This window comes from Ferruginibacter albus (assembly GCF_020042285.1).
Lineage (GTDB): Bacteria > Bacteroidota > Bacteroidia > Chitinophagales > Chitinophagaceae > Ferruginibacter > Ferruginibacter albus.
On the sequence record NZ_CP083388.1, the window covers coordinates 3,307,547 to 3,422,889 of the forward strand.

Consider the following 115,343-nt stretch of genomic DNA (forward strand, 5'->3'; position numbering starts at 1 on the left):
TCTAATTTGCTTAATACACCTAACCTAACTTTAGGACGTATACGAATAAACAGGTCGGGTTGTATTAAAAATGACGTAGAAAATGCATCCATATTGATGCCCGCGCTTAGTTCCTTTTTAAACAAAAAAATAGTATCGATGGAAAACGCTGTCTTTACCAGCGCTAATTTCTTCTTTAACACATTTTCAATTTGGTCGTTCCATTCAGGTTTTACTGTTTCCAAAAATTCAGAAGGCTCGTTTTCACACAAAAAAGTTCCCAGTATTATTTTATCGGAAACAGACAAGCTTTCAGCAGCCTTTCCAATTCTAAAATAATAATAACATAGTGCAGCTATTTGTCTTCTATCTCTTGCACCATATTTTTTATTTTCCGAAAAATAATTTTTCAAAAAAACGGCTAAAGGAGTTTCTCCTTTATAAGATTCAATAATTCGTACAGCACTATATAGGTATGAACGGAAGCGACTCATATAACAAAAATAAAAAGCCACAAGATCATTTCTTGTGGCAATAGGTTTGATGTGTATAACAATTTATAACTCTAATAAACTTTTAACCGGATCTTTTCCAAATAAAAGCAGGGAAGGGTTTTCCAGTAATTCTTTTACTCTCACTAAAAAGCTTACCGATTCTCTTCCGTCAATAATACGATGGTCATAGCTTAAAGCCAGGTACATCATTGGTTTTATCACTACCTGCCCGTTGACAGCAATTGGTCTTTCTTCTATTTTATGCATTCCCAAAATAGCAGATTGCGGTATATTGATAATAGGTGTACTTAACAAAGAACCGAACACACCACCGTTAGTGATGGTAAATGTACCCCCGCTCATTTCTTCAATAGTAAGTTTATTGTCTCTTGCCTTGGTTGCCAGCTCTACTACTTTCTTTTCAATTTCGGACATGCTCAGGCTTTCCGCATTACGTATAACGGGAACGACTAAGCCCTTTGGCGCACTAACGGCAATGGACACATCGCAATATTCATGGTAAACAATATTATCCCCATCGATCATCGCATTTACAGCCGGCCATTCCTGTAACGCAAAGCAGCAGGCTTTGGTAAAGAAACTCATAAAGCCGAGATTCACTCCGTGTGCTTCTTTAAATTTATCTTTATTCTTAGCTCTTATTTCCATTACGGCGCTCATATCCACTTCATTAAAAGTGGTGAGCATAGCTGTAGTATTTTTAGCTTCCACCAATCGGCGACTAACCGTTTTGCGGAGGTTGCTCATTTTTTCAGGACGATCTGCTCTTCCGAATAAAGCAACTCCCGGTTTTCTACCCGGATTGCTCAATGCATCCAATACATCCTGTTTAAATATTTTACCGTTACTACCTGTTGGAGTAACTGTTTTAGGATCCACTTTTTTATCGGCAATTATTGCAGCTGCAACAGGTGTTGCCTTTACATCTTGCGAGGTTTGAGGTTTTTCAGCGGCAGGTTTTGTTTCTTTTGGAGCTTCCTTTTTTTCTTCCGGGGTAGCTGCTGTTGCAGGTTTTGGAGCATCGGTATCAATAATTGCAGCAATATCCCCAATTTTTAAAGTATCCCCCTCAGCAGCCTTGGTTTCCAATACGCCCGCATTTTCGGCATTAATTTCAAAAGTTGCTTTTTCACTCTCTAATTCGGCAATTACTTCATCTCTTTCCACCCAATCTCCGCTTTTTTTAACCCATTTAGATAAGGTAACTTCCGTAATGCTTTCTCCAACTGTAGGAATTTTTATTTCAACTGACATTGTAATACTTTAAAAATCGATGTAAATTTCGGGGAAATTAGCTGATAATTTGCAGAAATGGCTAATTTATTGAGAACAAATCGTTAAGGCAGCTAATTTGCTATAATTGGAATCAATATTTTCTGATATTTGCAGACACGATATTTTTTTATCCCGGCATCCTATTAAATACCTTAAAAGTCAACATAAATACCTTTATCTTTAATTTTGAATATATATTTAATATATCCCAATATATTTTCTGCCATATCCAAAAAAAACCTATTTTTATTGTTGCTTAGTGTACTTAATACATATTAATTTAAAAAACTGCTTTGACATTATGAAAGAAAAAAAATTCCCCAAAGCGCTTTTCGCAGTCGCTGCATTATTTTTTTGCAATGAAAGCAAGGCCCAGTTAAGCATTAATGGCGCAACGCTTTATATACAGGCAGGTGCTACTGTCAGTGTTCAGGGAAACGTTACGAGTAATACCGACATCCAGGGTGACGGTAAGTTATTATTAAACGGAACTGCGAACCAAACTGTTGACCTAAAAGGAACCGCCGTTAATAATCTTGAAATAAATAATGCTACCAATGCTACTCTTGCCAGCGATATTAAAGTGGCAAAGTCATTAACTTTTACCAATGGTAAAATAACATTGGGCAATTACAACCTTACTTTAGCTGATGTAGCTACTACCAGCGGACAAGGTGCGAGCAAGTTTTTAGAAACGAACGGAACAGGACAGGTTGTTCAGCAATTAACTTCTATCGTAACAAAAAAAGAAGTTCCTGTTGGTTCTGGTACTATTTACCGCCCTGCATTTGTTACAACCAGTGCAGTAAATACAAATGCAAGCGTTGGCATACGTAACCTTGCTACTCTGGATCCTAACAGTCCTCCGCATATTTCTGATTATGTAACTGCTTATTGGCCTGTTACTAAAACCAATGTAACCGGCACTTTAACCGTTACAGGGCAATATGATGCAAGCGATGTTACAGGCACTTTAGGTAATTTAAAAGGTTACTATTATAATGGTACTGATTGGAGCTCAGCTACAACTACAATAAATACAGGCACTAAACAAATTACTGCACCTGTTGCAACTGCAAGTGGCGAGATCACCGGAATGGATGGCTTTGTTTTATTAAAAGCAAAAGCGTTCTTGCAGGGAGCTTATAATACAGTTTCAGGTGTAATGACTAATACATTAAGAACACTTCCTTCTTTCCCTTTATCAGATCCTTACAGAACTGCTCCATACAATACAAGCTTTACCCATACAGCCAATACAGGCGTAGAAACAATTTCCTCAACAGTATTGGCAACACAGTCTAATGTAAACGACAATATTGTTGATTGGATATTTCTTGAATTAAGAAATACTGCAACCAGCGGAAATGCTGTTTTGCAAACAAGAAGCGCTTTATTGCAAAGTGATGGCGATATAGTAGATATAGATGGTGTTAGCCCTGTTACATTTAATAATGTACCTGCAGGAAATTATGTTGTTGCCGTTAGACATCGTAATCACTTAGGATTAAGCATAAATCCTGCTACAACTTCAAAGGCATTGTCTGAAACAAAATCAACTGCTACCCCACTTGATTTCAGTTCATCTGCATCAAATTTATTAGGTACAGCCGGAACTAATTATCTTACTGTAAGCGGAGTAGCTATATTATATGCAGGTAATGCAAATGGTAATACAGGTGTAAAATATAGTGGACCAAGTAATGATCCTGCTTATATCTTAAGTACAGTATTGGGCGGAAATGCAAGCTCATCAGTAAGCTCTTATAATGTCGGAGATGTGAATTTGAACGGCTCAGTTAGATATAGTGGTCCTTCTAATGACGCGTCTTACATTTTAAGTACTGTTTTAAGCAGCAACGCAAGCTCCAGCAAAACACAAGTTTTACCTAATTAATTTTAAAAAAACTATTTCAAAAAGTAATCATGAAAAAAATTCTAACATTTATAGCTGTCTCTCTATTTAGTACAATGGTCTTTGCTCAAGGAACAAAAAATATTGTTTTTACAGCAAAAGCTAATGCTGCCAATGGTGTAGATGTATATGCAAAAAATATATCAGGCTCAACTATTTCCGGAATATTAGGAGCTAGCAACCTTACTTTATGTTTGGTATTGCCTTCCTCATTATCTCCGCAACCAACTGTTACAATAAGTTCACCTATCGGCGGCCAAACATTCGATGCACAGTTACACAATACTATTACGATAAATGCTACCGGCTATGATATTTATACTTACAACGGGTTAGGATCAACCGGAACAATAGATTTCCCTAGCAATACAGAAGTATTGCTTGCTACGTTCAATCTAGTAAGGACTAATTCAACAACCACTAACGCAGCATTGGCAATGCTTGCTGCGGGAGGCATTTCCGGCTTCGATTATTGTTACATAGCCCCAGGCGGTACTGATCAAACAGACTATTCTAATCCATTCTATGGAGTATCAATATCAGATCCAAATCTTCACAATTGCGGTGGAGCAAACGATCCAAGCACAAATTGTACTTCTTTATATGGTGTAGCAAACGCTATTGTTCCTGTTAAATTCACTGCTTTTAATGCTGTTAAAAATGCAGATAATGCTAATTTAACCTGGTCTGTAGCCAACGAGTCTGCAAATACCGATCATTATGAAATTGAAAGAAGTACTGATGGTACCAGCTTCTCAAAAATTGCTACTGCAGCTATAAAAGGTGGTTCATCTAATAATAATTACAGCTATACTGATGCAAATATTTCAATCTTACAATCTAACGGAACTATTTATTACAGAATTAAACAAGTTGACAAATCAGGACAGGTAACTTACACTGAAATAAGAACCGTTAAATTAAATGGCTTAGCTATCAGTGTTTTCCCTAACCCGGTTAAGAATGTTCTTACAGTTTCAACGTCATTGACAAAAGCAGGTAATATCATTTTTAGTTTAACAGATGCAACAGGAAAACAATTAAGACAATTACAAACTTCAGGAATAAAAGGAAGTAATACTAACACTTTACAGATGGAAGGCTTAGCAAGCGGAAGCTACTTATTAAAAGTTAGCGCCGGAACAGAGACTTCAATCCTTACAATTTTTAAGAATTAATAAGAAAATAAATTCAATAAAAAATCCCGTCAAATGACGGGATTTTTTATTGCTATAATGTGTTGAATTTATATGCTGAAGGCGGTATCAATTATTTGTGCCTGTTCTTTTGCGTGAATCTTAGAATAGCCGGTTGCGGTAGCTGCGCTTGCAGCACGACTTACAATATAAAAATTAATGTTCTTTAAATTCATACGCAAGAAAGTAGCAGCGCCCATATTCAAAGGCTCTTCCTGTACCCAATGCCAGATAGCTTTGCTGTATTTTTTATACAACTCATCCAATTGATTTTGTGGCAAAGGATAAATTTGTTCCAAACGAACGATCGCTACATCATTTCTATTTTCTTTTTGTTTACGCTCTAACAGATCAAAATAAACTTTACCGCTGCACAACAATACTTTTTTGATTTGTGTTGCATCTGTTACTCCCGTATCATCTATTACTTCTTTAAATCCTCCATTAATAAATTCATCTTTACTGCTGTAGCTTCCCGGGTGGCGTAAGTTTGCTTTTGGAGAAAAATTGATCAATGGCTTTCTGAACTGCCATGCTAATTGTCTACGGAAAGCATGAAAAAGATTTGCAGCAGTTGTAACATTGGTAATCACCATGTTCATTTCTGCACACATTTGTAAAAAGCGTTCCATACGAGCACTACTATGTTCAGGACCTTGTCCTTCATAGCCGTGCGGTAACAACATAACAATGCCGTTCATGCGTTGCCATTTGGTTTCAGCAGCAGCAATAAACTGGTCAATCATCGTTTGAGCGCCGTTGCAGAAATCGCCGAACTGTGCTTCCCAAATAACCAATGCATTGGGATTTGCCATTGCATACCCATATTCAAAACCCAATACGCCGTATTCACTCAATAAAGAATTATAAATACGGAAAGGCGCCTGCATTTCTGTAAAATGATCTAATCTATTATAAGCAGCATTCGTATTTTCATCATAGATCACCGAATGACGATGGCTGAATGTTCCTCTCTTTACATCCTGTCCGCTCATGCGAACATCTTTACCTTCTATTAATAAGCTTCCATAAGCCATCAATTCACCTGTTGCCCAATCTACTTTATGTTCGTCTTGAAACAACTTTATTTTATCCTGTAACAGTTTTTCAACTTTACGCAAAGGCTTGAAATCAGCCGGCCATTTCATCAGCGCATCAAATAACAACGTAAAATCTTTTTCGCTAATGGCTGTTGAAGGTGATGCATTAAAATCATCTGTTGTTGCTCTGCGCAGGCTTTGCCACCACTCTTCCGGTTTTTGATACGTGTATGGTAATGGATTCTGTTTTACTTCGTCTAAGCGTTCCTGTAAGTCTGCCAAAAACTTTTTCTCCATTTCCTTTGCTAATGCCTGTGCATCCGGCTCGCCATTCTGCATTAAGTATTGCGTATAAACTTCACGAGGATTTAAATGCTTATCGATCAAACTATATAATTGAGGTTGCGTGAACTTAGGTTCATCCCCTTCATTATGTCCATGTTTGCGATAGCAAACCATATCAATAAAGATATCGCTGTTAAACTCCTGGCGATATTGGGTAGCCAGTTCAACCGCTTTTACTACTGCTTCCGGATCATCCCCATTAATATGCAATACGGGCGCTTTTACCATTGACGCAATAGAAGTACAATAGTCTGCGCTGCGTGCATCATCAAAGTCTGTTGTAAAACCAATTTGATTATTAATAACAAAATGCAACGTACCGCCGGTGTAGTAACCTTTCAGGTTACTCATCTGCAATACTTCATATACAATCCCCTGTCCTGCAACGGAAGCATCTCCATGAATTAATATCGGCAATATCTTGTCAAAATCACTATTGTATAAAACATCTGCCTTACTACGTGCAAAGCCCACCACCACAGGATCTACCGCCTCCAAATGCGAAGGATTGGGGCAAAGTTTTAAATGAATTTTTTTACCGGTGTCCGTTTCAACTTCACTGCTAAAGCCCATATGATATTTTACGTCGCCACTACCCATTGTTGTATCTGGGGTAGATGTGCCTTCAAATTCACTAAATATTTGCTCGTAAGTTTTACCTAAAATATTCGCCAACACATTCAATCGTCCGCGATGCGCCATACCGATCACTACTTCCTGTACTCCATTTGCCGATGCAGTATTAATGATAGCATCCAATGCAGGAATGGTTGTTTCCCCACCTTCCAGTGAAAATCTTTTTTGACCGACATATTTTGTATGAAGGAATTTTTCAAACATCACCCCTTCATTCAATTTTTGCAGTATTCTTTTTTTCTTGTCCAATGTAACCGGCTCCAGCATTCGCTTTTCAACGGCATCAATGATCCAGTCTCTTTTTCTACGACTATTAACAGCACTAAATTCAACACCTACATGATTGGTGTAACATTTTTGTAAATGCGCTACTATATTCTTTAAAGTAGTTTTCCCAAGTCCAACAAACTTTCCTGTTTCAAACTCTGTATTCAAGTCTGCATCCGTAAAACCGAAATTTTCCAAACCCAGGTTTGCCTGCCTGTCTTTGCGTTCCCGGATAGGATTTGTTTTGGCAATTAAATGTCCTTTTCTTCTGTATGCTAATATTAACTGGTAAACATTAAATTCTTTATCCAAATTAGAAGCAGTTGCCACAGCATGTCCATTAGCACCATTGCCATTTACAGCAGGAACTGCGGCATTGTTAGTAACCGCAAAATCAAACCCTTCAAAAAAGTGGCGTAATTCAATGTCCACACTTTCGGGGTTCTTAACAAAATCCTGGTATAAATTTTCGATGTAAGCAGGGTGAGAGCTCGTAATATATTGGAAGTCCTTCATTTTTTTAAAATATGAGTGCAAATATCGGTCATTTATACGTTGCGATGCAGTAAGAAATTGTGTTGGAAAGCCAATTTTTCCTCAATTTTTCAAAAAAACCCAGCCTAGCTGCTAAAAAAGATTAGTATTAATTGGCAATATTGATTACGAATCCCTATCTTTGCAGCCCTAATTTAAAATTTAGATGGCAAATCACTCAGCTACCAAAAAAGACGTTCGTCAAAGTCGCAAGCGCAATGAGCGTAACCGTTATTACGGAAAAACAACCCGTAATGCTATTCGTGATATCAGAGCGGTTGACGCAAAGAAAGAAGCTTCGGACAAATTACCGGAAGTGGCTTCTATGATCGACAAATTGGCTAAACGTGGTACAATACACAAAAATAAAGCTGCTAACTTGAAAAGCAAATTGGCTAAAAAGGTCAATGCGCTTACAAAATAATTATGCTGCTGTATGATAGTAAGAATAGCCCGTCAGAAGTTCTGACGGGTTTTTTGTTTCTATTTCTTTAATCGCAGCTTATTATCTTTGCACGCTTATTTCATGCAAAGACGCTAAGGAGCAAAGAGACAAAGTTTTCTTAGCGACTTATTTACTTTGCGTTTTGTGTGAAACATTCTATTGAACTATTAAATTAACAATAACAATGTATCGTTCTCATACCTGTGGCGAATTAAGATTAACAGACGTAAAAAAAGAAGTAACGCTTGCCGGATGGGTGCAAACCGTTCGCAAGTTTGGAAGCATCACCTTTATTGATATCCGTGATCGTTATGGCATTACACAATTATTATTTTCAGAAAGCTTAAATGCGCAATTAGATGCCAATCCCTTAGGAAGAGAATTTGTGTTACAGGTAAAAGGAACGGTGAATGAACGCAGCAACAAAAATGCTAACATAGCAACAGGAGAAATTGAAATTACAGTAACTGAATTTTCAATCTTAAATAAATCAGTTGTTCCTCCTTTTACTATTCAGGATGATACGGATGGTGGTGATGATCTAAGAATGAAATATCGCTATCTTGATCTAAGAAGAAATGCAGTTAAGAAAAATTTAGAATTGCGTTACTCTGTAAATCGCAGTGCAAGAAATTATTTGCATGAAAATAGCTTCATGGATATTGAAACTCCTTTCTTAATTAAATCAACTCCTGAAGGTGCAAGAGACTTTGTGGTTCCGTCGAGAATGAACCCGGGACAGTTTTATGCATTGCCTCAATCGCCACAAACCTTTAAGCAATTATTAATGGTAAGCGGTTACGATCGTTACTATCAAATTGTAAAATGTTTTAGAGATGAAGATCTGCGTGCTGACCGTCAGCCTGAGTTTACACAGATAGATTGCGAAATGAGCTTTGTAGAACAGGAAGATATTTTAAACATGTTTGAAGGTTTGATCAAACGGATTTTTAAAGACGTAAAGAATATCGACTACACAGAGAAAGTTGAACGCATGACATGGGAAGATGCTATGTGGAATTATGGTAATGATAAACCTGATATTCGTTTCGATATAAAACTATTGAACCTTAAAAAGCCTTCAACTGTCTTTACTAATAAAACAGACAATGCTTCTTTAATTAATGGCGTAGATTTTAAAGTGTTTGATGAAGCTGAGACAGTCATTGCTATTTCAATTCCAGGTGCAAGTGAATACACACGTAAACAAACCGATGAATTAACAGAGTGGGTTAAACGTCCGCAGATAGGAATGAAAGGTTTGGTGTTTATTAAAGTAAATACTGATGGTACATATAAAAGCAGCGTAGATAAATTCTATAGTGAGGATAAATTGAAAGCGATTGCCACTGCAGCTAATGCAAAGCCAGGTGACCTGATCTTAATTCTTGCAGGTACAGAAGAAAAAACAAGAAAAGCCACCAGCGATCTGCGTATGTACATGGCAGATAAATCAGGCTTACGCAAATCCGATGAATATAAATTATTGTGGGTATTGGATTTTCCTTTGTTTGAATATGCAGAGGAAGATAATCGTTGGGTTGCCCGTCATCATCCGTTTACATCGCCAAAGCCTGACCAGATTGATGTGATGATCAATAACGATCCTGTTATTAAGGATGCTGCAAATTATTTGGCACATCCTTATGCCAATATCAAAGCAAATGCATATGATATGGTGTTGAACGGAAATGAAATCGGCGGTGGCTCTATCCGGATCTTTCAAAAAGAATTGCAGGAAAAAATGTTTGCTGCTTTAGGAATGGATAAAGAAGAACAGCAACATAAATTCGGTTTCTTGTTAGGTGCATTTGAATACGGCGCTCCTCCGCATGGTGGTTTGGCTTTTGGTTTTGATCGTTTGTGTGCTATACTTGGTGGAAGTGAAAGTATCCGCGATTTTATTGCGTTCCCTAAAAATAACAGCGGACGTGATGTGATGCTGGATGCACCATCTACTATTGATGATAAACAGTTTGATGAATTACAGATCAAATTGGATTTGAAATAGGAAATGGCAGATACCACATTTCATACAATTACTTCATTTGATAAAGCATTAATAGAAAAAATTGCAGACTGGTATTTTGAAGAATGGAAAATTCCAAAAGAAAGAACAATCCATCGTCTACAACATCAGTCGGGTGATGATGTTTTGTTCCAATTGGTTTTATTTATTGACAATATTCCTGTTGCAACGGGCGGACTCTATAATAATGTTGGGCTACATCAATCATTTCCTCATTATAAAAAGTTGCAGCCCTGGATAGCATTATTATATACATCCTCCGATCATAGAAATAAAGGTTATGGCAGGCTATTATTACGAGAAATAGAGTCGACTTCCTCAAAAAAAGGATTCGTTGATCTTTATCTTTATACTTTCACCGCTGAAGAATTGTATTTAAAAGAAGGATGGAAAGAGCTAAGCAGGGTGAATTATCATAATAACCAAACTGTTATTATGCAAAAGCAAATAAAAACTCTTAATAGCCTTTAGATAGTTTTGCAAAAAAGTTTATAGCAGCCATGATCTCTTCATCTGCTTTATCTTGTGTTGCTGAAAGAGGAAAGGTTCTTTTGAAAAAACCACTTTCGCCGTCTTTATAATATTCTACTACCAGGATAAAATTATCTGAAACACTACCTGTTATTTCCTTTTGTGTTACATAAGCTGTTTTAAAATGCTGCCAATCTGTAACAAAGTTTTTATAAAAATAAATGCCTGTTTTATTAATGGCGAAAGATGTTTTATTCTGGATCCCTCTTTTTAAAAACCAAATTGCCGGTATTATACAAAACCCAAGTGATTTAATAAAAAGCCTATTGCCGGAATCTATATTGTTATCGTACATCAGTGCACTTATTGCCATCGCTGTAAAAACCGCAGCACAAATAAAATCAATGATCACTGACTCTTTTACAACAAAAGTTGAATCTTCTGTTAAAGGGCTTTCTCCCATTATTGCTGAATTTCTATTAAAATGAAATTAAGCAGAATATTTCAAAAAAGATTCTTCTTAACTTCAATGTCCAATGTCAGCACCATTAGCAGAAAGATTACGTCCATCGTCGTTGAATGAATTGGCAGGTCAGCAACATCTTACCGGTAAGGGAAGTATTTTACGCACTGCCATTGAACATGGCAAAGTTCCCAGCATGATCTTATGGGGACCGCCGGGCACTGGTAAAACCACCATCGCAAATATTATTGCCAACACATTAAAGGTTCCATTTTATACTTTAAGCGCCATTAGCAGTGGCGTAAAAGAAGTACGTGAGGTGATTGATATGGCAAAGAAGCAAGTAGGCGTTATTTTATTTATTGATGAGATCCATCGCTTTAATAAAGGTCAGCAGGATGCGTTGTTGGCTGCTGTTGAAAAAGGGACTATCACCTTGATCGGCGCTACTACAGAGAACCCATCTTTTGAAGTAAACAGCGCTTTGCTAAGTCGTTGCCAGGTGTATGTATTGAGATCATTAGATGAAAATGATTTGATCGCATTATTGAAACATGCTATTAAAGAAGACAAGATCTTACACAAAAAAAATATTGAATTAAAAGAAACGGCAGCATTAATAAATATTTCAGGGGGTGATGCAAGAAAGCTGTTGAATTTATTAGAGCTTGTTACAGAAACATTGGGCGAGAATGCTATCATCACTGATGACAAAGTAATGGAGATAGCGCAGCAGCGTATTGCCATTTACGATAAGAAAGGTGAACAACATTATGATATCATTTCAGCTTTTATAAAATCCATCCGCGGCAGCGACCCTAATGCTGCTGTATATTGGCTGGCAAGGATGATAGAAGGTGGTGAAGATGTAAAGTTTATTGCCCGCAGAATGGTGATATTGGCAAGTGAAGATATAGGTAATGCAAATCCTAATGCATTATTATTGGCCAACGCAACGTTTGATGCAGTTAATAAGATCGGTTATCCTGAATCAAGAATTATTTTATCGCAATGCGCTACTTACTTAGCAGCAAGTGCAAAAAGCAATGCAGCCTATATGGCTATTGGCGAAGCTTTAGCAGCAGTAAGTAAGCATGGCGACCTACCGGTACCATTGGCTATTCGCAATGCGCCTACCAGGTTAATGAAGAATATGGATTATGGAAAGAATTATGAATACTCTCATAATTATGAAAATAATTTTTCTCGGCAGGAATATTTACCGGAAGAATTAAGCGGCACAACATTTTATGACCCCGGTAAAAACGCAAGAGAAGAAGAGTTGCGTAAACATTTAAAATCTCTTTGGAAAGATAAGTATGGTTATTAATTTTTGTTTCACACAAAGAGCGCAAAGAAGACAAAGGCGCAAAGATTGAATTGGTGAAGCTATGTTATATTTGACAGGATTAACCGGAACAAGTACATGAAATATATTTTCCCTTTTATTTTTTCTTTTATTGCTGTTACTACTTATTCGCAAACAGATGTAGCTCCTTATTATAAAGGCGCCATCAAAAAAAACAGGGAAACCACTCAGCGTAACATCATCGGCTACATCAATAGAAATCTTTCTTTGCCAATAGCTGATTCTACCGAAGACAATTGGGAAGGCGGCTTATGGGCAATGGAACTGCTACAATACAAATCGCCCTGGCTATTGAACCGTGTGCATTTTGCTTTTGATACTATACTACAGCATAGCATTCATTTTCAAAAAGCTTTATTAGAATTAGTGTATGCTAATTATCCCAATGATTTTGTGAATGAGGTTAAAAATTTAATAGAACAAACTGCCGACGAAAAAGTATTTGCTTTGTGCGCAGAATATTTACGTCAAAACAATTCATCAGAAGAAACGGATGATTATCTCTGGGATAAGTTCTCTACTGCCAATAATTTATATTCATGGTATAAAAATGAAGACAGTGTTTCTAAGGTGATCTTCATTCAACTATCCAGGCAAAAAAAAATATCTAAAGAAAGAATTTTAGCACCGCTACTGGATAAAAAATACCTTAAAAAGAATGTGGTTGCTTATTCTATTCAACGTAAGAACAGGAATTATCCGGGGATTGTTATTATAAAAAATGGAGATGGAAATTTTGTTACCAATGACGATGGTACAATTTTCAATGTTCCGCAATTGGCGCGGAGTGTAAGCAATCTACCTTTCTATATTACCAATGGCAACACTCCTCAAGGCGTTTTTAGAATGCATGGCTTTGATGTATCCAAAGCGGATTTCATCGGGCCAACAAAAAACATTCAATTGACCATGCCATTTGAAACGAGCCTGAAAAAATTCTTTAATGATTCTACCATTACTGATTCCGCCTGGACAGAAGATTGGTATAAAAAAATATTACCCGGCGGATTAAAAGAATATCAATCGTTATATCAAACTTATTATGCCGGTGCTGTCGGTCGAACAGAAATTATTGCACACGGCACTACCATCAATCCTGAATATTATAAAGAAAAAACATTTTACCCGTTAACGCCAACTCAAGGCTGTCTTTGCACAAAAGAAATATGGAGCGATGCAGATGGACACCGACAGGAAAGTGACCAGCAAAAATTAGCAGATGCCATCAAAAGAGCCGGGGGTGCAGAAGGATATTATATTGTTATTGAGATAGATGATCAGCAAAAGCCGGTTCAACTCGAGGAGGTTTTGCAATACATAAAATAGTGAATGTGAGATGCAGAATGTATTACATCTTAATATACTGTTAACTATTTCACGATTGACGTTTCATGTCTCACACATTTGCTTTATATCAAATAATTGTTATCCATAGTAGTTTCCGAACATAATCAGGGGTTTTTAATACAATAATTAATCTTCATTACCGTTTAAATCTTTTGCGCAGAGCAATCTGCATCCAAACGCCCAAAAGAATTTAAATGAAAAATCACCTACATCCGCTTATGAAAAAAGGCATATTTGCCTTGGCGCTATGTCTGTGCTTATTCACGAAATCTTTTTCTCAGCATTTTATTTTTGGTAACGAAAACTTTAAAGCAGAAGTTGGATTAAACTTTGGTCCTACTTTTTTCTTAGGAGATCTCGGAGGCGGTAAAGGTTATGGAACCAAATTCGTAAAAGATATAAATCTCTCCGTAACTAAATTAATGAAAGGCGGCTTTGTTTCGGTATATCCGAATAATTGGCTGGGCTTTCGATTGGCAGGTCAATACACTTATGTTGAAGGAAGAGATGACCTGATCCATAATTATGGTTCTGATGAACTGTATCGTAAACAACGGAATCTTGATTTTAAATCTGATATCTGGGAAGTATACGGAGCAGTGGAATTATTTCCTTTAATGTTAATGCATCAAAACATGGGAGATGACTATGCGCCCAGATTACGCCCTTATTTATTTGCAGGTGTCGGTGCTTTTCATTTTAACCCGGTAGGCTCATTGACTAACCCGGATGGAAGCACCACCTGGTATGATCTTAAACCATTGCATACAGAAGGTGAAGGCTTTGCGGAATATCCCGACAGAAAGGAATATAGTCTTACGCAAATGAACATTCCGTATGGAGGTGGCTTAAAATATTTTGTATCAGACAGAACAAATATTAGTTTGGAAGTTTTGTACCGGAAAACTTTTACGGATTATATAGATGATGTAAGTACATACTATATAGATCCTTCATTATTCGATAAATATCTTTCTCCGGCAGATGCAGCAATAGCAAAAAAGATAAATGATAAAACAGACGGGATATATGTTGCAGGCTCGAGCAGGTATACGCCTGGAGTACAAAGAGGCAATCCGAACAATACGGATGCATATTTTTCGTTTCTATTTAAGATCGGCTTTCGTTTAGGACCCATTTACGAAAGCAGTTTCGAAAGAAGAGCAATGAGGCAGACAAGCTGCCCGCACAGATATTAAGATCCGTACCCTACAAAACTGTAAACTATGAAACAGAAATTTCATGCAAATCAAGCCGTTTCAAAAGTTATAATACTTATTACGTGCTTTTTGCTGGTAATGATTTACAACCGCTCAAAAGCGGGCGATCACGACCCGGTTTTCACAAAAACAAGTTTAAAAAAATCTGCTGTTTTATTTAAGCAAAACGCAGATAGAAAAGAATTGACCGTATTGGTAAAGGCAGATATTGCCTCCCCATTACAACTGTATTTCTTTTCAGCTGATGGCACTTTGATCAAACAAATAGCCATCAACAAAGAAACTGAAACAACGCTGACAGACTTACAAAAAGGAACGTACTTGTACCAATGTTTCAGCAACGATTATCAGTTACAAAGCGGAAAGCTAACCCTGGAATATAAATAATAAACAACCCGTACCCTAAGTAGTTTTTGGCAAAGCGATCTAACAGAAGTTAAACCCCCGGGAACAAACGATGTACATTCTTGTACGATGAATGATGCCCCTGAAACCACAATTTTAAAAGACTTCGTTAACATCCTTTGCCAATTATTTTTTTTGACCTATGATCCTTGTACTATTAAATATTGTGGAATTTATACTGATGTATAGAATGTCTATCAATTCTACATTTTCATTATACTTTAGCAAGCCTTTAGATAAATAAAGCTAGAGAATTTCTATTTTAATTCTTCTTTCAGATACAATCCTGTATAACTTTCTTTTACTTTAATCAGATCTTCCGGAAGCCCTTCAAACAAAACCTGTCCGCCACCATCGCCGCCTTCAGGACCAATATCGATAATATGATCTGCTACTTTTATAACATCCATATTATGCTCAATTACTAAAACGGTATTGCCTCTGTCAACCAACTTTGTGATAACATCTATCAAATGTTGTATATCCTGAAAATGCAGTCCTGTTGTAGGTTCATCCAGGATGTAAAAAGTTTTACCGGTATCTTTCTTTCCTAATTCTGTACTTAGTTTTACACGTTGTGCTTCGCCGCCGCTCAATGTTACAGCACTTTGCCCAAGTGTTATATAGCCAAGCCCTACCTCTTGCAATACTTTTATTTTACGATAGATAAAAGGCACAGGTTGAAAAAATTCAACCGCTTCATCCACTGTCATATCCAGTACATCACTGATGGATTTTCCTTTGTAACGAATCTCTAATGTTTCTCTATTGTAACGTTTGCCATTACACTTTTCACAATGCACATAAACGTCGGGCAAAAAATTCATTTCGATCACACGCATACCGCCGCCTTCGCAAACATCACATCTTCCGGATTTTACATTAAATGAAAAACGCCCTGCATTGTAACCCCGAATCTTTGCTTCAGGCACTGATGCAAACAATGTTCTTATATCCGTAAAGAAGCCGCAATAAGTTGCCGGATTGCTGCGTGGTGTTCGGCCGATCGGTGCCTGGTCTATTTCAATTACTTTGTCTATATTCTCCAAACCTTTGATGCTGCTATATTCTAAAGGCGTAGCTTTTGATCCGTAACAATAATGACTTAATAACGGATACAGCGTATCATTGATCAAAGTAGATTTTCCGCTACCGCTTACACCTGTTACCAATATTAATTTTCCGAGAGGAAATTTTACACTGACATTTTTAAGATTGTTCCCTTTTACTCCTTTCAGCTCAATAAATTTTCCGTTGCCTTTTCTTCTTTCTTTCGGCACTTCAATTTTTTTCTTGCCGTGTAAGTATTGTGCGGTATCAGAATTAGAATCTAAAACAGTTTGCGGTGTTCCTTGTGTTACAATTTGGCCGCCATACTTACCCGCACGTGGACCAATATCTATTAAATGATCGGCAGCTAACATAATGTCCTTATCGTGTTCTACTACTAATACACTATTACCAATATCCCGCAGATTTTGCAGGGATGTTATCAATCGATGATTATCTCTTTGATGCAAGCCAATGCTTGGTTCATCTAATACATAAGTAATGCCTTGTAATTGTGAGCCGATCTGCGTTGCTAAACGTATGCGCTGCGATTCGCCACCACTCAATGTTCTGGAAGGACGATTTAACATGAGATATGTTAATCCAACATCTAATAAAAACTGTAAGCGCTCTCTTATTTCTTTCAATACATCCTTAGCTATGGCATTTTGCTTGTCATCCAAACGCAATTCAACTCCATCAAACCAGGCAGCGAGGTTATCTAAATTCATATCGCTTAGCTCAGCAATATTTCTTTTATCGATCTTAAACCAGATGCTTTCTTTTTTCAGCCTTGTACCGCTACAAGTACCACAGGTTTTTAATTCCATAAACTGCTCTACCCAATCACGTAAATGATCGGTACTTGCAGGAGATGAAAACCAACGTTTCAACATTGGAACAATACCTTCATAACTGCCGGTGTAAAATTCAGGAACCGTTTCATCACTCATGTCCATTTCCAGCTCAGGGTTAATTCCTTTATCACCGTGTAACAATAAATTCAATTGTGTTGGTGTTAGATCTTTTATCGGCTTATCTAAACTGATCTTATTTTTCTTTGCAAAATCAACCACTTGCTTAAAAACACTTGCTTCTCTTTCTTCACCCAATGGTACAATGGCACCATCTCTTACACTTTTTGATTTATCCGGAATCACTTCATCCATATCGATCGTGTAAACATTTCCTAATCCTTTACAAACAGGACAAGCTCCATAGGGAGAGTTGAATGAAAAACTGTTAGGAGAAGGTTCTTCGTAACTGATGCCGGTATCTTCACACATTAATTGTTTACTGTAAACAGCCAATGTATCATCATCATTCAATAAAACAAACATGAGCTCTTTACCAATTTGCAATGTTTTTTGTACGCTTTGGCTTAAGCGTACTTTCATATCATCGGTAACAGCCAACCTATCTACAACTACCTCTATATCGTGAATTTTATATCGATCTACCTGCATTTTTGGAGTAAGGTCTTTTACTTCTCCATCAATACGAACCTTTAAATATCCTTTCTTGCGAATGTCTTCAAAGAGTTCACGGTAATGCCCTTTACGTCCTCTTACCAAAGGAGCCAATAATGATATTTTTTTATCGCGGAATTTTTTAAAGATGTTCTCTACTATCTCTTCTTCACTAAACTTCACCATTCGTTTGCCGGTATTGTAGCTGTACGCTTCTCCTACTCTTGCAAACAATAAGCGCAGAAAATCATATATTTCGGTAACGGTACCAACAGTGCTTCGTGGGTTTTTATTGGTGGTTTTTTGTTCGATGGAAATCACCGGGGAAAGTCCTGTTATCTTGTCTACATCCGGGCGCTCCATATCGCCAACAAACTGGCGGGCATATGCCGAAAAGCTTTCCATATAACGGCGTTGCCCTTCATTATAAATAGTATCAAATGCCAGCGAAGATTTTCCACTACCGCTAACACCTGTAAACACTACTAACTTGTTCTTCGGAATTTTAATATCGATATTCTTCAGGTTATGCTCCCTTGCACCAAACACTTCAATCAGATCATTTTGCTCTACCGGTTGCGAAGCCTTTTTTTCTTTTGCCATGCGTACTTACTATGTTATCAAAGATACTAACAAGTAAGCGGGTTTAAAGTTTGAAGAAATAAAATAACAAATTCCAAAACCCAAGCTTCAAAATTTCCAATAAGGTAACCGTTGAATTAAAGGTGTTGGAATCTGCGCTCTGTTTGGCATTTAACTATGCTTGTGCTGTTGGTCCGCCGAATGTAAATGGAATTTCTACTGCTTCCATATCCTGGATAGTTCCATTTACTGCTTCAAACTTTTTAATGTTATCGGTAATGGCTTTCATAAAGCGCTTTGCATGAAATGGCGTTAATACAATACGGCTTTTTACTTTGCTTTTTGGAGTACCGGGCATCACGTTCACAAAATCAATTACAAACTCTGCATGACTGTGTGTAATAATAGCAAGGTTTGCATATTGCCCTTCGGACATTTCTTCAGAAATTTCTATATTGATTTGATTTGGCTGCGGTTCGTTCTTATTGTTGCTCATAATTATTTTTTAAAGGAGAACAAAGATAAGATTTCTGGCAGAGACAGCGAGAGGATGAAAGATATACGATCTTATATCCTAGAAACGATAAATCCCCTGTAGCGTAACTTCTGACTTTGTGTTGCCTTGAATTATGTCGTAGCCGCTACCGATGGTGTTTTGATCCTTATAGATCAACTGTGCCCATCTTGCCCATAAAGAAAGTCGTTTGCTTACATCATAATTAAGATTGACATAATAACGATAGCCTTTACCATAAAAAACAGGAATGGAATAACCGTACAACACTGTATTCTCAAAGGCATATATTCTTGAGTTATAACTATCTGTTTCAAAATATTGTAAACGTACACCACCACTTAGGCGGCTACCTTTAGGGTTATACAAAACATCCGCATACATTAAAAAGCCTGTTTCGGGCTCCGCATCTTCACTGGTTTTATACCAATCCGATTCCTGTCTTGCCCTAAATGTGATAACAGGTGATACTTTATAGCTTAGATCGATGCGCCAGTTTTGTATGTTGGCAGGCAGAACAGGATTTAAAATAAGATCATCAGGATTATAGTTCTTGGGCTTGGTTTCCGAGCGGTAACGCATGTATATCTGCAATTGCTTATTAGGTGTATAACTCACTTGTGCCTGGTAGTCGCTGCCTGTAGATGGAGCATCTACCAAAAACCGTAACCATGGAAACTTAAAAAAATCTGCGTAAGCGCTTATTGTCCATGTTCTGTTAGGATGAATAGATATGCCGCTATAAAAGCCTTCTTCATTTTCAGGTGTAGAGCTTTCAATAAAAGGATTGCCATAGATCGATTGATACGAAGGAGAAATATTCCGGTACAGGAAGCTCATATCAACCGTTGGATCAACACTGATCAATAATCCATCTACAAATGCATAATGGTTGGTGCTGGTAGTGGCTGCTTCTCCAAAGAAATGCATGTTTCTGTAAGTATAACTATAATCCACGCTATAGTTGCCAAACTTATCTCCGATGGAGCGATATAAATTATAGGGTGCTGTTGAAAAAGAATCTGTGCCTTTTGCCAAAGCTGTACTAAATATATACCGTACTGCATTGATGCCTATATGAAAGTTATCTTTATTGTACGATAAATTTCCACCAAAGCTTGTTTGCCCTATAACATTTTTATTTGCTAATTCTGTTTTGGTACGATGGTAGCCATCCACATCAATGCTTGAAAAATAATCATCTTGTGTTAGCGTGTCTGCACCGCTGTTAATGCTTCCATCTATTTTTCTGTAAGAACCAAATACCGTTGCTTCAAAATTATTTTTGCCTAATGTTATTCCTGCACCACGATTAAACAACACTTCACCCGGCGAGCTATAAGGCCGCAACACAGGTGATTGTCTTTTTATATTCATTACGTTGGCGGCACTTTTACCAAATGCCAGGCTTTGCCATTGTGTTAAACCTTGTCCCAGGTTCACTGTAAAATCGCCTAATGCCAATGCTTTTATAATACCGATATTTCTTGCAAATAAATGTGCGGAATAAAAATCAAATCCTTGCTTTTGACTTCCTTTAAATAATTCTTCACCCGCATCTTTCTCTGCCGTAAAACCGTACTGCAATAAATTTTTGTAATTGTATTTATAGCGAAGCAATAGATGATCAGGTGAGCCGGGATAAATATGATCGCTGCTATCCCCTTTAGGGTAATCGGTATAACCTCTTGATTTTTCCAACACACGGGTTTCTCTTACCAATAAAGAACTGTTGCCGCCTTTAAATCGTTGCCCTAATGTTGCCAATACATCAGCATTTGTATTTACAGTAACATAAGGAAGTATTTGAGCAATGGTGGCTACATCTAATGTGGGTATTGCCTGTAATTCATATATGCTGAGAAATTTGCCAAATACTTTTCTGTAAGAAATGATATTTTCAATTTGCAAAGGAGAAAGCAATTGCAAATCTTCCATTTCTTCTGCAGTGGCGGTATTTAAGTTTAAGCGATTGCGTGCATATTGGCGCAATAGCTGAATATAAGAATCATCTTCTGTTGCATTGTCGTCACTATTAGAAGTGGCGTTTTCTAATTGCTGATCCAATACAGGATTATCCTGCACATCCGGTATAGAATCTGCCACCTGTGCTTTTACACCGGAACCGGCTAAAAACAACACCAATAACAAACTATAAGCCCTTCTCATCTTTCTTTTTACCAAAATTTGCAATGAATAATAAACCCGGGGATAATCCTAATTGCGGGTGAAAACTACAACTGACATCTAACCGGTAATTGCTCCAGCCAACTCCGGCGCCGGCATAATAACTCGATGTACCCGAAGAAATGCCTGCCCGTGCAAAAAATATTTTATCAAACTGGTATTGTACTCCTGAATTGACATTAATGGGATAACCCTCTTCTTTCACTGCTTCCATGCTTATATAAAACTGGTTGGACGGTTCGTAACCCAATCCAAAAGAATAGGCAGAGGTTAATTTTTCATCTCCTTTAGAAAAGCTTCCTCCTACTGGATTATAAATATGAATACCTGCATTTAGCTGGTCGGTTAAATGTGCAATGGCACCGGCTTCAAAATTAATAGCACTGTTACTTCCGTAACTCGTTATGCTATACCCGTAATAATTAAACTGAATACCTACATCCAGGTTTTTGCCTAAGCTTCTTGCATAGGCTACTCCAAGCTGGTTTTCATTATAATCGGAGAAACCTGCATACTTAAGATCTATACCAAAATTCCCTTTGGACGTTGCAAATGCTGCAGCAGCTGTATATACACTTGTTTCCTGTAGCATAAATCTTCTTTCACCATACACACCTACGGAAACATCTTTTTGTTGTGCCAATGCTGCCTGGTTATTTGTAAAAGAAAACACATCCGTGTGCTGCGTGCTATATGCACTTAATCCAAGATAGATCGCAGAGATCGGCTCTCGTAACGATTGTGCAGATATTATAACGGGAATAAACAGCAGTCCAAGCAAGGGGTAAAACGCAAATTTTCTCAAAACAGTTCCTTTTAGTAGTGACAAGATAAGATAAATACTTAATTGAAAATACAATGCCCGTCAAATCTTAGTAATTTTGCGCCATGCAATTATTAGATGGAAAACTCGTATCGCAGTCAATAAAAGATTCACTAAAAACAAAACTCATTGAAGCGCAGTCCAAAGGCGCTAAAATACCGCACCTGGCAGCAATACTGGTAGGTAATAACGGCGCCAGTGAAACATATGTAGCCAGTAAAGTTAAAAACTGTGCTGAAATTGGTTTCAAAAGCACGCTTATACGTTTAGAAGAAAGTATTGACGAGGAAAAATTGATCGACGCCATTCAACAATTAAATGCCGACAATGACATTGATGGTATATTGGTTCAATTGCCTTTACCCAAACACATCAACGAAGAAAAAATAATCAATGTTATTCATCCGGGTAAAGATGTAGATGGATTTCACCCCATAAGCGTTGGAAAATTAGTACAGGGCTTACCAACCTTTGTGTCTGCAACACCTTATGGAATAATGTTGATGTTGGAACATTACAATATTGAAACCAAAGGAAAACATGCTGTAGTAATAGGAAGAAGTAATATTGTGGGTCGTCCCGCAAGTATTTTATTAAGCAGGAATACCAACCCGGGAAACTGTACCGTTACACTATGCCATAGTCATACCAAAAACTTAAAAGAGCTTTGTTTGCAGGCAGATATAATTGTAGCAGCATTGGGCAAACCTGGCTTTTTAACTGCTGACATGGTAAAAGAAAATGCAGTAGTGGTAGATGTAGGAATAACAAGGGTTCCTGATGCTGCAAAAAAATCGGGCTTTGCTATTAAGGGCGATGTAGACTTTGCCAATGTTGCACCTAAATGCAGTTATATTACTCCTGTTCCCGGTGGCGTTGGATTAATGACCATTGCGGCATTGCTGATGAATACATACAATGCTTCGTTACAGAAATAAAATATTATAGAACACTGATAAAGGGGATAATTATGATCAGCTCATTATTATTATAGAATTAGTGTTTCACTTTTTATCAATTGAAGAAAATAAAATTGGAAGTTGCAACCACGATATCATTACCAGTAATGGAACACTTCTACACCATCCAGGGTGAAGGTTACCATCAAGGCAAAGCGGCTTATTTTATCCGCCTTGGCGGCTGCGACGTAGGTTGTGTTTGGTGTGACGTAAAAGACAGTTGGGATGCAACAAAGCATCCCGTATTGGATATTGATGAACTGATATCGAATATTGAAAAAGATATCAAACGTCAAACGTCAGAGGTGAGACATGAAGTTGATCTTACTTCTCACGTTTCTCCTATTGCAGTCATAACCGGTGGCGAACCATTATTGCATGATCTAACCTATCTCACATCGGCTTTAAAAGAAAAAGGTTTTCAAACAAACATTGAAACGTCCGGCTCTTCGCCGTTAAGCGGCACATGGGATTGGATCTGTTTATCACCTAAAAAATTTAAAGCACCATTAAACGAAGTAGTTGCAGCAGCCAATGAATTAAAAGTAGTCATCTTCAATAAATCGGATTTTGATTGGGCTGAAAAATATGCCGCATTGGTTTCACCAACTTGTAAATTATACCTTCAACCCGAATGGGATAAAGCCGCTGTTATCACTCCACTTATTATTGACTATGTTAAAGCCCATCCAAAATGGGAACTGTCTTTACAGATACATAAATACATTAACGTACCTTAGTTATTGAATTTTAATATTGATAACTGAGCCAAATGAAAAAGAAATCGTTCAAATTACTTCTCCTTATATTTCACGTTACACTTTTCACACTTCACACTAATGCACAATGGTATGATCCTGATAAAGTAAATAAAAAAGTGGGCGACTTATATGCACAAGGCGTGCAGGAAGCACAATACGGGAATTATGCAGAAGCATTAACCTGGATAAACAAGGCTATAGCAATCGATAAAAAATTTGTTGACGGATATTTATCAAGAGCGGGCATTTATTCGGCGTTAAAAAATTACAGATCGTCCATGACCGATTTTGAAACTGCTTTTAAATTAGATTCTGTTTATACATATGAATATCATCTTCCCTATTCCATTTCTTTGGCTGGTGACGGACAATTTGAAAGAGCGCTGGAAGCTGTGAATATATTTTTAAGATCCGATAAAATAAATGAACAAAGCATAAAAGCGGGTAACTATCGTAAACGCACATACGAATTTGCAATTGATTATAAAAAGAAACATTCCGACAATAACTATGTTTTTGCCCCAAAGAATTTGGGCGACAGCGTTAATACAAAATTTGCCGAATATTGGCCATCAATAACTGTTGATGGCAAACGACTGGTTTTTACTCGAAGGCTAAGAGATGCAGACGAAGATTTTTTTGAAAGCGATCTTATTAATGGCACATGGAGCAATGCAACATCTTTATCAGGAAAAGTAAATACGAATTTAAATGAAGGCGCACAGAATATTTCCCAGGATGGCGAATGGCTTGTTTTCACCGGCTGTAATTATCCCGAAGGATATGGGAGTTGCGACCTGTACATTTCTCATAAAACAAAAGACGGCTGGAGCGAAGGACAAAATCTTGGACCGGCTATAAATACAGATGCATGGGAAACATCTCCATCCTTATCTCCTGATAAAAAAGACCTGTACTTTGCCAGCAATCGCAGAGGCGGGTATGGTAAAAGTGATATATGGGTAACACATCACTTAGCAAATGGCGATTGGTCTGCTCCGGAAAATCTTGGATCTGGCATTAATACAGAAGGCGATGAAGGATGTCCTTTTATGTATGCAGATAATCAAACATTATTTTTTAGCAGCAACAACTGGGATGGTTATGGCAGTACAGACTTGTTCTATTCTAAAAAATTAAATGACACTACCTGGAGCACACCTCAAAACCTCGGCTATCCTATCAATACGATTGATGATGAAGGCTCTTTAATTGTTGCAGCTGATGGCAAAACAGCTTATTATGCCAGCGATAGAAGCGATAGCAAAGGGCAATTGGATATATATAGTTTTGATCTGAGAGAAGACATCCGTCCGCCAAAAACATTATGGGTAAAAGGTAAAGTGTTCGATGCAAAAACAAAAGCAGGCTTACCTTCATCTGTACAACTAACCGATATCGTCACAAGGCAGATCATTAGCGATGTACAAACAAATGAAGTAGGCGATTATTTAGCTACGCTTCCCGTAGGAAAAGATTATGCGTTCAATGTAAACAGGAAGGGATATTTATTCTATTCTTCCAATTATAACATCAACATAAATACTACGGATTCCTTCTTTACTGCCGATATTCCGCTACAACCAATTGAGGCAGGAGCAAAGATCATTTTAAATAATATTTTCTTCGATTCTAAACAAAGCACGCTAAAATCCGGTTCCTTAATTGAGCTAGATAAAGTAGTTCAACTGATGGATGACAATCCCAAGCTGGTGATCCTAATAAGTGGTTATACCGATAATGTTGGTAAAGATGCAGACAACTTAAAGCTTTCTAACGATAGAGCCTTAGCGGTAGTCAACTATCTCTTATCAAGTAAAAAAATTGCGAAAGAAAGATTACAATACAAAGGTTTTGGTGCTTCTAATCCTATTGCAGATAATACAACAGAAGAAGGCAAAGCTCAGAACCGAAGAACGGAATTAACAGTCATCAGTAACTAAGAAAATTAAGCAGTCCGTATGAACAAAGATCTGCTATACCAAATAGCACTTACATTGGTGCCTAATATCGGCAATGTGCATGCCAAATCCCTGGTAACTATTTTTGAAAGCGCTGAAGCCGTTTTTAAGTCAAAGAAAAAAGACCTCGAAAATATTGAAGGCATTGGTGCAGTAAGAGCTAAAAGCATAAAAGAGTTTGACAATTTCCTTAGCTCCGAAGAGGAAATACAGTTTATTGAAAGATATAAGATCACTCCCCTGTTTATTAACGACGAGGTTTATCCTAAAAGATTGCTGAATTGTTATGACAGTCCGATATTATTATTTTACCGTGGCAATGCTGATCTAAATCATTCCAAAATAATTTCTATTGTAGGCACACGCACTAATTCCGATTATGGTAAAACCGTTTGCGAAAAATTAATTGAAGATCTAAGCAATGAAAATGTTTTAGTTATTAGCGGACTTGCTTTTGGTGTTGATACCATTGCTCATAAAGCCGCGTTAAAGCATAAGTTGCAAACCGTAGGCGTATTAGCGCACGGCTTAGACAGAATTTATCCCGCGCAAAACAAAGCCCTTGCCAAGCAAATGGTAGAGCACGGTGGCTTGCTAACTGAATTCCTAAGTAACACCGATCCGGGAAAACAAAACTTTCCAAAACGAAACAGAATTGTAGCAGGCATGAGCGATGCCGTAATTGTTATAGAAACCAGTAAAAAAGGCGGGTCATTAATTACGGCAGAATTAGGGAACAGTTATAATAAAGACGTTTTTGCCATTCCCGGAAGAACAACCGACAGTAAAAGCGAAGGTTGCAATTATCTTATTAAAAACAACAAAGCAGCCCTTATTACTTGTGCCGATGACCTGTTGGAGAACATGGGATGGAAAGAACATTCAAAATCATCACCCAAAAAACAAAGAGAATTATTCATTGAATTAAGTGAAGATGAGAGAATAATTGTTGACCTGTTGCGGCAGCATGAACAAATACATATTGATGAACTTTATTTTAAAACAGGATTAAGTAGTAGCGCATCGGCTGCGGCTTTACTGAGTTTGGAAATGCAGGGAATTGTAAACGTTTTACCCGGAAAGCTTTATAAATTAGTTTAGAGGCTAACATAGTTTAAGATGTTGTTTACCGGATTTTTGCCATTTATATTTTTCCTTTACCTTTGCACATGGCTACAATAAATAACTCCTCTGCGCAAAGCAAATCCAAAAAATTTTTCGGCGAAGGCCTAACGTTTGATGACGTTCTGTTAATGCCTGCATACAGCCAGGTACTGCCTCGTGATGTAAGTATTCATACTCAACTTACTAAAACAATTAAGCTGCATGTACCTATGTTAAGTGCAGCAATGGACACTGTTACGGAAGCATCTTTGGCTATCGCCTTAGCCCGTGAAGGCGGATTGGGTATCCTGCATAAAAACATGAGCATTGAAAAGCAGGCAGAACAGGTACGTAAAGTAAAAAGAAGTGAGAATGGCCTGATATTAGACCCTGTCACCTTAACCCCTGATGCTACTATTGGCGAAGCTTTACGGTTAATGAAAGAAAATAAGATCGGCGGTATTCCAGTGGTGGATGCACAACATAAATTAGTGGGAATTTTAACCAACCGTGACTTACGTTTTGAAACACATTATGAAAGCAAAGTAGGCTCCATAATGACAAAAGACAATCTTATCACAGCACCGGAAGGCACCAATCTTAAAAAAGCAGAAGCCATCTTCAAGCAAAATAAAATTGAAAAATTACCGGTAATAAATAAATCGGGCATTTTAATTGGTTTAATAACGTTTAGCGATATACTAAAACTAAAAAGCCATCCCAACGCCATCAAAGATTCTTACGGACGTTTATTGGTAGGCGCAGGCGTTGGTATAACAAAAGATATTCTAGACAGGGTTGATGCATTACATCGTGTAGGCGTTGATGTTATTTGTTTGGATAGTGCTCATGGACATACCAAAGGAGTGATGGACGCATTAAAAACCGTTAAGAAAAACTACAAAGGCTTACAGGTAATTGCCGGAAATGTAGGCACTGCAGCAGGTGCAAAAGCACTGGCAGATGCAGGTGCCGATGCTGTTAAAGTGGGCATTGGACCTGGTTCTATTTGTACTACACGTATCGTTGCCGGTACCGGCGTTCCTCAAATTACCGCAGTAATGGAAGCTGCAGCCGCATTAAAAAATAAAAATGTCGGTATCATAAGCGACGGCGGTATCCGTTATACAGGCGATATGGTAAAAGCCCTGGCAGCCGGCGCTAACTGTGTAATGATGGGAAATGTTTTTGCAGGTACAGAAGAAAGTCCAGGCGAAACGATTATCTACGAAGGAAGAAAATTCAAACAATACAGAGGCATGGGTTCTATGGGTGCGATGGCACAGGGCAGCAGCGATCGGTATTTCCAGGATGTAGAAGATGATATTAAAAAGTTTGTACCGGAAGGAATTGAAGGTCGTGTGGCATTTAAAGGACATCTACGTGAAGTGGTGCATCAGTTTACCGGTGGTTTGCGTGCAGGCATGGGTTATTGCGGTGCAAAAACAATTGCAGAATTACAAAATGCAACTTTTGTAAAAATAACCAATGCCGGTATAAAAGAAAGTCACGCACATGATATTGAGATCACTAAAGAAGCGCCGAACTATTCAAGATAATCAACCATTTAAAATTAGTACTTAATAATTTTTGTAACAAGCCGTTGTATTTCAATTAAGCATCGTTGTGTCACATTTCGTTCATCGGCATTGCTACTATTAAACTTTAATTGACTCGAATGTTTTTAAAATTTCTTTTTAAAAAGTTCAAATCAAAAACTTCAATTTTAAAAAAAGTAGCGACACTTTTAATTATTAATTATTCATTATTAATTACCAATTGTAACGCACAGGATTCCTCTCATATTCGCATATCGTTATTAACCTGCACTCCCGGGCAGGAACTTTATTCCATATTCGGGCATAGCGCTTTAAGGGTGATCGACAGTAGTCTTGCAGGCAATGACGGAAGAGACATCGTATACAATTATGGCACTTTTAATTTTGATGATAAGAACTTCTACATAAAATTTACAAGAGGCAAGCTGCTGTATTATGTTTCAATAGAATATTATGATGATTTTATAGGATTTTACCGATATGAAAATCGTGGTATCACCGAACAGGTTTTAAATTTCTCTCCTGAAGAAAAAATAAAGATCAATCAGGCATTGATTGAAAATGCCAAGGAGCAAAACAAGTACTATAAATACGATTTCTTCTTTGATAACTGTACTACCCGTCTCCGTGATATCATCAAAAAAAACAAACACCCTCAACCAATATTCAATGCTGTAATGCCCGTACACGCTACTTTCAGAGATGCCATCCATCAATACCTGGAAAAAGGCGGATTATTGTGGAGTCAATTGGGCATCGATATTTTATTAGGCGCAAAAACGGATGCAGTAATGACAGTTGAGCAATCGCAGTTCCTACCTGATAATCTGATGCGATCTTTGGACAACAACAGTAAGCAACTGGTTTTATCAGAAAAAATTTTAACTACTCCACACAATGACAAATTAGATAAACCTGTCTTCACTCCTTTTCTTTGTTTCCTGGTATTATTTGTATTTATCATCGGGCTAAGTTTTTATGAAACGGCTGCTGCCAGAAGATTTTTGCAAGGCTTTGATGGAATGTTATTTTTTCTCACCGGCGTTATTGGTGTTCTATTGATTTTAATGTGGACAGCCACCGACCATATTATGTGTGCCAATAATTATAACCTGTTATGGGCTTTACCAGCTCACAGCATCATGGCATTTTTTATCAACAGTAAAAAAAATTGGGTAAAAAAATATTATCTTATCACTGCAATCATATTAACCGTTCTATTATTGGCGTGGTTTTTTCTTCCACAACATTTAAATGTTGCATTAATGCCATTGGTATTACTGTTAATTGTTAGAAGTGTTCATACTTATATCAAGTAAGATGAAAAAAATTATTCTGTTTAAAGAAAAAGCTGTTGCCTACGAAATATCAGGACAAGGACTGCCCGTAGTTTTGATACACGGCTTTCCCGAAACAGGTGAATTATGGCATTATCAAAAAGATTTTTTAGCTCAGCAGTGTCAGGTCATCATCCCCGATTTGCCCGGCAGCGGAGCATCTCCATATAACGACCAGTTATCTACTATTGATGACTACGCAGAAGCAATAAAAGCAATCACTGATAATGAAAAGCTCGACCGGGTAGTTTTGATCGGGCATAGCATGGGCGGCTATATTTCATTAGCTTTTGCAGAAAAATATCCTCAATTGATCAAAGGCATTGGCTTGTTCCACTCTACAGCATTGGCAGATACAGAAGAGAAAAAACAAGCCCGTTTAAAAGGCATTGAATTTATCACCAACAACGGCGCTTTCCCTTTTGTAAAAACCAGCGTTCCTAATTCTTTCAGCGCTGATTTCAAAGATCAGCATGCTCATGAAGTAGAAGCCTTGATAGAAGCAGGAAAAAAATTTCAGCCTGAAGCATTGATACAATATTATCGTGCTATGATCGCACGCCCCGATAGAACCAGCGTATTAAAAGCCTGTAATGTTCCTGTTTTATTTGTTATTGGCGAACAGGATACAATTATACCAATGCAAACAGTTTTACCTCAAACTTATTTACCTTCTTTATCACACATACATATTTTACAAAATAGTGCACATATGGGTATGTGGGAAGAAACACATAAAGCCAATCAAATACTGTTAGATTTTTTAGAATCATTATCATGAATAAAATTGTTGTTATAACAGGGGCTACTTCAGGTATTGGAGAAGCCTGTGCACGTAAGTTTGCTGCAGACGGCGACAATATCATCATTACCGGCAGAAGAAGCGAACGCCTAAATCAATTAAAGCAACAACTTGAAAAAGAATTTGCAATAAAAGTAGTAGCCTTAAACTTTGATGTTCAAAATAAAGAAGAAGTATCCGCAGCTTTTTTAACCTTACCCGAGAACTGGAAAGCAATTGACATCTTAATTAATAATGCAGGGCTTGCATTAGGAAGAGATTATTTTGACGAAGCTGATATGAACGATTGGGAAACCATGTTGAATACAAATGTGCATGGCTTATTGTACGTAAGTAGAGCTATCCTACAGTTTATGATTACACGAAAAATAGGGCATATCATCAACATCAGCTCCACCGCGGGAAAAAACGTATATGAAAAAGGCAATATTTACTGCGCCACAAAACATGCAGTAGCTGCAATTAGTCAATCCATGCGCATTGACCTGCTGCGACATAATATAAAAATAACAGATATCTTTCCAGGAGCCGTACAAACCGAGTTTTCAAATGTGCGTTTCAAGGGAGATGATAAAAAAGCCCGTGAGGTATATGAAGGCATTACACCACTTTCCGCTACAGATGTAGCTAATAGTATATTTTATTGCACTTCACTTCCCCCTCACGTATGCATCAATGAACTGGTACTTACCTGCACACAACAGGCAGACTCTTTCTATATGTATAAAAATCAATAAGTTCCGCCCAAAAATATCTTTGCTCAATTAAATACTAAAAGCATATTCTTTTACGTTTAGTATATATAGTGTAGTCCACTTTAATCCGAACAAAGACCATGAACATCCGTATTCTATTAATAATCATTACCATAGGGCTATTTAGCATCCAGGCCAAATCTCAGGATGTGATCCGCCAATCAGCCTGCAGCGACCCCACCATCATTCACGAAGCAGACAGTGTTAAGCAAGAACTCATCAAACAAGGATTTATTGTAGTAAAAGAAGCATCCATGCAAATGGAAAGCGAATATGAAATGCCGGTTGTTGTTCCTTTAACGCAAGGCAGCTGGTACCAGTTTGTTTTTATTGGCGATGCTACTTCAAAATTATATGAAGTACGTATGTATGACTACGATGAAAGACAGGTAGCCTATCAAAAAAAGCAATGGGGCGATGTTGACGGCAACGTAATAAGCTACTCTTACATACCGCAATTTTCAGAATACCACATGATAAAACCTGTACAGGTAAATAAAAAGAAAAAGAACTTATGCGGTTATGTTATGTTACTTAAAAAAGTTAAAAACTAAACTATCTCTTTTTTGTGCTTGATTATAATGAAACACTGTGGCTTACCGCAGTGTTTTTTATTATAGGCTGTTGGCAATAATACTACTATTATCAGTTGCTCCTGCTTTTCGCTGCAAGTCCGCCACATCTCCACGCACACATCATCAGCGGGCTTTTCGCTTCACTCAGGCAGTCCTTGAACCCATTATCATTATTCAACCATACGAGGATTATAAGTTTTACAAAACGCTTATTGATCTGCATGCATTTTTTTCTCAATAGCATCAAAGTCTAAGGACAAGGACCTGAACTCTGCTTGTTGCCGCATCCGTTGTTTATCTGCAAACCCATATTCCGCGGCCTTTATCAGGTCATCTTCTGTTGCTTTTGAATTTCCGTTGCGTGCGTTTACTATCGCAGAAAAATACCAGGCATCGCTATTCGTTGGATCTGCCATTTTATATAAGCTTACAAAATACTGTGCTTCTGCATTCTTATTAGCATTTATCATTTGATTGCTGATAGAATAAAAAGCAAGAGATAAATAAGCCAGCAAACGCTTATTCATGGCACCTTCATCAGTTGAAGCTGCTGCTTTTTTATTCAATTCCTGAATGGTAGTTGTCCAGTAATTAACATCCCCATTTTGAAAAGCTTCATTATAACGGCTCTTTATATTTTCTTCTTGGGTAAACAACAGGTGTTGGCTTGTTGCTTGTTGTTGATATAAAGGATTTGACAAAATCAAAAGATCTTTTGTTTTAAAAAAAGCCGTCTCATCCGATACGCCATCCAACAGGCTGATTAAAAGCTTGCAGGTAGCATCCGCTTCTAATAACTTATTATCTGAAATATCATCCTCAATTGTTCGTTTTTCCTTGATTACAAGATCACTGATGAATTCATTGTTAACTGCAATTTGCTTGCTGCGCATGGCATCCAATTGCAACCCGGCAAAAGCCATATTCATTGTAGCTTGAGCCGCCCATTCATGCTTACCGTTAAAAAGTAATAAACGGTGATGTGTAGTTGTTTTATCCAAAGCATTTACAAAAGAAATCACATTGGTCATGTTCATATCGCCGGTACCTGCAATTCCGGTAAAGCTAAAACCAAAATTGCCGGGTGTAACTCCATCCGGTAACGCAGCACTATTGGCTATTACACCTTTTATGCGACTATCGCTTAAAGCGATATAGCCTGCCACTTTAGCACCACCGGAAAACCCGCAGGCATACATTCTTGTTGTATCAATGCTTATTCTGCTGATGACATCTGCTGACAATGTGTTCCAAATATTTTGTGCTATCGAAAAATCATTCCCGTTCTTTGAATTATTGCTTCCCACTAAAATAAAACCATACTTATCTGCCAGTATTTTATATTTGTTCAAAGGCAATGCACCAGCTGCATGCGGATCGAAAAAAAAGACTACAGGCGGTCTTTGTTTACCATATGTTACCGGAATGTATAAAGCATATGACTGTATGGTATCACTTGTACAAACTACATTTGAAATTATTTTTCCTTTTGGCAATGTATCTTTTATTGGAGCTATTACATGAACAGCACCATCAACCTTTTCTTTTGAATGAAGATCAGTGCAGGATATAATTCCGAATAGAGCAATAAAAAATCGTATAGGCATATTTAAAATTACATTTTTATTTTAGTTGGTTTTTAAATTCGTTATATAAGCAACCACTTAAAATAATTTTGCGTTCTAACCAGCAAAAAATCATCAATGAAACTATTTTCACTGGCTGCAATAGTTATTCTATTATTAACAGCGTTATTTTCCTGCAGCAAAGACCCGGTTACAAACCCTGAAAGAAAGATCAGGTACATACTTTATACCAACCAGGATTTTTCCGGAGATAAGGATACGATCCGTTTCACTTTATTAATGCACAATCATACCGGTAAAATGTTTGATTCCGCAATAGCTCCAATGACGGTAGAAAACATCCCTGATTTTAATCATAAGATCGTTATTGACAGGCTGATCCCCAACAATGATACCTCTACTTTTTCCGTTGGCTTTTCATATTATATAGACAATGTAGGTTTAGCCTGGTCTATAGATACTTGTTCTGCAGGCGTTACATACAAAGAAGTAAGACTTGACTTTAAATAACTATTTCCTAGTTATAAAATACAATTATTCTTAAAACATAGTTAATTACCTTTTTTCATACAGCAATTTGTTGATGCATTATGTCAACAAAGAAAAACTTTATGAAAAAAATTATCTTACTACTATTAGTATGCTGTACAATTGTAACAACAAAAGCACAGTTAAATGCGGGAGAAAAAGCTATTGGCGGAAGCATTAGTTTTAATTTACAGGATTATAATACTAACAATGATCAATTGGCTACGCCGTCTCGCTATGCACGTGCAAATGCATTTATAACTTTAGGCAAATTTATTAGTCCGGCTCGTGAACGAGGTTTTCTGCTCTCATACTCTCTCTCCTCTCAAACAAATTGGTATGGCAATGATGTTACCACCATTACTCATACAATTGGAGCAGGCTATTTTAGAAACTACTACAAATCAATAGGCAAAAACTTTTTTCTTTCTTTGAACTGGAATATTAGTGGAAATGGCATATTTAGTGCCGGTCCTGATTCCTCCGCCAATGGGGAACCGGTAATGAAAACAAAAGGATGGGGAATTAGCACTTCAATTAATCCCGGAATTATTTATAAAATAGATAAACGATGGCTCGTAACTATGCAACTCAATAACATAGCTTTCTTAGGTTATTCCCATCTCGAAGAACAAACCATTCAACCGCAAAACTCTTATACAACTACTACCAATGATCTTACAGCATATTCATCGTTAAATAATGTATCACTTGGAAGCATTTCCATCGGATTTAAATACATAATGAACCCTAAGTAAACTATCTATCAATAAAAAAACTCCTCTGCAAAACAGAGGAGTTTTTTATAAAATACTTTTATTGATTATTACACCACCAACATTGCATCACCATAACTAAAGAAACGATATTTATCTTTTATCGCTTTCTTGTACGCTTCCATTGTTAATTCATAACCTGCAAAGGCACAGGTCATAATTAATAAGCTTGTTTTAGGCAAGTGAAAATTTGTAATTAAAGAATCTGCAATAGAAAAATCGTAAGGCGGGTGAATGAACATATTGGTCCAGCCTTCAGATGGCTTTAATAATTTTTGCGCTGTAAAAGAAGATTCCATTGCACGCATGGTAGTAGTACCCACTGAGCAGATCCTTCTGCCATCTTCTTTTGCTTTATTTACAATTTTACAAGCTGTATCATCAATAGCATAATATTCTGCATCCATTTTATGCTTGCTCAAATCTTCCACTTCAATCGGGCGAAAAGTTCCTAACCCTGTATGTAAGGTAACTTCCGCAAAACGAAGACCTTTAATTTCCAAACGCTTAATTAGTTCTTTACTAAAATGCAAACCTGCTGTAGGCGCAGCAACTGCTCCTTCATGCTTTGCATATACCGTTTGATAACGTTCTTTATCTTCTTCGTCGGGCTTGCGTTTAATATATTTTGGCAAAGGTGTTTCACCTAAAAATTCCAGCATTTCACGGAAAGATTCTTCCGAGCTTTCCCATAAGAAACGAATGGTACGTCCACGGCTTGTAGTATTATCAATAACTTCTGCTACCAGTTCATCATTCTCACCAAAATATAATTTATTACCTACACGAATTTTACGGGCAGGATCAACAATTACATCCCACAAGCGATTCGGCCTATTTAATTCACGCAATAGAAACACTTCTATCTTAGCACCGGTTTTTTCCTTACGTCCATACATACGTGCAGGAAACACTTTCGTGTTATTCACTACCATCACGTCTTTATCATCAAAGTATTCAATGATGTCGCGAAAATGGCGGTTTTCAAGCTGACCGGTTTTACGATGGATAACCATCATGCGACTGTCTTCTCTTTTTTTAGTTGGATTTTGTGCGATAAGATTTAGTGGAAGGTCGAATCTGAACTGACTTAACTTCATGTGAACCAATTATTTTTTTAGTAAATGATCACATGCCGCGGATGCTGTTGTTACAGAGATTGTCCCTTATTGCAGGGCGCTTATCATGTTACGGCATGATTTTCAAAGATTGCGAAGGTAAGGAATAATCAACAAATTCAGGTTAATAATATAAAGGTCAAAATTCAAGCTTGAATTTTGACCTTTATGAATGGTGTTTCTTTATTAATTCATTGGAACTTCTACTGCCAGTAATTCAGCATCTTCATTTGCCTGTATGGTAAAACTGTCTGTATCCCAAACACCCAAAGCATCTCTCTTATTCAATGTTGTACCATTAACGGTTACACTACCATTGATCACTACGAGGTAGACGCCGTTTCCTTTAAAAGCATTGCTATATGCCAACTCCTTACTTTTTTCAATTTTAGTTAAAGAAAAGCGTGCGTCCTGGTTTATCCATAAAGCATTGTCTGCCTCAACAGGCGAAACTACTGTTTGCCATTTATTGATTCTGTCATTTATATCGAACGTACGTTGATCATAGCGAGGTTCAATATTTCTTTTTTTCGGGAAAACCCACAATTGAAAAAGGTTTACCGGTTCAGTAGTAGAAGCATTAAATTCCGAATGTCTCACGCCACTACCGGCACTCATTATTTGCACATCGCCGGCTTTAATAATACCTTGTCCGCCCGTGCTGTCTTTATGTTGTAAAGCACCGGAGTGTGGAATAGTAACTATTTCCATATTATCGTGCGGGTGCGTAGGGAAGCCCCCACCTCCGGCAACAGTATCATCATTTAAAACCCTTAATAAACCAAAATGTACTTTCTCGGGATTATGATATCCTGCAAAGCTGAAGTAGTGTTGTGCATCTAACCATCCATGATTGGCATGTCCTCGTTCGGATGCTTTCTGTAATATTGTTTTCATGATTATTTTCCTTTTTTTAAATTCAATGTTTAAACATCAAAATAGATACCAAGAGTAAATTAATGACAAAAGGGCATTTTCAAATACATCAGAACAATAAAAAACCTGTAAAGTTTACTCTTTACAGGCTAGCAAAAGAATCAGTTCAATTAATTAAGATTCAGCAGATCATCATACGGCAAAGGCACAATTACTTCCTCTTCCCTGTTCTCATTATACTCAACAATGAAATTATTTCTTCCTTCGCCGGTTGTAATAGCAAGGTATTTTTGCTGTATTAACTCCAGCATGTTTAAAAATAGAAATATAGCATGGATACGGTTTTCTGCTACATCAAATATCTTTTCGAAAGACAATGTTTTTTCTTTTTTGCAAACGTCCAACATATACACACGGGTACCTTCCATTGTATAATTATATCGAATAACCGTATGCACCGGCTTTCTGCTACGCTCATTCAGCTTTTGAACAACCTTTTCGAAAGCTTTCATCAGCTTAAATAAGGTTACCGCCTGTATTTCGGTTCCTTCGCCTGCTTCTTCTCCTATCTGCACCAATTCTTTTTGCAGGTTACCACGTTTAACCATCAGCATGCGCAAGGCTTCCATTTCTGCCATTTGAGCTGATGCTTCTTTGAATTTTTTGTATTCCAGGATCTTATCGATCAATTCCTGTCTTGGATCTATTTCATTTCCATCGGCGTCCAGCTCTTTTCTTGGCAATAACATTTTTGCCTTAATGCGCATAAGCGTACTCACAAACAAAATAAACTCGCTGCTTAATTCAATGCTCAGCTTTTCTGTATTATGAACATAATCCAAAAAATCGTTGGTGATCTTTGTAATGGGAATATTATAAATATCAAGTTCGTCTCTTTCTATAAAAAAAAGAAGCAGATCGAAAGGACCTTCGAACTGCTCTAACTTTATTTGATAGTTGGGTGCATTTGCCATATTAGTCGGTTGTAAACAGCAAATGTAAAAAGAAGTTGTACAGAATTAGAAGTTTGCAACGAATCCAACGCCTAATGTGGATAAAACCTGTAATCCTAACGCATGAGTTGGGTTAAGCTCTTGCTTTACATCATCATCATATAAAAAATCTATTTCGTAAGAGGCGCTTAACCATTTATTTACCTTTAACAAAAACTGGTTTGTCCAGAAAACATCTATGTTTTGAGGATTTTTAAGATAATTGGAATAAAGATCGAGCTTGCCATTGTAAGTAACATTTTTTACAATTTCTTTTTGTGCAGTGATCGTTATAAAAGCGCCGAATTCCAAGCGGTTTGTTTTACCGGAATCAACACCATATAATTTTGATAGCGGAGTTTCCTGTGTGCCGCCCGGTGTTACGCCTGCAGGAAATACGTAACTGTAAGGGTTATTTGAAACAAACGTCCACCTTGCAGAAGCAGGGGAACCAAATATAGATAACCACGGTTTAGGATGCCAATCGATACCTGGAGCAAGTGTTACATAAGCGGGGGCAAAAAAACCTGAGTTTCTACGCTTTAACCCTACACTATCTAAATAATTGTATTGATATCCATCGGTAAGTTGAGAACGTAATTGTCCCAGCACAGTAACATATACATTCTTCCATCCTTTGGGTTCGTATCCATATTTTGAAACAACGCTTAACAGATCGGTTACTTTACGAACGCCCAATGTAGTAGTATTTACCAAGCCATAGTTAAGATCTAAAATATTGTCCCATGTATTTCTTCCCCATTTTTTAGTAGCAAACGCATGTAAAGTTCCGTTTACTGCTAACGAAAACTTATCGCTTCCCGCAGCAACCCAATTGTTATTACTTACTTGTGAAAGATTAATATTTAATGTTGCTCCCTTACGCCAGCCGCTTTTAAATGTTGTATCATCAATAGTATTTGTTTTAGTAGCGGCAGATTTTTTTAAGTCAGACAGGGATACATCCTGGGCAAAACTTATATAGCTTATAAAAGTTACTGCAATTACAATAAGTAGTTCTCTCTTCATCTTTCTAAATTTTAATTAATAAAATAGCGGCTAATTAAAGTATTAGCCGCTGCAAAATTATATTTGTTATCATTATTTTTTAAGAGCATCCCTGATCTCCATCAGAAGCTGATCTGTAGACGACGGAGCGGGCGGTGTGGTTGTTTCCACTTCTTTCTTTTTTGATGCATTAATTGCTTTGATGACCATAAACAATGCTAAGGCAATAATGAGGAAGTTAAATGCCGCCTGCAGAAATTTTCCCACGGCAATTCCATCTATTGCCCATTTCTGGAAAAAATTGGTGTCGCCGCATATTTTACCAATGATGGGCATAATGATATCCCCTACCAAAGAATCTACAATTTTCCCAAAAGCGCCGCCGATAACTACTGCTACTGCCAAATCAACAACGTTACCTTTAAGCGCAAATTCTTTAAACTCTTTAATAAAACCCATAATAAATAGTTTTAGATAAAAAATTATATATTTCAAATGTAAAAAGGAATCTAGGTTATTCCAAGTGTTATTTTATTAATAAGATGCAAAGAGATTTTTTAAGCTGGCTCATATTTATAATACTTTCCATTATTTGGGGCAGCAGTTTTATATTGATGAAAGTTGGGTTACAGCAATTAACACCTTATCAAGTGGCGGCTATTCGTATTCTTTCTTCAGGAATGGTTTTATCACCGCTGGCAATGCGATACTTTACATTGATCCCTCGTCAAAAATTATTGTATGTTTTTTTATCGGGATTTATCGGCAATCTTATTCCTGCATTTTTATTCTGCCTGGCGGAAGAAAGAATTGACAGCGCTTTAAGCGGTACATTGAATTCTCTTACTCCCATTTTTGTTTTAGTTACAGGTGTTTTGTTTTTTAATTTAAAGACATCGTTTCAAAAAACATTGGGGATAATCATCGCTTTTTCGGGCACTGCTTTATTATTTACAGGCAAAGCACATGTATACGATCAGAAAGATATTGTGCATATGCTGTATGTTGTATTAGCAACTGTTCTATACGGGTTCAATGTAAACATGGTGCATAAAAAACTGGAAGAGATCCCCTCAATACATATTGTTGCAGTAGCATTAGCTATGAATGCAGTGCTTGCATTGCTAATATTACTTTTTACAGGGTATTTTAATTTGCCCTTAGCCAATAATGATGTTTTACTTTCTACCGCAGCGGCTGTTGTATTAGGTGCTATTGGTACAGCAGTAGCTACTATCATGTTCTATAATCTCATAAAAAGAACAGGTGCAATATTTACTTCCTTGGTTGCTTATGGAATGCCAGCTATTGCTATATTTTGGGGAGTGATTGCAGGAGAGAACATAGGCATTGGACAAATTGCCTGTTTACTGATCATTTTATTTGGAGTATACTGGACAAAGAGAAGTAAATAAAAAACCCACTTTATTAAGTGGGTTAGTTTTTATGCTGTGATATTTTCAATCTTAAACTTCAACATTCCGGCAGGCACCTGCACTTCCGCAACATCGCCGATGATCTTTCCTAAAAGCCCTTTACCAATGGGTGAGGTAACAGAAATTTTTCCTGACTTCAGATCAGCTTCTTTTTCTGAAACTATTTGATAAGTAACCTGCTTTTTTGTACCCAGGTTGGTCAACGTTACTTTGGTTAAAATAGATACTTTACTGGTATCAATATTCGATTCATCTAAAATACGGGCAGTGGCAATCACTCCTTCCAAATGCTTTATTTTAGCTTCCAGCATTCCTTGTGCTTCTTTTGCCGCATCATATTCAGCATTTTCTTTTAAATCGCCTTTTTCACGAGCTTCTGCAATGGCCTTGCTGGCAGCCGGGCGATCCACTCCTTTCATGTGCTGCAACTCTTGTTTCATTAATTCAAACGTATCTTTTGTTACATAATTTGTCTCCGACATAACTAAATCTTTAATAGTAAATAGAAAAAAATACAACGCCTCAGAATTACCAAGGCGTTGTATATTACAAATATAAGAAAATTTTAAATACCTAATTTCTCCAAAACCACAGCGCTCATTTTATAAAAAGCTTCGTAGCTGTATCCTGCAATATGCGGCGTAAGAATAACATTAGGCTGCTGAATTAAAAAATCAAATTGCTCCTGTTGCTCGCTTGTGAGCTGATCTATTTTTTCATTTTCCAAAACATCCAGGGCAGCAGCAGTAATTTGTTTTTGTTGCAGCGCTTTAATTAAAGCGGATGTTTTAACTACCGGTCCGCGACAGGCATTGATGAAATAGGGCTTGCGTTCAAGGCTATCAAAAAAGTTTTCATCTGCCATGTACTTTGTTTCGCCTGTTAAGGGAACATGAAAACTGATCACATCTGCATACCGGCAGATCTGCTCTAAATTCGCTTCTTTAATATTGTCTTTAGCAAAACCGACATTGTATTTATCATACGCTAAAATTGTTACATCAAATGACGATAATAATTTTGCTAATGAACTACCCGTGTTGCCATAACCAATAATGCCAACTGTTTTTCCGCTTAACTCAATACCCCGGTTCTTATCTCTGTGCCATTCACCTTTTTTCACTTCATCAAAACTTACCGAAATATTATTCATCAGGTTTAACAGCAACCCTAAAACATGCTCAGCTACTGCATTTCGGTTCCCTTCCGGGCTGCTCACGCAACGAATGCCTTTGCTCTCTGCATACGCAACATCAATCAATTCCATCCCACTACCCAGTCTTCCTATCCATTTTAAATTAACTGCTTTGTCTAAAATATTTTTATCAATGCGCAACCGCGTAGTCACTATCAACCCTTCTGCTTTATGAATGATATCCGCTAATTCATCATAAGTTATATTGGGCAGATGAACTACTTCATATTGTTTTTGCTGCAGCGTATTGATAAGATACTCATGACATTTATTGGTGATGATCACCAATGGTTTATTATCGTTCATCTTCAAAAATAAATTACAATTGTACAGCAGCGATCATGCTTATTTCAACATTGGCATTTTTAGGTAATGCTCTTACCGCCAGCGTTTCTCTTGCAGGAAAACCGCCGTTGAAATAGCTTCCATAAATTTCATTAACCTCTGCAAACAAATGCATATCGCTTAAAAAAATAGTTGTTTTAACTACATGATTAAAATCCAACCCCTCGTGCGACAGTATGGCTTGTAAGTTTTGCATTACCTGGTGTGTTTCTTCGGATATGCTGTTATTGAACAGTTCACCGGTACCGGGTTTTAGTGCCACCTGTCCTGATATAAAGATCAGGTTACCTGTTTTAACAGCCTGGCTGTATGGCCCGATCGCAGCCGGAGCTCTTTGCGTATGAATAATTTCTTTTCCCATTTTAATTCTTTTTATACTACAAAGATAAATGCTTTAACAACCAGTAATTTTGCAACTTACATGAGCTTACTATTAAACATCGATACCGCCACCGAAACAGGGTGTGTAAGCATTGCAAAAGATGGCAATGTATTGCACACATTATTAAATGAAGAGCAGAAAAATCATGCTTCGTTTTTACAACCTGCTATTGAACAATTGTTCAGGCAAACAGGATATACATTAAAAAATATTGATGCGATAGCAGTTACAGAAGGCCCCGGTTCTTACACCGGTATCCGGATCGGAATGTCGAGCGCAAAAGGCTTATGTTTTGCATTAAATAAGCCGCTCATCCTTATCAATACATTAGAAATACTTGCGCAGACTGTTATTTTACAATTGGATAACTCAACCTATCCTGACGACGTTTTAATTTGCCCAATGATAGATGCCCGGCGAATGGAAGTTTTTACTGCTGTTTACGACAAAACATTAAAAAAAAATTTAGCACCTAACGCAATGATTTTAACGGAGAATTCGTTTATTAATAGTTTAAGCAATCATCCAATCATTTTTACCGGAAGCGGCAGTAAAAAATGGAAACAGATTTGCAAAAACCATCATGCGTTTTTTGATGAAAATGTGTACAATCCACACGCTATGTGTCATTTATCGCAAGAAAAATTCAAGCATATGATTTTTGCTGATATTGCTTATTCTGAGCCGATGTACCTGAAAGATGTGCACACAAATAGTACATCGCAATAAATAAATTCGTAACTTAATGATATATTAAAATTTTACTGAAAAAAAGGTTGTTTATGCAATCTTTTATATATTTGCGCTGTTTTTTAGAAGTAATTAAAATTTAATAACTATGACAAATCTAGCTGACCAGGATGTTTTACCGTCTGTTGAACAGGACAAAGCAAGTTCAATCAAGATCGACTACTACAATGTAAAAAAAGCCGCTCTTACACTAAGAGCATTGAATCACAAATTACGCCAGCAACTTCTTAAGCTGATCGACGAAGAAAAAAAGATCACCGTTACAGAAATTTATGTAAGATTAAGATTGGAGCAATCTGTAGCTTCTCAACACCTGGCTATTTTGCGCAAAGCAGGTATTGTAACTACAGAGCGTGATGGTAAATTTATTTATTACATCATCAATCACAAACGCATTGAGGAGATAAGTGATTTTGTAGATAAATTGGTTTCATAACATTTTAAAAAAAATATTGTTATATAAACGGATGCTTCAACATCCGTTTTTTGTTTTTTATTTTTGTACTGTAAAAATTACACAATGTTCACCCGGCAATTATATACCCGTTGTTTAAGTGAGGCGGCTTATTATATCGAGAGCAATGGCATTGCTGCTGTTATAGATCCATTGCGTGATATAGATGAATACATTGCTTTAGCAAAAGAAAGAAACGCCACTATCAAGTATATTTTCGAAACACATTTTCATGCAGATTTTGTAAGCGGTCATTTGGACCTGGCCAAACAAACCAACGCTACCATTATTTACGGCCCGCAAACTGTCACTAGTTTTCCGGTGTATGTAGCAAAAGATGGAGAAACATTTTCATTAGGTTCGGCCACTGTTACGGTATTGCATACACCCGGTCATACTATTGAAAGCAGCTGCTATTTATTAAAAGATGAAGCAGGAAAAGATGTTGCTTTGTTTAGCGGCGATACATTGTTTGTTGGTGATGTTGGCAGACCGGACCTAAGCAGCGGAAATTTATCTAAAGAAGAATTAGCTGCTATTATGTTTGATACCTTACAGAATAAAATAAAACCTTTGGCAGATGATATTATTTTATATCCTGCACATGGTGCCGGAAGCAGCTGTGGTAAAAACTTAGGTCCCGATACATATAGCACTATCGGTGAAGAGAAGAAAAACAATTACGCATTACAAATAACCGATAAAACTGAATTTATAAAAGAGGTTATCAATGGTTTAAGTGATGCGCCGAAATATTTTTCCATTAACGCAAAAATCAATAAAGAAGGTTACGACAGCCTTGACTCAATAAAAATGAAAGGATTAACACTACTGAGTATTGAACAGTTTAAAGAAAAGATCGACCAAGACGTTATCGTTTTAGATACAAGAGACAAAACACAATTTGCAGAAGGCTTTATACCCGGCAGTATTTTTATTGGGCTGGAAGGTCGCTTTGCAGAATGGGCAGGTACCTTATTGCCTTTTGATAAAACAATCATCTTACTAACTGAAAAAGGTAAAGAAGAAGAAACCGTTGTTCGTTTGGCAAGAGTAGGCTTTTCAAAAATAGAAGGTTATTTAGACGGAGGCTTTGAAGCATGGCAATCCGCCGGTGAGCCCATCGATATGATAATAGATATTGAGGCAGATGAGCTGGCAATGGATATTCCTTTTGATAAAAACCTGCGCTTACTGGATGTACGCCGGGAAACAGAATTTGCAGAAGGTCATGTGAAGAACGCTTTAAGCATTCCGTTAGAAGAAATGACAGATATAGCCAAGATCGCCAACTTTGAGGAGCACGATAATTTATATGTTTACTGCAACAGCGGCTACCGAAGTGTGATCGCTGCATCGTTAATAAAAAAACAAGGCATTCATAATTTACGCAACGTGTTGGGCGGATGGCAGGCAATCAAAGAAATTGATAAAATAGATTTTGATAAAAATATAGAAGCGTTGAATTAATGATCTTTATTGCTCCATTTATTACCATTACCAACCTAACTTAGCGCCTGAAATATTTATCACTCAATGACCTCACAATTTTTTACTTATAATAAAGGCAAAGTTTTACAGGCTTTACGTTATCATTTTATTACAAGAAAAGAAATAAAAGGCATGTTGATAATAGTGAATGTTTTTGCTATTATATCTGCTATTCTTTTCTTTTTAAAAAAGATAAATCCTTTTGCATTTCTATCAAGCTCGATTCTGTGGTTTATGCTGATGATCGCCTTTTGGTTTTTATTACCATTGATCATTTATAGAGGTTCCAAAACATTTAAAGAACGTTTCCAGGCTACTATAACAAACGATGCATTTACTATTTCTAATGAAAGAGGAAGCCAGAGTTGGGAATGGAATAGTTTTGCTTCCTGGATGGAAAGCCCGCACTTTTTTCATTTATATTTTAATGCCCGCACTTTTTTTATCATCCCTAAAGATGCTTTTGCAGAAGAAGAATGGCATGATATCAGAATGGTGCTTAAAGAAAACATAAAGTAACTTCTACTTATAAAAAATATACAGGAGTATCGGTTCTTTTGAATTATCAATATACGTTGCCAACACATTTAAATACGCCGGCGAAACCGTTGGACAACCATAACTTTCACAAATAGGTAAAGGCGCTACTTCATTTTCAGGCACGCAGGAATGTGAATGCAACACCACAAAGCGCCTGAAAACATTGCTATTGGTTGAATCTAAGCCATACAGTTTATACGCTAATCCAAATTTGCCGTTGTAGGGTTTCCCTATTTTATATTTCCCGATAGAACTACATTTACTTTCAGGAATATTGGAGAACACCAGGCTATCTCCTTGTGATGAACCACTGCCATGCGTTACCAACCCTGCCCTTTCGATAGAATCTTTTACAAGGTCATATACAAAAAAGCGTTTTTTACCGGATGCGATCCGCATATCGATTATAAAACAAACAGATGGGTTAAACCTGTTCTTATTGATGTACGTTTTAAGAAGCGTTCCTTTTTCTTTTAAACGCGTTAGCTCTAACTTATCATCATTTGTTTTTATTACAGTGGAGCGAAAGCTTGTTTTAGTTACTTTGAATTTAGGTTGATACCATATAAAGTATGCTAATGCCGCTACACCGATCAAAAGCATTAATACGATTGCTGTTAGTTTTACAAAAAGTTTCATGGAAAAAATAAATGATCCTTGAGATGCTGGCAACATCTGTTTCCATAACAGTAAAGTGTTAAAGAAAAATAAATTATGTAAGTCTTTGTCTTTACGCTCTTAGTTGTTCTTTTTTTATCATAATTCTTTTTCTTTAGTTTTGCAGCCTTATCTATCAATTTATGTCAGAAGAAGTAGAGCTAATAAAATCGGAAACAGAAGTTTCAATGAAAAAGGCAATTGATCATTTTGAAACTGAATTGGTAAAAATTCGTGCAGGCAAAGCCTCCCCCGCTATGTTAGATGGAATTGTAGTGGATTACTATGGTTCTCCTACGCCAATCGGACAAGTAGGTAACATTGTAACCTTAGATGCCCGTACGCTCTCCATACAACCCTGGGAAAAGAATATGTTGCAGCCAATAGAAAGAGCCATTATTGCTGCCAACATCGGCATCAATCCTCAAAACGATGGTGTTAATATTCGCTTGTTTTTACCGCCGCTAACTGAAGAAAGAAGAAAAGAGTTGGTAAAAAGAACGGCAGGTGAAGGTGAGGACAGCAAGATAGCAGTTCGCAATATCCGCAGAGATTCTATTGAGCAGATAAAAAAATTACAGAAAGACGGGTTGAGTGAAGATGCTTCTAAAGAAGCAGAAACTTCTATCCAGGATATCACTAACAAATTCATTTCTTTAATAGATAAGCATTTGCAGGCGAAAGAAAAAGAGATCATGGCGGTGTAGGATAGAGACGCAGATAAATTTATTTTATAAAACCCTCTTTATTTCTAAAGAGGGTTTTTGTTTTTATTAATAATGTTCTTTTTGCCAGCCCCATACCCGATAAACATCTTCATATGTATCAGGAAAGTTTCCTTCTAACACCTTACGAAGACTTATCATTATCTTTTTAATTTGCTCCTTGTCGCTGTTTTTGCCTGACACATGAGCCGTTATTTGTCCGTCTGTATCGCTGGCTTTTGTCATAGCTGTACTATATGCGTCATAAACGTTATTCCAAAAATCAGTGCCATATTCTTCATTGCCAAAACCTTCTGTTTCAATAGCCGCTTTTGTCTGTTTTAATGCCTGCAGGCGTTTGTTCCTGTCTCGTGGAAGTTGAAAAACGTGGTTTTGTTTTTCCAAGCCAAAGGCGGCATAATGCGCCGGCGCATTGTCTTTTTTGTATTTTTTTTGAAGGTAGACCTTCACTTCAGTAATAGCATCGTCAATGCTGTCGTCCAGTTGCGCTAATGTTTGTGTAAGTAGCGGGCGATTGGCACCGGTAGCAAGGCGTTCATCCAATTTTGCCGCACACAACGCTACCAGGTTACTAAAAGAGCCGGAATCAAAATAGGCTAAGGTAATAGATGGATGAGCTACCCAGCTTTTTGCTACCGCTTTTGCCACATCCATAAAGTCTGCATCTTTAACAGGTAGCCCCGGTGTTTTGTGTACAGAAGCATCGGAAGATGAACTTGCAGAACCGGGCGCATCGGGTGAATAAAAGAAACGTAAGTTATTCATGAGTAAAATTTTATAGCTAACGGAATTATTAGCCACCATTAAATTAAAGAAGAGATGATAAGAGCTAGATGTTGGATAATGCATTTAAGTAAGTATTGTGTTGCTAAAAATCAATTTTATGTAGAGATAGGAGCAGTGAGCTGTGCTCACAATGCATTTAGTTGATAATATGAACAATGAGCAATGCTCATAAGGCATTCTTATTGGTAATGTAGGGTGTGAGCAATGCTCACGATAGATATTTCTAATAAATATGGGCTGTGAGCAATGCTCACAAGGCATTTTAGTTGATAATATAGCTTCTGAGCATTGCTCAGAGTATATATTTTAAACTTAAGTGGGAATTTGGAATTGAAAACAGTAATCTATTTTATTGAATAGCTTATTTATTATTAGCTCTTTTCCTTGCTTTTGTCTTGAAACAAAAAGCAACAAAAAATTCAAGGCAGGAACGATGACGGCCCGTTCCTGCCATACAGCTATCTTTTGTACTACTGTAAACTGTACTATAGTAATTCTATTCTTAGATTTATACAGTAGGCTATTTCTTATACCTCTTTAAATATAATGACAACTGCAAAAGAGCAGGCTACTTTTCTTCGCATCTTCACCAGTAACTGCATAAGGCGCCTCTTTTGGTTCGGTATTGCCGCAGGCGGTATTGAAAAAAATGCGCAGCATATTTTTTTCAAAGAAGCAAAAGCAGCGCCGTTGCAGTTACGCAGCCCCGCCGGCTGTGGAGGCGAATACTTTGAATTAAATACAACTACATTTTTAAAGTGAAATTTATGAAGGACCGTCTTAGACAGGCTCAGACTGACTCTCTGCAATATCAAAACATAGTTGTAGGACTATTTTAAACCAGATAAATAGTAAATAAAAAAGGTCAGTTTAATACTGACCTTTTATTTTATAGTTTTATCTCTTCTTCATTATCATCAAAAAAGTGAAACTCTGTAAGATGATAATTGCTGTTAGATTTGATCTTTATTTTTTGTTTGTACTTCAAGCTCCATTTACGACGCTTGGATATAAAGCCTTTTGTAAGATACGCGTAAACGATAGGATGCACTTCAATAGTTAAGCCCTTATGCTTTTGCATAATTAAATAGCTAAGGTTCTTTTCTATTTCATCCTCTAATATCAATGTAGAAGAAACTTTGCCGGTACCATTACAGGTAGGACAAACTTCTGAAGTATTGATCGTCATCTCCGGCTTCATACGCTGCCGGGTTATCTGCATCAATCCAAATTTACTGATAGGAAGCACGGCATGTTTGGCACGGTCAGCTTTCATGAACTGTTCCATTGCATCTGCCAGCTTCTTCTTGTTTTCCATCAGCTTCATATCAATGAAATCAACAACGATGATCCCACCGATATCTCTCAGGCGCAACTGGCGGGCAATTTCTTCCGCTGCCTCTAAATTGGTTTCCAGTGCATTTTGTTCCTGGTTATTGCTAACACTTTTATAGCCGCTGTTTACATCAATAACGTGCAAAGCTTCGGTATGCTCAATAATTAAATAAGCGCCACTTGGTAAGTTTACTGTTTTACCAAAAGCAGCTTTTACCTGGCGGGTAATGCCAAAGCTGTCGAATATAGGAGCCCCATTATTATGAAACGTAACGATGTCTGCTTTATCAGGTGCTATCTTTTGTATATAGCTTTTTGTATCGCTGAAAATAGATTTATCGTTTACAACAATGCGGTTGAAATCTTCATTCAAGAGATCACGAAGAATACTTGTTGTTTTCCCTTGCTCACTTAATATTTTAGAAGGAGGCACAGCACCTTTTAAATTAGTTTGAATTGTTTTCCATGTTTGAACCAGGGTCAACAGGTCATCATGCAGTTCAGCGGTATTTTTTCCATCAGCCGCTGTACGAACAATTACACCAAAATTTTTCGGCTTAATAGCTTCGATAATTTTGTGCAATCTTTTTCTTTCGTCTGCAGAATGGATCTTACGTGATACCGCAATGATATCATTGAAAGGAGTGATCACTACAAAGCGCCCGGGAAGTGATAATTCGCAACTAAGACGAGGACCTTTCGCTGCGATAGGTTCTTTCAATATCTGAACCAAAATATTAGGACGACCGCTTAATACTTCTGCGATCTTCCCTGTTTTTACAATTTCGGGTTCTACTTCAAACTTGCCAAAATCGTAACCGTTCTCGCTTTTATCGTTTATGGAAAGATTGGTAAACTTTAATATAGAACGTACGTAAGGACTAAGATCGGTATAATGCAAAAAAGCATCTTTCTCAAATCCCACATCCACAAACGCAGCATTTAAACCCGGAATTAATTTTTTTACTTTTCCCAAATAGAGGTCGCCCACAGCAAAACTGGCATCCGCCTTTTCGTTGTGTAATTCCACCAGCTTTTTATCCTCCATAAGAGCAATTTCTACTCCCTGGGGTGCGGCGTTTATAATTAATTCCTTTGTCAAGTTTAGTACCTTTTTTAGACCATAACATGGAAGGAAAATGCCGGCAGTACTATTATATGGAGTAAATAGCAGGAGCCGGAATTAGGTACAGGAATGAAGTGCCTGTACCCTTCTAAAAGAAATCGTTATTTCTTTTTATGGCGGTTTTTTCTTAAACGTTTTTTACGCTTATGTGTTGCAATCTTATGACGTTTTCTTTTTTTACCGCTAGGCATATTCTAGTCTTTTTTTGTTTAGCAATAATTTTAATTATGTAAATATTTTTTAGCTATTAATTCTTTGATGTGCTTACTGCATCATCTTTATCCTCTCATCCACCTCTTTACTATAGTTCGGGTTATTCACCAGTCGCTTGCTTATTTCATACCATTTCACCGCATTTTCTTTATCCCCTTTGCCTGCATAAGCATCCGCCAGCCAGGAAACAGCCTCTGCATTATTTGGCTCATTGGTAACTACAGTTGTTAAACGTGGTATAGCTTTATCAAATTGAGATGATATAACACCGCCAATTCCCAAAACCAGTTGCGCCTGCATGTTGGTAGAATCTCTGCGAACGACCTGCAGCAGTTGCTGGATACCCTTCATAGTTTCCTGTGCATTGCCTGCCATTCCTTTACCATAAACATAGCAACTTCCCAATCCAACCTTTAAGCTGTCGTTGTTGGGATCCAGTTCAATAGCCTGTTCAAATAACTCAATAGCCTGTTCGGCTACCCAACCTTTTTTATCCGGATCTCCTTCTCTTTGCAAATCCGTTAACATTAATTGGGCTGCAAAGGTGAGGGTTTTTTCAGACTTTACCAACTTGGCAGATTTTGCAATATAAAAATCGTAAATAGTATGGTCGTGTACAGAGTCTTTCCAGAAAGATGCCAACGCCGAATAATCTTTTAATTGCTGGTCTTGTACATCGCCGCGGCTAATATTATTTTCTAATGCTAAAACGTATGTTTGTTGGGGGAGAGAGAGGTGTTGCTTTGCAGTTTGCAGGTAATTATCAAACGAAAAAGACGGCGAAGGCTGTGCAGTAGCAGGAGTTTGTATCTCAGGTTTTTTTTCGACTGTTTTGCCGAAAAAAAATAGGGAAAGTAATAAAATCAGTCCTCCGCCGGCAAGTATAAATTGTTTCTTCACATTCAAGGTTTAAAAAATGCGAAGTTACTTGTTCTATTCTTCTTCCATATCATCATTTACCGGAGAGTCATCGAGTTTTTTACTCTTTACTTCTTTCACAAATTCTTTTGCCGGCTTAAAAGCAGGAATGTAATGTTCAGGAATTTCTACCGCTATATTCTTTTTGATATTTCGACCGATTTTAGCCGCACGTTTTTTAGTGATAAAGCTACCAAACCCGCGAATGTAAATGTTTTCGCCGGAGATGAGCGACTGCTTGATCTCTTTAAACATTGTCTCCAAAGCCACCATTACATCCACTTTGGGAATGCCCGTTTTATCAGAAATCTGTGTGATTAGATCTGCTTTTCTCATATTGCAAGTTTTAGTTTACGTTAAGTAAAAAGAAAATTAAGACAAATAAATGAATTATGCAACACTATCGCCTGATTATCAGGTTGTAATAACAAATCAATAAGATATTTATATTTTCTATAAAATATGTAATTGTTTGATTTTAAGTAAGTCATAACAAAAATAAAATAAAATAGGTGCTTATTTCTTTTTAAAGGAAATTTGAAAAAATGGAAAAAACAGCTTCTACGAATAAATTTTTTACTCGTCAGCTTTTGAAATGGAATGAGTTATGCAACACCCGCCAAATGCCCTGGAAGGGAGAAAAAGATGCATACAGGATCTGGTTAAGTGAAATTATCCTGCAACAAACCCGGGTTGAACAGGGACTCGCCTATTATCAACGTTTTATTAAAGCTTTTCCTACAGTTAATGACCTGGCAAAGGCACCCGAAACAACTGTTTTTAAATTGTGGGAAGGCTTAGGTTATTATTCAAGATGTAAAAATTTAATCGCCACTGCCAGGTTTATTTCTACTGAATTGAATGGAGAATTTCCAAATACGTATGAAGCTATTTTGAAACTAAAAGGCATTGGTCCGTACACGGCAGCTGCTATTAGCTCTTTTGCTTTTCAACTACCGCATGCTGTTGTTGATGGAAATGTGTTTAGAGTGCTTTCAAGATTCTTTGGAATTAAAATACCGATCGATAGCACTGAAGGAAAAAAAACATTTACAGTACTTGCCAATTCATTATTAGATAAAAAGCAACCGGGCATTTATAACCAGGCATTGATGGACTTTGGCGCTGTTATTTGTAAGCCGCAACAACCTTTGTGTGATGCTTGTTTGCTGCAAAAGAATTGTGTGGCTTATTTAAATAATAAAGTGAATGTATTGCCTGTAAAAGAAAAAAAGATCATTAAAAGAACAAGATGGTTTTATTATTTCATTGTTGAACATAATAATAGTTTTTTAGTAAGAAAGAGACCCGCAAAAGACATTTGGGAAAACCTATATGAATTTGTTTTGTTTGAAAGCGATAGTGAACTACCGGAGAATAAAATAAAAAAGCAATTGGAATTAATTGCCGGCATAAAAACTCAAAGCAAAATAACTATCTCAAAAAAGTATAAACAACAGCTTAGCCATCAAACCATTCATGGACAGTTTATAAAGGCTATAACTAATTCTCCTTTAAAAATTGATGGATATGATATAGTGAGCCAAAAGAAAATCTTGCTGTTGCCGTTTCCGAAATTCATTACCTCCTACTTGAAAGATATTGAATAACGATCTGCAGAAGAAGTGAGTTCCGGCAAATCGGAATTAAATTACACAACACTGCCTGATAACGATACAAAAGCCGCTCAAAAGCCTCAAAAAACCTCAATTATTAGATTGTTGCAATTTTTTCAAAAACACGTTTAAATGAAAAAATTAATCTTTAAATTTGTTTAGTACTGTTTGTATCTTCATTAATGACTTAAAACCAACAACATGAGAGGCGTAAACAGGGTAATGCTAATCGGTAATTTGGGAAAAGACCCGGATATTCAATTTCTGGAAGGAAATATTGCTGTTGCCAAGTTTTCGTTGGCTACTACAGAAACCTATAAAGACAGAAACGGAAAACTGATCTCTCAAACAGAATGGCATACAGTAGTTTTATGGAGAGGGTTGGCAGAGTTGGCGCAAAAATATTTACACAAAGGAAGCCTGGTTTATATTGAAGGTCGTTTAAAAACAAGGAGCTGGGAAGATAAAGAAGGAAATAAAAAGTTTGCTACAGAAATTGTGGGTGATAATCTGATCATGCTGGATAAACGCACGGATGGGCATGCTGCAGGTCCGGATATTATTGAAGGAGGTGAAATACCGCCACCTGACGACAGACCTGAAATTTTACCTTTTTAAATTAAACACTATACCTTCGGAAAAAATTAGAACATTTGTTCTGGTTATTGTTCACTAAAACTGGTTGTTTTGGATTATCATTCGGTCATTAATTTTACTGTAAGCAATAAGCTTTCTTTATTGGCAATTACGCCTGCTATTTCTACTGTACTCATCATTTTAGCTATTATTCTTTTTACTTTATCTTTTTTGGTAGCCGGTTCCGAAGTGGCTTTTTTCTCGCTTACACATAAAGACCTAAATGCACTTAAAACAAGACCCGAGCCAGCGTTAAAGCGTATAGTTACTTTACTGGAAAAACCGAAAATATTATTGGCGTCCATGCTTATTGCCAATAGCTTTATTAATATCGGCATTATCCTTATATCCAATATTTTAATTGACAGCTGGCTGGAAAAATTAGGCTTGGTATTCTGGCTGAACTTTGTGATCAAAGTAATTTTGGTAACCTTTTTATTAGTGTTGTTTGGAGAAGTGTTGCCAAAGGTTTGGGCAACCAACGATAAGATCTGGTTTGCGTCTACTACATCTTTATTGATAGATGTGTTCAATAGTGTTTTTTATCGTTTTAGTAAAAGATTGGTTCGCTTTAGTGATAGAATTGAAAAGAAGCTCTCTCAAAATAATTCTCCTTTATTAGATAGCAGTCAATTGGATTATGCCATAGACCTTTTACCCGAGCATGAAGCAACGGTAGAAGAAAAGCAAATATTAAAAGGGATACGAAAATTTGGCGATACTACCGTAAAACAAATAATGCGTACACGGCTCGACGTTAGTGGCATTAGCAATACCTCCACTTTTGAGGAATTAATTAAAAAAGTAGAAGAATTAAATTATTCAAGACTTCCTGTATACAACGCCGACCTGGATGAAATTGAAGGCATACTACATACTAAAGACCTATTGCCGTATGTTAACACCGAGCGCCCGGAAAATTTCAACTGGCATGATCTTATTCGCCAGGCTTATTTTGTACACGAACAAAAACTAATCGAAGACCTGTTACAGGAATTTCGCAACCGCCATATACATTTTGCGGTTGTAGTAGATGAATTTGGCGGTACATCGGGCATTGTAACGCTGGAAGACATCATGGAAGAGATCATCGGTGATATAAAAGATGAATTTGACGATGAGGAAAGTGTAAATAAAAAGCTGGATGATCACACTTTCATCTTTGAAGGCAAAACAATGATCAACGATGTATGCAAGGCAATGAGTATTGCTGTTGATGCGTTTGAAAATATAAGAGGCGACAGCGATTCCCTGGCAGGATTGGTATTAGAGATAGCCGGAGAGTTTCCACAGGTGAATGAAGAAATTGTAAGCAGTAATTATACTTTTATTCCTTTAGAAATAAACCGCAACAGAATTGACAGAGTAAAAGTGATTGTAAAACCAGCGGTAACCGAGTAATGAAATTTCACATTCCAAATTCCAGATTTCAAATTTCAAATTTGTTTTTTGCTTTCAGCTTTTTGCTTTTAGCTTTTTGTTCTTGTAATTCTGCCTACATTTCAAAAAAGCATGGCTATTATAAAATTGATTTTCCAAAAAGAGAATACACGCAATTTGACCGAAAAGATTTTCCTTTCAGCTTTGAATATCCTGTATATGCACAAATAATCCGTGATTCTACTTATTTTGATAGCGATCCCGAAAACCCTTACTGGATCAATATCGATTTTCCTCAATTCCGGGGCAGAGTTTTTTTAAGCTATAAGATCATAGGAGGTAAAGCAACGTACAAAATAAAACAGGACAATGGCGTTTATAAAGATTCATTTGCCATTAACGTATATGATAAATTGGTAAATGATGCGTATGCATTGACCAATAAAAACACTGTAGCGGCTTCTTCTATTAAAGACAGTGTAATTAATACCCCTAACGGCTTATCCGGAATATTTTTTAAAGTAGGCGGCAATGCAGCCACTTCCAAACAATTCTTCTTAAGCGATACCACTAAGAACTTCATCCGAGGAGCACTGTATTTTGACGTGACTCCCAATGCAGATTCATTAAAGCCTGTCCAGGATTTTTTGCAGAAAGACCTGGAACATATCATTAACACATTTAAGTGGACGAATAAATAATCTCACGTCCAGCTTCCATCTTTTCTAACTAATTTTGCAGCTTCCATGATAGCAATTGACAACATATTGGTAAGCGATGAGGTGATTAGCGAGCAATTTGTGTGCGACCTTAATAAATGCAAAGGAGGTTGTTGTGTTGACGGCGATGCAGGCGCTCCGCTTACAAAAGAGGAATTGCAAAACATTAATGAGGTGTATGATGCTGTTTTGCCTTATCTGACGGAAGAAAGTAAAAAAGAATTGCAGAAACAAGGCAAGTATGTTTACAGTCGTGAGTTCGGATGGGTAACTCCTACCATTGAAAGTAAGGTTTGTGTATATGGAATAACCGATAAAAAAGGCATTGTAAAATGCGGAATAGAACAGGCGTATAATGATGGCAAAGTACAATGGAAAAAACCGATCAGCTGCCATTTATATCCTATCAGAACCAAGCAAAGCAAGAACAAGCAAATAGAATATGTGAACTACGAGCCACGTGAAGACCTTTGCAAAGCAGCCTGCTCTCTCGGAAAAAAACTAAAGGTTCCGGTGTATGTTTTTTTAAAAGAATCTTTAATAAGAAAATACGGAACCGAATTTTACGAAGCATTAGAAGCCACTGCTAAATATTTAGAATCAAAATAAGATCATGAATTTTTCTTCTTCATTTTTTCGATATAAACCTGTATTGGTTTTTACTTTTTGTCTTTTATCTGTTACCTTTTTCTCCTGCTCTACACGGGTTAAAATAGACAATGATCTAAAGAAGTATTTTGACGAATATAAAGTGGATGGCTCCTTTGAATTCCTTAATAATAAAACCGGGCAAATAACGGCTTATAATCTAAGTCTTGATGCACAGCGCACATTACCTGCTTCAACCTTTAAAATTGTAAACTCATTAATTGGTATTGAAACAGGAAAGATAACAGATGGAAACATGGTGATCAAATGGGATGGTATTAAACGTAGCAATGAAGCATGGAATAAAGATATGGGCATGAAAGAGGCTTTTAAAGTTAGCTGCGTTCCTTATTACCAGGAAGTTGCCCGCAGAATAGGAAGAGATACGATGCAATATTGGCTGGATAGCTTGCATTATGGCAATATGAAAATAGGTGATCGTATTGATAGTTTTTGGTTAGACAACAGTCTTAAAATTTCTCCGGATGAGCAACTGGGGTTGGTAAAGAAACTATATTTCGATCAACTTCCTTTTCAAAAAAGAACACAAAAGATCGTGCGTGAAGTAATGACACAGGAGGATAATACGTTGTATAAGCTTTGTTATAAAACCGGCTTGGGCTATGATGAACAGCATAATTCTATCGGCTGGATAGTAGGCTGGGTAGAAGAAAACCAGCATCCTTACTTTTTTGTTACGCTTATTAAAACGCCCGATAAAAATATCGACATTCAAAAAGCAAGATTGAGTATTACAACAGCCATTTTAAAACAAATGGGGTTTTTTGAAGGCAAGATGTAATTTTTGATCGAGCTGCCGTAATGCTATTCAATATTGTGGAGTTTATCCTGAGGCATGAAGGATCGTTCTCTTGTACGGCACATCGTTATTCATCAAAGAATATTTGATATGTGGAAATACCTTCTCTTACTGTTGTTGTTCGGCTGTAATGAAAAGAAAGCGAATATTCCAACTGTAAAAGAAACAACCATTGTATTATTGCCTTACGAAGGATTTGACACTTCTCTTATCCCTTTTATTCAGCGACAAATAGACAGCTTTTATCATTGCAAGGTAATATGCTTAACTTCTGCTCAACTTCCGTCATTTGCATATTATAAACCAAGAAATCGCTATAAAGCAGACAGTCTTTTAAAATTTGAAAATCGTTTTTTAAAAGATAATGAGATAATAGTTGGATTGACAGGCAAAGACATTTCTACTAAAAAAGATTCTATTGGCGATTGGGGAATATTGGGTTATGGCGCTTGCCCGGGCAGCGTTTGTATTGTTTCAACGTATCGGTTATTAAGTTCGCCGGCTCTTTTTAAAGAACGATTCATCAAAATAATATTACATGAAATCGGGCATAATTTCGGGCTGCCGCATTGCAGTAATAATGTGGCATGTTTAATGAACGATGCGGAAGGTTCTATAAATACCGTAGATAAGGAGAAAAAATGGCTTTGTGATAAATGCCGCAAACAAATTAGTCTGTGATGGTTTAGTAGTAAATTTGCATCTCATATTGCATATTATGTACGCAGCAAGCATATCCACATACAAACGTTTAAAAACCCGTGAAGTAAAGATTGGCAATTTATTGTTGGGCAATGGTCATCCTATTCGGGTGCAAACCATGACCACCACCGATACAATGGATACTATGGCAACAGTAGAACAATCCATTCGTTGTATTGAAGCCGGCGCTGAACTGGTACGCATAACTGCACCATCAAAAAAAGAAGCAGAGAATTTACTCAACATAAAAAATGAATTGCGCAAAAGAGGTTATAACACACCGCTTGTAGCAGATATTCATTTCACACCAAATGCTGCTGAAATAGCTGCCACCATTGTAGAAAAAGTAAGAGTAAATCCCGGCAACTATGTTGATAAGAAAAAATTTGAACAAATTGAATATACGGATGCTGAATATGCAGAAGAGATAGAACGTATTCGTGAACGCTTTACGCCATTGGTTAAGATCTGTAAAGAGCATGGAACAGCTATGCGTATCGGAACCAATCACGGTTCGTTAAGCGATAGAATTATGAGCCGCTATGGCGATACGCCTAATGGAATGGTAGAAAGCGCTATGGAGTTTTTACGCATAGCACGAAACGAAGATTACCACAATATTATTCTCAGCATGAAAAGCAGCAATCCATTGGTAATGGTACAAGCGTATCGGTTGCTGATCGAGCACATGCAGGACGAGTTTGGTGAGTGTTATCCTTTGCATCTCGGTGTTACTGAAGCAGGTGATGGTGAAGATGGAAGAATAAAATCTGCCATTGGTATTGGAACCTTGTTGGAAGATGGTATTGGCGATACTATTCGGGTTAGTCTAACAGAAGATCCGGAATTTGAAATTCCCGTTTGTAAAGACCTGGTGAAAAGATATGCAGATGATAAACGTCAAACATCAGCCGATAAAGAAAATTTGACTTCGTTACCATATTCTCCATTTGAATATAAAAGAAGAGAGACAAATACAATTGATAATATTGGCGGACATCATGTACCTGTTGTTATCGCTGATTTTATGGAGGCTGCAACTATTGCCCATCAAGACTTGCAGGCAATTGGCTATACTTATAACGAACAAACAGATAAGTGGACTATTGGCGATACTGCTGCCGATTATATTTATTCGCATAATAAATTGATCGACTTTGCTTTGCCGGGCACTTTAAAAGTTATTTGCAATTATAAGGTTTGGAAGGGAGAAAGCGATCAACAAAAATATTTTCCATTATACAGCAGTAATGAATATTTAGAAATTACGGATCGTTCGCAGGTAATGAATTTTATTTCGTTAGATACAAACAGCGAAGTAACAAATGAAATATTGCAGGCAATACGTGCTGACAAAAAAGTGGTTTTATGCCTTTGGTCAACTGCGGCAAATGCCATGCAATCGGTAAGAAGCTTTGTAATAAAGCTGATGAATGAAAATATTACCTGCCCTGTTATTGTAGTTGTTGAAAGCCATGACAGCACAATCGATGAGCAGTTAATTCATTTTTCTGCAGAAAGCGGCGCATTGTTTTTAGATGGCATTGGCGATGGGATATGGCTGATAAACAATCCCGGAAAAATTCAAAACAATAAAATATCAGGCAGAACCTATTTGCCAACAAAAAATAATCATCAATTTTTAAATAACACTTCATTCTCTATTTTACAGGCTGTTCGTACAAGAATATCTAAAACAGAATATATCAGCTGCCCAAGTTGCGGAAGAACATTGTTTGAGCTACAGGAAACAACTGCAAAGATTCGGGCAAGAACCAATCATTTAAAAGGATTGAAGATCGCTATCATGGGCTGCATAGTAAACGGCCCCGGTGAAATGGCTGATGCAGACTTTGGTTACGTTGGCAGCGGCGTTGGGAAAATAACGTTGTACAAAGGCAAGGAAATTGTAAAACGAAATGTAGACAGCGCTGTAGCGGTAGATGAATTGATTAACTTATTAAAAGAAAACGATGCCTGGGTGGAACCTTTGGCAGTAGTTGCTCAATAAAGAGCATCAGTATAAGTGAGTGATACTTCGTTCCTCAGGATAAACTCCATGATGATGAATAACGAACGATTGTTTGTAACAAAATAAATAACATCAATAAACTCTCTCTTAAAAATAGCATGCAGACAGACTTCTTGGTTATAGGCAGCGGGATAGCAGGACTAACTTATGCTTTAAAAGTAGCACAGGATTGCCCGGATAAAACAATTACGATTCTTACAAAAACACAAAGCGATGAAACCAATACCAAGTATGCGCAAGGTGGTATTGCCGGCGTAATGGATGCAGATAAGGACAGCTTTGAAAAACATATTGAAGACACATTGATCGCCGGCGATGGATTGTGTAATGAACATGTTGTTGAAATTGTTGTGAAAGAAGGTGTAGACAGGATCAAGGAGTTGATCGAGTGGGGTGCACAGTTTGATAAAGCGCCTGATGGAGAATTTAAGTTAGGTAAAGAAGGCGGACATAGCGAATACAGAATATTGCATCATAAAGATTTTACCGGCAGAGAAATGGAAAGAGCATTGCTGGAAAAGATCAAAACCTTACCAAACATCAAACTGGTAAGTCATTGCTTTGTGCTGGATCTGATAACACAACATCATTTAGGATATTTAGTAACTAAATCTACGTTGGATATTGAGTGCTATGGTGTGTATGTGTTGAACCTGAATACGCAAAAGATTGAAAAGATATTAGCGAAGATCATTTTACTGGCCAGCGGCGGCAACGGACAAGTATATCGAACTACAACAAACCCTGCCATTGCAACAGGAGACGGTGTAGCAATGGTATATCGTGCAAAAGGACGTATTGAAAATATGGAATTCATCCAGTTTCATCCAACGGCTTTGTACGAGCCGGGCGTGCGTGGACAATCGTTCTTAATTACAGAAGCAGTACGTGGTGATGGCGGTATTTTACGCAATGCAGACGGTGAGGCATTCATGGAAAAATATGATGCCCGCAAAGACCTTGCACCAAGAGATATTGTAGCAAGAGCTATCGATAATGAAATGAAGATCGGCGGTACGGAAAATGTTTATCTTGATTGTCGCCACATGCCGAAAGAAAAATTCCTTGAACATTTTCCTACTATTTATGACAAGTGTTTGAGTATAGGCATTGACGTTACCAAGCAAATGATCCCTGTGGCGCCTGCGGCGCATTATAGCTGCGGCGGTATTAAAACAGATGAATACGCACGCACATCTATCAAAAATTTATATGCCGCAGGTGAATGCGCTTCAACAGGCTTGCATGGCGCCAATCGTTTAGCAAGTAATAGTTTGCTGGAGGCTATGGTATTTGCACACAGAGCTTATTTGGATGCTATAGAAAGAATAAATGGTATTAAGCAAATTGATGAAAACCTTATTCCGGGCTGGAATGCAGAAGGAACCAATAAGCCAAAGGAAAAAATCCTTATCACACAAAGTTTAAAAGAATTGAAATTGCTGATGAGTGATTATGTGGGTATTGTTCGTAACACAGAGCGTTTGCATCGTGCCAATAAACGCTTAGATCTGCTGCATGAAGAAACGGAAGTATTATACGAAAAGACAGAAGTATCCCCACAGCTTTGCGAATTACGCAATATGATCACTGTCGCGTATCTTATTGTAAAAAGCGCAGAATTCAGGCATGAAAGCAGGGGCTTACATTATACAACGGATTATCTTTCTAAAAGCGATAAGGTTCAAAACATTGTTTTGTAATTTTTTAGTCAGCATTTGACTTTCAATTAAGCATAGTTGTGTCACTCCCTTGTACGGCATACCTTTGTGCAACAATTGGCTATGTATTATATTGTTTACGGAATATTTTATTTGTTATCATTACTTCCCTGGCGAATTATTTATATCATAAGTGATTTTGCTGCTTTCTTACTATACCGTGTATTCAAATACAGGAAACCGGTTGTTATGAATAACCTGCTAATAGCTTTTCCTGAAAAAACAGAAACAGAAAGAGAAAAAATAGCGAAAGAATTTTATTCCAATTTCACTGATAACTTTATTGAAGTAATAAAGCTGTTATCCATTTCAAAAAAAGAATTGAATAAACGTTTCCAATGTAATTATGAAGTGATGAATGATCTGTACGATAGCGGGATCAACATACAGCTTTTACTATCGCACCAGTTTAATTGGGAAATTGCCAACCCTGCATACGCTGCCAATCTTCAATATCCATTTGTAGTAGTTTATATGGGTATCGCTAATGAAACATTCAAGAAACTTTTTTATAAGATACGGTCACGATATGGTTCTCTATTAGTAGGCGCCTGGCAGTTCAGAAAAGATTTTGCTCCTATTTCCAAAGACAGGTTTGTGCTGGCTTTAGTGGGAGATCAAAGTCCTGTAGATGCTTGTTATTGGCTTCCGTTTTTTGGAAAACTAACTGCTTTTGTAAAAGGTCCTGAAAAAACGGCCCGCATGTACAAAACTGCAATAGTGATGGGCAATTGCTATAAATTAAAAAGAGGGCATTATAAAACGGAATTGACCTTACTAACCACCGACCCTAATAGTTTACCTCATGGAGAAATAACAAAGAAGATGGCCGCTTTCATGGAAGATTCTATTCGCCAACATCCATCCAATTATTTATGGAGCCACCGCAGATGGAAAAGAGAATATAATGAAGAACATCATCAAAAAGATCTTTTGGTATAAAAAAAGCCGTTCGAAAAATTCAAACGGCCTTTGTTTATGCTGAGTTCTATTTCACTAACTGCAACCCATGCTGTTTCCACAATTCAAACATTTGTAACAAGTACCACTGCGAATAGTAATATGACCGCAGGTATTACAGGCAGGCGCATCGCTTTGCATCGATTTTAAATAATTCTGTGTGCTATCCCCGGCATTGACCATAGCAGTTTTTTGAGCCTTTGCCGGTTGAGGTGCGGCACTTCCCAATACTCGTACTTCACTTAATTCAGGTTTACGTTCTCCAATAGTTGGCGAAGCTTCATCCCAACTTTCATCGCCTAAATTTTCCACTTCAGGCTTATCCAACACATGAACCAGATCGTTTCTGCCTAAATATTCATACGCTAATGAGCGGAAGATAAAATCAATGATTGATGTGGTAGTTTTAATATTCGGATGATCTACCATTCCGCTTGGCTCAAAACGTGTGAACACAAATTTTTCTACAAACTCTTCTAAAGGCACGCCGTATTGTAATCCGATTGAAATAGCGATAGCAAAACAGTTGAGCATGCTGCGCATTGTTGCTCCTTCCTTCGCCATATCAATAAATATTTCTCCAACAGTTCCATCACTGTATTCACCGGTGCGAAGGAACAATGCCTGTCCGTTTATTTTTGCTTTTTGTGTAAAGCCCCTACGTTTTGCAGGTAATGTTTTGCGTTCTACAATTTTTGCAAGTTTACCTTTCAATGTTGTATCCGGACTGCTTTGCATGCGCTTGCTTACTTCATCCAGCAACTCATCAATAGTAAGCTTGCTCATATCCACTATTGTAGGTTGACTCGCTTCTGATTGTTCCACTTCATTTATCGTCTGTGCGTTATCGCTAGTTTCCGTTTTCTTTTTCTTGTCTGATTTGTTGCTGAGCGGTTGAGATAATTTAGACCCATCACGATACAGTGCATTTGCTTTCAAACCTAGTTCCCAGCTTAGGCGATAGCTATCTGCGATCTCTTCTACTGTGGCTTCGTTTGGAAGATTGATCGTTTTGCTGATAGCACCACTTAAAAATGGTTGCGCAGCTCCCATCATGCGAATGTGCCCGTGTGCATGAATATAACGCTGGCCTTTTTGTCCGCATTTATTAGCACAATCAAATACAGAAAGATGTTCTTCTTTTAAATAAGAAGCGCCTTCTACCGTCATTGTGCCGCAAACATATTCGTTGGCTTTTTCAATCTGTTCATCGGTAAATCCTAATGCTTCCAATAAGCTCCAGCCAAAATCATTGTATTGTTCAGGCTTAAATCCTAACCGTTGTAAACAAGCTTCTCCTAACGTATACACATTAAATACAAACCCGATTTCAAAAGCGCTAGCCATAGATGCATCCAGCTTTGCTATTTCTTCTGTAATAAATCCTTTCTCACTTAATGATTGATAATTTATGTAAGGGGCACCCTTTAATGTAGCATGCCCTTTAGCATAATTTACGATCTCTTCTATTTCCTTTTCGTTGTATTGGAGGTTGCGCAAGGCCTGGGGAACGCTTTGGTTAATGATCTTGAAATAACCACCACCGCTTAATTTTTTAAATTTCACTAAAGCAAAATCAGGTTCAACACCTGTAGTATCGCAATCCATTACCAAACCAATTGTTCCTGTTGGAGCAATTACAGTAGTTTGTGCATTGCGGTAGCCATATTTTTCTCCTAACTGAACCGCATCATCCCATGCTTTGGTAGCGGCTTTCAGTAAATAGTCAGGACAATACCTTGCATTGATACCTTGAGGCTTTATTTCCAATCCTTCATATGCATCCGTAGCATCATACGCAGCTGCACGATGATTACGCATTACACGCAACATGTGCTTTTTATTTTCTGAATATTTAGCAAAAGGACCTAAGATGCTTGCCAGCTCTGCAGAGGTTTTATAAGCAATGCCCGTCATGATCGCTGTAATAGCACCTGCAATTCCTCTTGCCTCTTCACTATCGTAAGCAATACCGCTTACCATTAACATACTACCCAGGTTTGCATAACCTAAACCAAGCGTACGATAATCATAACTTAATTGTGCTACTTCTTTAGATGGGAACTGCGCCATTAAAACGCTTACCTCTAATACAACTGTCCACAAACGGGAAGTATATTCAAAGCCTGTAACATCAAAACTATTATCAGCCTCATTAAAGAAACGACGAAGGTTGATAGAAGCAAGATTACAAGCCGTATTATCTAAGAACATATACTCACTGCAAGGGTTAGACGCATTTATGCGACCACCCTCAGGACAAGTGTGCCATTCATTAATGGTAGTATCGTATTGAGTTCCCGGATCAGCGCAGCGCCACGCAGCGTAATTAATTTGATTCCACAATTCTCTTGCCTTCACCGTCTTCATTACTTTGCCGGTGCTTCTTGCTTTCAATTCCCAATCGCCATCTTCATCCAATGCTTTAAAGAAAGAGTTAGGAATACGAACAGAGTTATTGCTGTTTTGTCCGCTTACTGTTTTGTACGCTTCGCCTTCATAATCGTGAGAATAGCCCGCAGCAATTAAAGCCGCTACTTTTTTCTCTTCCTCCATTTTCCAGTTTACAAATTCCTGTATTTCGGGATGATCTAGATCCAGACAAACCATTTTAGCTGCACGACGTGTAGTACCGCCACTTTTAATAGCGCCAGCAGCTCTATCACCAATTTTTAAAAAGCTCATTAATCCGCTGGAAGTACCGCCGCCACTCAATTTTTCGCCATCTCCCCGAATGCTGCTAAAGTTAGTGCCCACACCACTTCCGTATTTAAATATTCTTGCTTCACGAACCCAAAGGTCCATAATGCCACCGTCATTCACCAGGTCATCATCTACACTTAATATAAAACAAGCGTGAGGTTGAGGGCGTTCGTAAGCCGAGGTTGATTTCTTTAATTGATCGTCGGCAGGATCTACATAATAATGTCCTTGTGGCTTTCCGGTTATTCCATACACTTCATGTAATCCTGTATTAAACCATTGAGGGCTGTTAGGTGCACAAGATTGATTTAATATACTATACACCAATTCATCGTAAAATATATCAGCATCTTTTTGCGAAGCAAAATAATTATAACGCTCGCCCCAAACCCTCCAGCAATGCGCCATTCGATGTGCTACCTGCTTTATCGTTGTTTCTCTGCCTGTCGTGCCATCACCTTGCGGTACACCTGCTTTACGGAAATATTTTTGTGCCAATATATCTGTAGCGATCTGGCTCCATTGCTTTGGCACTTCCACATCTTCCATCTTAAACACTACCTCTCCGGTAGGATTTTTTATCACGGATGTACGATAATCGTACTCGAACATATCGTAGGGAGATACTCCATCTTTTGTAAACTGCCGACTAAACTGCAGTCCGCCTTTGGCGACTTGTTTTTTACTGTTTGGCATACAAATAAATTGGTTAGTAGATTAAGAATTGTTTTTGCGATGTGCGTTAACGAAAATATTTTTTCATTTCCAGATTTCCTCATGGTAAATATCAACAGTTGTGGAAAAGGACTGTGAATATTTTCGTAATTCAGCAGCATGGCTGCCTTTCACTTTTATGCACATTAGTGTAACAAAATAGTAGCCGAAAAGATTGGTTTTTTCGTTAAAATTTTCATAGGCTGATTTTAGTGTGTTTGGCATTCATCAACACTCTAAAATGCCTGATTTTATTGGATATTTTTGGTCCTGTTTATTGAAAGCTAAGCCTAGTCTTGACTGTATCCGAGAAGACATTCTCAATGCCTTTCAATCGTAAAATTACTAGCGAGTTCAACTGATGGTTTTGAAGGGTCAAGTACATTTAAAATCTATTGGACTCAATTATTTTATTAGTATTTTGACGCTTATAAAAAAGTATTTGTTGATGAAAAATTTTACCGGGCAATTAAAAATATTTTCTATTGTTTTAATTATTGATATTATTTGGGAATTATACGAGTGTATTATATATATAATGAGAATACCTTCATTTCATTGGATATTATACGATTGGACTTTTTATGTTTTTATTGGAACGCCCTTATTGGGTCTTACCGGCTCAATTATTTCTTTCACCAGCAGTTTCAAAAAAAATTCATTGTTAATCCTTTTTTTAAGCATCCGTATAATAGCCATACCTATCATACTTTTGGATTATTGTCACTTTTTGGCAAAAAAACCTGATCTATTTGACATAACAGCAGCAAAAGTTCCTCTTTCAATTCATATAATAATATGTACAGAACTGGCAATCTATATTTTTTTCATTTATGCATTTGGGCTGTTATGTAAACATAAAAAAGCAAGAATTGATACCATCAATTATGAAACCGGCACTGTTCATGAAATCGTATTGGCAAATCGAAAACAAAGATTTATTAATCGCTTAGTAGATACTTCGCTCCTGACTTTTATGTTATATTGTTCAGCATTGGCAATTATTCGAAATAATCTTTTTACTCCATGGAGCACAGGAAGTGGTTATATGGACTATTATATATTTTTAATTCCTTTTGAATTACTTTATTATTTGCTTTTTGAAGGAGTATTCAGAATGACACCCGGTAAATATTTAACAGGCACTATTGTCATAGATGCCGAAGGAAACAAAGCTGGTTTGGGGCGAATTATTAAACGTACTTTATCACGCTTTATTCCTTTTGATGCTCTTACATTTTTAAAAGGTGATGCTATTGGCTGGCACGATTCTATTTCCCACTCGTATGTGGCAAAAAGTATTACTATTACTGAAGATGACAATACAGTACCTTCATAACAATCATATTTATTTTGAAAACAGTTATACAAAGAGTAGCACACGCAAGTGTAACTATTAATGGCACGGTAAAATCAAAAATCAATACCGGCCTACTAATATTAATTGGTATTGAAGATGCCGACACAAAAGAAGATATTGAATGGCTAAGCAACAAAATAATAAACCTGCGCATATTTGATGATGAAAACAAAACACCCAACATTTCTGTAAAAGATATTGATGGCGATATTTTATTGGTGAGCCAGTTTACATTACACGCTTCTACTAAAAAAGGGAATCGCCCGTCTTATATAAAAGCAAGCAAGCCCGATATTGCGACACCATTGTATGAAAGTATGATCGTGCAATTAGAAAAGGATCTGGGTAAGAAAATTTATACGGGTGAGTTTGGTGCAGATATGAAAGTATCTTTATTGAATGATGGCCCGGTGACGATTATCATTGATACAAAAAATAAAGAATAACGATGCAAGAGTTAACTATTAAAGAAGCGCAACAAAAAGTTGATAAATGGATAAAAACAGTTGGTGTTCGTTATTTTAATGAATTGACCAATTTGGGAATATTGATGGAAGAAGTAGGTGAGCTTTCAAGATTAATGGTGAGAAAATATGGAGAACAATCTTTTAAAGAAACTGATAAAGGAAAAGAATTAAGCGATGAAATGGCTGATGTGTTATGGGTACTGATCTGCCTGGCAAATCAAACAGGCGTTGATCTGACTGAAGCATTGCAAAAAAACTTTGAGAAAAAAAATATTAGAGATGCGGAAAGGCATCAGAACAATGAAAAATTAAAATAAATGGAATATACCGACCTGCCCTTATCGGTAAGAATAGACCGTGCTACTGAGTTTGCCATCATTTTAAGTAATGAGCCCAACAAAACACCGGAACTGGTAATAGCAGAGCTGGCTCAAACATTTTCATTATCAAACGAAGAAGCCAGGCAAGCCTACATTGCATCCAAAACAAAATTTGCGGATGAATATTCAGCAGCGCAAAAAAACAAGCTATATTTTTATATCAGCGCATTTATAGCCGGTATTGCAGGAACTGTTTTATACTTTTTCTTTTCTAAAGAAGCAGGTGGGTTTTTCATGATATTTTCAATGTTTTTTTTATTTACCAGTATTGGGATAGTTATACAACTCATAAAATCCAAATCAGAAGACTTCTTTATAAAAAGAGAAAGCTTACGGACATTATCAAAAAAGTTAAAGAAAAATTTTTTAGTGCAGATATTTCCGGTTCTTTTTATCTTTTTTGTTATAACATTTTGGCAAAATTTTCTTACACATATTTATACTGAAAAAGATGTAGAATTTCGTCCTTTTGTACTCAAAGATGAAATTCATTTAAAATCAACCGGGGGTAAAAGCCCGCAAAATTATTTTGAATTCAAATTCGAGGATTATAATCCGGAGTTCAATTTCTACCATGACGAATATCGCTTTGCTAATTCTATTCTTGGGTTTTACAATTTGAAAAAAGGCGATACGGTAATTGTTGGGATTTTAAAAGAAGACATGAGCAATTTATACCAAGGCCCTATGTTTTCCAGCAATAATACGATCATGGATATTCAAGTAAAAGGAAAGGGTATCATTGATTATGCCTATCGGTACAAAAAGTTAAAAAGCGAACATTCCCGATGGTTTAACATTGTGTCATTATTATTCGTCCTCGACATAATAAGCATCTACTTTTTAGCACGATATCATTTAAAGCAAAGAACTACCTGACATTAGATGCAAGGTTTTAAATCCAGCGAAAAACAAATACCGGGTGCATAATCAAACTATAATTTCAGCTATTTTTGCACCCTTATGGCAAACGAAACAACTATTTTCCAGGAATTAATTTCTCATTGTAAAGAATACGGATACATTTTTCAATCCAGCGAAATATATGATGGCTTAAGTGCTGTGTATGACTATGGACAAAACGGCTCACAGCTAAAAAAGAATATCCGCGATGAATGGTGGAAAAGCATGACGCAACTGCATGATAACATTGTTGGCATTGATGCCGCCATTTTCATGCATCCTACTACCTGGAAAGCCAGCGGGCACGTCGATAATTTCAGCGATCCGATGATCGATAATAAGGACAGCAAAAAACGTTATCGTGTTGATCATTTGATTGAAGGCTTTGCAGATGAGCTAAAAGCCGATGGCAAGAAAGAAGAAGCTGAAGGCGTGTTAGCAGCAATGGACGCTTTATTAGCAAAAGATGATTATGCAGGATTAAAAAAATTAATTGAAGACAATAAAATAAAATGTTCTGTAAGCAAAACAAGTAACTGGACAGATGTTCGCCAGTTTAACCTGATGTTTAAAACAGAGTTTGGTGCAGTGGCTTCTGAAAATCCTGATGACAATATTGTGTATTTACGCCCTGAAACAGCGCAAGGAATTTTTGTGAACTTTTTAAACGTGCAAAAAACCGGCCGTATGAAAATACCTTTTGGTATTGCACAAACCGGGAAAGCATTTCGTAATGAAATTGTTGCCCGCCAGTTTATTTTCCGCATGCGTGAATTTGAACAAATGGAGATGCAATTCTTCATTCGCCCCGGCACACAAATGGAATGGTATAACTATTGGAAAGAAACAAGAAAGAAATGGCATGAGAGCTTAGGCATTCCTTCTAATAAACTGCGCTTTCATGATCACGTTAAATTAGCACATTACGCTGATGCGGCGCTTGATATTGAATTTGAATTTCCTTTTGGCTGGAAAGAGTTGGAAGGTATTCACAGCAGAACAGATTTTGATCTAAGCCAGCACCAGATCTACAGTAAAAAGAAATTACAATATTTTGATAATGATGTTGACCCTGCAACAGGGAAACCTTATGGCAACTACATTCCATATGTATTGGAAACATCGGTTGGCTTGGACAGGCTATTCTTAACCATTCTTAGTTTAGCTTACGCAGAAGAAAAATGGACGAAAGAGGATGGAACAGAGGACAGTCGTGTTATATTGCGTATTCCTGCAAAAATTGCTCCTACTAAATTAGCCATATTGCCATTAGTAAAAAAAGATGGCTTACCTGAAATTGCAAAAGAATTGTACGATGATTGCAAACAATCTTTTCATTGTTTTTATGAAGAGAAGGATGCCATTGGAAAACGTTACCGCCGCATGGATGCAATCGGCACACCATTTTGCGTTACGATCGATCATCAAACAAAAGAGGATCAAACCGTTACCATTCGTTACAGAGATACAATGACACAAGAACGCATTTCTTTAAACGAAGTAAAAAAGTTAGTAATAGATAAAATAAGCTAATGGTGTTGCCAGTGACGGTTAAATAGCTGTTAATTGAGAAAATAAAATAGCACGATTTACTAAAGAGGTTTTCTTTTGCTGAAATAATTTTATCGGCTAATGAAAAATAAAATAGCTGCATGGTGTTTGGCAAGTTTACTAACGATTGTTGCCCATGCACAGCAAAGCGCATCACCTGTTACCATCAGTTATGATGTGAGCGATAAAAAAGATTCTGTATTCTTGACAGTTAACGCAGTTCCTAATACCAAACCGGGCACATTAATGGTAACGGTATCATCACCCATTGCCTTAAAAACTGATACTTCTTTTTACCCAGTAATAGATATCAGCTCAGCCATTGCATTAGTGATCCCTCCCAATTTTCGCTCAAATTCAATGCAGGTAAAAGCTTTTTTTTATCCCAAAATATTTTCTATAAGCGGGCAGGTGGTCAGCAAAGTAAAAGGTCGTAGTATTAATGCAATGGTAGTAACCGATAATCAGCGTTTATATAATAAAGCATTACAGCTTACAGAAGGTGACTTTTTTACATTACCGGCATTGGTATTTGAAAATAAAGCTTCTCTCATTTTTAATTATGCTGATGATAAGAGGAAAGTTCATCCTGATGTAACGATTACACAGAAGCCAATCCCTTCCGATTTTACTAATTTAATATTCAGCACGGAAATCATTTTTACAGCGCCAATTAAAAAAGACTCTACAGGCAAACCTATGCCGGGGAATTATAGTATCAATGCAGACAGCTTAGATAAAAAATTTAAAAATATTCAAGGTGTAACAGTAACGGGTGTACGAAAAAGTAATGCAGAAAAATTTAACGAAGAAAATTCATCTCCTGAATTCCAGGACATTAATGAGCGAGTAATTGATTGCTTAGACAATGACGATGTTTTATCTTTCCCGGATTGCTTAACGTTTTTACAAACAAAAGTTCCCGGACTGCGTGTCAACATTGATAAAATGGGTGAAAGTGAAGTGATATGGAGAGGCAAGCAGGTGAATGCCTTTTTTATTGATGAGATACCCGTGGAGATAGAATCTTTCTTAAGTGTAAACCCGTTGGATATTGCTATTATTAAAACATTTCCTCCGCCTTTTACCGGCGCAGGTTTCGGCAGCGGAAACGGAGGCGCTATTGCTATCTATACCCGTAAAGGAGAATACAGAAGACCGGATGCAACCGCCAATCAATGGCTATTTTCAGTAAAAGGATACTCAGCTCCCATACATGTTTTATTTAATGATAAGTAAGCTGCCGGTTTTTATATCCCAATAATCTTTATTTTTAATGATATGAAAAAGACCCTCTCTTTTCTTATCATTTACTTTTCTCTTTCCGTATGCTCTGCCCAGGAAAGTCTGCCATCTTATCCCACTATCTTGCGATATTATTTTTCCCGTCATCCTGAAGATGGCAACTATGAAAATGTAGTAAATTTTGCAAAGAAAAAAGACGGCTGGTTTTTACAGAGAATAAACCAAGTAACCCATGAAGTTTCAAGTGAACGACCGTATTGGTTAAAGAAAGATAAAACCTTTATTGACACAGTTGCTTTGCTAAAAGATGCTGATGAGGATATTGAAAAAAATGTAACGGGCTATTTAGGCTCCGGCACAAACATTTATGATTGGTATAGTTATGAACGTTGCCCATATTATGGATACAATGGATGGGATGTTGATGTAATAAAAGATTTTGAAGACAAAAAAAATCTTTCAGATACTATTTTGGACGGCCTACTAAGAGCTTACGGCCGCTATTCAGGAAGATATACCTGGTATCAATACGGCGGAGATCCATTAACAAATGATACGTTGCAAAGAAAACTAAGTACGCTTGAACTTCCTTCTTCTGCAAGAATAGATAAGGCTGTTTATTATTTGCAGAAATCCATTGAAACAGCAAAAAGGTTACGAGCTCTCAACCCTGATTATGTCACATTAGTCGGGAATGCTGATTTGAAAGTCTTTAATGAGCAAATGAAAGCTTACAGTCAAATGACGATGGCTTTACAGGATAAAAAAGCAAAAGAATTTATTGTTAATACCGAATTAGACAGCCCCTATATTTTACAAGCTAAAAACTATCTTAATTCATGCCCGCCCAATACTATTCTTTTTACATATGGAGACAATGATACTTATCCTTTGTGGTATGTGCAAGAAAAAGAAAATTATAGAAAAGATGTTTCAGTAATTAATACCAGTTTATTAAGCATGCCAGTCTATTTGGATATGCTAAAAAAAACAAATGCGGTAACATTCACAACCGATGCAGATCAATATGGCAAAAAGTTTTTTGAAGTATTTTATTTTTCAGAAAACAAATCTATACCTAAATACAAGAGTATTCCCTTATCGTCACTCTTAAATACAATACGCAATAGGACATATCATGCTACGTTCGACGATAGCATTGCTTCTTACCCATACAAACAATTTGTATTTGACGATTTTTCAAAATTAATTGATGAAAGCAAGTCTTCATTTCAATCTGATGATGACTCCCAGGATATTACAACAGAGCCCATTATTCAATTAAATTCTTACTTATTAAATGGCGACTTTATGGTGTTTGATATCATTAACGAGAATGCCGGCATACGACCTATTTACTTCACCACCGCCACATATACGGGCTATTTTAACGATTGGCTTCAACAGAATGGAATTTGTTATCATTTTGCCTCTTCAGAAACGTTACAAGATGATTCTGCAAAAACAGTAACAGAAGATAAGCTTGAAAATTTTGTACAGACCATTTACAAAACTCCATTGATAATATATAATGGTCATAAGACGATCTCTTTTGATGGCAACAATACTTTTTTTCCATTGTATTCAACCATTGCAAATTTTTATCTTACTAAGGATGATAAAGACCATGCGAATTACTGGCTTAATAAAGCGTTGGACGAAGCTCATTTTATTGCAACAAATAATATACCTGCGGCATGCATGTTAATGGGTCCGCTTGCCGATGCAGGAAATAATAAAAAAGCGAAGGAATTATGTGAACTCTATGCTACCTATATCTATAATAAGTATAATCATCCATCAGCAATAGAAGGATATCTATCTAAAAAAGATTGCTATGCAACATTAACATCGCTAAGAGATTTCTTAGAAGGTATTACTGTTGACAATTCAATGATTAAAAAATTAATGGATGATGTAGAAAGAAATTAATTATCCATACAATTCCTGGTGAATGGCTTTTCTATCGTAGCCCAAAGCCTGGATCGTTTGTTTAGCTTCATCGATCATTGCCTTCCATCCGCATAAAAAGAAGCAGGCAGGCTGTGTTTCTTTACATAATTCTTTGTAAACAGTGTGCACATATCCTTTTCCTGCACCATCCCACTCCTCTCTTGATAATACCGGATGGTAATGAAAGGTTGGTAGTTCTTTTTCCAATTGCCTGAACTCATCGTAATACAACAAGTCTTTTTGTGTACGGCAACCGAATATTAAATGAACGTTTTTATGCTCTAATCCTTTTAGTTTGATATGATTGGCCATGCTGCGGAAAGGTGCAATACCGGTTCCGGTGGCAATTAAGAAAATATCTTTCTGAAAATTTTCTTCATGAAGATTGAATACACCAACGGGTCCGCGTAATGTCAATTCGCTTCCTTCTTTTACTTCATTAAAAAGATAGGTAGTACCAGCACCCCCATCTAATAGCACAATGCATAATTCAAACACATTGGTTCCATCAGGCCAACTGGCAATGGAATAACTGCGCCAGCGCTTATTAGGTTTCTCGTGAATGGGTAGATCCAGCGTAACAAACTGTCCGGGTTTAAAATCGAAAGATGTTAGTTCGGGAACTTGTATAAAAAAGCGACGTGTATTATAAGTTTGCTGTTCAATTTTGATCACCTTACCGGTGCGCCAAGGTTCTACAGGCATAATCGTTGTTTTTAAAAATTTCGCAATGATACAAAGAAAATTTTTGGCAGGTAAGATTATATCCGCAAACGATTTCGTTAAGTTAACTATCAATTATAGCGAATATGCGATATTTGCGCACTTTTAATAAATGAAGATTTAATTGAATACTGCAATGAAGCAATTGTTTAGCCTTATATCGCTTATGCTCGTACTATGCCGGGTACATGCCCAAATCGGCGATTCTGTAAAAGAAGAAAGATTTTCTATTCATGCACAAACAACCATAATCAACCAGTATAAGCCTCCTTTTAGTGCAGCTTACACCGGTAAGAACAGTTTACTTACCGGAGAAGAAAGCAAAACTTCTATTACCTCTACTTTTTTTGCCGGGATGAGGTTGTGGAAAGGAGCAAGTATTTTTATTAATCCTGAGATTGCAGGCGGTTCCGGTTTAAGTGAAGCATTGGGAGTTGCTGATGCTACCAATGGAGAAACCTTTCGTGTTGGCGACCCTGCTCCAAAAATTTACCTTGCCCGGCTGTTTTTCAAACAGATCTTTTCGTTAAGTAATAAACAAATTTTTCAACAAGATGATCTTAACCAGTTAGCTACCACTATTCCTGACAAGTACTTGGCAGTAACCATTGGAAAAATCGGCATGGCTGATTATTTTGATAACAATAAATATAGTCACGATCCCCGTACTCAGTTTATGAGCTGGTCTTTAATGAGTAATGGTGGATGGGATTATCCGGCCAATACAAGGGGTTATACTCCCAGCGTTGTATTGGAATATATTTCTCCAAAAAATGAAGTAAGATATGCGATATCGTTAGTTCCGGTAGTTGCTAACGGCAATGAAATGAACTGGAGCATTGGAAAAGCAAGCTCGCAGACTATTGAATATACACACAGGTATAAATTGTATTCCAAAGAAGGCGCTATCAGGTTGTTGGGATTTTACACTTCTGCCAATATGGGTAATTATAATCAAAGCATTGCTTTGGATCCAATCAATCCTTCTATTGAAGACAGCAGAAAATATGGCAATACCAAATATGGATTTGGCATTAATGCCGAACAGGAGATCACAAAAGATCTTGGATGTTTCTTTAGAGCAAGCTGGAATGACGGCAACAATGAAACCTGGATGTTTACCGAAATAGATCACAGCATCAGCGCCGGATTGTCTACAACAGGTGAAAAGTGGAAAAGAGAAAATGATAACGCAGGGATCGGTTATGTAGCCTCAGGCATTTCAAAACCTCACCAAGATTATTTAAAAGCAGGTGGCAACGGCTTTATGCTGGGAGACGGCAATTTGACCTATGGATGGGAACACCTGGTAGAATTTTATTACTCTGCCGAATTGGTGAAGAACCAAATTTATCTTACCGGTGCTTACCAGCTATTGATAAACCCCGGTTATAATGCAGACAGGCAGGGACCTGTTAATATACTATCTATCCGGTTGCATGCAAGGATATAATTGGACCTTGTTGACAGATAACTATTGCCGATGGGCTGCCGGATGGAAGCGTCACCGTAGCGCAGCGAAGGTATAGCGTACAGCCGGAACTACTGTTGAATAATGCTCAACTGTTGAAAGCCCCTGTTTTTTATTGTACTATTATTTTTTGTGAAGACGTTGAAGTTTCAGTAAAGATTTTTAATTGATAAACACCTTTTGCAATACCGGAAATATTCAAGGAATTATTATTGCCCTGTAGTTGAAACCTTCGGATGATCTTGCCGGAAACATCCAACAACAAAGCTTCTGTACAATTTTTTGAACTTGCAATAAATAACTTACGATTGGTTACGGGGTTGGGATATACAACTATAGCAGATGCATTGTTGTCAAAATTCACTTGTTGTATGGCTGAATAAGAAACGCTGCCATCAGCATCGGCAACTTTTAACCGGTAATAATTTATTACTAACGGCGATGCATCAACGAAATTATATTGCTGATTTAAATTTGAATTAGTAGCCGGCACAATACCAATATCTGTAAATATTTTTCCGTCGCTGCTTCTTTCAATAATGAATTGATCAAGGGAATTTTCGCTTTGCGTTTGCCAATTCAATGCCACTTTTGAATTTTGTTTATTAGCTATAAAAGATACCAGCTTTAAAGGCAGGGCGCTATCATTGTTAATGCCACCTTTGTTTAACCAAAACTCACCGAATTTCGACACATCATATTCAGCATAATAACCATTATCATAGGGAATAATATCCGTACTATCCGGAGTAATGAACGAAAACAATCCGGTTAGATTATCTGCCAGCGTACCATTTTCATCTGCCAGGCTACCATTATATTGCGTAACGCCTAATTGGTAGGCATTCTGTGGTCTTGTACAATTAGCACAGCCCACATCGGTTAGCAAACGATTGACTTCTGAATCAGTAAAATAAAAACGCACTGCTACCATTCCCGATGGTTGACCGGTTGGTCTGATAACAATATTTCTATTAAGGTAATATTGATCATTCGCATACCGGGTAGAGCCGTTATACGGGTACACGCTAACGTTAGTTATTCCTAAATTATTTCCATTGGCATTTATAGACACAACCCGTTTATTGTTTGCTGTAAAATGAATCCAGTTATTTCCACTTACGTTTTGCGATAAAGAAGTGATGGGCGTATCTGTATATACCGCTGCTTTATCAAAAATGTGAAAGTCATCTATCCCTGCCCCTTCATAAGTTACACCATCATCTGCATTCATTACAAACCGAAAACGCACATTAGTGCCCTTTGTTGGTATATCAATACTTGCCACATGCCATATGGTGTTGGAGTTGCGCCAGTTTCTTGTGGCAGAATCATACCAATTTGTTCCCTGTTTAAAATCACCAAGCTTTTGCCAATTAGTACCATCAGTTGAATATTCAACCCAGCTAAAATCAAAATCTTGTTCTAATTGTAAAATATGACTGAATGAAAGTACGGGTTGGTTTAAACTGCTTAGATCGAAACAAGGCGTATATAAATACGATTGCTCATTGTTATTGTAATTGCCTGTTAAGTTGGTTGTCCATATATAGTTTCCATTAGGCGCCTTATTGATAATGGTTTTTGCAGGCGCTCCCCATTGCCAGGTAGAATTAGTGCCTTGTGCATAAAACTGCCCGTTGTTATTTTCAAAACCCTGTAAGTATGGATATGTAGTAATTACAGGACTGTTATGTAAGGAATAATTTTTTACACTATCATTGATGGAGTAAGTATCCCCCGGAAATTTAACCCAGGCATTAATGGAATAATCTACATAAGAAGAAAGATTCGCCTTGGTAGTAAAGGTATAATCAACAGCGCTGTTGGCAGCAATTGAAGGAATTATTTCCGTTACAACCGTTCCATTATTTACCTGGTAATTAACAGGCACATTGGCAACTGCAGTATTATTATAATTTTTTACACGTATTGAAATGGGATTGGCGCTTGATAAACCGCAACCATTTTTTGAAGGCGATAAAATGCTGGCGACTGATAGATCATTGAACACTTGCTTCAGTGTCATATCGTCAAATGTAAATCCATCATCCAGGTCAGATTGGGGAACGGGTGTGTTGGCAGAAGTATAGCCCTGCTCTCCAAATCGTATTTGAAAAGTAGGGGTGATCGCTTGTGAAGGAGTAGCGCTATTCAACAGATCATTTATATTAAAGTTGCCATGCTGCCATTGTCCGAATGCGGGTTGATTAGCATATAAATTATACGCTTCCACCCAATTGTCATTTTCGCTGCCGCGAATCCATATCCTGTTATTAGGAGAGTCTGCCATACCCTGGCTTCTATAGTAAAAATCATAACGGAGTTGAGTACCCGAAAAAGCACTTAGATTATAACTGGCAAATGCCGTACTGGTGGTATAGTTTTTTTGATAAGGGGTCTGATCTAACGTAAGTGCTTTAGTGCCCGAACGTGAAAAACCCGTATTGACAAAGGTTCTTGCTCTTCCATAAACTGAAGAAGCGGTGAAATCAAACGCATCGTTACCAACAAAACCTAAGGTAGGATTTCTATATTCGCCAACGGCAGATGTTTCAAACGTTTCTATTATGGGTAAAGAAGCTATTACAGAATTGTCCAAAAGTTTCACTGCTTTATACGCTGTATCATTCTGATGATTAGAGTCGGCAACATTAGTAGTCCAGGCTTTAAAGTTATAATGAAATGCTGATGTATCATATACGTAAGGCGTAGTAAAGGTATAATCGTAAGTGCCTTTAGCAGGCACTGTTGCAGTAATAGTTTCTGTTGCTATGCCACCTTCACTATTGTATGAAACAGTAATAGGTCCGGCTACATCCGTACTGCCTAAATTTCTTATTCGAACTTTTACAGGCTTAACTGCATTACCGGCATTAGCAAAAAATTTCCTGGCCGTATTAGGCTCTAATATCGAATCAACTTTTATATCTCCATTAAATATAGTTGCTGTACAGGCACCGCCCGATGGAGTAATATTTACAGATAAAGAGCGCCTACCTGCCGCCGAATCTTTTTTTGCTGCAACACCAAACCAATACTGCTTATTCTTATCCAGGTTTTTAACCAAAAAATTGGTATCGATTGTATTGGCAATTACCATCATGCTATCGCCAGACATCTGCAATATGTTATATGAAGTAGCGCCGGCAATACTGTTCCATTTTAATGAAACATAACCCTGGCAAGCATTGAAAGCGGTAACGACGGGTCGGCCCAATATGGTGATACCGAATTTACTTTGATCACTATAACTAGTTCCATTAGTGGAAATTCTTATTAAAGCTTTGTTAGTAACAGTAGCAGGCACAGTCCATGTATAAGAACGGGCATTGGCAATGGCGTTATTAATAACATTCCATACGTTGCCGCTATCTGTCGAATACTCCAATGTAAATGTTTTGCTTTCACTTCCATATACATTCCACCTGATCAATTCAGATTCGCCGGGTACCCATGTTTCGCCGCCGTAAGGATATTGCAATGTTATGGAAGAATCCAGTATTTCATAAGCAACAATATAATCCTGCGGACCATAAGGAACATTATATCCATTTACGTTAACCGTATAAGTTCCTGCCACAGGATCATTGATCGTTACCTGCTCAATATTATTAGTATGATCTGCGCCTTCTACAGCATTATTATTTACACTACCGGGAGAAGGATTTAAAATAAGAGGCTTATGTATGGTAACGCCACCAGGTTCAGCAACAGTAAGATCCAGATCATTTATTAAAGCGGTAGCTGCGTTAATAGCAGCTTCTTTATCACTCCAGTACAACATTACTTTTAGCTTCCTTGCATTTTTAGGAATTGTAATAGTATGCGTTGCATTTGCATTGTTGGTTATGGTATTAATAAAATAACGATTACTATCCAGGTCCTCTACAGCTCTTTTTGTATTCAACATGCCAAAACCAAATCTAAAATCCGGCCCGGGGTTTCCCAGATCTTCTGCACTGTTGCAAAGCAATGCTTTTAATAATGCAGCTTTAGGATTAGTGCCGCCATTTGATCTCCGGTAATCTTCATATAATAAAGCCAGAGAACCTGTTACTGCAGGAGCTGCCATACTGGTACCGCTTGTAGTAAGATAATTATTATTAGTAATGGTAGATGTTACGTTTACTCCTCCCGATACTATTTCGGGTTTAATGCGTCCGTCTTTTACAGGTCCGCAACTACTTAATCCCGCAATAGTATAATTGGAATTATCCATAGCGCCGACCGTCAATACATTTTTTGCGCTTTGCCAACCTGATTTTACAGTAGCAAATGAATTTGAGTAGGGAGAACAGTTAGTACCCCCATCGTTTCCGGCTGCAATTATATGCATTAACTGTGGTGTATTTTTCAATTGCCAATCTATATAATTGCTCAGCACATCATATTTTCCTTCACCTGTACATCCTGCATCAACCGAATAATAAGAGTTATTGGTGACTACCATATTATTGTCTGCCAAATAAGTAACTGCATTTATTATTATACCGGTAAAATATTGATTGATAAGAGTGGCTTTAGGTGCCATGCCATGATATTTTACATCGATGATACCTGCACCTGCCAATGTTCCTGCCACATGTGTTCCATGATCATCCGGGTACCAGGGAGTGCGCATTATCAGCTTATTGGTAAGGTCAATATGAGTAGACATATCTGCATTGTCACCAATACCTACAGTTACACCTCTGCCTAATAAATTTTTACCTCCTACAGCCTCTAACGCACTCACACCATGTGCTGCAACACTATTATAATTAAGCGTTTTGTCTTTTAATGTTTGTAAGGTTACGGAACTTACGAAAGGCAATGCAGCAATGGCATTTATCAGCTTTGTATCAATTTCAATAAATATAGAGGATGGCGCTTCGAACTTGTTCGTTATTAAAACAGCACCCAATTTCTCCAGTTCAGCCTCCGCCGTTTTTCTATCAATAGATGAAATAAAATTAACAGCAATGCACTTAAAATCTTCTTTATTGTAGGATGGTTGATAACTGGTTAGATCAGCATCAATTTTATAAGCAGAAGGAATAACACCGACAGCAATAATATTTAATTTTTGTGCCTGCAAAAAATCAAAGTCATTTCGGATGCTTGCAAAATAACTGTTAGCAGGTAAATAATCACTTAATTCAATACCGGCAGTTTTTAGCTGTTCAATTTCAGTTACAGTGGGTATTGATGCGAATTGCAATAACACAAAGTATTTATCATCATATAAGGCGGTCTTTATTTTCTCTTTTTTGAAAATTTTTGATGATATGTTCTTTTCTATTTTATAGTTTCCATTTGAAAAGTGCACCGGTTTTATCTCCTGCGCAAATGACCGTGTACAAACTAAAGAAAAAAGGATTGTCAGAAATGGTAGGCAACTTTTTCGCATTCAAAAATATTTATTGGATTTCACAAGGTTTACAGCTTCCCAAAGCTATGAATAAAAGTGTTAATAAGACAAGCCCATTACCTTTTTTGCTGCCTGTATTTTGTTAATGAAATATTACCAGCCTCGCAGAGACAAGAGAAATTGTAATTATAAAAATTTGGTGTTCTCCTTGACTTTGTGAGACTTAACCTAGAAATTGGTATAACCTTTTCTTTCATGTAGTTTTGCGTCTTCGATGAACCTGGAATTGTTGATGGCTTCTTACGCAAACGATCCCCGCTGTTTTCAAATAGCGGATGGTATTCTATCGCCTCAACTCAACCACATCCACCTAAAAGGACTTGTTGGCGGCTCCTCGCAATTTATTTTTACAGCTGTATTTAATAATCCGGCTACTTCTTCTCTAAACCATCTTATTATTTTAAGAGACGCCGAAGAAGCAGCCTACTTTCATAATACGCTGGAAAATCTTACCAACGCGTTGGATATTTTTTATTTTCCTTCATCGTTCAAAAATAAAAAGAACTATCGTTTATTAAACAGCAGCCACGTGATGTTACGTACTGAAGCGCTTACTAAGATTGCTGCCGGCGGAAATAAAAAGATCGTTGTTACCTATCCCGAAGCGTTGTTCGAAAAAGTGGTTTTATCAAAAACACTTTCAGAGAATATTATTTCTATAAAGCAAGGTGATACACTTAATGTGAACGCAATATTAGAACGTTTTGTACAATATGGTTTTAAAAGAACTGATTTTGTATATGAACCGGGACAATTTGCTGTGCGTGGCGGAATATTGGATATTTATTCTTTCGGCAATGAAAAGCCTTACCGTATTGAGTTGTTTGGAAATGATGTGGATAGCATTCGCATATTTGATGCGGAATCGCAATTGAGCGAACGGAAATTATTGCAGGTAAATATCATCCCTAATGTAGAAACGCAATTTGAAACAGGAGAGAAAGTTTCTTTATTAAACTTTTTATCGGAAAATACAATTGTATGGTCTGAAGATTGGGAATTCATCAAGGAGAAAATTGAACAACAGGAAGAAGATCTTGAGCTATTTCTTGAACTGCCCACGAACATCAAACGTGAGACGAGTGACGACAGCGATATTAATGAGAAGACCGATGTTACAAAAAATGATTTCATAACTGCATCAATATTGGAAGAACAAGTTCAACAGCATCATATAATTGAATTTGGCTCTAAAGCTTACTTTAATAAAAACACTGAGTTTGCAATTTCTAATTTACAATTTGCAATCAAGGATCAGCCTTCCTTTAATCGCCAGTTTGATCTGTTGATAAAGAATTTGCAGGAGTATGAAAAACAGAAATACAATATTTTTCTTTTTGCAGAAAATCCAAAACAATTAGAAAGGCTGCACACTATCTTCATTGATCTGAAAGCAGAGATACAGGTTACTCCCATTCCTACTGCAATACACGAAGGTTTTATTGATGACGATCTAAAGATCGTTTGTTATACTGACCATCAAATTTTTCAACGGTATCACAAGTATAAGGTAAAACAAGCTTTTAGCAAGAATAAGGCGCTTACGTTAAAAACCTTGCGGGAGCTGCAACCCGGCGATTATGTAACACATATCGATCATGGCGTTGGAGTATACAGCGGTTTGCAAAAAATTGAAGCCAATGGAAGAATGCAGGAAGCGGTTCGTATTGTTTATAAAGATGGTGATCTGTTATATGTAAATATTTCATCGCTGCATAAAATTGCAAAATACAGTGGCAAAGAAGGCAGCATTCCTAAAACGAACAAATTAGGAAGCGATGTTTGGAACAAGTTGAAGGAGAAGACCAAGAAACAGGTTAAAGACATTGCAACCGACCTAATAAAGTTATACGCACAACGTAAAAGTCAGCCGGGCTTTGCTTTCAGCATTGACAATTACATGCAGACAGAATTGGAGGCATCGTTTATTTATGAAGATACTCCCGATCAAAACAAAGCCACTGTTGATGTAAAACGTGATATGGAAAAGCCATCACCGATGGACAGGTTGGTTTGCGGCGATGTAGGCTTTGGTAAAACAGAAGTAGCCATACGTGCTGCCTTTAAAGCTTGCTGCGATGGTAAGCAGGCTGCCGTATTGGTACCTACTACTATTTTGGCTTACCAGCATTATAAAACGTTTGGAGACCGGTTAAAAGATTTTCCGGTGACTGTTGATTTTATCAATCGATTTAAATCGTCAAAAGAAAAAAAAGAAACGCTGCAAAAATTAGCAGAAGGAAAAATTGATATCATTATCGGAACACATTCCATTTTAGGCAAAGATGTTAAGTTCAAAGACCTGGGAATAATGATCATTGATGAAGAACAGAAATTTGGTGTAGCGGCAAAAGAGAAATTAAAACAGTTGCGAGCAACGGTAGATTCACTTACGCTAACAGCAACGCCTATCCCAAGAACATTGCAATTTAGCTTGATGGGTGCACGGGATCTAAGCATCATTAATACACCGCCGCCTAATCGCCAGCCAATACAAACAGAAGTGCAGGTGTTTAATGAAGACACGATAAGGGACACCATATATTATGAAACAGAAAGAGGCGGGCAGGTTTTCTTTATTCATAACCGGGTAAATGGCCTTGCGGAGATGACAGGACATATACAAGGCTTGTGCCCTGATCTTAGCATTGCTTATGCACACGGACAAATGGATGGCGATAAACTGGAAGACACTATCCTGGATTTCATGGATAAAAAATATGATGTGCTGGTGTGTACCAACATCGTTGAAAGCGGCGTGGATATTCCCAACGTTAATACCATTATTGTAAATAACGCTCATCAATTTGGATTAAGCGATCTGCATCAGCTACGTGGAAGAGTTGGCAGAAGTAACAAAAAAGCATTCTGTTATTTATTGGCTCCGCCGATGAGCACTTTACCTCCTGATAGTCGTAAGCGTTTGCAAACATTAGAGCAGTACAGCGATCTCGGTAGCGGCTTTCAAATTGCTATGCGTGACCTGGATATACGTGGCGCCGGAAATTTATTAGGCGGTGAACAAAGCGGCTTTATTGCTGAGATCGGTTTTGAAATGTATCAGAAGATCCTGGATGAAGCTATTCGTGAATTAAAACGTAAAGACTTTAAAGAGCTGTTCAAAGAAGAAATTCAGCAGCAGGATGATTTTGTAAAAGATTGTTCTATCGATACAGACCTGGAAATATTGATTCCTGATAGCTATGTTGAAAGCATTACAGAAAGATTAAGCCTGTATTCAAGATTGGATAATTGCGAAAACGAAAAAGACCTGGAAGAATTTCATGCTGAATTGATCGATCGTTTTGGACCAATACCTTCGCAAGTGGAAGACCTGTTCACCACTGTTCGCTGTCGCAAACTTGCTGTGGAGTTAGGTTTTGAGAAAATGCTTTTAAAAGATGAAATATTAAAATGCTTCTTTGTCAGCAACCCGGATTCACCTTATTTCCAAAGTGAAACATTTATGGGTATATTAAAATTCCTTCAAGCAGCTACCAATAAGGCCAGGTTAAAACAGGTTGGCAAGAACGGAATTTTGATCGTGAACGACATGAAAACGATGAAACAATTGCATCAATTTTTAACCAGGATGTACGAAAGCATTAAGGGCTAATCTGCCTGAACGATTTTATATCGATACTTACTCATTCTGTAAATAATATATTCTGCAATTAAAAGGTTCAGCGTCCAGCCCAGCCATGCAATAATTCTATATCTATCCATAGGATGAATTTCGGTGAAGTTTGCAATGATAACTTTCCATAAACGCAGACTAATAGCAGACAGTGTGAGCGCAAAACTTCTTATCATGTACATACGATGCAATCTAAATTTCTTTTTTATAGCATAATATAAAGCCAATGCTGTAAATAATATCCATAATACAGACAGCAATACAAATGCAATGCGTGATGATAAACCACCATTGGCATAAAAGCTCATTAAAAAACTTGCCGGCCCCGTCACTAATAAAATATCGATCACATAAATGTATCCAAATACTCGGTGCAACCGGGGTTTACGACGTAATAACCGTTTTGAGAATTGCGTGAACCCGGCGAACAGCACCAATATACTGCTGAATACATGTACAAAAAAAGCAAGCCGCCATTCGGTTACATGTATGTATTCTTGTTTTAATTGTAAAAAAGCTACATCATTTTTTACGGGAATATAGGCATAGATAATACGCAACATTAAAAACGAAAACACCGCCAACGCAACCAGTAAAATTGCCGGAACAATATTTTTGCGGAGTATCATCAAAATTGTACTTTACAGAAAATTAGTATTTATGAAACACATTTTTTCGTTTGCCTTGTTAGCTGCTTTTATAATTGCTTCCTGCAAAAGCAAAACATCTTCTACCGATAAAAATACAGACAATGCTGTTGCAGACAGCCTTGTTAATAAAATAAATATCTTAGGCTCCTATGTTGGAGCTTTTGGCGACAATAAGATCAATGTTTTAATTACAAGAATAGCCGGGGACAGCATTGAAGGCAATAGCATTGTTGCAGGCAATGCCAGAACATTTAAAGGAACCATAAATAAAAAAGATTCTGTTATCAGCATAAGTGCAAAAGAGCCGGGCGATGATAAAAATGATGGAAGTTTTCAATTTGCGATAAATGCTTCAAATCCAAATACACTTACCGGTTCATGGCAACCTTATAAGTCAACCGAAAATGTTGGCGACAAAAAATTTTCTCTTGTCAAAAGAACATTTTCTTATAAAGCAGACGTTGGTGAATATCCTCAAGCAAGCATGAAATTGTTAAGCGACAGCGATGTAAACAATATGGATAAGTACGAATTAGAGATGATGCGCAATGAAATATTTGCCCGTCATGGTTATTGCTTTACAAGAAGAGAAACCAGGCAGGAATTTGAAAGTGAAGATTGGTATATACCGGCTTCTGTTGATGTAAGAAAAGATATAACAGAAATAGAAAGGAAAAATATTACATTGATAAAAAAGTATGAAAAATATGCCAAGGAGTATGGTGATGATTATGGCAGATAATTTCAAATAAGAACAATATGACCATCTTTTCAAAAATAATAGCAGGAGAAATCCCTTCTTATAAAATTTTAGAGAATGAAAAATTCTTTTCCTTCTTAGATATTTTTCCATTGGTAGAAGGGCATGTTTTGGTGATACCCAAAACTGAAACAGATAAGTTTTTTGACCTGCCTGATGATTATTTGTCAGAAATATTATTGTTTGCAAAACCCATTGCTCACGCTATTGAAAAAGCATTCGACTGTAACCGGTGCGGAATTAGTGTAATTGGTTTGGAAGTGCCGCATGCTCATTTGCATTTAACACCTATTAATAGCGCAGGTGATATAAGCTTTACCAAGCCCAAGTTAAAATTAAGTGCAGAGCAATTGAAAAGTGTTCAAGAGAAAATAGTAGCACATTTGTAATTGCTCTCTATCTCTCAGAGACAATCAATTTACATTCAACCGGAAACCCACCCCATGTATGGTTTCCAATATCACAGAAGGATCTGCTTTAAAGTATTTACGAAGCTTGGTTATAAACACATCCATGCTTCTGCCTAAAAAATAATCATCCTTACCCCAAACATTCAGCAATACTTCTTCTCTTTTTAAAATCTTATTTGGGTGAGAGGCAAAGAATTTGGTAAGCTCTGCTTCACGTTGTGTAAGTGTGATCACTTCACTGGTAGAATATATTTTTAACTCATTATACGAAAAACGGAGTTTTCCGATTTGATATTCTTCCTTTACATCAGCCATTAATTTTTTAGTACGCCGTAAAAAAACTTCCATTCTTAATATCAGCTCCTGCATGCTAAAAGGCTTGGTAATATAATCGTCTGCACCGGTTTGAAAACCTTTTATCTTATCTTCCTCCAGGCTTTTGGCAGTAATAAATAAAATAGGAATGATATCGCTATGCTGACGGATCTTTTTAGCCAGGGCAAAACCATCCCGTATCGGCATATTCACATCCAGCAAACAAATATCAAAATTGTTTTTTTGAAATTGCTGCCAGGCTAACTCTCCGTCTGCAACATGTATCACATCAAACCCTTCATCACTTAAACTATCTTTAATTACAAATGCCAAAGCATCATCATCTTCTGCTAACAAAACTTTTCCTTTATTCATAGTTATAAATTTTTAGGAATTTTAATTGTAAAGGTGCTACCCTCTCCACGTTTACTTTCAACTTCTATTTTACCATTGTGTGCATCCACTATTTTTTTCACAAAATTCAAGCCCAAACCAAAGCCTTTGGTAGTATGGATTTCGCCATCGGTAACCCGGTAAAAGCGATCGAATATTTTTTTATAATGTTCGCTGTTAATGCCCATTCCATTATCTTCTACTTTTACTATCAAATGCAGGTCTTCTGCAAACGTACTGATCTTAATAACAGGTTGCTGCGAATATTTAATAGCATTTTCAATTAAATTAATTATAACCAGCAACAAATGATTTTTATCCGCTTTAATGACGGCATTGTTCTGCGTGAACGAAGTGGTTAGCTGCACGCTCTTTTCTAATATCAATGGCTGCAGATCATTGATCGCTTTTTGTATTAATTGATTGGCATCAAATTGCTCCAATACCAACGGCAATGTTTTTCGGTCAGTATAAGCGATCTCCAATAACCGTTGCACCTGCCGCTGCATGTAATCGGTTTGCTCTGTTATAATACCGGCGTATTTAGTAAACTTATCCGGCTTTTGTATGATCGAAGGTTGTTGCAAAACATCTGCAGCTATTTTAATTACTGCTAATGGCGTTTTAAACTCGTGTGTAAAATTATTTACAAAGTCTTTTTGTGTCTCATTCAAGAACTTTTGACGATATAAATAAAAAATACTACCGCTGAAACCTATTAAAACCAATAATAAAATTCCGCTTGATATGATCCAGAAGTACATTTCCTTTAAAATGTATTGTCCGCGGTGCGGAAAAAACAAAATGAGATAGGAGTAATTTCTTTTGAAAACAGGTATTGAAATATTATCCGAATTGGAATGATAAGTATCTGGCAGATCAATATATCTTTCCCCGGAATATTTTTTTGTTTGGGCATCGTACACCGCAATATTACAATCGGTAAACACGCCAAAATCTGCCAACTCATAACTTAGCGTATTGCGTATAGAATCTATCGGAGGTGCTTCATCGATCTTTGCAAGGTAAAAGTCATTGTCAGAAATCTCTATTAATTTTTCTATACTATGCTCCCCCATCAAATTAAGATCTTCGTACAAACCTTTAATGCTTTTAGAAACATTTGTACTGAATTGCTTTTCTTCAAAGAGGTAAACTTTTTGTAACCAGAATAATTGTACAGCAATGATAATAGCCACCACCAAAGCACTTATGAGAAGCCCCCATCGCAACGCCTTTGACCGAATTACCATTCTTTGTAAATTAATCATGCAAAGGTTTTTAATACTGCTACAATTGAGTGTTAATAGGCAGTTAAGCTATTTACCGCCTTTATAACAATAAACTATTATTATTTATTTTTTATCCTGCCGGGATTATTTTTAATAAAGTCATCCCAGCCTTTTGCTTTTTTTGAAGACGGGTTTATTAATGAACTTTCCTGGAAATAATGACAAACAGCTACTGCCAACGCATCTGATGCATCTAAATATCCCGGCTCGTGATCGAACTGCAATAAACGTTGTAACATTTTTAACACCTGTTCTTTATTGGCATTTCCATTTCCTGTTATTGATTGCTTTATTTTTTTAGGAGAATATTCAGTTACTTCCAAACCGTGGCGCATAGCGGCAGCAATAGCTACACCTTGCGCTCTGCCTAACTTTAGCATGCTTTGTACATTTTTACCAAAAAATGGCGCTTCAATGGCAAATACATCTGGCTTGTATTTAATAATAAGTCCGCTTACGGTATTGTAGATCAACTGCAGCTTTTTATAGCCATCATTTACTTTACCTGGTTTTAATACATCCATTTCCAGCAGGGATATTTTACTCCCTGTTATTTCCAATAATCCATAACCCATCACCACAGTTCCGGGATCGATGCCTAAAATAATTTTTGATTTTTTTTGAACTGACAAAGCTTAGCAATTTAATAGATTACCGATAATTAAAGTATCATTGCAACTCCAAAGTTTTAAGCTGCAAGTTTCAAAGAAGCTTACAGCTCAATAACGGAATTCCGTACAAGTGAGTGACACAACGATGTTGAAAAAGAACTAATGACTGGACAAAAATAAATAAAACGCCATTGAATAAACAGATCAAAATACTGCTGAACTACTTTTTGGGCCCTGTATTATTTGTTTTACTTTCCTGGAGTTTGTACAAGCAAATAATTAATCAACCCGATCTTGCCAATCGATGGGAAGAAATTAAAGCAAGCTGGTACAATTATAAATTCTGGCTGGTAATTATTTTAATGCTGGTAAACTGGGGAATTGAGGCAAGAAAATGGCAATTGCTGATCGGGCATTTACAACAATTTAGTTTTTTTAAGGCCTTTAGTGCCGTATTATCCGGCAGCAGCGTAACCATGCTTACGCCTAACAGGGTAGGTGAATATGGAGGAAGAATCTTATATGTGGAAGAAGGGAATCGCATTAAAGCCATTTCGCTTACTATTGTGGGCAGCATCAGCCAGTTTTTGGTTACTATGGTAATGGGGTGTTGCGGATTATTTTTTCTTCGTTTTTTTTCAACCAGGGCCAATGCATTGAATGAATTGCCTTCTTTATGGAGCAATATATTGCTGTCGTTAAGCATCGCTCTTACCTTATTGATACTGCTTTTCTATTTACGTATAGGCTGGTTGGTGAGAATGATAGAAAAAATTACTGCATTACAAAAATTTGTTAAACATATACAGGTGCTCGATGAATTTAGTAATATGCAACTGTTGCATATACTCCTGTTATCGTTTGTTCGATATATGGTATTTGTTTTGCAATATGTGCTGTTGCTGCAGGTAATGCAGGTGGATATTGGTATTATATTAGGATGCACTTCTATCAATGTATTTTATTTAGTAATGGCGATAGTGCCCACTTTTGGTTTTATTGAATTTCCTATGCGTGCAAAAACCAGTTGGGAAATTTTGAAATTTTATACTACCAACGAATTAGGCGTTGGTGCGGCAACACTAGGTATTTGGCTGATAAATCTTGTAGTGCCGGCTATTATAGGTAGTTTGCTTATTTTGAGCATTAAAATTATAAAGGAAAAATAAGGTAGTGCCTGCTGTGACAATAAACCTTTGATTTATTTTTATAGTCGTAGTGGATAACTTATTGAAACCTCAAAAGCTGTACAAAATGAAAAAATTAATCAGGTATGCATTATTAATGACGTGTTTATGCAGTTTTCAGGATGGACCTTCTGATGATTTTTGCGGTATTAAAAACACTGCTTTTAAAGAGGGCGAATCTGTTACCATGAAAGTTTTTTATACCGCCGCCGGCGTATATGTTGGCGCAGGCGAAGCTACATTTACCACAGCTCTGGAAAAATATAACGGTAAAACGGTTTATCACTGCATTGGTGATGGAAAATCGTATTCTTTTTTTGATAACTTTTTTAAAGTGCGTGACAGATACGAAACATACATTGATACTTCCAATATGTTGCCGATGAAATTCGTTCGCAATGTAAGTGAAGGCAACACCAAAATTTACAATAACGTAACCTTTAATCAGACTGCTAAAACTGCTATTACTACTAATGGCGTTTATAAAACCACCAGCTGCATACAAGATGTAATGAGTGCTATTTATTATGCCCGGAATATTAATTTCTCTAAATACAAAGTGAATGATAAAGTACCTTTTGATATGTTTTTAGATGACCAGGTTTATCATTTATACATTCGTTATTTAGGTAAAGAAGTAGTGAAAACAAAATATGGCAAATTCAATGCGATAAAATTTAAGCCACTGCTTATTAAAGGAACTATGTTTGAAGGCGGTGAAAAGATGACAGCCTGGGTAAGCGATGACCCTAATCATTTATTGTTACGAATTGAAAGTCCTATTACAGTTGGTACTGTTAAAGTAGATATGTATGGATATAAAAATCTGCGTTACCCGTTAAGTTCTTTAATTGAAGTGAGATAGGTTCAACATTGCAGCATGCTGCTTTATCCAATATCCTGTATACGAAATGTATCTCCTTGTCTTATCCCTTTTTCTGTTATTTGTAAATTACAGCACTCAATATTCGGGTCATGTTCAAAAAATAAGGTATACTTATTTTCCATTGCTTCGTTTAAGAACGATTTCTTTTCTTGTAAGGTAGTAAGAGGAAACATATCGTAAGCCATTACATAAGGCAAAGGAATATGTGCAACAGCAGGTAGCAGATCTGCCATAAATACAATTCTACGATCGTTGTATTCTATTAACGGCAACATCATTGATTCTGTGTGTCCGTTTGCAAATAAGAAAGAGATGGATGGTAATATTTCTGATGAAGTTCTGCCCAATTTATTAGCCGCCATTTGGTGATTACTTTTTACCATTTTCAGTTGACCACTATCTTTTATCGGCAAAATATTTTCTTCCAGAAAGCTTGCTTTTTCTCTGTCATTGGGTTCTGTAGCCCATTGCCAATGCGCTTTGTTGCTCCAGAAGCTTGCGTTTTTAAATGCAGGAACTAATTTATCTCCTTCTCTTTTTATGCTTCCTCCACAATGATCAAAATGCAAATGGGTTAGAATAACATCAGTAACATCGTCTTTATTAAAACCATGTTTTGCCAAAGATTTATCTAAGCTATCATCTCCATTCAAATAATAATGACCGAAAAATTTTGCATCCTGCTTATCTCCCATTCCGTTATCGATCAATATTAATTTATTACCATCTTCAATCAACAAACAACGCATGGCCCAGTTGCACATATTATTGTCATCTGCCGGATTAAGTTTATTCCAAATACTTTTAGGAACCACGCCAAACATGGCGCCGCCGTCTAATTTAAAATAACCGGTGTTGATGCTATAAAGTTTCATTCGTAATTTTCTTTTCAACAGAACGCGTCCATAAAAGCCCGATCAACCCTATTATAAAAAAGATTGCCAATGCCAATACTGAGTGACGCTGAGAACCCGTTATTTCCGTAATAAATCCAAAGCTGAACATGCCAATTACTATGGCAATTTTTTCTGTAACATCATAAAAGCTAAAGAAAGAGGCCGTATCTTTTGTTGCAGGCATCAGCTTGCTGTATGTAGAACGACTTAATGACTGAATGCCTCCCATTATAAAACCTACAATAGTAGCCAATAAATAAAATTCATTAATGCCTTTGGCCGGCATATAAAACGCAGCAATGCAACAACAGATCCAGATTATCACACAAACCATTAATGCCTTAAAGTTTCCGATCAACGTTGATAATTTAGATATAAGATAAGATCCAGGAATGGCAATAAGTTGAATAATAAGAATAGCGATGATCAAATTTGCAGTGGGAATCTGCAATTCATCTGTACCGTATAATGTAGCGGCAAGCATTACGGTTTGCACACCCATGTTATAAAAGAAAAATGAGAACAGGTAACGTTTTAATACAGGCATGGACGTTAACTGCCGCCATACTTTCCCTAATTCTATATACCCGTTTACAATAATATTCTTTTTATTCTCAGTTCCCGCCGGAATGCTTTTAGGTAGTCGTGATAAAGAAAACTGGCCAAATGCCCACCACCAAATACCGACTAGTAAAAACGACAGTTTAGCCGGCAGATAATCATCTTTTATTCCAAACCACTCAGGTTTCATCACAAACAAAAAACACACTATCTGTAAAATAACACTTCCGATATAGCCCATGGCAAAACCTTTGGCACTTACTCTATCCTGGTCTTCCGGTGCTGCTATTTCAGGTAAAAACGAATTATAAAAAACCAGACTGCTCCAATAACCAATACAGGCAATCACTAATGTTATTATTCCGGTATTAAGATGGCCTTTATCGAAGAAGAACATACAGGCACAAGCAATGCTTCCTATCGTTAAAAAAAAGTTCATGAAGCTTTTCTTATTTCCTTTATAATCTGCAATAGAAGAAAGGATAGGCGACATAACAGCAACGATTAGAAATGCTACTGCCAACGCATAATTATATAAAGAAGTATTTACAAATCTGCCTCCCAGGAAATTTACATAATCGATCGTATTATCTTTCCCATCTCCTGTAACGGAACCATAATACGCAGGAAAAATAGTGGATGTAATAACCAGGCTATAAACAGAATTAGCCCAATCGTACATTGCCCATCCGTTAATTACTTTTTTAGAAGCAGTTTGCATTAAATTGAATTAAGGATGAAAAATTAGGGAATAAAAATTAAATACTGTTTAAATAACATAAAAAAAGCGCTCACAAAATGGAGCGCTTTTTAATATTATTTTGTTGTTATTTATTTATAAGAATAGGTAACGCCGTTTTTAATAGATTGTTTTACACCGTAGCCATCTGATTTATCAGATGTTAACAGAATGAAAGGAGCGCCCAATTCAGCAGCTGATTCTCTTAATTTTCTGGTAGCTTTTTTATCAGCAGAACCAGCAGTGTTATAGCTTAATAAGCCGGATGTTTTGCCTCTAACTTCTTCGCCTTTTTTCAATCCTAATACTTGAGAAGGATCAGTAACGATCTGTACTTGTTCCCAATCATCCTTGCTTGAAACAACTACTTTATCAGAAATAGTTTCTTTACGTCCGCTTGAGCCATAAGTAATAGAAGCTACCGCCAATTTACCGATTGTTTGTTCTGCATCTTCACCAGGGTATTTATAGGTGATAGTGTTTTCGTTTACTTTAATAATTTTTACATCCAGTGTTTCGCCTGAGTGTTTTGCCATTTTGTCGTTAACCGCTGTTTGAGCAAAAGAGAAAACTGCAACAAGCATTGCAATAAGTGATAAAGAGATCTTTTTCATAAAAGTAAATATTTGTGTTTTTGGTTGCAGCAAAAGTATTTGTTTTATCGACATTTCAAAATAAAATGCGAAATTTTATTAATTTATTGGCTCTATTATCCTAAATACCCTTTCATGATCAATAAAAGCAATAAGATTCCTACCACAATTCTATACCATCCAAACAGTTTAAAGCCATGCTTTTGCAAATAGCTGATAAAAAACTTAATAGCGATCATGGCTACAATAAAAGCCAACAGGTTGCCAAACCCCAGCAACATCAGGTTATGCTTGTTTTTTATAACTTCAGGATGTTCTTTGTAGGTTTTTAATAATTTATAGCCTGTTGCCGCTACCATGGTTGGAACAGCTAAAAAGAAAGAAAATTCTGCTGCTAAGCTTCTTGTCAGTTTTTGACTCATGCCTCCAATAATACTGGCGGCGCTTCTGCTTACACCCGGTATCATTGCCAAACACTGCCAAATACCAATGATAAATCCTTTGCCATAACTAATGTTTTTTTCTTCCGTTATCGTATGCTCATTGAATATTTTATCAACGAATAACAAGATAATGCCACCAATCAATAACGAAAATGCTACTGTTGTGGGGCTTTCCAGCAATGCATCAATTTTATCCGACAATAATTTTCCCAATACCAAGGCAGGAATAACAGCAACTACAAGCTTTATATAAAACTGCCATTTGCTGAGATCGAAAAACTTTTTCCAATACAAAACAACTACTGCCAGTATCGCTCCTAATTGTATGGCGATCTCAAATAATTTTACAAACTCATCTTTTTCAATTCCCATCAATGAGCTGGCAATGATCATATGCCCGGTAGAAGAAACAGGCAAAAACTCCGTTAATCCTTCTACAATAGAAAGAATAATAGTTTGAATGGAAGTCATTAGTTTTAGTTAAATGTTAGTAATAAAAAACCGGTTTGAAAATAAAAAGTATTTCTCAAACCGGACTTATCATTCCTGAAAATAAATTAAGCGTCTTTAGGCTTTCTCATTATTGCAAATATTTCAATAATAAACCCTGTAAGGATCAATAAAGGCGCAATAGTGATGCGGGTTGTGCTGTAAATTTCATCATCGTTGAACTTAGTAGGGTCGGGACTTTTACCGCCTGCCATTAAAAAAAAGCCCAACGCCAATACCACTACTCCAATCAACATCATTTGATAGTTCTTTTTATCAAACAAGCTTTCTGCTTTTGCAGGTTGTTGTTTTACCTGTTTTTGTTTAGCTGTAGCCATCTCAAAAAATTTAGTGCAAAATAAAGTATTTTATTAATAAAGGTCGTCCAGTTTTATTTTCAGGTATTTAATAACCGCCCTGTGCGTGCTAACCCACGAAATAGTGATTCCTAATATCAACATCCCCGCCACCACAATTGCAAGATTAGTAACATCTCTTAATTGCTTAAGCCAAGGCACAACACTTTCTGCAAATAGCATAAACGCTATCATTGCTACAATAGCTATTAAAGCGGCTATGGTACCATTAATAACAGCCTTAACATTCAACGGACGGGAAATAAACCCTCGTGTGGCACCCACCATTTGCATGGTTTTAATAATGAACCGATTACTATACATTGCCAAACGGATCGTATTATCAATTGATACAATTACTATAATAGTACCTATCACTGCAAAAATGAAAACAAAAATGGTAGCATATTTAACAAAAGAACCAACGTTTTGTATGGTCTTTTGCGGATCTTGAAATTCCGATATTACATGCCCGTAGTTCGTCAATAATAAATTGCGCAAATTATCAAGGCTGTCTTTATTTACATAGTTGGAGTTGAGAAAAAAGCTTACACTCTCGGGTAAAGGATTATAATCGATCATCTTTTTCCAAGAGCTGTCATTTTCCAAATTATAGCTCGCTATAGCTTTGTCTTTGGTAATGTATTCGGCATTTCGCACATAAGGCAAACTGGTTACAAACTGAAATACACTGTCTTTTTGCTTTTGTGTGGCAGAAGGAAGTATGTATGCATTCACCTGCAATTGCTCTTTTAATACTTCCCCCCATTTTTTCAAATTCAGCGACATCCAACCCACAATACCAAATAAAAATAAGATCAACGCTACGCCAATAATAGCATACGCATAGGAGGGCTTGCTTCGTTTTGCCGAGGATGATTTTCCAAATTGAGTCATTCTAAATATTTAAGTGGTTAGTAGTTTTTGATACAGGCAGTAGCAAGTGCTTCAGCATCGTTGTGAACTTCTTCTGTTATCCGATTCTTTCAGTAAAAGAATTTGGATAATCATTTCTTTCATCGGCATTACTACTATTAGCTTTAATTACGATTTATCAGATCGATCATAATTATCTGCGTCATCAGCATTCTGTCGCTTATGCGGCAAAAGTATAGCATTTTACCTGCTTTAGTTTACTTTTGCTGCCTGTAAAATTAACTTGCTAATTCTTATATTAGTATTTAGCCAATAGTAAAATAACGTTTCTTTTACAAAGCAATAATCAAGATCACAAGCAATTCGTGTAATAAAAATGGAATATAAGTTTAACGAGATAGAAGAAAAATGGCAAAAGCACTGGCAGCAAACAGAAGCATATAAAGTGAGCAACAACTCCTCCAAACCCAAATATTATGTATTGGATATGTTCCCTTACCCCAGTGGAGCCGGCTTACATGTGGGACATCCGTTAGGTTATATTGCCAGCGATATTTACGCCCGTTTTAAAAGACTAAAAGGATTCAACGTATTGCACCCGATGGGCTACGATAGCTTTGGTTTGCCTGCAGAGCAATATGCTTTGGAAACAGGGCAGCATCCTGCCGTTACAACTGAAAAGAACATTGCCACATTTCGTAGTCAATTAGATAAAATTGGTTTTTGTTTTGATTGGAGCCGTGAGGTAAAAACCAGCGACCCCACTTATTATAAATGGACACAATGGATATTTCTCCAGCTATTCAATAGTTGGTTCAATAAAAAAACAAAGAAAGCAGAAGGCATTGATACATTAATTAAGCAATTTGAAACAGAAGGCGCTGATAGTTTTACTGCCGATGAATGGAAAGTATTTGATGAAAAGAAAAAGATGGACATATTAATGGATCATCGGTTGGCGTATTGTGGTTATGGCGAAGTAAACTGGTGCGAAGCTTTAGGAACCGTTTTAGCAAATGATGAAGTAGTAAACGGTGTAAGTGAACGTGGCGGTTATCCTGTGGTAAAAAAGAAATTACGTCAATGGTATTTACGTATAACCGATTATGCAGACAGGCTGCTCGAAGGCTTGCAAACAGTGGATTTCAGCGATGCAATGAAAGAAATGCAGACCAACTGGATAGGAAAAAGCTATGGAGCGGAGATAGACTTTCAAATCGTCAAACGTGAAACGTCAAACGACAACTCACGTCTTACGTCTCACGTTTTACCTTTGCGTGTTTACACAACACGCCCCGATACCATTTTCGGCGTTGACTTTATGGTAATTGCTCCCGAGCTGGAATGGATAGACGATGTGAAAAGCGCTGAACAAGCTGCTGCTGTTGATGAATACATTGCCTATGTAAAAAGCCGCAGCGATAGAGAACGGCAGGCAGAGAAAAAAATAAGCGGCGTATTTACCGGAGCTTATGCTATCAATCCTTTTAACGGAAAAGAAATTCCTATCTGGATCAGTGAATATGTATTGGCAGGCTATGGCACGGGCGCTATTATGGCGGTGCCTTGCGGCGATGAACGTGATTTTAAATTCGCACAACATTTTAATATTCCCATCACGAATATTATCGGCAGTCATTTTAATGGCGAAGAAGCAAACGCAACCAAAGATGCCATTTTAGAAAACAGTGATTTTTTAAACGGTATGGTAATGCGTGATGCCATTGATATTGTTTTAAATAAGATTGAAGCAATGGGTATCGGCAAGCGCAAAACAAATTTCAAAATGCGTGATGCTGCATTTAGTCGTCAGCGTTATTGGGGCGAACCATTTCCTATAAAATGGCACAATGGAATTGCTTATTCTTTAAATGAAAGTGAATTACCTGTTCAACTGCCGCACGTAGAAAGTTATAAACCCGGACCGGAAGGCGAAGGGCCTTTAGCAAATATTCCTGAATGGGTAGCGAAAGAATTAGAAACGAATACTATGCCTGGTTATGCCGGCAGCAGTTGGTATTTTCTGCGTTACATGGATCCACATAATGATAAAGCATTTTGTGATAAAAGCGCCAGCGATTATTGGAACCAGGTTGATTTATACATTGGCGGTACCGAACATGCTGTTGGGCATTTACTCTATAGCCGTATGTGGACAAAGGTTTTATTTGATTTAGGCTTGATTGGTTTTGATGAACCGTTTAAGCGTTTGGTGAATCAGGGAATGATAACAGGAAAATCTTATTTTATTAAAAAGGTATTTGCAAAAAATGTAAGTATAAAAGGAGAATCAAGAATAGGATTTTTAATTTCAACAGATGAAGCTTTGAAGTATGAAAAAAATACATTTAAACATCAAGGTAAAATAGATTATCCAGGAGTAAACGAATATCATGCAGAATATGATTCAGAAGATTTTAGATTACGATATGGGCATCTATTTGTGGACTCTCAAGATAGAATCACAGAAAAGAATTTAAAAGAATTGTTTCAATTAATGGGGATGCAGCCTGTCCAGCTTGAGAATGACCTCGAATACATTTTATGGAAAGATGATTTAACTGAAAATGGCGAAAGATATTTGTTATGCAAATGTGACATTGAGAAAATGTCAAAGTCAAAGTATAATGTTGAGAACCCGGACAATATAATTACCAAATACGGCGCTGATACCTTCCGCATGTACGAGATGTTCCTCGGTCCTGTAGAGCAAAGCAAACCTTGGGATACAAAAGGTATTGAAGGTGTTCATCGTTTCTTAAGAAAATTATGGCGTTTGTTTTTTGATGAAGTAAAAGGAAAGGTGTGGAATACTGATAAACCTACCGAAGCAGAATTAAAGATCTTACACAAAACGATAAAAAAGATCGAAGAAGATACAGAACGTTTCAGCTTTAATACGGCTGTAAGTACCTTCATGATCGGTGTAAATGAATTAAGCGATGCCAAGTGTAATAAAAAAGAAATATTAGAACAGCTATTGATCTTATTAACGCCGTATGCGCCGCATATCGCAGAAGAATTATGGAATCAATTAGGAAACGAAGGTTCAGTGTTGGATGCAAAATATCCAACATTCAATCCCCAGTATTTAATTGAATCTTCTAAAGAGTACCCGGTTTCTATAAACGGTAAACATCGTACCAATATTACCATTGCTATGGATGCTTTGCAGGCAGATGTAGAACAAATTGTTTTAACGAACGATGTGGTTTTAAAATGGACAGAAGGCAAGCCTCCTAAAAAAATAATTTTTGTAAAAGGAAAGATGGTAAATATCGTAGTGTAGGTTTTATTTCTGCAGATAAATGCAGATCAGCGTTTATCTGCGGGAAAACCATCAAATATGTATTGGCGCCATGGAGCAAACACTTACGCCAATTAAAAATAGTACGCCGGCTGATATCAACATTGCAGAACCGACATCTCTTGTTTCTTTAGCGATTGAAAATATAAGCCCTAAAAGAAACAACACGGCTCCCAATAAAATTCCTGCCAGTCCGATCATAGCTGCGCCGCCGGAATGTATATCAGTAAGATTGTATATTATGCATATTAAATACAGCGCTCCGCAAATAATAAAAGTTATCTTTTTCGATTTACTCATACTAGTTAAATTATTTAAGACCCGAACAAATAGAATAGCCTATTAAAAACTCTACCAGTACTATTAAAATTCCCGCAATCAAGTATACCTTACCTTTCTTCGCTCTTTGTTGATCACTACCTAATAACATTATCGAACCGGCAATGATCAATCCTAACGGTGTTAATATAAATGCAGCAATGATCAAAACAAATACTAATCCGATCATAAGTACAAATTGAATATTTTAATTGATAAAGCTTCTTTCTTTTTGTAACTCTTTTAAATAATTTTCCTTCTCATCCCGGTAAAACAAATTCATCGTTTCAAAAGGAACGATCCTTCCGTCTTTATGAACAATATGCACGCAGCTCTTTTTGATGGCTCGCACATCAAAATCATAGGCGTCAATAAAGCGCATGATAATAATGCGAAACAGGTTTTCATATGTTAAGCCGGGCGCCTGTATTTGCGGCAGGCAACATAATAATTGCTGCATGTTTTCTTCTACCCTGTCAACCGAAATACCGGTGCTGAAAATCTTTATCATTTGATTGTGCAATGTTTCGTCTTGCTCATACACAATGGTGTTCCTGCTATTGTCTAATAAAAATGCAGGATCAATGTAACGCGTTAAAGGAAAAACCTGTCTTGCCAGTTTTAATGCATATCCCATTGCCAAAGCATCGGGGTTACAAGGTACAGGGATCAGGTCGTTTGGCTGAAAGATATTGGTTTGCTCTAAAATTTTTGTTCGTACATCCGTTAACGTTATTCTGTCTGTAGCAGGATCAAAATTCTCTGTTCTGCCGGCAATTTGTGTTGGTTGAAATGTTACACCTCTTACACAACGTTGCTGCAAGGCAAACTCAATGATCTTTCCTATTTCATCATCATTTACACCTTGTTGTAAAGTAACTACCAATGTGGTAGAAAGATTTAACGCATTCAAATGTTCCAATGCCTTCATACGAACATCTGTGAGATCTTTGCCACGTAACTGCTCCAACGCTTCCGGCTTAAAAGAATCAAACTGTAAATAGATCTCAAAGTCGGGCATATAAGATGCCAGCTGTTTTGCAAATTCAAAATCTTTTGCAATACGAATGCCGTTTGTATTCAACATTAAATGTCGTATAGGTTTTGATTTGGCAATATCCAGTATGGCAAAAAAATCGGGATGTACCGTAGGTTCACCGCCGCTTATTTGTACTACATCGGGCGTGCCTTCATTCGCTACAATTATGTCCAGCATTTTTTCCACTTCTTCGATCGTTCTGTGTCTTCCATAATGCGGTGAGCTCATGGCATAACAGGTAGGACAGGTAAGATTGCACCTGTCGGTAATTTCAATGACCGTTAAACAGCTATGCTGCTCATGATCCTGGCACAAGCCACAATCATAAGGGCAACCATAATGCGTTTTGGTATTGAATTGCAAAGGTGTTTCGGATGGTTTATTATAATTGCGGATGCTTTTATAATAAGCCGCATCCGATGCTATCAGCACTTTTTCAAATCCATGCTGCGGACAGTTTTTAAGCATATACACTTTCTCCTCTTCAAATACAATTTTTGCATCTACCCGACGCAGGCAAGTGCTGCAAATGCTCAATGTAAAATCGTAATAGGTATAAGGGCGTTCAGGCATATTGTTTCAATAGTTTTTTGGGATGAAGCAAATATTTATAATAATAGATCAATCCTAATAAAGCTGCAAGTTGAATGGTGGATAATCCTAACAGCGTGAAATAGCGTGGCTTTATAAAATCAACTAAAAACCGGAACATGCAATAAGCTATCAAAAATAGTTTAAAGCGTGCTCCTTCTGCCAATACATATCTTTTATCCAATTGCAACATAACAAGACATAGCAACAGCAAAAAAACAATTTCATATAAAGCTACGGGATGTCGTAATATTCCATCACCTAAATTCATTCCCGTAAAAAAATGAGTAGGAGAGCCGTAGGTTTCTTCATAAATACCCATCGAAAAACATCCAATGCGGCCGACCATTAATGCTAATATGATCGGGTAGGTGAACAGGTCGCCTGTGTTTTGCTTTTCACCGATAATTTTTTTCATCAATTCAACACCCAATAATCCTCCTAAAAAACCACCCAACACTGTTTTATTATTATAAATATATTCCCACAGATCTTTGGTTCGAAATAATTCATAGGGTCGCTCCAAACTGCCTACCAGCCTGCTTCCTATTAATGCGCCAAATATAGCACCTACCAATACCCACATTCTTTTTTGTTGTTCAATAATGTCGCCTTGTTTTCTTTTCAGGTAGAGGAAATAACGAAAACCAATAAAAAAGCCGAGTATCTCTGTAATTAAATGAAGCGTGATCTTAGTGCCGCCTACTGAAACCATTACAGGAAAATTCATAATTGTTTATTGTTTGATCCAGGTAATGTTTCCGGGGTTTGACTTGAACTCGATAATGCCATCGCCTTTTGCATAAGTAACTTCATAAACTCCATCTAAATTATTGAGAAAAGCGGAGTCATTCGTAATGGATTGAGCCAAAGAATAGTTGGTGCCATTTAAAGAATAGTCCGTAAGCGTTCTGGGATATATGTTATTCGTATACCCATTACTGTAACTGACATTAAAATATTGTATGCCAGATGCAGTTAAGTTATTACCATAAAAATTGTTATTCCCTAAATTGAACACTACGCTTTTAACTGCTGTATTGGTGTATTGTGCCAATGAATTATTCAGGCTGATAGAAAAATTAATGTAATTGCCGGCGCTATCTTTTTGTGCAACACTGGTAAATAGTTTTCTTGATGAACAGTTTTGATTAGGTCTGTCAAACCCATTGGTAATATCGTAAGGAACAGTTGAATCGGCGAGAATAAATGAAATAAGATATGCGTTGTTTAAAGAGTCTTTAAATGTTATTTTTTGCCCGTCATGATAAGGAAACCAATCATCTAAAACAGCGCCGTCATAACCCGGGCACGGTATTTTTTTAGAGCAGCTTTGGCTGTCGCAGGAATGCAGCAAAATGACAGACAAGCATACGAGTGGAATAAATGCAAAAAAGTTTCTCATATACGGTTATTTTATTAAAGGTAAAGAATTGAAGCTTATTTTAAGGCGTATTAAAATTAACCTTTTATCTACGCTTTAATTAAAGTGGATCAATAATATACCGATAAAGTAATTGCGACGCAACGATGCTGCCATGAAAAAGCTTTAGCTTGTACCAAAATTCTTGGCCTAGTCCTTATTAAAAAAAGCATAAAGTATTGTAATGACCGAACGGACTCTTGCCGCTTGTATTAAAAAATGTATTTTTACAGATAAATCTAGGCAATGGAAATCAAGCCCGGTAAACTTTTAGCCACAATAAATTCACCTGCCGACATGAAAAAGTTGAGCAGGGAACAACTACACCAGCTTTGCGATGAGCTGCGTCAATACATTATTGATGTAGTGAGCGTGCATGGCGGTCATTTTGGAGCTAGTTTAGGCGTGGTGGAATTAACGGTTGCATTGCATTATGTTTTTAATACTCCCTACGATCAATTGGTTTGGGATGTTGGGCACCAGGCGTATGGGCACAAAATATTAACCGGTCGTAAAGACGTCTTTCCTACCAACAGAAAATATCATGGCATCAGTGGTTTTCCTAAACGCAGCGAAAGCGAATACGATACTTTCGGCGTAGGGCACTCCTCCACTTCTATATCAGCAGCATTGGGCATGGCAATGGCTTCTCATTACAAAGGAGAAAAAGATCGGCAACATGTAGCTGTTATTGGCGATGGTGCTATGACGGCGGGAATGGCATTTGAAGCAATGAATCATGCTGGCATTGCCAAAAGCAATGTGTTGATCATTCTGAATGATAATAATATGGGCATCGACCCAAGTGTTGGTGCATTGAAAGAATACTTAACTGATATTACCACTTCACAGACCTATAATAAGTTTAGAGATGATTTTTGGAAAGCATTAGGTAAGTTACCTGTCGGTAAGAATTTTTCAAGAGATATTGCTTCCAAGATCGAAGCAGGCTTAAAAGGCGTGGTAAGCAAAAGCAGCAACTTATTTGAATCTTTAAAGCTGCGTTATTTTGGCCCGATAGATGGACATAATATTACCAAGCTGGTAGATACGTTGAAAGATCTAAAAGATATTCCCGGTCCAAAAATTTTACATATTAAAACAGTAAAGGGAAAAGGGTATGAACTGGCAGAGAAAGATCAAACGAAATGGCATGCGCCCGGTTTGTTTGATAAAGTGACCGGTGAGATCTATAAAAAGAAATTCGATTTACCACAGCCGCCAAAATACCAGGATGTATTTGGTCATACCATTATTGAGCTGGCTGAAAAGAATGATAAGATATTCGGCATCACCCCCGCAATGCCAAGTGGTTCCTCTTTAAAATACATGATGGAAAAAATGCCGAATCGTGCATTTGATGTAGGCATTGCAGAGCAACATGCTGTTACACTCAGCGCCGGTATGGCAACGCAGGGCATGAAAGTGTTTTGTACCATTTATTCTTCCTTTATGCAGCGTGCGTATGATATGGTTATACATGATGTGGCGATCCAAAATCTACCTGTGATATTTTGTTTAGACAGAGCGGGTTTAGTAGGCGAAGATGGACCGACGCATCACGGCGTTTATGATATTGCGTTTATGCGCTGCGTTCCTAACATGATCGTAAGTGCGCCAATGAATGAAAAAGAATTGCGTAATCTTATGTACACAGCGCAGTTGGATTCAACAAAAAATCCTTTCTCTATCCGATATCCCCGTGGCGAAGGTGTTATGCCCGAATGGAAAACACCGTTTGAAGAAATACAAATTGGCAAGGGTAGAAAGTTGAAAGATGGTAAAGAGTTGGCAATACTTTCTTTTGGTCATCCCGGAAACTTTGCAGCATCTGCCATTCGTGATGTAAAAGCCGATGGAATAAATCCTGCGCATTACGATATGCGCTTTGCAAAACCATTGGATGAACAATTGCTGCATGAAGTGTTCAGCAAATTCAATAAAATAATTACTATCGAAGATGGAACGGTTAAAGGAGGCTTTGGCAGTGCTATTCTCGAATTCATGAATGAACACAACTATAAGGCTGAAGTAAAAATATTGGGCATTCCTGATCGCATTGTTGAACACGGCACCCCAAAAGAATTATACAACGAAATCGAAATTGATGCGAACCATATTGCACAAGCTATTCGTGAAATGTTGAAGGTGAATGTAAATATGTTGCAATAATTTTTTGTACTTAGCATCTGTCTCTTAATTAAACATCGTGGAGTTTATCCTGAGGCACGAAGGATCACTCACTGCAACCCCATAACATTATTCACCTTTTTAATTAAATTTAGGTATGTATAGGATGGATAAAAGCATATCAAGCAGCGGTTCTTTTAAAGAAGCAGAAAAAGCGAAGCGCTTTAACTCCAACGATACTTTATCAGAAAGATTACAACAGTCCTGGTATCTTACCTGCATGGCATACGGAATAGATCATAACACTCCCCCTAAAATGGAGAAAAAATTATTTTCTGTTAGAAAACATACTCAGTAATGGGAAATATCTTCAATGATGATTTCAGAGATTTTATTAATGCTTTAAACGAAAATGAAGTAGAGTATTTATTAGTAGGAGGTCGCTGTGATATTGCATGGCTATCGTCGTACTACAGGCGATATGGATATTTGGGTAAATACAACTTTGTTAAATCTTCAAAAGCTTAGAAAAGCATTTGCTCAATTTGGCTTGCCAACTACTGATCTTACTGAAGAAAGGTTTTTACACGATAATTCAATCGATGTATTTACTTATGGCAGACCTCCTGTTTCTATCGATATTATGAAAGCGGTAAAAGGATTGCAATTTGAAGAAGCTTTTACATCAGCAAAAATCTATGAAGAAGATAATCTTCGGATCAGGTTTATTAATTATGATCAATTGCTAAAAGCTAAGCAAAGTTCCGGTCGTCACAAGGATATGGATGATATTGAAAAACTACAATAAACTTCATTACACTAAGAGAAATATTATGACTTCAAAATTTACTATTCTCTTAATAATTCTTTTTTGTTGTATAGCCTGTCAGGCACAACTCAATCCATATTCATATTCCAGTCAAAAAAGTATTCATTCTAAAAACGGCTCTGTAGTATGTGCACATCCGTTGGCAAGTAAAGTTGGCATCAATATTTTAAAACAAGGTGGCAATGCCATAGATGCTTCTATTGCAGTACAATTAGCATTGGCAGTAGTTTATCCCGGCGCAGGCAATATTGGCGGCGGCGGTTTTATGGTAGCGCATTTAAATAATGGCAAAAACATCGCATTGGATTTTAGAGAAAAGGCACCTTCCAAAGCATATAGAGATATGTATTTAGACAGCGCCGGAAACCCTGTACAGAATTTATCGCTAGATGGTCATTTGGCGGTAGGTGTGCCGGGCACAGTTGCAGGTTTATTTAAAGCGGCAAAATATGGAAAGCTCTCTTTTAAAAAATTAATTCAGCCTGCTATTGACCTGGCAGAAAAAGGATTTGTAATTACTCAATCGGAAGCTGATAATTTAAATAGTGCGAAAGAAAATTTTATACGATTAAATACCAAACCATCCGCATTTGTGAAAAGCACAGCTTGGAAAAAGGGTGATACGCTTGTTCAAAAAGATTTAGCCAATACATTAAAGCGCATTCGTGATTATGGACAAAAAGGTTTCTACGAAGGTGAAACTGCTAAACTTATTGTAGAGGAAATGCAAAGAGGCAAGGGATTGATCAGTTATGACGATCTTAAAAATTATTCTGCAGCAGAAAGAAAAGTGATGGACTTTAATTATAAAGGCTATCGCATACTAACAATGCCTTTGCCAAGCAGTGGCGGTATCATTCTACAACAATTATTAAAGATGATTGAACACAGGAATATTGCTGCATTAAAATTTAATAGCCCTTTATCTATACAATTAATAACCGAGGCAGAACGAAGAGCTTATGCAGACAGGGCAAAATTTTTGGGTGACCCTGATTTTGTACAAGTTCCTGTAGATACATTAACAAGTGATTTTTATCTGTCGCAACGAATGAAAGATTTTGTTTCCGGCAAAGCTGGTAATAGTAAAGATGTACAGGCTGGAAATTTAAAAGAAAGTTTTCAAACAACACATCTCAGTGTTGTAGATAAATATGGTAATGCTGTTTCAGTTACTACCACATTAAATGCTCATTATGGTAGTAAAACAGTTGTTGGCGGTGCCGGTTTTTTATTAAATAATGAGATGGATGATTTTAGCGTAAAACCCGGTGTTCCTAATTTATATGGCGCTGTTGGTAATGAGCAAAATTCTATAGCACCCAATAAACGGATGTTAAGCAGCATGGCGCCGACAATCATCCTTAAAAATGGTCAGCCATATATTGTAGTTGGAACTCCAGGTGGAACAACTATTCCTACAAGTGTATTTCAAACTACAATTAATCTATTGGAATTTAATTTATCTGCCGAAAATGCGGTTAATAAACCTAAGTTTCATCACCAATGGTTGCCCGACGAAATATGGACAGAGCCCGGCTTCGATACTTCTGTAATCTCATCTTTACAACAAATGGGATATAAAGTAAAGCCTGTTAAAAGCTATCGAAGAATAGAATTAATTACAATTAAGAATAAACAAATTATTTCTGTTGCAGATAAAAATGGAGATGATGATGCAGAAGGCTATTGACTATGATTCAGCCTCCAAAGCTTTAGGTGTTAACGCAAATATCTTATGCGTTTTGATCATTTCATCATTGGTAATTCGCTTCTCTTTTACTTTTTTCCGTGGGCGCAGATAATAGATGATTCCGGTTAATATCAATGCGCAGGAAAGTAAAATACCTATTATAATTGTTGTTCCGAATCCACGCAGAAAAAAAGCTAAGGCAATAAAGATGATATTAGTGCCCACGCAAGTCAATGTTATTGTCTTATGACTAAATCCCAGGTCAAGCAACATATGATGCACATGGTTTCTATCCGGGCTAAAAGGAGAACGACGGCTTAATATGCGTAGACCAAATACACGCAACGTATCAAACAAAGGAACTATTAAAATAGCAAACCCTATTGCCGGGGCAGCTTCTATAGGAAACTTAACAGAAGGGTTTCCTGCAATGTTTATAAATTTTATTACCAGTATTGAATTTGTTAATCCAATCAGCAAAGAGCCGGTATCCCCCATGAATATTTTTGCCGGAGAAAAATTATAAATTAGAAATGCTATTAAGCTTCCTGCAAGTGAAAACGCCATTACAGCAAACACTAAGAAAGATGGACCTAAATAATAAAAATAAGTTCCAAAAAGCAAGGTCGTTAATAAACCAAGGCTACCCGCTAATCCATCAACACCATCTATTAGGTTAAATGAATTAGTGATAACAATTATCGTAAACAATGTAAGAATGATGCTGCCGATTCGAGGTATTTGTTCAATTCCTAAAAAGCCATGCATATTAGTTATTTGAACACCGCCAAATTTTATAACAATGCCTGCAGCAATTAATTGACCAACAAATTTTTTGGCTGCAGATAAAACCAGGATATCATCTTTTATCCCTAAAAAGAAAATCACTAATGCTGCGGCTGCAAAAAATTGCAATTCTCTACTGGCACCATGTAAAGAGGGAGTTCCTAATAAAGTGGCTAAAATAAACCCTGCAAAAATTCCTAAACCTCCTAATGTAGGAATCACAATTTTATGAACCTTTCTTTCGTCCGGCTCATCAAACAATTTCTTATCCCTGGCAACCTGTATAATGATTGGAATGGCAAAAAATGTAATTAAAAAAGCCAGCACAGCACTTAAAACTATATTATCCATGCAGAGGTGTTAAGGTAAATAATTCAAGTATCCTTCCGCAAATCTACTCAGATGTTCACACAATCAAAGTTCTTTAACAAGAAATAGATTCGATTAAGTAAATATACGTTGCTTGAAAAAATAATTGTTAAAATCTTTTAAAAATTTAAAAAATAATGCAGCAAGGGATGACAATTCTCAAAGATATTGTTGTTTTTTATGATATCATTTGATTAATTCAACTTTTCTTTTGTTTTAAGAATAGTTTTAAAGTAGGTTTGCAGCCCGAAACTTTATAAGAATGAGCAATTTAAAAGATATCGCTACGCAAATAAGAAGAGATATTGTGCGTATGGTTCATGCAGTACAAAGTGGTCATCCGGGTGGATCTTTAGGATGTACAGAATACTTTACCGCATTGTATTTTAATGCAATGAAACATAATCCGCAATTCAGCATGGACGCAATTGGCGAGGATGTTTTTGTATTAAGCAACGGGCATATTTCGCCTGTATTTTATAGCACATTAGCTCGCAGTAATTATTTTCCACTGCAGGAATTGGCAACTTTTAGAAGATTAAACAGCCGCTTACAAGGGCACCCCACTACTCACGAACATTTACCGGGAGTTAGAATTGCTACCGGTTCATTAGGGCAGGGAATGAGTGTTGCTATTGGCGCTGCTTTATCAAAAAAATTGAACAAGGATAATAACCTGGTTTTTTCTTTACATGGTGATGGTGAATTGGATGAAGGGCAAAACTGGGAAGCAATAATGTTTGCTGCACACCATAAGGTAGATAACCTGATCTCTACAGTTGATTGGAACGGACAACAAATAGATGGCACTACTAATAAAGTAATGAATCTTGGCGACCTTGCTGCAAAGTTTACTGCATTTGGCTGGGAAGTAATTCATTTAGACCATGGAAACGACATGGATGAGGTAGTAGCCACGTTAGCCAAAGCGAAAACATTTGTAGGAAAAGGAAAGCCTATTGTAATATTGATGCGTACTGTAATGGGTAAAGGAGTTGATTTTATGGAAGGCAGTCATGCATGGCATGGTATTGCACCAAATGATGAGCAGTTGAAAAGTGCGTTGGCACAATTGCCTGAAACTTTGGGTGACTATTAAACCTTAAAAGAATTTTATTTTTATAAAGCTGCAATTGATTGCGGCTTTTTTATTCACTGGCAGTTAATTTCCTCTTAATTCAAACTTTTGTTTAGCCGCTTTATATGCGGGCAACCAGGATGCTATAAATGCAATGATCATTGATGTTGCTGCTACTAAAACAAAATCAGTTGCCTGCATTTTTACCGGAAAATAATCTATTAAAAAAGTTCCACCTTGCAGTTTTATCAATTTATATTTTAATTGAAGAATACAAACTATTGTTGCCAGTATAATACCGGTAGCTGCTCCGATAGTTCCTAATAATAAGCCTTCGCTCAAAAATATTTTAAGAATACGTTTTTGATCGGCACCTAAGCTTTGTAAAATGCTGATATCTTTTTTCTTTTCCAGCACTAACATAGTTAATGCGCTTATCATATTAAAGGCTGCTATTATTAAGATCAATGTAAGAACAGCATAAATAAACCATTTCTCCAGTTTCATAGTATTATACAAGCTGGTGTTCTGCTCATATTTGGTTTGCACTTTATAATTATTCCCCAATAAAGAAGATAGTTGTTGTTTGGCTAATTGCAGATCGGCTTTACTGGCAAGCTTAATTTCAACAGCACTGTATTCATCATTACTAAAACCCATTTGTTGTTTTACAAAATCAATATTGGTAATAGCATATTTATTATCAAACTCCTGCTGAATTAAAAAAACAGCACTTGCTTTTGCATTGCCTTCACTTAATGATTGCAAAGGATCGGCATTTGTAATTTTTATTTTGGGAAGAATAACGGTCAGGATTGATGCCGGCAAAGCTCCATCGGTATTAATACCTACTGCACTTTGTATCCCCGACCCAACTATTAACTGCGGGTTATTAGCTGTACCTAAATTAAAGCTGCTGTCTCCTTCTACAATTTTAGAAGCAACGTCTGTAACTTTTGTATAATTCTCATCTACCCCTTTTAAATAAACAATGGTTTGATCATCTTCATTTTTTAATAAGGCCTTTTCTTCAGCTATTAAAGAAACAGCGTTAACTGATGATTGCTTTTGTAGTAGGCTTAACTGCTCATGGGTAAGTGTAAACGTTTTTCCTTTTGCAGGAATTATTTTTATGTCCGTATAAAAAGAAGCGTATAAGGATTTTACAAGATCTTCAAATCCATTAAAAACACTCAATACCAATATTTGACAGGCAGTTGCAAATGCTATTACGCCAACAGTTACCCATGCAATAATATTTATGGCATTAGCGCTTTTTTTTGCTTTAAAATATCTCCAGGCAAAGAGTAAGTTCAATATAGCAGGTTTATAAAATAGAATGACACAATGATCACATCATGAAATTAAAGCTAAAGTAATAACTATAATTAAACTAACAGATTCTATAATTAGAAGTTTCTTGTAATTGTTGACAAGCAACTGAATAAGGAAATCGCCTAATAAAACAAATAGCGAGAAAAAAAGAAAGTAGGATGCGCCCAAATTATCATTCCCATTTTTTGAAATTATTCCATAATAAAAGGAAATACTTAGCAAAAACAAACAGAATATATTAGCTGGAGTAATTCTGTATTTCAAAATTTATAGTTTAAGCTATTTTTTATCTTCCTCTTCTTTTTTTATTTTATCAAACAGTTCTTCCATTTTAAAAACATAATCCAGGGTATCGTCTATATAAAACTTTAATTCAGGAATACTACGTAGCTGATGACGTACCCTTGCTCCTAATTCTTTTCTTATTTCCTTGGTTTTTTCTTCAAAGGTCTTTAGAACTTCATTGGTATCTTTTACCTGGAAGGCGCTTAAATATACTCTTGCGTCATACAGATCCGGAGTGATTTTTACTGATGCAATGGAGATCATCCCGCCATTCATCATAGTTAAACCCATGCGCAGAAATATCGCATTTAATTCCTCGTTTAATAACCCGGCTACCTGTTTTTGTCTTTTACTCTCTTGCATTTTATGTTGTAGAATATAAAATTAAGTTGTTTGCTACATTTATTAACTATAAATATTTTACGTTATAAATAGATTTTATATATCTTCCACAAAATATTTAACCTTATCAAATAAAGACCATGCGAAAACTATTTTACCTGCTATTAGCCCTTACCGTAACAGTAAGTTCCTGTTCTTCTTCTAAAAAAACAACAACATCGGCTTTTTCATCAAAAGGATTTGCCCCTGCTGCCCCTAAGGTTGGAGATGATGGATTGTCTTATGAAACGGCAATTGTAATAATGGAACAAACTGAAACAAAAGGCATAAGTGCTGAATACAAATGGATCAAAGAACATTATTCAGATTATGTCGTTAAAACACAATCGTTAAATACTCATAATGGTTCGCCTTTCGATATATTATCACTTGAATTTTCAGATGGTCGAAAACTTGATCTTTATTTTAATATCTCCAATTTCTTCGGCAAGCTTTAAAAAGAAAAAGGAAGATGTTGCATCTTCCTTTTTTATAATAAATAATTATTTGATCTTATTTAGATCCCATTTTAGCCTCAATGCTTAATGTTGCATGAGGTACTGCACGTAAACGGGCTTTATCGATCAATTTGCCTGTAACACGACAAATGCCATAGGTTTTATTTTCTATACGCATTAACGCTTTTTCCAAATGGTCGATAAAAGTTATCTGGCGACTTGCCATCTGGCTAAGTTGCTCTCTCTCCATACTTAAACTTCCGTCTTCCATTGTCATGTAGCGGTTATCGGTTTCGTCTCCTCCCATTTCATCTTTACGTGTGATTAGGCCATGGAGGTATGATAATTCTTTTTTTGCGGCATCAAGCTTACGCATAATGATTTCTCTGAATTCGGCCAATTCGGTATCGCTGTATCTCATGGTTGGTGCACCCGGGTCTTGTTTAGGCCTGTCTAAAACCGATTTGGTAAATTCGGGTTGATATTTACGAACCGTTTTAGTAGTAATTTTTGGGATCACTACCGGTTTAGCAGGGGTTACTTTAATATCTTTTGCTTTAACATCTTTACTTGCAACAGGTTTGGCTGGCGTTATTGCTTTTGCTGCAACTACCTTAGCAGCCGGTTTAGGAGCTGGCTTAGGTGCCGGTTTAACTTGTTTTGCAGGCGCTTTTGCAGCTACTTTTTTAACCGGGGCAGCTTTTTTAGGCGCTGGTTTTACCGCTTTTTTAGCAGCAGGTTTAGGAGCTGGTTTTGATTTAGCCTTAGCAACAGGTTTTTTAGCAACAGGCTTTTTAGCCACTTTTTTAGGAGCAGCTTTTTTAGCCGGAGCTGACTTTTTAATGGGTTTAGCAGCTTTTTTCGGTGTTACTTTCTTTTTTGTTGCCATACTATGTTGCTTTTTTAAGTACGTTAACTGTTACGATGGCGTTATTCACCTCAATTTCAATACCTTGTTGAGTTAAAACAGGGAGAAAAGCAAGCGAATCTGCCAAAATTTCGGCGCAAATATAATCTTTAAATTGAATTATTGATTTTTGCAGCTCTGTATTTTCCGATATTTCAACATTTATGCGATCTGTAAGCTCAAAGTTATTTTCTTTTCTAATATTTTGTATTCGATTTACAAACTCTCTTGCATCGCCTTCACTTTTCAGATCATCATTTATTGTAATATCAAGAGCTACGGTTAAAGATCCCTTACTTGCTATTTCATAGCCCGGAATCTCATCTGTAGATATTTCTAAATCTTCTAATATGATAAAGACAGGCTCTTCGTTATTGGTCTTATAATCAGAATTTAAAATATATTCTTCTTTTAACAACGAAACCTTATCAATTGTTTCATTATCGAATTGGGCTATTTTTTCTGCCGCCCATTTCATTTTTGGCCCGAGCCGTTTACCCAGGGTTTTGAAATTGGCTTTTGCTTTTTTACGGATAAAATCGTTATTGGCAGACAATATATCAACTTCTTTGATATTAGTTTCTGCTTTAATGATTTCTTCTACAGATTTTATGCGATTTGCCATCTCCGTATCCAAAGCGGGTATAAAAACCTTTTGCAATGGCTGACGAACCTTAATATTTACTTTCTTGCGTAATGATAATATTAGAGAAGATACATCTTGCGCCAATTGCATTCTTTTTTCCAGGTCTTCATTAATTACATTGCTGTCAGCTTTTGGAAAATCGCTGTGATGAACAGATGCTACATTTATACGGCCGGTTGTTTCTTCCAAATTGCCGAATAACCAATCTGCAAAGAAAGGTGCAATAGGAGCAATCAACCTGCTTAATGTTTCCAAGCATTCATATAAGGTTTGATAAGCGCAGATCTTGTCAAACTCATACTCCCCTTTCCAAAAACGGCGACGGCATAAACGCACATACCAGTTACTCAAATGTTCGTCAACGAAATCTTCGACAGCACGACCCGAAGCTGTTGGTTCATAATCATCCAAAGCTTCCTGCACTGTAGTTATTAATGTGTTTAAAGAAGACAATATCCATTGGTCTAATTCAGGGCGTTCTTTTACCGGAATATATTTTTCTTTGAATGTAAAGCCATCCACATTTGCATACAAAGCAAAGAATTGGTAAGTATTGTATAATGTTCCGAAGAACTTACGTTGTACCTCTTTAATTCCGTCAATATCAAATTTTAAGCTATCCCATGGCGATGCGTTGGTGATCAAATACCAGCGTGTTGCATCAGCCCCGTATTTATGAATGGTATCAAATGGATCAACTACGTTTCCTAAACGCTTGCTCATTTTGTTACCGTTCTTATCCAATACCAAACCATTACTCACAACGGTTTTATAAGCAACGCTATCAAACAATAACACCCCTAATACGTGCAAGGTATAAAACCAGCCTCTTGTTTGGTCTACACCTTCGGCGATAAAATCTGCCGGAAAATTTTGCTTGAACGTTTCTTTATTTTCAAAAGGAAAATGCCATTGTGCATAAGGCATAGCACCACTATCAAACCAAACGTCTACTAAGTCTGCAACACGTTTCATTTTTTTACCGGAAGCACTTGCTAAAATAATTTCATCTACATAAGGTTTATGCAGATCCAATATTCCTTCGTGTAAATAATTTTTATTGGTATCATCCCCGAATAGTTCAGCCGCTTTTTTTATTTCAGTATTTAATTCAGCAATGGAGCCAATGCATTTTTCTTCTTCACCACCTTCTGTTCTCCAAACCGGCAAAGGCGTTCCCCAAAAACGGCTGCGACTTAAATTCCAGTCCACCATATTTTCCAGCCAGTTACCAAAACGCCCTGTTCCTGTTGCTGCCGGTTTCCAGTTGATGGTTTTATTCAATTCCACCATTCTTTCTTTGGCTGCAGTGGTTTTAATGAACCATGCATCCAACGGGTAATAAATAATTGGCTTATCGGTACGCCAGCAATGCGGATAATTGTGTTCGTACTTTTCTATTTTAAAGGCACGATTTTCTTTTTTCAATTT

At 37.0% G+C, this 115,343-nt stretch carries 102 protein-coding genes (2 of these 102 running past the window's edge); 57 read left to right on the plus strand and 45 right to left on the minus strand.

Annotated features, from left to right (window positions below):
- Both K9M53_RS14135 and odhB read right to left on the minus strand, forming a co-directional pair.
- On the minus strand, positions 1-473 hold the 5' end (the start) of the coding sequence (locus K9M53_RS14135; protein ID WP_224016051.1) for an RsmB/NOP family class I SAM-dependent RNA methyltransferase. 724 nt of this gene lie to the left of the window's left edge; 473 of the gene's 1,197 nt are visible here — the first part of the coding sequence; the start codon lies at positions 471-473; its stop codon lies beyond the left edge, outside the window.
- Between the two features lie 63 nt (positions 474-536).
- Positions 537-1,748: a 2-oxoglutarate dehydrogenase complex dihydrolipoyllysine-residue succinyltransferase gene (gene odhB, locus K9M53_RS14140; RefSeq protein WP_224016054.1), complete on the minus strand. Its 1,212-nt coding sequence runs from the start codon at positions 1,746-1,748 to the stop codon at positions 537-539.
- Between the two features lie 322 nt (positions 1,749-2,070).
- On the opposite strand from odhB, the gene K9M53_RS14145 reads away from it, so the two are divergent.
- Both K9M53_RS14145 and K9M53_RS14150 read left to right on the plus strand, forming a co-directional pair.
- The gene (locus K9M53_RS14145) at positions 2,071-3,666 is read left to right on the plus strand and encodes a hypothetical protein (protein ID WP_224016058.1); all 1,596 of its coding nucleotides are present in this window, start codon (positions 2,071-2,073) and stop codon (positions 3,664-3,666) included.
- A 29-nt stretch (positions 3,667-3,695) separates the two neighbouring features.
- A complete protein-coding gene (locus K9M53_RS14150) occupies positions 3,696-4,862 on the plus strand; it encodes a T9SS type A sorting domain-containing protein (RefSeq protein ID WP_224016061.1) in 1,167 nt (388 codons plus the stop codon).
- A gap of 68 nt (positions 4,863-4,930) precedes the next feature.
- On the opposite strand, the gene K9M53_RS14155 is transcribed toward K9M53_RS14150, so the two are convergent.
- Positions 4,931-7,684, minus strand: a complete 2,754-nt coding sequence (locus tag K9M53_RS14155; protein WP_224016064.1) for a 2-oxoglutarate dehydrogenase E1 component — start codon at positions 7,682-7,684, stop codon at positions 4,931-4,933.
- 184 nt (positions 7,685-7,868) lie between these two features.
- Here K9M53_RS14155 and rpsT point away from each other — a divergent pair, with 184 nt between their 5' ends.
- The 3 genes from rpsT to K9M53_RS14170 all read left to right on the plus strand — a co-directional run bounded on the left by rpsT (position 7,869) and on the right by K9M53_RS14170 (position 10,647).
- Positions 7,869-8,126: a 30S ribosomal protein S20 gene (gene rpsT / locus K9M53_RS14160; RefSeq protein ID WP_224016067.1), complete on the plus strand. Its 258-nt coding sequence runs from the start codon at positions 7,869-7,871 to the stop codon at positions 8,124-8,126.
- Positions 8,127-8,331: 205 nt separating this feature from the next.
- On the plus strand, positions 8,332-10,158 hold the full coding sequence (aspS, locus tag K9M53_RS14165) for an aspartate--tRNA ligase (protein WP_224016070.1): 1,827 nt from the start codon (positions 8,332-8,334) through the stop codon (positions 10,156-10,158).
- A gap of 3 nt (positions 10,159-10,161) precedes the next feature.
- Positions 10,162-10,647 (plus strand): GNAT family N-acetyltransferase, encoded by a 486-nt coding sequence (locus K9M53_RS14170; RefSeq protein ID WP_224016073.1) that lies wholly within the window; start codon positions 10,162-10,164, stop codon positions 10,645-10,647.
- Here K9M53_RS14170 and K9M53_RS14175 read toward each other — a convergent pair.
- Positions 10,634-11,110 (minus strand): hypothetical protein, encoded by a 477-nt coding sequence (locus K9M53_RS14175; protein ID WP_224016076.1) that lies wholly within the window; start codon positions 11,108-11,110, stop codon positions 10,634-10,636. The two genes, K9M53_RS14170 and K9M53_RS14175, sit on opposite strands and share 14 nt — an antisense overlap.
- A gap of 73 nt (positions 11,111-11,183) precedes the next feature.
- On the opposite strand from K9M53_RS14175, the gene K9M53_RS14180 reads away from it, so the two are divergent.
- The 4 genes from K9M53_RS14180 to K9M53_RS14195 all read left to right on the plus strand — a co-directional run bounded on the left by K9M53_RS14180 (position 11,184) and on the right by K9M53_RS14195 (position 15,433).
- Positions 11,184-12,440 carry a replication-associated recombination protein A gene (locus K9M53_RS14180; RefSeq protein WP_224016079.1) on the plus strand — a complete coding sequence of 419 codons (1,257 nt, stop codon included), beginning with the start codon at positions 11,184-11,186 and terminating at the stop codon, positions 12,438-12,440.
- Positions 12,441-12,536: 96 nt separating this feature from the next.
- On the plus strand, positions 12,537-13,805 hold the full coding sequence (locus K9M53_RS14185; RefSeq protein WP_224016082.1) for a hypothetical protein: 1,269 nt from the start codon (positions 12,537-12,539) through the stop codon (positions 13,803-13,805).
- A gap of 215 nt (positions 13,806-14,020) precedes the next feature.
- On the plus strand, positions 14,021-15,025 hold the full coding sequence (locus K9M53_RS14190; protein WP_224016084.1) for a hypothetical protein: 1,005 nt from the start codon (positions 14,021-14,023) through the stop codon (positions 15,023-15,025).
- A gap of 27 nt (positions 15,026-15,052) precedes the next feature.
- Positions 15,053-15,433 (plus strand): T9SS type A sorting domain-containing protein, encoded by a 381-nt coding sequence (locus K9M53_RS14195; RefSeq protein WP_224016086.1) that lies wholly within the window; start codon positions 15,053-15,055, stop codon positions 15,431-15,433.
- A 275-nt stretch (positions 15,434-15,708) separates the two neighbouring features.
- On the opposite strand, the gene uvrA is transcribed toward K9M53_RS14195, so the two are convergent.
- The 4 genes from uvrA to K9M53_RS14215 all read right to left on the minus strand — a co-directional run bounded on the left by uvrA (position 15,709) and on the right by K9M53_RS14215 (position 22,058).
- On the minus strand, positions 15,709-18,573 hold the full coding sequence (uvrA, locus tag K9M53_RS14200; RefSeq protein WP_224016089.1) for an excinuclease ABC subunit UvrA: 2,865 nt from the start codon (positions 18,571-18,573) through the stop codon (positions 15,709-15,711).
- Between the two features lie 154 nt (positions 18,574-18,727).
- The gene (locus K9M53_RS14205; protein WP_224016092.1) at positions 18,728-19,048 is read right to left on the minus strand and encodes a DUF3467 domain-containing protein; all 321 of its coding nucleotides are present in this window, start codon (positions 19,046-19,048) and stop codon (positions 18,728-18,730) included.
- A gap of 78 nt (positions 19,049-19,126) precedes the next feature.
- Positions 19,127-21,235 carry a ComEA family DNA-binding protein gene (locus K9M53_RS14210; RefSeq protein WP_224016096.1) on the minus strand — a complete coding sequence of 703 codons (2,109 nt, stop codon included), beginning with the start codon at positions 21,233-21,235 and terminating at the stop codon, positions 19,127-19,129.
- Positions 21,219-22,058 carry a PorV/PorQ family protein gene (locus K9M53_RS14215; RefSeq protein WP_224016099.1) on the minus strand — a complete coding sequence of 280 codons (840 nt, stop codon included), beginning with the start codon at positions 22,056-22,058 and terminating at the stop codon, positions 21,219-21,221. The genes K9M53_RS14210 and K9M53_RS14215 overlap by 17 nt, the downstream gene beginning before the upstream one ends.
- Before the next feature lie 83 nt (positions 22,059-22,141).
- Here K9M53_RS14215 and K9M53_RS14220 point away from each other — a divergent pair, with 83 nt between their 5' ends.
- The 9 genes from K9M53_RS14220 to K9M53_RS14260 all read left to right on the plus strand — a co-directional run bounded on the left by K9M53_RS14220 (position 22,142) and on the right by K9M53_RS14260 (position 31,868).
- The gene (locus tag K9M53_RS14220; protein ID WP_224016101.1) at positions 22,142-23,014 is read left to right on the plus strand and encodes a bifunctional 5,10-methylenetetrahydrofolate dehydrogenase/5,10-methenyltetrahydrofolate cyclohydrolase; all 873 of its coding nucleotides are present in this window, start codon (positions 22,142-22,144) and stop codon (positions 23,012-23,014) included.
- 128 nt (positions 23,015-23,142) lie between these two features.
- Positions 23,143-23,775, plus strand: a complete 633-nt coding sequence (locus K9M53_RS14225) for a 7-carboxy-7-deazaguanine synthase QueE (protein ID WP_224016104.1) — start codon at positions 23,143-23,145, stop codon at positions 23,773-23,775.
- 32 nt (positions 23,776-23,807) lie between these two features.
- Positions 23,808-25,739: an OmpA family protein gene (locus K9M53_RS14230; protein WP_224016106.1), complete on the plus strand. Its 1,932-nt coding sequence runs from the start codon at positions 23,808-23,810 to the stop codon at positions 25,737-25,739.
- Positions 25,740-25,757: 18 nt separating this feature from the next.
- Positions 25,758-26,858, plus strand: coding sequence for a DNA-processing protein DprA (gene dprA / locus K9M53_RS14235; protein ID WP_224016109.1), 1,101 nt, complete (start codon positions 25,758-25,760; stop codon positions 26,856-26,858).
- A gap of 68 nt (positions 26,859-26,926) precedes the next feature.
- Positions 26,927-28,420 (plus strand): IMP dehydrogenase, encoded by a 1,494-nt coding sequence (guaB, locus tag K9M53_RS14240; RefSeq protein ID WP_224016111.1) that lies wholly within the window; start codon positions 26,927-26,929, stop codon positions 28,418-28,420.
- 119 nt (positions 28,421-28,539) lie between these two features.
- The gene (locus K9M53_RS14245) at positions 28,540-29,739 is read left to right on the plus strand and encodes a DUF4105 domain-containing protein (protein ID WP_224016114.1); all 1,200 of its coding nucleotides are present in this window, start codon (positions 28,540-28,542) and stop codon (positions 29,737-29,739) included.
- A 1-nt stretch (position 29,740) separates the two neighbouring features.
- Positions 29,741-30,538, plus strand: a complete 798-nt coding sequence (locus K9M53_RS14250) for an alpha/beta fold hydrolase (protein ID WP_224016116.1) — start codon at positions 29,741-29,743, stop codon at positions 30,536-30,538.
- A complete protein-coding gene (locus tag K9M53_RS14255) occupies positions 30,535-31,296 on the plus strand; it encodes an SDR family NAD(P)-dependent oxidoreductase (RefSeq protein WP_224016119.1) in 762 nt (253 codons plus the stop codon). The genes K9M53_RS14250 and K9M53_RS14255 overlap by 4 nt, the downstream gene beginning before the upstream one ends.
- Positions 31,297-31,394: 98 nt before the next feature.
- Positions 31,395-31,868, plus strand: coding sequence for a hypothetical protein (locus K9M53_RS14260; protein WP_224016121.1), 474 nt, complete (start codon positions 31,395-31,397; stop codon positions 31,866-31,868).
- Between the two features lie 230 nt (positions 31,869-32,098).
- Here the strand turns inward: K9M53_RS14260 and K9M53_RS14265 are convergent, their stop codons facing one another.
- Positions 32,099-33,496 carry a hypothetical protein gene (locus K9M53_RS14265; RefSeq protein WP_224016123.1) on the minus strand — a complete coding sequence of 466 codons (1,398 nt, stop codon included), beginning with the start codon at positions 33,494-33,496 and terminating at the stop codon, positions 32,099-32,101.
- A gap of 96 nt (positions 33,497-33,592) precedes the next feature.
- Between K9M53_RS14265 and K9M53_RS14270 the strand changes: the two genes are divergently transcribed.
- Both K9M53_RS14270 and K9M53_RS14275 read left to right on the plus strand, forming a co-directional pair.
- The gene (locus K9M53_RS14270; RefSeq protein ID WP_224016127.1) at positions 33,593-33,985 is read left to right on the plus strand and encodes a hypothetical protein; all 393 of its coding nucleotides are present in this window, start codon (positions 33,593-33,595) and stop codon (positions 33,983-33,985) included.
- Positions 33,986-34,086: 101 nt separating this feature from the next.
- Positions 34,087-34,761 carry a hypothetical protein gene (locus K9M53_RS14275; RefSeq protein ID WP_224016130.1) on the plus strand — a complete coding sequence of 225 codons (675 nt, stop codon included), beginning with the start codon at positions 34,087-34,089 and terminating at the stop codon, positions 34,759-34,761.
- Positions 34,762-34,829: 68 nt separating this feature from the next.
- Here the strand turns inward: K9M53_RS14275 and queA are convergent, their stop codons facing one another.
- From queA to mscL, 5 genes are all read right to left on the minus strand, one after another.
- The gene (gene queA, locus K9M53_RS14280; RefSeq protein ID WP_224016133.1) at positions 34,830-35,879 is read right to left on the minus strand and encodes a tRNA preQ1(34) S-adenosylmethionine ribosyltransferase-isomerase QueA; all 1,050 of its coding nucleotides are present in this window, start codon (positions 35,877-35,879) and stop codon (positions 34,830-34,832) included.
- A gap of 204 nt (positions 35,880-36,083) precedes the next feature.
- Complete coding sequence (locus K9M53_RS14285; RefSeq protein WP_224016135.1) at positions 36,084-36,794, minus strand: pirin family protein; 711 nt, start codon at positions 36,792-36,794, stop codon at positions 36,084-36,086.
- A gap of 149 nt (positions 36,795-36,943) precedes the next feature.
- Entirely contained in the window at positions 36,944-37,747 is an 804-nt protein-coding gene (locus tag K9M53_RS14290; RefSeq protein WP_224016138.1) for a segregation and condensation protein A, read from the minus strand.
- A 45-nt stretch (positions 37,748-37,792) separates the two neighbouring features.
- Complete coding sequence (locus tag K9M53_RS14295; RefSeq protein ID WP_224016141.1) at positions 37,793-38,794, minus strand: DUF3078 domain-containing protein; 1,002 nt, start codon at positions 38,792-38,794, stop codon at positions 37,793-37,795.
- A 72-nt stretch (positions 38,795-38,866) separates the two neighbouring features.
- The gene (gene mscL, locus K9M53_RS14300; protein WP_224016143.1) at positions 38,867-39,232 is read right to left on the minus strand and encodes a large conductance mechanosensitive channel protein MscL; all 366 of its coding nucleotides are present in this window, start codon (positions 39,230-39,232) and stop codon (positions 38,867-38,869) included.
- Positions 39,233-39,315: 83 nt separating this feature from the next.
- Between mscL and K9M53_RS14305 the strand changes: the two genes are divergently transcribed.
- Positions 39,316-40,188: a DMT family transporter gene (locus K9M53_RS14305; RefSeq protein WP_224016145.1), complete on the plus strand. Its 873-nt coding sequence runs from the start codon at positions 39,316-39,318 to the stop codon at positions 40,186-40,188.
- 29 nt (positions 40,189-40,217) lie between these two features.
- On the opposite strand, the gene greA is transcribed toward K9M53_RS14305, so the two are convergent.
- From greA to K9M53_RS14320, 3 genes are all read right to left on the minus strand, one after another.
- Positions 40,218-40,691, minus strand: coding sequence for a transcription elongation factor GreA (greA, locus tag K9M53_RS14310; protein WP_224016148.1), 474 nt, complete (start codon positions 40,689-40,691; stop codon positions 40,218-40,220).
- An 83-nt stretch (positions 40,692-40,774) separates the two neighbouring features.
- Positions 40,775-41,710 (minus strand): NAD(P)-dependent oxidoreductase, encoded by a 936-nt coding sequence (locus K9M53_RS14315; RefSeq protein ID WP_224016151.1) that lies wholly within the window; start codon positions 41,708-41,710, stop codon positions 40,775-40,777.
- A gap of 13 nt (positions 41,711-41,723) precedes the next feature.
- Positions 41,724-42,110 (minus strand): RidA family protein, encoded by a 387-nt coding sequence (locus K9M53_RS14320; RefSeq protein WP_224016153.1) that lies wholly within the window; start codon positions 42,108-42,110, stop codon positions 41,724-41,726.
- A 60-nt stretch (positions 42,111-42,170) separates the two neighbouring features.
- Here K9M53_RS14320 and tsaB point away from each other — a divergent pair, with 60 nt between their 5' ends.
- The 4 genes from tsaB to K9M53_RS14340 all read left to right on the plus strand — a co-directional run bounded on the left by tsaB (position 42,171) and on the right by K9M53_RS14340 (position 45,345).
- Complete coding sequence (tsaB, locus tag K9M53_RS14325) at positions 42,171-42,860, plus strand: tRNA (adenosine(37)-N6)-threonylcarbamoyltransferase complex dimerization subunit type 1 TsaB (RefSeq protein WP_224016156.1); 690 nt, start codon at positions 42,171-42,173, stop codon at positions 42,858-42,860.
- Between the two features lie 109 nt (positions 42,861-42,969).
- The gene (locus K9M53_RS14330; protein ID WP_224016158.1) at positions 42,970-43,317 is read left to right on the plus strand and encodes an ArsR/SmtB family transcription factor; all 348 of its coding nucleotides are present in this window, start codon (positions 42,970-42,972) and stop codon (positions 43,315-43,317) included.
- 84 nt (positions 43,318-43,401) lie between these two features.
- Positions 43,402-44,805 carry an MBL fold metallo-hydrolase gene (locus K9M53_RS14335; protein ID WP_224016160.1) on the plus strand — a complete coding sequence of 468 codons (1,404 nt, stop codon included), beginning with the start codon at positions 43,402-43,404 and terminating at the stop codon, positions 44,803-44,805.
- 66 nt (positions 44,806-44,871) lie between these two features.
- The gene (locus tag K9M53_RS14340; protein ID WP_224016162.1) at positions 44,872-45,345 is read left to right on the plus strand and encodes a YcxB family protein; all 474 of its coding nucleotides are present in this window, start codon (positions 44,872-44,874) and stop codon (positions 45,343-45,345) included.
- A gap of 3 nt (positions 45,346-45,348) precedes the next feature.
- Here the strand turns inward: K9M53_RS14340 and K9M53_RS14345 are convergent, their stop codons facing one another.
- Complete coding sequence (locus tag K9M53_RS14345; protein ID WP_224016164.1) at positions 45,349-46,005, minus strand: murein L,D-transpeptidase catalytic domain-containing protein; 657 nt, start codon at positions 46,003-46,005, stop codon at positions 45,349-45,351.
- Positions 46,006-46,166: 161 nt separating this feature from the next.
- On the opposite strand from K9M53_RS14345, the gene frr reads away from it, so the two are divergent.
- Positions 46,167-46,730, plus strand: coding sequence for a ribosome recycling factor (frr, locus tag K9M53_RS14350; RefSeq protein ID WP_224016167.1), 564 nt, complete (start codon positions 46,167-46,169; stop codon positions 46,728-46,730).
- 66 nt (positions 46,731-46,796) lie between these two features.
- Here the strand turns inward: frr and K9M53_RS14355 are convergent, their stop codons facing one another.
- Entirely contained in the window at positions 46,797-47,513 is a 717-nt protein-coding gene (locus K9M53_RS14355; protein WP_224016170.1) for a hypothetical protein, read from the minus strand.
- Between the two features lie 567 nt (positions 47,514-48,080).
- Here K9M53_RS14355 and K9M53_RS14360 point away from each other — a divergent pair.
- A complete protein-coding gene (locus tag K9M53_RS14360; protein ID WP_224016173.1) occupies positions 48,081-48,296 on the plus strand; it encodes a hypothetical protein in 216 nt (71 codons plus the stop codon).
- Positions 48,297-48,423: 127 nt separating this feature from the next.
- Here K9M53_RS14360 and K9M53_RS14365 read toward each other — a convergent pair whose 3' ends face one another.
- From K9M53_RS14365 to K9M53_RS14380, 3 genes are all read right to left on the minus strand, one after another.
- On the minus strand, positions 48,424-49,971 hold the full coding sequence (locus K9M53_RS14365) for an Rne/Rng family ribonuclease (RefSeq protein ID WP_224016176.1): 1,548 nt from the start codon (positions 49,969-49,971) through the stop codon (positions 48,424-48,426).
- A 288-nt stretch (positions 49,972-50,259) separates the two neighbouring features.
- On the minus strand, positions 50,260-51,108 hold the full coding sequence (locus K9M53_RS14375; RefSeq protein ID WP_224016181.1) for a tetratricopeptide repeat protein: 849 nt from the start codon (positions 51,106-51,108) through the stop codon (positions 50,260-50,262).
- A gap of 33 nt (positions 51,109-51,141) precedes the next feature.
- On the minus strand, positions 51,142-51,462 hold the full coding sequence (locus K9M53_RS14380; protein ID WP_224016183.1) for an HU family DNA-binding protein: 321 nt from the start codon (positions 51,460-51,462) through the stop codon (positions 51,142-51,144).
- 209 nt (positions 51,463-51,671) lie between these two features.
- Here K9M53_RS14380 and mutY point away from each other — a divergent pair, with 209 nt between their 5' ends.
- The 10 genes from mutY to K9M53_RS14430 all read left to right on the plus strand — a co-directional run bounded on the left by mutY (position 51,672) and on the right by K9M53_RS14430 (position 62,342).
- Positions 51,672-52,736 carry an A/G-specific adenine glycosylase gene (mutY, locus tag K9M53_RS14385; RefSeq protein ID WP_224016185.1) on the plus strand — a complete coding sequence of 355 codons (1,065 nt, stop codon included), beginning with the start codon at positions 51,672-51,674 and terminating at the stop codon, positions 52,734-52,736.
- Positions 52,737-52,943: 207 nt separating this feature from the next.
- Positions 52,944-53,360 carry a single-stranded DNA-binding protein gene (locus K9M53_RS14390; protein ID WP_224016186.1) on the plus strand — a complete coding sequence of 139 codons (417 nt, stop codon included), beginning with the start codon at positions 52,944-52,946 and terminating at the stop codon, positions 53,358-53,360.
- 69 nt (positions 53,361-53,429) lie between these two features.
- Positions 53,430-54,779: a gliding motility-associated protein GldE gene (gene gldE / locus K9M53_RS14395; protein WP_224016188.1), complete on the plus strand. Its 1,350-nt coding sequence runs from the start codon at positions 53,430-53,432 to the stop codon at positions 54,777-54,779.
- A gap of 41 nt (positions 54,780-54,820) precedes the next feature.
- Positions 54,821-55,459 carry a gliding motility lipoprotein GldD gene (gene gldD / locus K9M53_RS14400; RefSeq protein ID WP_224016190.1) on the plus strand — a complete coding sequence of 213 codons (639 nt, stop codon included), beginning with the start codon at positions 54,821-54,823 and terminating at the stop codon, positions 55,457-55,459.
- Between the two features lie 45 nt (positions 55,460-55,504).
- Positions 55,505-56,086 (plus strand): DUF3109 family protein, encoded by a 582-nt coding sequence (locus K9M53_RS14405; protein ID WP_224016192.1) that lies wholly within the window; start codon positions 55,505-55,507, stop codon positions 56,084-56,086.
- A 4-nt stretch (positions 56,087-56,090) separates the two neighbouring features.
- On the plus strand, positions 56,091-56,927 hold the full coding sequence (gene blaOXA, locus K9M53_RS14410; RefSeq protein WP_224016194.1) for a class D beta-lactamase: 837 nt from the start codon (positions 56,091-56,093) through the stop codon (positions 56,925-56,927).
- Between the two features lie 54 nt (positions 56,928-56,981).
- A complete protein-coding gene (locus tag K9M53_RS14415; RefSeq protein ID WP_224016196.1) occupies positions 56,982-57,626 on the plus strand; it encodes an archaemetzincin in 645 nt (214 codons plus the stop codon).
- 37 nt (positions 57,627-57,663) lie between these two features.
- Positions 57,664-59,658 carry a (E)-4-hydroxy-3-methylbut-2-enyl-diphosphate synthase gene (gene ispG, locus K9M53_RS14420; RefSeq protein WP_224016197.1) on the plus strand — a complete coding sequence of 665 codons (1,995 nt, stop codon included), beginning with the start codon at positions 57,664-57,666 and terminating at the stop codon, positions 59,656-59,658.
- A gap of 119 nt (positions 59,659-59,777) precedes the next feature.
- Positions 59,778-61,382: an L-aspartate oxidase gene (gene nadB, locus K9M53_RS14425; protein ID WP_224016200.1), complete on the plus strand. Its 1,605-nt coding sequence runs from the start codon at positions 59,778-59,780 to the stop codon at positions 61,380-61,382.
- 81 nt (positions 61,383-61,463) lie between these two features.
- Positions 61,464-62,342, plus strand: coding sequence for a lysophospholipid acyltransferase family protein (locus K9M53_RS14430; protein ID WP_224016201.1), 879 nt, complete (start codon positions 61,464-61,466; stop codon positions 62,340-62,342).
- Between the two features lie 54 nt (positions 62,343-62,396).
- On the opposite strand, the gene K9M53_RS14435 is transcribed toward K9M53_RS14430, so the two are convergent.
- Positions 62,397-65,759, minus strand: coding sequence for a vitamin B12-dependent ribonucleotide reductase (locus K9M53_RS14435; protein ID WP_224016204.1), 3,363 nt, complete (start codon positions 65,757-65,759; stop codon positions 62,397-62,399).
- A gap of 466 nt (positions 65,760-66,225) precedes the next feature.
- Here K9M53_RS14435 and K9M53_RS14440 point away from each other — a divergent pair, with 466 nt between their 5' ends.
- The 7 genes from K9M53_RS14440 to K9M53_RS14470 all read left to right on the plus strand — a co-directional run bounded on the left by K9M53_RS14440 (position 66,226) and on the right by K9M53_RS14470 (position 73,615).
- On the plus strand, positions 66,226-67,116 hold the full coding sequence (locus tag K9M53_RS14440) for an RDD family protein (RefSeq protein ID WP_224016205.1): 891 nt from the start codon (positions 66,226-66,228) through the stop codon (positions 67,114-67,116).
- A gap of 14 nt (positions 67,117-67,130) precedes the next feature.
- A complete protein-coding gene (gene dtd / locus K9M53_RS14445; protein ID WP_224016207.1) occupies positions 67,131-67,583 on the plus strand; it encodes a D-aminoacyl-tRNA deacylase in 453 nt (150 codons plus the stop codon).
- 2 nt (positions 67,584-67,585) lie between these two features.
- Complete coding sequence (locus K9M53_RS14450; RefSeq protein WP_224016209.1) at positions 67,586-67,921, plus strand: nucleotide pyrophosphohydrolase; 336 nt, start codon at positions 67,586-67,588, stop codon at positions 67,919-67,921.
- Positions 67,922-68,863 carry a hypothetical protein gene (locus K9M53_RS14455; protein ID WP_224016212.1) on the plus strand — a complete coding sequence of 314 codons (942 nt, stop codon included), beginning with the start codon at positions 67,922-67,924 and terminating at the stop codon, positions 68,861-68,863.
- Positions 68,864-68,947: 84 nt separating this feature from the next.
- Entirely contained in the window at positions 68,948-70,420 is a 1,473-nt protein-coding gene (locus K9M53_RS14460) for a glycine--tRNA ligase (protein WP_224016213.1), read from the plus strand.
- A 99-nt stretch (positions 70,421-70,519) separates the two neighbouring features.
- Positions 70,520-71,677 (plus strand): hypothetical protein, encoded by a 1,158-nt coding sequence (locus tag K9M53_RS14465; protein WP_224016216.1) that lies wholly within the window; start codon positions 70,520-70,522, stop codon positions 71,675-71,677.
- A gap of 42 nt (positions 71,678-71,719) precedes the next feature.
- Complete coding sequence (locus tag K9M53_RS14470; RefSeq protein ID WP_224016217.1) at positions 71,720-73,615, plus strand: hypothetical protein; 1,896 nt, start codon at positions 71,720-71,722, stop codon at positions 73,613-73,615.
- On the opposite strand, the gene K9M53_RS14475 is transcribed toward K9M53_RS14470, so the two are convergent.
- On the minus strand, positions 73,616-74,341 hold the full coding sequence (locus K9M53_RS14475; protein WP_224016219.1) for a ferredoxin--NADP reductase: 726 nt from the start codon (positions 74,339-74,341) through the stop codon (positions 73,616-73,618).
- 184 nt (positions 74,342-74,525) lie between these two features.
- Here K9M53_RS14475 and K9M53_RS14480 point away from each other — a divergent pair, with 184 nt between their 5' ends.
- A complete protein-coding gene (locus K9M53_RS14480; protein WP_224016221.1) occupies positions 74,526-75,812 on the plus strand; it encodes a carbohydrate porin in 1,287 nt (428 codons plus the stop codon).
- A gap of 130 nt (positions 75,813-75,942) precedes the next feature.
- Here K9M53_RS14480 and K9M53_RS14485 read toward each other — a convergent pair whose 3' ends face one another.
- The gene (locus K9M53_RS14485) at positions 75,943-81,222 is read right to left on the minus strand and encodes a S8 family serine peptidase (protein WP_224016241.1); all 5,280 of its coding nucleotides are present in this window, start codon (positions 81,220-81,222) and stop codon (positions 75,943-75,945) included.
- Positions 81,223-81,475: 253 nt separating this feature from the next.
- Here K9M53_RS14485 and mfd point away from each other — a divergent pair, with 253 nt between their 5' ends.
- On the plus strand, positions 81,476-84,859 hold the full coding sequence (mfd, locus tag K9M53_RS14490; protein WP_224016244.1) for a transcription-repair coupling factor: 3,384 nt from the start codon (positions 81,476-81,478) through the stop codon (positions 84,857-84,859).
- Here the strand turns inward: mfd and K9M53_RS14495 are convergent.
- Entirely contained in the window at positions 84,856-85,509 is a 654-nt protein-coding gene (locus K9M53_RS14495; RefSeq protein WP_224016245.1) for a DUF2306 domain-containing protein, read from the minus strand. The genes mfd and K9M53_RS14495 overlap by 4 nt on opposite strands.
- Positions 85,510-85,540: 31 nt before the next feature.
- Here K9M53_RS14495 and K9M53_RS14500 point away from each other — a divergent pair, with 31 nt between their 5' ends.
- Positions 85,541-86,272 carry a YARHG domain-containing protein gene (locus K9M53_RS14500; RefSeq protein ID WP_224016247.1) on the plus strand — a complete coding sequence of 244 codons (732 nt, stop codon included), beginning with the start codon at positions 85,541-85,543 and terminating at the stop codon, positions 86,270-86,272.
- Positions 86,273-86,289: 17 nt separating this feature from the next.
- Positions 86,290-86,679, plus strand: a complete 390-nt coding sequence (locus tag K9M53_RS14505) for an HIT family protein (protein WP_224016250.1) — start codon at positions 86,290-86,292, stop codon at positions 86,677-86,679.
- 24 nt (positions 86,680-86,703) lie between these two features.
- Here the strand turns inward: K9M53_RS14505 and K9M53_RS14510 are convergent, their stop codons facing one another.
- The 3 genes from K9M53_RS14510 to ruvC all read right to left on the minus strand — a co-directional run bounded on the left by K9M53_RS14510 (position 86,704) and on the right by ruvC (position 89,332).
- A complete protein-coding gene (locus tag K9M53_RS14510) occupies positions 86,704-87,390 on the minus strand; it encodes a response regulator transcription factor (protein WP_224016251.1) in 687 nt (228 codons plus the stop codon).
- Between the two features lie 2 nt (positions 87,391-87,392).
- Positions 87,393-88,679, minus strand: a complete 1,287-nt coding sequence (locus tag K9M53_RS14515; RefSeq protein ID WP_224016254.1) for a sensor histidine kinase — start codon at positions 88,677-88,679, stop codon at positions 87,393-87,395.
- A gap of 80 nt (positions 88,680-88,759) precedes the next feature.
- Positions 88,760-89,332: a crossover junction endodeoxyribonuclease RuvC gene (ruvC, locus tag K9M53_RS14520; protein WP_224016256.1), complete on the minus strand. Its 573-nt coding sequence runs from the start codon at positions 89,330-89,332 to the stop codon at positions 88,760-88,762.
- A gap of 170 nt (positions 89,333-89,502) precedes the next feature.
- On the opposite strand from ruvC, the gene K9M53_RS14525 reads away from it, so the two are divergent.
- Entirely contained in the window at positions 89,503-90,480 is a 978-nt protein-coding gene (locus K9M53_RS14525) for a lysylphosphatidylglycerol synthase domain-containing protein (RefSeq protein WP_224016258.1), read from the plus strand.
- Between the two features lie 85 nt (positions 90,481-90,565).
- Positions 90,566-91,363 carry a DUF3108 domain-containing protein gene (locus K9M53_RS14530; protein WP_224016260.1) on the plus strand — a complete coding sequence of 266 codons (798 nt, stop codon included), beginning with the start codon at positions 90,566-90,568 and terminating at the stop codon, positions 91,361-91,363.
- A gap of 23 nt (positions 91,364-91,386) precedes the next feature.
- Here K9M53_RS14530 and K9M53_RS14535 read toward each other — a convergent pair whose 3' ends face one another.
- The 6 genes from K9M53_RS14535 to K9M53_RS14560 form a co-directional block, all read right to left on the minus strand.
- Positions 91,387-92,259, minus strand: a complete 873-nt coding sequence (locus K9M53_RS14535) for an MBL fold metallo-hydrolase (protein WP_224016261.1) — start codon at positions 92,257-92,259, stop codon at positions 91,387-91,389.
- Positions 92,246-93,562, minus strand: a complete 1,317-nt coding sequence (locus K9M53_RS14540; protein WP_224016263.1) for an MFS transporter — start codon at positions 93,560-93,562, stop codon at positions 92,246-92,248. The genes K9M53_RS14535 and K9M53_RS14540 overlap by 14 nt, the downstream gene beginning before the upstream one ends.
- A gap of 110 nt (positions 93,563-93,672) precedes the next feature.
- Entirely contained in the window at positions 93,673-94,194 is a 522-nt protein-coding gene (locus tag K9M53_RS14545) for a hypothetical protein (protein WP_224016266.1), read from the minus strand.
- Between the two features lie 95 nt (positions 94,195-94,289).
- A complete protein-coding gene (locus K9M53_RS14550; protein WP_224016267.1) occupies positions 94,290-95,087 on the minus strand; it encodes an undecaprenyl-diphosphate phosphatase in 798 nt (265 codons plus the stop codon).
- A gap of 86 nt (positions 95,088-95,173) precedes the next feature.
- Positions 95,174-95,443, minus strand: coding sequence for a DUF3098 domain-containing protein (locus tag K9M53_RS14555; protein ID WP_224016269.1), 270 nt, complete (start codon positions 95,441-95,443; stop codon positions 95,174-95,176).
- A 33-nt stretch (positions 95,444-95,476) separates the two neighbouring features.
- The gene (locus K9M53_RS14560; protein WP_224016271.1) at positions 95,477-96,358 is read right to left on the minus strand and encodes a cell division protein FtsX; all 882 of its coding nucleotides are present in this window, start codon (positions 96,356-96,358) and stop codon (positions 95,477-95,479) included.
- 355 nt (positions 96,359-96,713) lie between these two features.
- Here K9M53_RS14560 and K9M53_RS14565 point away from each other — a divergent pair, with 355 nt between their 5' ends.
- A complete protein-coding gene (locus K9M53_RS14565) occupies positions 96,714-99,626 on the plus strand; it encodes a leucine--tRNA ligase (protein ID WP_224016273.1) in 2,913 nt (970 codons plus the stop codon).
- 51 nt (positions 99,627-99,677) lie between these two features.
- Here K9M53_RS14565 and K9M53_RS14570 read toward each other — a convergent pair whose 3' ends face one another.
- From K9M53_RS14570 to K9M53_RS14590, 5 genes are read right to left on the minus strand one after another with little or no spacing between them, the layout of a single operon-like run.
- Entirely contained in the window at positions 99,678-99,944 is a 267-nt protein-coding gene (locus tag K9M53_RS14570; protein WP_224016276.1) for a hypothetical protein, read from the minus strand.
- 10 nt (positions 99,945-99,954) lie between these two features.
- Entirely contained in the window at positions 99,955-100,152 is a 198-nt protein-coding gene (locus K9M53_RS14575) for a hypothetical protein (RefSeq protein WP_224016279.1), read from the minus strand.
- Between the two features lie 18 nt (positions 100,153-100,170).
- The gene (locus K9M53_RS14580) at positions 100,171-101,574 is read right to left on the minus strand and encodes a radical SAM protein (protein WP_224016280.1); all 1,404 of its coding nucleotides are present in this window, start codon (positions 101,572-101,574) and stop codon (positions 100,171-100,173) included.
- Positions 101,567-102,322: a prolipoprotein diacylglyceryl transferase gene (locus K9M53_RS14585; RefSeq protein WP_224016283.1), complete on the minus strand. Its 756-nt coding sequence runs from the start codon at positions 102,320-102,322 to the stop codon at positions 101,567-101,569. Before K9M53_RS14585 ends, K9M53_RS14580 begins: the two co-directional genes overlap by 8 nt.
- Positions 102,323-102,328: 6 nt before the next feature.
- Positions 102,329-102,997 (minus strand): hypothetical protein, encoded by a 669-nt coding sequence (locus tag K9M53_RS14590; protein WP_224016286.1) that lies wholly within the window; start codon positions 102,995-102,997, stop codon positions 102,329-102,331.
- Positions 102,998-103,261: 264 nt separating this feature from the next.
- On the opposite strand from K9M53_RS14590, the gene dxs reads away from it, so the two are divergent.
- The 4 genes from dxs (at position 103,262) to ggt (ending at position 107,667) form a co-directional block, all read left to right on the plus strand.
- On the plus strand, positions 103,262-105,187 hold the full coding sequence (gene dxs, locus K9M53_RS14595; RefSeq protein ID WP_224016288.1) for a 1-deoxy-D-xylulose-5-phosphate synthase: 1,926 nt from the start codon (positions 103,262-103,264) through the stop codon (positions 105,185-105,187).
- Positions 105,188-105,311: 124 nt separating this feature from the next.
- The gene (locus K9M53_RS14600; RefSeq protein ID WP_224016290.1) at positions 105,312-105,503 is read left to right on the plus strand and encodes a hypothetical protein; all 192 of its coding nucleotides are present in this window, start codon (positions 105,312-105,314) and stop codon (positions 105,501-105,503) included.
- 87 nt (positions 105,504-105,590) lie between these two features.
- On the plus strand, positions 105,591-105,953 hold the full coding sequence (locus K9M53_RS14605) for a hypothetical protein (protein WP_224016293.1): 363 nt from the start codon (positions 105,591-105,593) through the stop codon (positions 105,951-105,953).
- Between the two features lie 25 nt (positions 105,954-105,978).
- Complete coding sequence (gene ggt / locus K9M53_RS14610; protein WP_224016295.1) at positions 105,979-107,667, plus strand: gamma-glutamyltransferase; 1,689 nt, start codon at positions 105,979-105,981, stop codon at positions 107,665-107,667.
- On the opposite strand, the gene K9M53_RS14615 is transcribed toward ggt, so the two are convergent.
- On the minus strand, positions 107,668-108,804 hold the full coding sequence (locus K9M53_RS14615; protein ID WP_224016297.1) for a glycosyltransferase family 4 protein: 1,137 nt from the start codon (positions 108,802-108,804) through the stop codon (positions 107,668-107,670).
- A 280-nt stretch (positions 108,805-109,084) separates the two neighbouring features.
- On the opposite strand from K9M53_RS14615, the gene K9M53_RS14620 reads away from it, so the two are divergent.
- Positions 109,085-109,921 (plus strand): transketolase, encoded by an 837-nt coding sequence (locus K9M53_RS14620; RefSeq protein WP_224016300.1) that lies wholly within the window; start codon positions 109,085-109,087, stop codon positions 109,919-109,921.
- A 63-nt stretch (positions 109,922-109,984) separates the two neighbouring features.
- Here the strand turns inward: K9M53_RS14620 and K9M53_RS14625 are convergent, their stop codons facing one another.
- The gene (locus tag K9M53_RS14625) at positions 109,985-111,217 is read right to left on the minus strand and encodes an FtsX-like permease family protein (RefSeq protein WP_224016302.1); all 1,233 of its coding nucleotides are present in this window, start codon (positions 111,215-111,217) and stop codon (positions 109,985-109,987) included.
- Between the two features lie 297 nt (positions 111,218-111,514).
- Positions 111,515-111,883, minus strand: a complete 369-nt coding sequence (rbfA, locus tag K9M53_RS14630) for a 30S ribosome-binding factor RbfA (RefSeq protein ID WP_224016305.1) — start codon at positions 111,881-111,883, stop codon at positions 111,515-111,517.
- 119 nt (positions 111,884-112,002) lie between these two features.
- On the opposite strand from rbfA, the gene K9M53_RS14635 reads away from it, so the two are divergent.
- Complete coding sequence (locus K9M53_RS14635; protein WP_224016307.1) at positions 112,003-112,359, plus strand: hypothetical protein; 357 nt, start codon at positions 112,003-112,005, stop codon at positions 112,357-112,359.
- 55 nt (positions 112,360-112,414) lie between these two features.
- Here the strand turns inward: K9M53_RS14635 and K9M53_RS14640 are convergent, their stop codons facing one another.
- Both K9M53_RS14640 and ileS read right to left on the minus strand, forming a co-directional pair.
- Positions 112,415-113,248 carry a TraR/DksA family transcriptional regulator gene (locus tag K9M53_RS14640; protein ID WP_224016308.1) on the minus strand — a complete coding sequence of 278 codons (834 nt, stop codon included), beginning with the start codon at positions 113,246-113,248 and terminating at the stop codon, positions 112,415-112,417.
- A 1-nt stretch (position 113,249) separates the two neighbouring features.
- Positions 113,250-115,343, minus strand: partial view of an isoleucine--tRNA ligase gene (gene ileS / locus K9M53_RS14645; RefSeq protein ID WP_224016310.1) — the 3' portion only. Its footprint extends 1,263 nt past the window's final position; only the last 2,094 of its 3,357 coding nucleotides appear in the window; its start codon lies beyond the right edge, outside the window — the gene reads right to left on this strand; the stop codon is at positions 113,250-113,252.

Excerpts from the sequence above, each read along its gene's own strand:
- odhB (WP_224016054.1), bottom strand. The coding sequence starts at position 1,748 with ATGTCAGTTGAAATAAAAATTCCTACAGTTGGAGAAAGCATTACGGAA.
- K9M53_RS14145 (WP_224016058.1), top strand. The coding sequence starts at position 2,071 with ATGAAAGAAAAAAAATTCCCCAAAGCGCTTTTCGCAGTCGCTGCATTA.
- K9M53_RS14150 (WP_224016061.1), top strand. The coding sequence starts at position 3,696 with ATGAAAAAAATTCTAACATTTATAGCTGTCTCTCTATTTAGTACAATG.
- K9M53_RS14155 (WP_224016064.1), bottom strand. The coding sequence starts at position 7,684 with ATGAAGGACTTCCAATATATTACGAGCTCTCACCCTGCTTACATCGAA.
- rpsT (WP_224016067.1), top strand. The coding sequence starts at position 7,869 with ATGGCAAATCACTCAGCTACCAAAAAAGACGTTCGTCAAAGTCGCAAG.
- aspS (WP_224016070.1), top strand. The coding sequence starts at position 8,332 with ATGTATCGTTCTCATACCTGTGGCGAATTAAGATTAACAGACGTAAAA.
- K9M53_RS14170 (WP_224016073.1), top strand. The coding sequence starts at position 10,162 with ATGGCAGATACCACATTTCATACAATTACTTCATTTGATAAAGCATTA.
- K9M53_RS14175 (WP_224016076.1), bottom strand. The coding sequence starts at position 11,110 with ATGGGAGAAAGCCCTTTAACAGAAGATTCAACTTTTGTTGTAAAAGAG.
- K9M53_RS14180 (WP_224016079.1), top strand. The coding sequence starts at position 11,184 with ATGTCAGCACCATTAGCAGAAAGATTACGTCCATCGTCGTTGAATGAA.
- K9M53_RS14185 (WP_224016082.1), top strand. The coding sequence starts at position 12,537 with ATGAAATATATTTTCCCTTTTATTTTTTCTTTTATTGCTGTTACTACT.
- K9M53_RS14190 (WP_224016084.1), top strand. The coding sequence starts at position 14,021 with ATGAAAAATCACCTACATCCGCTTATGAAAAAAGGCATATTTGCCTTG.
- K9M53_RS14195 (WP_224016086.1), top strand. The coding sequence starts at position 15,053 with ATGAAACAGAAATTTCATGCAAATCAAGCCGTTTCAAAAGTTATAATA.
- uvrA (WP_224016089.1), bottom strand. The coding sequence starts at position 18,573 with ATGGCAAAAGAAAAAAAGGCTTCGCAACCGGTAGAGCAAAATGATCTG.
- K9M53_RS14205 (WP_224016092.1), bottom strand. The coding sequence starts at position 19,048 with ATGAGCAACAATAAGAACGAACCGCAGCCAAATCAAATCAATATAGAA.
- K9M53_RS14210 (WP_224016096.1), bottom strand. The coding sequence starts at position 21,235 with ATGAGAAGGGCTTATAGTTTGTTATTGGTGTTGTTTTTAGCCGGTTCC.
- K9M53_RS14220 (WP_224016101.1), top strand. The coding sequence starts at position 22,142 with ATGCAATTATTAGATGGAAAACTCGTATCGCAGTCAATAAAAGATTCA.
- K9M53_RS14225 (WP_224016104.1), top strand. The coding sequence starts at position 23,143 with ATGGAACACTTCTACACCATCCAGGGTGAAGGTTACCATCAAGGCAAA.
- K9M53_RS14230 (WP_224016106.1), top strand. The coding sequence starts at position 23,808 with ATGAAAAAGAAATCGTTCAAATTACTTCTCCTTATATTTCACGTTACA.
- dprA (WP_224016109.1), top strand. The coding sequence starts at position 25,758 with ATGAACAAAGATCTGCTATACCAAATAGCACTTACATTGGTGCCTAAT.
- guaB (WP_224016111.1), top strand. The coding sequence starts at position 26,927 with ATGGCTACAATAAATAACTCCTCTGCGCAAAGCAAATCCAAAAAATTT.
- K9M53_RS14245 (WP_224016114.1), top strand. The coding sequence starts at position 28,540 with ATGTTTTTAAAATTTCTTTTTAAAAAGTTCAAATCAAAAACTTCAATT.
- K9M53_RS14250 (WP_224016116.1), top strand. The coding sequence starts at position 29,741 with ATGAAAAAAATTATTCTGTTTAAAGAAAAAGCTGTTGCCTACGAAATA.
- K9M53_RS14255 (WP_224016119.1), top strand. The coding sequence starts at position 30,535 with ATGAATAAAATTGTTGTTATAACAGGGGCTACTTCAGGTATTGGAGAA.
- K9M53_RS14260 (WP_224016121.1), top strand. The coding sequence starts at position 31,395 with ATGAACATCCGTATTCTATTAATAATCATTACCATAGGGCTATTTAGC.
- K9M53_RS14265 (WP_224016123.1), bottom strand. The coding sequence starts at position 33,496 with ATGCCTATACGATTTTTTATTGCTCTATTCGGAATTATATCCTGCACT.
- K9M53_RS14270 (WP_224016127.1), top strand. The coding sequence starts at position 33,593 with ATGAAACTATTTTCACTGGCTGCAATAGTTATTCTATTATTAACAGCG.
- K9M53_RS14275 (WP_224016130.1), top strand. The coding sequence starts at position 34,087 with ATGAAAAAAATTATCTTACTACTATTAGTATGCTGTACAATTGTAACA.
- queA (WP_224016133.1), bottom strand. The coding sequence starts at position 35,879 with ATGAAGTTAAGTCAGTTCAGATTCGACCTTCCACTAAATCTTATCGCA.
- K9M53_RS14285 (WP_224016135.1), bottom strand. The coding sequence starts at position 36,794 with ATGAAAACAATATTACAGAAAGCATCCGAACGAGGACATGCCAATCAT.
- K9M53_RS14290 (WP_224016138.1), bottom strand. The coding sequence starts at position 37,747 with ATGGCAAATGCACCCAACTATCAAATAAAGTTAGAGCAGTTCGAAGGT.
- K9M53_RS14295 (WP_224016141.1), bottom strand. The coding sequence starts at position 38,794 with ATGAAGAGAGAACTACTTATTGTAATTGCAGTAACTTTTATAAGCTAT.
- mscL (WP_224016143.1), bottom strand. The coding sequence starts at position 39,232 with ATGGGTTTTATTAAAGAGTTTAAAGAATTTGCGCTTAAAGGTAACGTT.
- K9M53_RS14305 (WP_224016145.1), top strand. The coding sequence starts at position 39,316 with ATGCAAAGAGATTTTTTAAGCTGGCTCATATTTATAATACTTTCCATT.
- greA (WP_224016148.1), bottom strand. The coding sequence starts at position 40,691 with ATGTCGGAGACAAATTATGTAACAAAAGATACGTTTGAATTAATGAAA.
- K9M53_RS14315 (WP_224016151.1), bottom strand. The coding sequence starts at position 41,710 with ATGAACGATAATAAACCATTGGTGATCATCACCAATAAATGTCATGAG.
- K9M53_RS14320 (WP_224016153.1), bottom strand. The coding sequence starts at position 42,110 with ATGGGAAAAGAAATTATTCATACGCAAAGAGCTCCGGCTGCGATCGGG.
- tsaB (WP_224016156.1), top strand. The coding sequence starts at position 42,171 with ATGAGCTTACTATTAAACATCGATACCGCCACCGAAACAGGGTGTGTA.
- K9M53_RS14330 (WP_224016158.1), top strand. The coding sequence starts at position 42,970 with ATGACAAATCTAGCTGACCAGGATGTTTTACCGTCTGTTGAACAGGAC.
- K9M53_RS14335 (WP_224016160.1), top strand. The coding sequence starts at position 43,402 with ATGTTCACCCGGCAATTATATACCCGTTGTTTAAGTGAGGCGGCTTAT.
- K9M53_RS14340 (WP_224016162.1), top strand. The coding sequence starts at position 44,872 with ATGACCTCACAATTTTTTACTTATAATAAAGGCAAAGTTTTACAGGCT.
- K9M53_RS14345 (WP_224016164.1), bottom strand. The coding sequence starts at position 46,005 with ATGAAACTTTTTGTAAAACTAACAGCAATCGTATTAATGCTTTTGATC.
- frr (WP_224016167.1), top strand. The coding sequence starts at position 46,167 with ATGTCAGAAGAAGTAGAGCTAATAAAATCGGAAACAGAAGTTTCAATG.
- K9M53_RS14355 (WP_224016170.1), bottom strand. The coding sequence starts at position 47,513 with ATGAATAACTTACGTTTCTTTTATTCACCCGATGCGCCCGGTTCTGCA.
- K9M53_RS14360 (WP_224016173.1), top strand. The coding sequence starts at position 48,081 with ATGACAACTGCAAAAGAGCAGGCTACTTTTCTTCGCATCTTCACCAGT.
- K9M53_RS14380 (WP_224016183.1), bottom strand. The coding sequence starts at position 51,462 with ATGAGAAAAGCAGATCTAATCACACAGATTTCTGATAAAACGGGCATT.
- mutY (WP_224016185.1), top strand. The coding sequence starts at position 51,672 with ATGGAAAAAACAGCTTCTACGAATAAATTTTTTACTCGTCAGCTTTTG.
- K9M53_RS14390 (WP_224016186.1), top strand. The coding sequence starts at position 52,944 with ATGAGAGGCGTAAACAGGGTAATGCTAATCGGTAATTTGGGAAAAGAC.
- K9M53_RS14405 (WP_224016192.1), top strand. The coding sequence starts at position 55,505 with ATGATAGCAATTGACAACATATTGGTAAGCGATGAGGTGATTAGCGAG.
- blaOXA (WP_224016194.1), top strand. The coding sequence starts at position 56,091 with ATGAATTTTTCTTCTTCATTTTTTCGATATAAACCTGTATTGGTTTTT.
- K9M53_RS14415 (WP_224016196.1), top strand. The coding sequence starts at position 56,982 with ATGAAGGATCGTTCTCTTGTACGGCACATCGTTATTCATCAAAGAATA.
- ispG (WP_224016197.1), top strand. The coding sequence starts at position 57,664 with ATGTACGCAGCAAGCATATCCACATACAAACGTTTAAAAACCCGTGAA.
- nadB (WP_224016200.1), top strand. The coding sequence starts at position 59,778 with ATGCAGACAGACTTCTTGGTTATAGGCAGCGGGATAGCAGGACTAACT.
- K9M53_RS14430 (WP_224016201.1), top strand. The coding sequence starts at position 61,464 with ATGTATTATATTGTTTACGGAATATTTTATTTGTTATCATTACTTCCC.
- K9M53_RS14435 (WP_224016204.1), bottom strand. The coding sequence starts at position 65,759 with ATGCCAAACAGTAAAAAACAAGTCGCCAAAGGCGGACTGCAGTTTAGT.
- K9M53_RS14440 (WP_224016205.1), top strand. The coding sequence starts at position 66,226 with ATGAAAAATTTTACCGGGCAATTAAAAATATTTTCTATTGTTTTAATT.
- K9M53_RS14450 (WP_224016209.1), top strand. The coding sequence starts at position 67,586 with ATGCAAGAGTTAACTATTAAAGAAGCGCAACAAAAAGTTGATAAATGG.
- K9M53_RS14455 (WP_224016212.1), top strand. The coding sequence starts at position 67,922 with ATGGAATATACCGACCTGCCCTTATCGGTAAGAATAGACCGTGCTACT.
- K9M53_RS14460 (WP_224016213.1), top strand. The coding sequence starts at position 68,948 with ATGGCAAACGAAACAACTATTTTCCAGGAATTAATTTCTCATTGTAAA.
- K9M53_RS14465 (WP_224016216.1), top strand. The coding sequence starts at position 70,520 with ATGAAAAATAAAATAGCTGCATGGTGTTTGGCAAGTTTACTAACGATT.
- K9M53_RS14470 (WP_224016217.1), top strand. The coding sequence starts at position 71,720 with ATGAAAAAGACCCTCTCTTTTCTTATCATTTACTTTTCTCTTTCCGTA.
- K9M53_RS14475 (WP_224016219.1), bottom strand. The coding sequence starts at position 74,341 with ATGCCTGTAGAACCTTGGCGCACCGGTAAGGTGATCAAAATTGAACAG.
- K9M53_RS14480 (WP_224016221.1), top strand. The coding sequence starts at position 74,526 with ATGCTCGTACTATGCCGGGTACATGCCCAAATCGGCGATTCTGTAAAA.
- K9M53_RS14485 (WP_224016241.1), bottom strand. The coding sequence starts at position 81,222 with ATGCGAAAAAGTTGCCTACCATTTCTGACAATCCTTTTTTCTTTAGTT.
- mfd (WP_224016244.1), top strand. The coding sequence starts at position 81,476 with ATGGCTTCTTACGCAAACGATCCCCGCTGTTTTCAAATAGCGGATGGT.
- K9M53_RS14495 (WP_224016245.1), bottom strand. The coding sequence starts at position 85,509 with ATGATACTCCGCAAAAATATTGTTCCGGCAATTTTACTGGTTGCGTTG.
- K9M53_RS14500 (WP_224016247.1), top strand. The coding sequence starts at position 85,541 with ATGAAACACATTTTTTCGTTTGCCTTGTTAGCTGCTTTTATAATTGCT.
- K9M53_RS14505 (WP_224016250.1), top strand. The coding sequence starts at position 86,290 with ATGACCATCTTTTCAAAAATAATAGCAGGAGAAATCCCTTCTTATAAA.
- K9M53_RS14510 (WP_224016251.1), bottom strand. The coding sequence starts at position 87,390 with ATGAATAAAGGAAAAGTTTTGTTAGCAGAAGATGATGATGCTTTGGCA.
- K9M53_RS14515 (WP_224016254.1), bottom strand. The coding sequence starts at position 88,679 with ATGATTAATTTACAAAGAATGGTAATTCGGTCAAAGGCGTTGCGATGG.
- K9M53_RS14530 (WP_224016260.1), top strand. The coding sequence starts at position 90,566 with ATGAAAAAATTAATCAGGTATGCATTATTAATGACGTGTTTATGCAGT.
- K9M53_RS14535 (WP_224016261.1), bottom strand. The coding sequence starts at position 92,259 with ATGAAACTTTATAGCATCAACACCGGTTATTTTAAATTAGACGGCGGC.
- K9M53_RS14540 (WP_224016263.1), bottom strand. The coding sequence starts at position 93,562 with ATGCAAACTGCTTCTAAAAAAGTAATTAACGGATGGGCAATGTACGAT.
- K9M53_RS14545 (WP_224016266.1), bottom strand. The coding sequence starts at position 94,194 with ATGAAAAAGATCTCTTTATCACTTATTGCAATGCTTGTTGCAGTTTTC.
- K9M53_RS14550 (WP_224016267.1), bottom strand. The coding sequence starts at position 95,087 with ATGACTTCCATTCAAACTATTATTCTTTCTATTGTAGAAGGATTAACG.
- K9M53_RS14555 (WP_224016269.1), bottom strand. The coding sequence starts at position 95,443 with ATGGCTACAGCTAAACAAAAACAGGTAAAACAACAACCTGCAAAAGCA.
- K9M53_RS14560 (WP_224016271.1), bottom strand. The coding sequence starts at position 96,358 with ATGACTCAATTTGGAAAATCATCCTCGGCAAAACGAAGCAAGCCCTCC.
- K9M53_RS14565 (WP_224016273.1), top strand. The coding sequence starts at position 96,714 with ATGGAATATAAGTTTAACGAGATAGAAGAAAAATGGCAAAAGCACTGG.
- K9M53_RS14570 (WP_224016276.1), bottom strand. The coding sequence starts at position 99,944 with ATGAGTAAATCGAAAAAGATAACTTTTATTATTTGCGGAGCGCTGTAT.
- K9M53_RS14575 (WP_224016279.1), bottom strand. The coding sequence starts at position 100,152 with ATGATCGGATTAGTATTTGTTTTGATCATTGCTGCATTTATATTAACA.
- K9M53_RS14580 (WP_224016280.1), bottom strand. The coding sequence starts at position 101,574 with ATGCCTGAACGCCCTTATACCTATTACGATTTTACATTGAGCATTTGC.
- K9M53_RS14585 (WP_224016283.1), bottom strand. The coding sequence starts at position 102,322 with ATGAATTTTCCTGTAATGGTTTCAGTAGGCGGCACTAAGATCACGCTT.
- K9M53_RS14590 (WP_224016286.1), bottom strand. The coding sequence starts at position 102,997 with ATGAGAAACTTTTTTGCATTTATTCCACTCGTATGCTTGTCTGTCATT.
- dxs (WP_224016288.1), top strand. The coding sequence starts at position 103,262 with ATGGAAATCAAGCCCGGTAAACTTTTAGCCACAATAAATTCACCTGCC.
- K9M53_RS14600 (WP_224016290.1), top strand. The coding sequence starts at position 105,312 with ATGGATAAAAGCATATCAAGCAGCGGTTCTTTTAAAGAAGCAGAAAAA.
- ggt (WP_224016295.1), top strand. The coding sequence starts at position 105,979 with ATGACTTCAAAATTTACTATTCTCTTAATAATTCTTTTTTGTTGTATA.
- K9M53_RS14615 (WP_224016297.1), bottom strand. The coding sequence starts at position 108,804 with ATGGATAATATAGTTTTAAGTGCTGTGCTGGCTTTTTTAATTACATTT.
- K9M53_RS14620 (WP_224016300.1), top strand. The coding sequence starts at position 109,085 with ATGAGCAATTTAAAAGATATCGCTACGCAAATAAGAAGAGATATTGTG.
- rbfA (WP_224016305.1), bottom strand. The coding sequence starts at position 111,883 with ATGCAAGAGAGTAAAAGACAAAAACAGGTAGCCGGGTTATTAAACGAG.
- K9M53_RS14635 (WP_224016307.1), top strand. The coding sequence starts at position 112,003 with ATGCGAAAACTATTTTACCTGCTATTAGCCCTTACCGTAACAGTAAGT.
- K9M53_RS14640 (WP_224016308.1), bottom strand. The coding sequence starts at position 113,248 with ATGGCAACAAAAAAGAAAGTAACACCGAAAAAAGCTGCTAAACCCATT.